The organism is Thainema salinarum CENA647 (genome assembly GCF_057732415.1).
Genome location: NZ_JBYJZJ010000022.1, coordinates 1 through 115,343 on the forward strand (window position 1 = coordinate 1; position 115,343 = coordinate 115,343).

Below are 115,343 nucleotides of genomic sequence, written 5' to 3' on the forward strand. Positions count from 1 at the left end.
GGATTGTAAATTAGATTGTGTCAAAGGTCAGAGATGAGATCTAATGAACTATTGAACCTAAGAGACTCGTACTATGACTTTTCGACCTGAACTCCTGGATGAATTGCTTAAAGGCTATCAGAATCCCGAAGACCTGCTGGGGGATGGAGGGATTCTTAAGCAGCTCACGGCGGCTTTGGTGGAACGCTGCTTGAATGCGGAAATGAAAACCCATCTGGACGAGCAACAGGCGGAGCCTGAAAGCGACGTCAAGCCAACTCGTAACCGCCGCAACGGCCACAGCAAGAAGACCATCAAAGGGGAGTTTGGAGAAGCTCAAATCAATGTTCCCCGTGACCGCAACAGTGAGTTTGAACCCATCATCGTCAAGAAGGGGCAGACCCGCTTCGAGGGCTTTGATGACAAGATCTTGTCCCTCTATGCCAGGGGCATGAGTACCCGTGACATTCAGGCTCAACTGCAAGACCTGTATGGCGTTGAGGTCTCAGCCGGGCTGATCTCGAACGTCACGGATGCGGTTGAAACGGAGCGTAAAATTTGGCAAAATCGCGCGCTCGACCCGGTTTATCCCATCGTCTATTTTGATGCCATCGTGGTCAAAGTCAGACAAGACGGGCGGGTGATCAACAAAGCGATTCACTTGGCGCTTGGGGTTAACTTGTCTGGCACCAAAGAACTCTTGGGGATGTGGATGACCCAGAACGAGTCTGCCAAATTTTGGCTTCAAGTGCTCACAGAGCTGCAAAATAGGGGTCTCAAAGACATCTTCATCGCTTGCTGTGATGGCCTCACTGGCTTTCCCGATGCCATTGAAGCGGTCTTTGCTCAAACCCAGGTGCAGTTGTGCATTGTTCACATGGTACGAAATTCACTCCGCTATGTGTCCTACAAAGACCGTAAGGCGGTTGCAGCAGACCTCAAGCTGATTTACACGGCCAGCACTGAGACTGAAGCAGAGCAGCGCTTAGTTGAGTTTGCCGAGCAGTGGGACCAGCAATATCCAACCATTAGCAGGTCTTGGCTTCATCATTGGCAGCGGATTATTCCCTTCTTTGCTTTTTCACCGGAGATTCGTAAAGCAATCTATACGACCAATGCGATTGAATCGATGAATATGACTCTTAGAAAGGTGATTAAAAACCACCGAGCTTTTCCAACCGATGAATCTGCCCTAAAAGTTATCTACTTGGCAATTCAAAATATTGCCAAAAAGTGAACCATGCCCATTCGCGACTGGAAACCCGCTCTCAACCGCTTCGCGATTGAATTCAGCGATCGCTTTCCAACTTGAGTTTTTACCTTTGACACAATCTATTTGACATACCCGCAACAACGACTAACCCCATGCCATCATCGAAGTCACATCCCAATTCTTTACTGCACTCCGCGCCAACAACACCCACACTTCTGCATTCTTGAGTGAGGCTCGTGACTACGTTGATTGCACCCGTGCCGATAACGCATTCACTGCCCAACTCTTTCACTGCATTGATCACAGCGTTAACTGCATTGATTACAACAATAGTTGCACCCGCATAAATAAGATATTTATCAATGCCGTCAACGATCACAGCGCTCAACTCGTTGATGGCATCGTCACACTAACGATCACACAGCTCAATCCTGCGATCGCCCAAACTTAACCAACGATCACCGCGTCAAACTCGTCGATGCACGCCGATGATATGCGATCGCAGTCTTCAAATTTGATGTATCGGAGGTGCGATTCTTTTCGCTTGTAGAAATCATTTCCGTTTAGGGATGGTTTGAATCAAGCCAGTTTGAAAAGCTTCATCGTAGGTGAGAATCGGTAAATTTTCGAGTTCGGCTTGAGCCATCAGCATCCTGTCAAAAGGATCACGATGATTGATAGGGAGACTTCCAGCTCTCAGAGCATGTGTAGCAGTGATAGAAAGTTCAAGAAACCTAGCCTCTTGCAAAGTTTGCGTATAAGCTCCGACCAATTCTGCTGCTTCTGGAAGCTTGCCAATACGATATTTGGTGGCGATTTCCCAGGCAGAGGCACTGCTGACAAGAATACAATTTTGAGGACTGCGGATGATGTCTCGACAAGTGTCATCTAGCTTTGGATCATCGAAAAGCCACCATAGCAAAATATGGGTATCGAGGAGATAGCTCATTCCCATTGCTGGAGTTCCTCTTCAGGCAAGGGTTCAAAGAAAGCGTCTCCGAGTTGACCAGTCAGTAGACCAGGGATACGAGGCTCATTTATTTCCTGATTAAGACCTAAACGGAAATAGTGAATCAAATCATAAATTTCAGCTAGTTTCTCTTCAGGTAGAGCTTGAAGCTCTTGCAGAATTTGCTGGATTAGCATGGCTTAAATTCCCAAGTGGATAGAAAGCTGGCTCAACTCCATGATGACCTATGAAACCGTATTTTCAGAAATCAAGCGCGATCGCAATTTGTCTTATGAATAAATCCAATTCATAATAGACATTTTCGTAGGGGCGAATGGCCGTTCGCCCTTACAATTCGGGGTTTATGTAAACAGGAATTTGTATTCCTCACAACGGAATGAATCCATTAAAACTGGAGCCGCACACCCGCCTGAATCGTGTGGATAAACACCGAATCCGCATCAAACTCCACATCATCTAGCTCAAAATTTTGCCCCGGCACGACAAAGAGCCGATAGCCCAAGAACAGATGCGTAAACGGTGCTAAATGATAGGTAACGCCTGCCTTGCCCTGGAAGACAAAGGCGACTTCAGAATCATCAATCGTTGTCGCTGGCAAACCCGGCACCGCCAGCTCTAAGTCATTGACGGATAGAATTCCTATCCCAGCACCGCCACCAATGTAAGGACGCAACCGCCCACGGGTGGGCACATCAAAATAGCCATTCAGCATCAGGACAAAATTATCAATGCTGCCGTCCGATTCCGACGTTAGACTGCCGCCTGGAATCAGCGCGCTGTTGAGCGTCACATCGTCAATATCGTTGTTGTTGTAGTTCAGTTCCAACTCAGCCCGCGCCACCGAGAACCGATAGCCCACCGCACCACTGAGGCCGAAGCCCGTTTGCGTATCCAGTTCCACCGATGCATCCGGCGAAACCCCTGGCGGCAGCGGCACAAGTCCAAATGCAGGTACTGTCACCGAATCCGCATCCACATCGTAGCCAAAGACCAGGGATGGCGAGGCCGAAACATACCAGCCCATTCGGATGCCAAACGGATTGGGCAACTGCGAGAGATAAACCGGATCGGTCGGCAGTGACTCTAAACCACGCGGTTCGGTGTTGAATAGATCTTCAGCCAGATTGGTTGAGGTTGATGAGAAGCCAATGGTCAGGGGTTCAAGTGCGATCGCGCTTGTCTCCACGGCGCTGGTTTCTACTTCATCAGATACTTCTGCCGTCTCCACTGTCTCCAACGGGTTCAGCTCTAATGGCGCAAGTTCTACGGGTTCGAGAGTAGACGCTGGTTCTGCACCAATTGAATCGGTAGCTGATGCAGCAGGTTCTGAAACAGGTTCTACAACAGTCTGGGCCAGGACTGGCGTAAGTTCTGAAGATAGATTTGTCTCCGGTTCTACCGCAACATTTGGAGCAGTCGCAGCAGGCGAGGCCGCATCCCATTTCGCTTTAGCAAAAGCCGCATCACTCAAAGCGAGCAGCGTAACGAGGCCAGTACATCCAGTTAGGGCAAGCCGAGCAGCGTACATGGTTGATCTCCTTGGGGCAATTGGGAGTAAACATAGTCTTAGTGCCTTTTATAGTAAGGAGTTTGAGCAGAATTGCACCTAAAGAATCAATAACGAAGCAAATTACCGTTTTCCCAACCCCTATGCTCCTCCTCCTCCTCCTCCGCCATGCCGAATCCGTTGCCAATCAAGTCCAGCGGATGCAGAGCAGTAACAACACCGATCCCCTATCTGAACGCGGTGCAGAACAGGCACAACGTCTAGGACACCAGCTCAAGCTAGCGAACTGGTGCCCCACCCATATTTATTGCAGTCCTGCCTTACGGACTCATCAAACCCTGGAGATCTTGTTGCGATCGCAATTTTCTGATTCACTGCCCACCAAGCCACCCATCCTGCACCCGGACAGTCCAGATATGGTTTACCACTGGACACCATCTTCCAGCTCTGAACCCGTCCCAATTTCGATTACCTATACCCATGCGCTCAGCGAACTCAACCCCGGCATTTTCGACGGCTTGACTTGGGCAGAAGCACAGGCACAGTATCCTGATTTGTGTGAAAAACTCCTGTCAACACTAGACTGGATGCCGATTCCCAATGCTGAAACACCCAATCAGGGACGCGATCGCGTTCAGCAGTTTATCCAGCAGTTGATTGACCAGCATCAAAACTGCGATCGCATTTGGATCGTCACTCATGCGGGTGTTTTGCAGTACTTGGTAACTGAGCTGCTGGGTTGCGATCGCGCCTGGGGTTTCGCCGCCCAACATACTGCCCGCTTTGAATTTACTCTTGACCAATCTCGCTGGCCGCAGCCGATACAGCGCAACAACACCGCCCTCTGGCGAATTGAACGATTCAACGACACCAGTCATTTGATTTAATATCCAAGTCTGCGTATAAGAGCCCAATTTATTTTTGTGAAGCGTTTGCTTCGCAAACGTTTCACAAAAATAAATTACGGGTTTTCAACCAAACCTGATATAAAACCGAAAAGCGAAGTTGCCGCTGTAGTGCAGCGGCAACTTCGCTTTTCGGTTTTAATCTAATTCCCGCCGACCTTCTAGTGCCCTTGCCAACGTAATCTCATCCGCATACTCCAAATCGCCGCCCATCGGCAAGCCAAACGCAATCCGCGTCACCTTCGTAAACGGCTTCAGCAATTGCCCCAGATAGAGCGTCGTCGTATCGCCCTCAATGCTGGGACTAATCGCCAAAATGGCTTCCTTGACACCGCCATCGCTCACCCGCCGCACCAGCGGTGAAATGTGGAGCTGTTCAGGACCAACGCCATCCATCGGCGAGATCACACCGCCCAAAACGTGATAGCGCCCCTTATACTCGCGCGTTTTTTCAATTGCAATCACATCTCTCGAATCGGCCACAATGCAAAGCGTATGCTCATCCCGATTCGGTGCCCGACAAATTTCACAAACAGGTTCTGCCGACAGGTGAAAACACACGGAACATAAACCGACCTGCTGCTTCGCCTCGACCAGTGCTTGCGCGAGCGCATACACCTCGGATTCGGGACGCTTGAGAATGTGCAAAGCAAGGCGCTGAGCCGTCTTTGGCCCAACTCCTGGCAGTCGTTGAAGCTGCTCGATCAACCGAGCCAGTGGACGTGTGTAAGCCGTAGCCAGATCTCCCTTAAATTCTCCCTCTCTACTCTACATCTTCTCCTTAAACCTATGGAGCGCGATAACCGAAGCAATGAAGGCCAGAAAACATCACACCTAAAGCATCACACCAAAACCAACGATGTTACTCGCTCAATCACTCAATCAATAAAAGCCGAGCGAAAGCATGACGCTCTCGCTCGGCTTTTATATCTATTTAATTTTGCGTATGACCGACAAATCTAATCGGGTCGTTCGCTATACTTCTTAATCAAGTGACTAAGTAAAATCAAATAGTTGTTTTTTCGGTTCGTCGCTCAAATTAAGCAGTTGTCCGGCTGCGGAAAAAGCCCCAGATAAAGATGGCAATCAGCGCACCGATAATAGCCAAGATAATTCCAGGAATACTCAGTGAAGCTGCCGTTAGCTGCAGTGTCCCCGTGGTGATGAGAGTAGCGATACTACCACCAATGAAAGCACCAACGATACCTAAGATGAGGGCGCTCAGAAGGCCGCCACCCTGATGTCCAGGATAAATCGCTTTTGCGATTGCACCTGCAATTAAACCAAGTACTAACCAAGCAATAATATTCATAAAATGGGTTCCTCTTTGTATTGCATCAAAAACCGTTTCTATGAATTAGTCTACGAAAGTGGAACCCAATCCTCGTCTATCACAGGAGATAGAGGGCCTTGCCACAAGGCAGAAGTTTTATTCAGAAAAATCTTAGAGAAATCCTTTGGACTTAGACTTCTTCTTGTTCTTTTTCGGTTTGCTAACTTCGGCTAGGGCCGCTTGAAAGAGTTCATTCAAATGTAGCGGCACACTCGCAATTTCTGGCAACGCTGGCTCTAGTGGCTTATTAAACTCTTGTAGCAGCGCATCTAAGTCACTGATCTGAAAATCTGGGCGCTCTAGCGCCATTTGGATGGCAGCTTCCAGCGTTTTCGGGTGTTGTTCAGCCAACCGATGCCAGACAAAGGCATTGATGCTGTCATCTTTTAAATAGTTCAGCACCAGTTTTTGCAAAGACTGCGCCTCTGGCGTATCGGGTTCAACGGGCTGAGCCAGTAAATCTTGGAATTTTTGGTAGTTCGTCAGCAGGCTTTGTCCCCAGCGAGGATGCGCCAGCACCGTCACCTGCTCCGCCTTTTTGATTTCCGGCGGCAGTTGCACCTGGGGAGAAGCCATCTTGGCCGCACGGGGATTGAGCAGCACTTTGGACAGGGTTTCGGGGCTAATCCCCAACGTCTCCGCAATTTCGTCCATATCTTCGCTGGTCATGCCCGCTTCTTCTGCCAGTTCCGTGAGGGGTTTGGACGGATCAATCCCTGCGGCTTCCAAATGCTGCTGCGTCACCTGTTTCTGAAACTCGTCAATCTGCTTGTTCAACTCGTAACCCGACAGCGTAATCTGATCACCGCCAAAGTGCTTCACAAATACATCGTGGTAGCGCTCCACCGACTGCCACGCTTCCTCCAGCAGTTCCGGCGCATCGCCATAGACACAGTGCCAGTGATCGTCTTTAAAGGTTCCGATCGCAACTGCCAATTTTGGCTTACCTAAACGTCCCTTCAGCACATAGGGGCCAAAAAACATCCACTCCGTCTCAGTCACAGGCGCAATCCGGCTCAAGATAATATCGCGGGGCTGGAGTCGCGCCATGTCCTGCTGCCGCTTCGGGTCAGTCCAGCGCACCGTGTAGGGTTTGGCCGTCAGCCAGTTCACCAGCCGCAACCCGTCCGGCAGCACCTCGCTCACGGCAAATAGACCAATGAATGCCTGCTTCCAGCCTTGCAGCAGCGCCTTATCGGTTTTCGATAATTTCGGAGTTTCTTTAATGAACTGATCAATAGCTGTCTCAGAATCGGTTAAAAACCGATCAAAGGCTAAATCTGACTGATTAATATCTCGCACTGGCGTTTTGAGCTGCTCAGCAATCGATTTCTCCATTGCGATCGCAAGTTCGCCCTCGGCATCATAGACAAAGTCCACTAACGACTGTTTCAATTCATGCGCTCGTTCAAATACCGTAGACAAAGCTGTTTCTCCTCTCAAAAACCAATACACAGAATCTCGCCTCTCGACAGTGCCACATTGGTGAGCAGTTGACATCACCACAGAGAGAGAAAAATCAGGACAGCCCTAATATGATAAAAGTGTTCTACTGCCCACCACCTGCCCATGCCCCGCATCCCCACGATCAAATTTGACCGAGGCACGCTGATTATCCATCCGCCACCGAGGGGGAAAGGCTGGATTGACTACGCCGTTTGGGATGACCGGATTGAGCGGTTTCGCATCCCCGCCAATCACTACCGTCCCCTAGTGGAAGCGCTGCGAGCTGAAGGGGTGTCATTTGAAGATAAGGTATCGGCCTTTGAACCGCTGGAGCTGAACTCCCAGCTCACGAAAAAGCCCTATCCCCACCAGCAAGAGGCACTAGACGCCTGGATTAAGAATAAGTGGCGCGGCGTGGTCGTGCTGCCGACCGCTGCCGGGAAAACCTATTTAGCCCAAATGGCGATGCAGGCGATTCCGCGCAGTACGTTGATTACCGTGCCGACACTGGATTTGATGCACCAGTGGTATGCTCAGTTGAAGACGGCCTTTCCAAATGTGGAAGTCGGGTTGCTGGGTGGTGGCTCCCGCGATCGCACTCCCATCCTCGTCTCAACCTACGACAGTGCCGCCATTCATGCGGAAAGCTTGGGCAACTTGTATGCGTTTCTGATCTGCGACGAGTGCCACCATTTGCCGAGTGACTTCAATCGAGTGATCGCCGAATTTGCGATCGCACCTTACAGATTAGGACTCACCGCCACACCCGATCGCTCCGATGGTCGGCATGAGGATTTAGATGAACTGCTGGGCGAGGTGGTTTATCACCGCACGGCTGAGGATTTGGCCGGCAAAGCGCTGGCCGAACATGAGATTGTGCAAATCAAAGTGGCGCTGTCCGCAGTGGAACGGAAGCGCTACGACCAGTTGATTCAAGTGCGAAACGACTTTCTGCAACGCGAGAATATTTGGCTAGGCAGTCTGAACGGCTGGCAGCAGTTTGTGCGAGCCAGTGCGCGATCGCAGTCGGGTCGCCGCGCCATGCTAGCCCATCGGGAGGCGCGCAATATCGCGTTGGGTACAGAAGGCAAGATTCAGGTTTTGGCCGATTTGCTGGCGGATCACCATCCGGAGCAGACGCTGATTTTTACCAACGACAACGCTACGGTCTATCGGATTTCCCAGGACTTTCTGATTCCGGCAATTACCCACCAAACGCCTGTTAAAGAGCGACACCAAATCCTACAAAATTTCCGCACGGGCGAGTATCGCACCCTCGTCGCCTCCCATGTGCTGAACGAGGGCGTAGACGTGCCGGAGGCTAGCGTCGCCATTCTGCTGTCGGGCACAGGCTCAGCGCGGGAATATATTCAGCGATTAGGACGAGTCTTACGGCGCGGCACGGGCGCGAAACAGGCCATTCTATATGAAGTTGTGGCCGAGGAAACCACTGAGGAAGGAGTCTCCAAACGGCGGCGACAATCCACCCAAAAACGTAAAGCTAAGACTCAACTTGAGCTAATTGCCCCTGAGCCGATTTACAATAAACAGTCTATGCCTCCGACCCGGCGAGCAGCCGAAGCAGAGGGTGACTGGCATTCGGATTCGTCTGAATCTCCGCCGAAACGCTGACTATAAATCGATTTCAAAACCCGATGGCCATGCATACTTTTCTGCCGATCGCATATTTTCAAAATCAGTTTGTCCCATTTGAACAGGCCAATATTTCCATTGCCACCCATGCCTTGCATTACGGCACAGGTGCGTTCGGTGGTTTGCGTGGCATCCCTGATCCGCAAAATTCGGATCAGATCTTGCTGTTCCGTCTGGATCGTCACTGCCAGCGGTTGAGCAACAGCGCTCGCTTTCTTCAGTTTGACCTGCCTGCGGACAAGATTCAGCAGGTGATTGTCGATTTCGTCAAAAAGAATGCGCCGAGTACGTCATTCTACATTCGCCCCTTTGTCTACACGTCGGACTTAGGCATCGCGCCCCGTTTGCACAATGTCCAGAAGGATTTCTTTGTCTACGGTCTAGAGCTGGGCGATTATCTCTCGCCCGATGGCGTTAGCTGCCGAATCAGCTCCTGGTATCGGCAGGAAGACCGCAGCCTGCCGCTGCGCGGTAAGATCAGCGGTGCCTACATCACCTCCTCAATGGCGAAGACAGAAGCGGTAGAATCCGGTTTTGATGAAGCGATTCTGATGAACTCCCAGGGCAAGGTCAGCGAGGCATCCGGCATGAATGTCTTTGTGATCCGTAACGGTAAGCTGATCACCCCCGGTTACGAGCAGGACATACTGGAAGGGATTACCCGTGACAGCGTGCTGACCATCGCGCGGGATCTGGGCATCGAAGTTGTCGAGCGGCCAATCGATAAAACCGAGTTACTAATTGCCGACGAGGTCTTCCTCAGCGGCACAGCGGCAAAGATTACACCCGTCAAGCAAATCGAGAACTATAAGCTCTCAACCGATCGTCCGATTACGGACAAGCTGCGCGACAAACTCACGGCCATCACCGAAAACCGCGACCCTGATTACCAAGACTGGGTATTTGCGATCGCGCTCAAGTAACGCTCTATCCAAAACCCAAAGAGAATATGCTGCCGCAGCGCGGCAGCATATTCTCTTTGGGTTTCATGATTAAACCTTGGGTGTAAACCGCCCTAGATGTTCTTCACCCTGACGAGACGGCACCGAGTTCTCAACGGGTACAAGGGATTGAATCTCAAACTCAGCACTAAACAGCTCGCGAATCTCCTCTGGAGTCACCCCATACGGTGGCCCACCGGGTCGATTGTGAGTAAAGAACAGCGCAATCAGCTCACCCGCTGGCTTGAGCACCGTTCTCACGAGCTGGACGTACTCTGGCCGCAGTTCCGGCGCGATCGCACAAAAGCAGGTATGCTCCACCACGTAATCAAACTGATGAGCAAAGTCGTCTTCTAGGGTGAAAATATCGCGCTGAAGAAATTGGGCTTGGGTCAGGAGGTTGCGATCGCGGGCCGCTTTGGTGGCGGCAAGGATGGCCGAGGGCGCAAAATCAACCCCGACTACCTCAAATCCCCGCTCAGCAAACAGCAGGGCATCATGGCCTCGTCCTGCGCCTAAAACTAAAACGGAACCGGGTTGAGGCGCATCCGGTGAGTCGAGCAGCATCACAAAGGCTGGAGCAGGCTGACCCAAATCCCAGCGGGTTGAACCGTCCTGATAGCGCTGTTCCCATGCATCCGGAGTCAAATTGGATGGAGTCTGAGTCATTGCTTTCGATAGAGCTAAAGAATGAGCGATTTCAATCTGTCAGCAGGTGTGCCGAATAACGGCTCATCTTAATGTTGAATCATTTCTGAATCATATTGCCTAATTGAGACAAACTTGTGATCGCATAACTCATACATGCTTGGGCCTACAGAATTTACCGATTAGTTGTGACGGTACACTCTCCTAGCCGAACTTGAGGCAAATTGTGAGACTGGTTGCATCAGAAATTATTTGTCATTCATTTGTCACTGAAGTCAACACGCCAACCCCATGAACAAGCTTGAGCAGATTAAAACGCTAAATCGCATTCGGCGGTTCAGCCGCATCCTAGATGCTTCAATTGGCTTACCTTTCACCAAATTCAAAATTGGTCTTGACCCTATTCTCGGCCTCGTGCCAGGTTTGGGTGACGTGGTGACCACGGCTTTTTCGGCTTACATCATTGTGATGGCGGCGCGATTCGGCTTACCGTGGCCGATCTTACGTCAGATGTTGCTCAATGTGGGACTGGAATTCGTGGTTGGTGAAATTCCGATTGTTGGCGATATTTTCGACGCATTTTACAAGTCGAACATTCGGAACTTAGGTCTGCTCGAAAAACACTTGCAGCAGGTGGAACCCGAACTAGAAACGCTTGATATCGAAGGCTTATCGAGCGCTGATGCCCTGACTGCAAAGGACGAACCGCTATTTAATCCGTAATTTCATTTGCCATCTGTCCTCGAAAGCCAAATGAGCGATGCTCCCACCGTGCGGTGGGAGCATCGCTCATTCAGTTTTTGCGCTGTTACGGTTCGTGCTGCCTTAATCGTGAGTGATGCCGTCGGGCAAAATTGTCCCCGTCATATCAGCATTACGGAAATTGGTGTTTTCAACTCTGGCGTTGAGCATCACGGCCTCTGCCAGGGTTGCACCGCTGAGATTTGACCAGTTCAGCTTGGTGCGATACATGTTGGCCCCTCGTAGATTCGCGCCCCGTAAGGATGACCAACTGAGCGCCGCTCCCCGCAGATTGGCTCGATTGAGATTCGCGTTCACCAGGTTGGCACCATTTAGCTTGGCCCGAGAGAGGTCAGCTTCTCGCAAATCCGCAGATTCCAGCGCTGTACCGTGGAGAATAGCCGAAACGAGGTTTGCCCCAGCTAGAACGGCTCCATTGAGTACCGTATTGCTTAAATTTGCGCCCTCTAGGATAGCTCCCGTTAGATTCACCTCGACAATGCGAGCGCGGCTCAAATTCGCTTCAGTTAAGTCCACATCGATCAGAGTTGCCTGATCGAGAATCGCTTCGCCCAAGTTCGCTTCTCGCAAATTGGCCCCTGTCATCTGCACATGATTCATGGCTGCAGCTCGCATACCGGCTTCTGCAAGATTGGCCCGATTGAAGCTAGCATTCGTTAGGTTGGCACCAATTAAATTAGCCAAGGTGAAATCTGCCTCATCACAGGTCGCATTTATCAGCGTGGCTTCCCGCAGATTGGCGTTGGCTAGATTCGTGTTGCGCAGGTTAATGCGGCTCAGTAATGCCCGACGAAAATTGATACCACGTAAATCTTGGCCTGACAGATCCGCACCGACCAGGTTGATTTCGCGAAAATCGCGTTCTCCTGCAGCGTAGCGCCGCAAAAGCTCTTCAGGACTCAGATTACTACTAACGATATTGGTCAAGTCTGGCATGTACATTACAAGTATGCTCTGAAGGAAATGTAGGCTCAACACATCGCCCAAGATCTCGCTTCAACTTAAAACGGGATGAATCCCGAAAGCATTGGTGAACAATCGGATTGAAATTGTTGTATGGCAAAGCTGGCCGATCATCTATGCCGATAATCTAGATTGAGTGACGGCGTGTCTTTAGATTTTGGTAGCGCTATTTGGTTAACACTTGTTTATTATGGGGCGTACCCACTACAACGAACAGTTATTACCGTTTAAGAACCACCTATGAGTTTTACCTCTAACATCTAAGTCTGTCAGGAAGGAACCAATTACTTTTTGTGAAAAGCGGGCAGTGTCAGCCTTTCATAAAAAGTAATTGGTTCCTCAAAACAAACTGCGTCAAGATTGTAGGTATAGAGTACCCACACTCGACGTTGATATTGACACTCTGGCAAAAAGCAAATCTAGTTTTTCTTTATGGGGCAAATATACAGCAATACGGATTGGCTGACCTGTAAAGATTCGCACATCTAGTGTAACTAGTCTTGCTGAGTGGCAAACTGTCTAGCGCCGATGAAGGAAAGCGCGATCGCAACTAAAAGCAAAACCGGAATTGAATACCAGGGAAACTCGCTCAGTGGCTGATAGGCAGCGGCCCGTAACCCGGTTGTAGTATAGGTGAGCGGTAAGCAGTAGACAATCACCTGTAGTGCAGCAGGCAGCGTCGCCGGATCAAAAAACGTAGCGCCTAAAAACGACATAGGCACAATCAGAAAGTTGTTGAACAGTCCTACACTTTCCAAGGACTTGACGTTGAGGCCAACAATCACGCCGAGTCCGGCAAATACGGCGCAGTTCAGCACCAAAACCAGCAAAAACAGCGGATTCAAAAAGCTCCAGATCTGGCCTGTAAATAAAATTGCCACCAAAATTACCGAGGCCGCCGTCATTAAGCCCCGCACGATTCCGGCCAGCATCTTACCCAAGTGCAGCGCCAGGGGAGGCACCGGATAGAGCAGCATTTCTTCGAAGGTTTTGGTAAACAGGCGATCGCCGCAAATTGAAAAGGTCGTGCCGCCAAAGCTAATCACCATTGATGACAGCGCCACCATGCCGGGTAGGATAAATTCCAAATAGCTATCGCCTGCCGCAGGTTCCACCACCTGATCCAGCGAGTTCCCCAGCCCCAAACCAAAGGCCAAAATGTAGATCAGCGGTGAAACCAAACCAGAGGCTGCAACTTGCCAAATACGCGCTCTCAGGTCTAACCAATCACCCCAAAAGACAGTCAGACTATCGGACAGAACCAGCCACAGCGGGAATTTGCGTAGTGTGTTGGCGTTGGCAAGCGGGGAATTGACAGAAGTATCCACAGGGAACCTAGATTTCAAAACGTTCTAGCTGTATTTTATCTTTACTTCATTATTTAAAATCTGTTTATGCCATAAGCCAGAATTTTCGGTTGCGTTGGCACAAGTGGCACAAAATTTGGCGGTTCACAAACATTACCGGAATACCACCACCAAAATCTAAATTTGAATTGGATCAAAGAATACAAATTCGCTATAGTAGAGAACGCTGTCTAAATGAAGGGTATCCAAACTTCACTACATGGCTAAGAAAAGCATGATCGAGCGCGAAAAGAAGCGCCAAAAGTTAGTTGAAAAGTATGCTGCTAAGCGCGAAGAGCTGCTTCAGCAGTTTGACGAAGCGAATACTCAGCAAGAGAAAGTCGCCATTCATCGTAAAATTCAGCAGTTGCCGCGCAACAGTGCTCCCACTCGCGTACGCAACCGCTGCTGGATGACGGGTCGCTCCAGAGGCTACTACCGCGATTTTGGTTTGTCACGTCACGTGATTCGTGAGATGGCGCACCAAGGATTGCTGCCGGGCGTGGTCAAGTCCAGTTGGTAGTGCTGAATCTGGGTGGGCTGTGATGAGTCAGGATTGGCTCAGCGCCTAGTCGATCTGGTTGCATCACAGAGTTAGCGTTTAGCGCGAGCCTCAGATGATGTTAGATTTTCAACCTCAATCTATATTGAAAAACCCCAGGTGTTGAATCGCTGAGTTGCGATCGCACCTGGGGTTTTTAATTGAGGATTCAGCTAACTAAGTATTCAGCCCGACCTAAGACTGTCCACAGCAGCGATCGACGCCTAAGCTGTCCAACAGCAAATCACCGACCGCATTGGCTACAGCAAACTCACTGTAAAAACTGCGGGAAAAATCAAACTGCTGCATTTCGGTTAGAATCGCCAAGACTAACGAGCCTAGATCATTCTCGCCTTCCATGCGCTGACGGACAAAAACGCGCGTCGCCCGATTAGCAATGTCGTCGTTCACGGACTCCGGCAAAAATTCCTCGTTCAGCCACTTCAGCAAAGCAGCATGAAGCCATACGCCTTCCTGCTCCGGGTCTTCCACAGGCGGCAGCGTCACGGGATCAATCGGTTGAGCGGGGGGTTGAGTGGGTTCAGTCATAAACGCTGAATGATAAATCAAACGTCAATGCGGCAGTGGTTCTAGTCTACCTTCCCACCCATCTACCCATCCACTCTGGTTGAAAAACCATGTCTATTTTTGTGAAACGTTTGCTCCGCAAACGTTTCACAAAAATAGACATGGTTTTCATATACAGACTCAAGATTACACAGAACAAAGAACTCAAAATGCTAATCCGAAAGCTCCACGAATGCGAAGAATTTATCGCCGGGGACGGCACCCAACTGCGGGAACTCTTGCATCCCGACAAACAGCCAATTGAACTGCGCTATAGTTTGGCCCATGCGGTGGTGCCAGTGGGGAAAACCTCCGTGCCGCACTCATTAACCACGTCTGAGGTGTATTACATTCTCAGTGGCACAGGCGAGATGCACATTGACGACGAGGTGCAGACGGTTGAACCGGGGGATGCGGTCTATATTCCGCCCAATGCGCGGCAGTTTATCCGCAATTCTGGGCCAGAGCCGCTAGTCTTTATATGTATGGTTGATCCAGCTTGGCGCAAAGAAGATGAAACGGTTTATGCCAACGAAATCTAAACGCTCTTTGGGTAGATTGCCCCGGTTCACGTCACTGATTGTTTGCTCTCTCAGCTTCACGCTCTGCTGGAGCACGGTCGCCTGTGCGCAGGAGATAGCGGATCAATCGCTTAGGCCGCAGCAGATTGAAAAGCAACAGGTTGATGATTCTAATCCAGTAGCAGCGTCTGATACGGCTGAGATTTTGGACGATCTAGCCAGCGCAACGGTCGTTTATCTGGGTGAACAGCACGATAGCGCTGCCGATCATGCTGCTCAGCTTGAAATCATCCAAGCCCTGCATCAGCGGAATCCTCAAGTTGCGATCGCGCTGGAAATGTTTCAGCAGCCGTTTCAGCCCGTGATTGATCAGTACCTGGCTGGTGAGATCAGCGAAGCGGAGCTGCGCGAGCAGACTGAATACGACCAGCGCTGGGGATTTCCTTGGGAATACTATGCGCCGATTTTACGCTATGCCCAAGCGAACGACCTGCCCGTCATTGCGCTCAATGTTCCCACTGAGGTGACGCGGCAAGTGGCAGAAAAGGGGCTGGGTAGCCTAACGGCTGAGCAGCGGCAGTATATTCCGCCTGTGGATGAAATTGATTTGAGTGATGCCGACTACCGGGCGTTGATGCTGGATATTTATAAAGGTTTTCACGCTGGACATGGCGCGGGTACGAGTTTTGAGCGGTTCTTCCTCGCGCAAGTTCTCTGGGATGAAACGATGGCGGCGGGGATCGTCAACTTCCTGCGCCAGAATCCGGACTATCAGGTGGTGACGTTGGCGGGGCAGGGACACATTGTTTATGACTACGGCATTCCCAACCGCGTGGAACGGCGTCTAGATGCTCGTCCCGATCTCTTTCCCGATTGGAGCCATCGCTCGGTTGTACTGAGTCCGAGTGAAGATTTAGCGGCATCTGATCCAACCAATTTAGCGGATTATCTCTGGATGTCAGACGAAATGGAGATGCATTAGAACGATGGCGGCAAAGTCAGATCCAAATCGCATAATTCGCTTATTGCCGCTGGTGGCGGGCATTTTAGGGGGTTCGCTCCTGCTGATCAATCGGTTAGTGACCGCTAACCTGACCGATACGCAAGCGCGCTCGGACGTGCTGGGTGTGATCTTGAGTGCGCTACTCATCCTGACAGGCTTGCTGTGGCAGCGGGTGCAACCGCGATCGCCCGATGTGGTCAACCTGATGGGTGAAGAAGGTTTTGATTTGGCAGATGATTTAGCGGAATCCGTTCAGACGGAACTGGCCTGGGCCTCTCATCTCCTGCTGACCAACACCGTAACGCGCACGCTGGTAGTTTACTATCAGGGCAAAATTTTGCTGCGACGCGGCATTCTGGCTCCCAAAGCCGAGGTGAAACCTGGCCCCATTTTGCAGCGGGTTTTGCAGCAGAAAAAGCCTGTTTACTTAGTGGACTTAAAGCTTTATCCAGGACGAGTCGAGTTCGATTATCTGCCCGAAAACACCCAGGGACTAATTTGTCAGCCGATGGGCAATAATGGTGCGCTGATTCTGGGAGCCAATGCGCCCCGCAGCTACACTCAGAAGGACGAAACTTGGATTGCAGGTATTGCAGATAAACTCGGCAATACGCTGGATTCGCATGAAGTACAGCCCAAATAAGTTGAAAGCTGCGCGCTGCGCGTGCAGCTTTCGAGCGATCTAGCAAGTTTTTAATCTCTGTGGGTCTAATTCCCCGTGGCTTGCCACGTTAGTGGTAGCGCGGGAGTGCGTCCCGAAGGGCAAATTCCGTAATGCCCCGTCCGCTTGCGGCGGGGATAGGAATTTGAGCGCCCCGCGAGATTTACTTCAGCGTTGAAATAATTACCCCGATTAGGCAACCTAAACCCGCTCCTAGACCCGACGTGCCGAGTAAAATCAAGCGGTGCTGAGGCGATTCGAAGGCGATTTGCATCTGTCGGCGGGCTTCAGCTACCAGCATGGCAACAGCACCCGCAATCAAAACGGACAGCAGGCTAGTCGTAAACAGCTCTAGGCCGACACTGAATCCGGATTCAACCGTCCAGTTGATGCCAACCGCAAGCCCCAGGGTCAGCAGAATAGCGCCGATCGTTTCCCACGTGACAGCTAGTAACAACATTCCAAATCCAGCAAACAGCCATCCCAGTGCAGGCGATGAAAATAGGTACAGCACTGTAGCGACTACAGCAAAACCTAGAACTACACCTGCTAACCATACGGCATATAGCGATCGCGCCCGACGACGGCTTTGTCTAGAAACAGGAGCCATAGCAGTAGTACCTGCGAAGATGATATGTAGCTGTAGCCATGTTGGTTGGGACATTTTTGTAGCGCGGCTCTGCCGCGCTACAAAAATGTCCGTGTCTTAACCTAGCGGACTACAGCTATACAAATATTACAAAACGAGGCGAAATGTTTAAACTTTTACGCCCGCTAAAACCAAGTCCACCACTTCTTGAGTGTGTTTTGCGATCGCAGCTGGACTGAGCATCGGTTCTCCGGCCCAAACGTGGCGAATATTTTCGTAGGCAATGAAGTAAAACACGCAGGTGCCGACAATATTAATGGCGCAGTGATCGGCATCTAGGGCGCGAAAACTACCGTCAGCCATGCCGCGCTTCAGAATTTGAGTCAGCACATCGTAAAACAGACGGGCATCTAGTTGCTGATAGTATTTGCCCTGATTTTGAATCGCTTCATGAAATAAAATGTGGCAAATGTTGGGGCTTTTGGACTGAACTTCAATTGCCCTTCGGACAAACTGCTCTAGCGCTATAGTCGGCGGCAGCGTTTCCAGTTCCAGTTCTTCCCAGGCACGGGCAAAGTCTTGGAAACAGCGCTTCAGTACCGTCTTATAAACGTCTTCTTTGCTGTTGAAATAGTAGTAAATCATGGCTTTGGTGACGCCCGTTTTAGCTGCGATCGCATCCATGCGGGCACCTTGTAAGCCATGTTTGGCAAATTCTTCCTCTGCCGCATCCAAAATGTCAGCCCTCGTTGATTCCGCATCTCGCACGGTTCGGCCTGACTTATGTTTGCTGGTTTGATGATTGGAGGATTGCTTTGCAGATGAAGCCAACTTTAATTACCTTGAACAAACAATCAACGGATGCTGAATTAGCAAATCCGTACGCCAAAACTTGAAAGCGAGCATCCCACCGTCGCAATGCGGCAGCAAAATGCTCACTTCCGAATATAGTTTAATTGTGAATTAGCCAACTCAAGTTAGCTCTGGCCACAAATTGGTGAGAACTCGATTGAATCAGCTATCGATCAGCCTATGCGGGAGCAAGCTGAACGATGAGCGTGCGCTTATCAATCGACTGCACCTTACCGGCTTCATGCAAATCCTGAACGATCCGATCGAGTAGCTCTTGAGCGCGATCGCGGTGCTGGTGTTCTCGACCCCGCAGGCGGATTTGGAACTTAACTAAGTTGCCACCTTCAAGCCACTTAATAGCACGCTGAATCCGAATGCCGTAGTCATTATCATCAACATTAGGACGCAGCTTCACCTCTTTCATCGTTGGGCGAGCACTTGTGCTTTGGCGCTGACGTTTCTTTTGCTGATATTGGTGCTTACCGTAGTCCATCACTTTCGCGACGGGTACATCCTTCCCTTCAGAGACGACCACTAGGTCTAAACCTGCTGTCTTTGCGATTTGTAGCGCATCGCGAGTGTCTGTTGGGCCGTGATTAGTGTTTTCGTGATCGATTAAAAGAACTTGCTTTGATCGAATTTGATTGTTGACTTGTTTTTTGGGTGTCTTAACGATAAGTCCGTCCTCCTAAAGTGTGCTCAACATTTTAAATATATTCATTGCTTACAGGGTAGCGCAACACCCTGCTGTAAACCCCATCCCTGAGATATAAACTTACATTTTGACTTAAGCGAGATCACATGCTCCGGTCACCATTCCTCGTTTCGTCGCTACAGGAAACGATATAAGCTGTTTTACGGCGTCTGTTTCGATCCTTCACGCACTATGACCAGAATTAACGACAACTATCTGAAACTGAAAGCGGGATATCTGTTTCCCGAAATTGCTCGACGGGTGAATGCTTTCGTTGAGGCCAACCCCGACGCACCGATTATCAAACTGGGCATTGGCGACGTTACCGAACCACTGCCCGCAGCCTGCCGCTCCGCCATGATCAAAGCGGTAGAAGAAATGGGCAATCGTGACACCTTCAAAGGCTATGGCCCTGAGCAAGGCTATCTGTGGCTGCGCGAAAAGATTGCCGCCCACGATTTTCAGGCGCGGGGCTGCGATATTGATGCATCTGAGATTTTTGTGTCGGATGGGGCTAAATGCGATACGGGTAACATCCTCGATATTTTTGGTAAAGACAACAAGATTGCCGTCACTGATCCGGTTTATCCCGTTTACGTCGATACCAACGTGATGGCAGGTCACACAGGCGAAGCCAACGACAAGGGCGAGTATGACGGATTAGTGTACTTGCCGATTACGGCTGAAAACGGCTTTACGGCAGCGATCCCCAGCGAAAAGGTTGATCTAATCTATCTCTGCTTCCCCAACAACCCCACAGGCGTGGTTGCCAGCAGAGAATACCTGAAGCAGTGGGTCGATTACGCTAAATCGCACGGTTCGATCATTCTGTTCGACGCGGCCTACGAAGCGTTCATTACCGATGACGCGATTCCCCACTCGATTTATGAAATTGAAGGGGCACGGGACTGCGCGATTGAGTTTCGCTCCTACTCCAAGAATGCTGGCTTTACGGGTACGCGCTGCGCCTATACCGTCGTGCCCAAAGGTTTAATGGGTAAAGCGGCTGATGGTTCCGATGTAGAGCTACACAAACTTTGGAATCGCCGTCAATCTACCAAGTTCAATGGTGTGTCTTACATCATTCAGCGGGGGGCAGAGGCGATTTATTCTGAAGCTGGACAACAGCAGACGAAAGAACTGATCCAGTTCTACCTAGAAAACGCCAAGATCATTCGCGAAAAGCTATCGGATGCTGGTTTGACCGTCTACGGCGGTGTACATGCACCGTATATCTGGGTGCAGACGCCCAATGGCCTATCGAGCTGGGACTTCTTTGACAAGCTATTGCAGGTTTGCCATGTAGTCGGTACGCCCGGATCAGGCTTCGGTGCTGCCGGAGAAGGCTATTTCCGAATTTCGGCCTTCAACAGCCGCGCCAATGTGGAAGAAGCGATGAAGCGAATTACGGAAACGTTCAAGGCGTCATAACGGTTCTAATCAAGAGCCCAAAAGGTAAGCGCTCTGGGCGCGCTTGCCTTTTGAACTCTTGATCAATTTCGTTAGTTTATTCAATGCCCCAGATGAGCTGAATTAGGCGACCGACTAGCCAGCCCAGCAGGGCATACACAATCATCGCCACCAGCAGGTTGACATCGAAAATTGACGCGCCACCACCAAATGTGGGGCTAATGAACAGCGTTGAGAACGGTGCCACAAAGGGAGCGGAAAAGTCGTATATGACTTGGGCAAACTGATTATCTGGATTCGCACCAAACAGCCGCAGGAAGAAGCGAATGAGCAGCAGAACCTCCAGCGCACCGACGAGAAAGTAGATAATTGCGATCGCACGATCCACGACCGTTTGCCGACGAGCAACGGCTAATCGCTGTTCTTCGCGCGCTAGCTGCTGCTCTTCGCGCTCTCGCGCCCGCAGTTGCTGTTCACGCTGATAGTCCGGATGATAGTTGCCAGAATCCATGTATTCAGGATCTGCAACATTGGGCGGATGATCAGCGCGATTTTGATAATTGGGATTGTAATTCGGATCGTTATAGTCGTTTTCCCGATCAGTTGGATGATTTGCCATCAATCAGTCTTCAAATATTAAGAGCTCTAAAATAGCGGAACTTAAATATATAGGTGCAGAAAATACCTATAATTCCCTGCCTAAAATAGCGAGCAATTCGATTTGCTTCAACTACTCTAGGTTAGATTTGGCTTACGTTATGTAAAGTCTGCCTAGTCTGCTACTGCGCCGACGATTGCGCTTAGCACCCAAACCGAAACACCAATAGCGGCCACGATTATCAGCAGAAGCAGGCCAATTAAGACGAGGGCAAAGGCTCGATCAGCTCGGCGACTGGTTCTGGGGTTAGCCAGATGTTTCTCCAGCAGGCGGACATTGCGAGCATTCGCTTTCCAGGCAAAGTCAAAGAAGTCTCCAACAAAGGGAATCGTACCCACTATTACTTCCAGCAGTACGTTCCAGACCATCCGGATCATTGCGCTGCGCGGCATTCCCAGCAGTGCTGCTTCCCAAATAATGTAGGCCGAAATCAGTCCCGTCACCGTATCACCACCACCCGGCAACAGACCAATCAGCGGATCAACGCCAAATCGATAATCCGTACCCGGAACTGCGATCGCATTATCTAGTAGGTGGCTTAACGCCCGTACTCGCTCAAGCCCAGAGCGCTGTCTCGGTTCAACTGGAGACGGATCGGGTGAGTGGGGTGGCTGCATGGGGTTCATCAATGGGTTTAGTCTTTAGCATCTGGCGTTTGGTCGTCGATGTATTCTCGCCAGCGGATGATTTTGCCGTCTTGAATATCAACTGCGATCGCATCTTCGGCGATATCGACTTTTCCGGATTCGCTATTTGTTTGTCGCCACGTCCATTCCAGCATGGCGCGATTGCCAGCAACGATAATGTGGTGAATCTCAATCTGAATCTGATCGTTCGTGGCAGCGAACTCTTCTAATAGAGACTGAATTTGGAGTTTACCCTGCGATCGCGTTCCAGGCACAATTAATTCCCCATCGTCAGCAAAAAGGCTCATCAGCATCGCCACATCCTTCTGTTCCCAAGCCTGCTTTGCCGTCTCAATTAGGGTTTGAATCTGTTCAGAGATCATTGATCTGTCATCTTTGTCATCTACAAGTGAGTGCAGTCCCATTATCCCGGCTGATTACCTCGATGCCAGTCTTTTGTCTTCGGCAGCAAAATGCTCCATACTCGATTTTGGTGCAAAATTGAGGTATGCCCGATCCCGATTCTGAGAAAAATGTAACAATTTATTTATAGTTGCCGAGCATATATCCTGATTTTCATGACCTTAATTCGTGTACCAAAACCTTGGCAAATCGAGCGACAACCCATCACAAGCGAAACGGCTTTTATAAACCGCCGTCGCTTTATGAAAGGAGTGATCAGTACAGGGATTGGAGCAGCCGCCTTGCCGTTAACGGGCTGCCAGCGACAGCCCGATGGAATGGATTCAGAGTTACAGAAGACGTTACGGACTCCTGCGTTACGTTCTATCCCGACAAATGCCGATTTTGCCGATCCAGGCCGTCCCATCACTGAACAAATTTACGCCAGCAGCTACAACAACTATTACGAGTTTGGCAGCACCAAGCAAATTTGGCGCAAGGCACAAGACTTACCAACCGAAAATTGGCAGGTAGAAGTCACAGGACTCGTCAATAATCCCCGCATTTATGACAAAGACGATCTGACACGGACGTTTAAATTAGAGGAGCGTATCTATCGATTTCGCTGCGTTGAAGCCTGGGCAATGGTCGTGCCCTGGATTGGATTTCCTATGCGTGCCCTATTAGAAGCCGCCGACCCCAAACCACAGGCCAAATTTGTTCGCTTCACCTCTTTCTACGACTCCCAAATTGCCACTGGTCACTGCTTGGCCACCTTCCGCCTACATGCCCTGGCCCTATACCGAAGGGTTGCGGATCGAGGAAATGGCCAATGAGCTGGCCTTTTTTGCCGTGGGCATCTATGGACGCGAACTGCCCAAACAGCACGGTGCGCCAATCCGCATGGTGCTGCCGTGGAAATATGGCTTCAAAGGCGGAAAGGCAATCGTCAAAATCGAATTTATCGAGGAGCAACCCGCCACGTTTTGGAATACTCAAGTCCCCAACGAATACGATTTTGAGGCCAACGTCAATCCCAACAAGCCTCACCCCCGCTGGTCACAGGCTGAGGAGCGAATTGTCGGCTCAGGCAGCAATCCCTATCTCTGGGAGAAGCAGCCAACGTTGCTCTACAACGGCTACAGCGAATACGTTGCAGATCTCTATACGTAGAATCGCTACACATGGAGATTCTCATCCAACAGAGAAATAGTTAGGAGACAGGGTAGTTTTCAACGGAAATGCTGGTTTGTTGTATAAGCAATGCCCACACAACAAACCAGCATTTCCTGAAGATCACTATCGGGAAAAGTATGTAGTGCGTATTTCCTCTAACTACTTCTCTGGATGTTTATTAGACCTTATCGGAAATTGTTTTGTAGCGCGGCTCCGCCGCGCTACAAAACAATTTCCAAACCCAAAAACTTTATTTCCAATAAAGTCTATTCATGTCAAATTACTCATAACCATCTGTTTTTTTCATGACTTGGCAATATTTACTGCATCATCTAGGACATTGGCGTGGCTCATTTACTCGCCTATCCCCCTACGGAGAACTCAATGAAGATATTCCGTCTCTCGTCACATTAGACGGACTCGATGACAACACGAAAATTCGCCAAGTTGTGCAGCATTTTGACCCTCACACTCAAGCTGTCACGTATGAAAAAGTACTGGAATATGGCTCCCTCAGCCGCAGTACCTTAATTTTTGCAGATGGCTCATTTTCCCAAGGTTCCATGCAGCTTGGCCCCTTTGATACCTTTGGTGCTGAGTTTGGCTTTGTCGATTGCGATCGCAGATTGCGACTTGTGCAGCTCTTCGAGTCCGGCGGCACCTTTGATCAGATCACGCTCATTCGAGAACATCGCGAGGGCACCCCAGAGCCCCAGCGCGTCGATTTAGCAATTGACCAACTGCTCGGTACCTGGCAGGGGGAACTGACGACAATTTATCCTGATTTGCGATCGCCCACCGTCGCCACGTCAACCTTGCATCTGGCCCGCAACGACAATCAAATCCAGCAAACCTTACACAGCGAGGGCTTCAGCCTCTCTACCTCCGCCAAACTCGACGGCAATCGACTTCTATTTGAAAGCGGCACTCAAGTCCTCTTCCTACCTGATGGCGCATCCTCAACCTGTCCCCTGCAACTGCCCAAAGGACGTCCCTTTCAAATCGAAGTTGGCTGGCTCGTTGCCCCCGATCGTCGCCTGCGGATGATCCGCCGCTACGATGCCCAAGGCGGTTGGTCCAGCCTGGTTCTCGTCAAAGAACATAAAATCGGCTAGCGATCGCACTTTAACAGATCCACAAGCAAAGCCGGATTATTTTTAAGGCAAAAATGGATATTGTACGATTTGCCTTAAAAATAATCCGGTTTTCGACAGGGCACTCACCACGCAGCACCTGCTATTCCTCTGCCCAGGCATCTTTCCAAAGCGTTGCCTCGGTGGGCACTAAAACCTGTCCATCGGCGGTGCGAGAACTGAGACTATAAACCAACGGGACCAGCCCCATCGCAAAAGAAGCGACAAGCACCAACACAACGGTTGCAATTTTGTCGTCAAGCTCGTCGGCACGGGTTTGTTGATGATGTCTCATGATGGAAACCCTTTCGGTACACTCATTTGCTTCAAAACGGATCGGCACAAATCAGCATAGATACAGGTTGAAGCAACAGCATTATTTTAATTTGAGAACAGTATTAGATATTACACTTTTCAAGAAAGTTGACGATTTTCATGCGGAAAACGCATAAATTTGATGCAAATCTAGGATTTAATCAGTAATTTTCAAAACAATGACTAAAAGTCTGCAACAGGTCATGATGCGCTGCAGCAGAATGCCTCAAAAATATAGAGCAACGCAATTATCAAACCTGCGATCGCGCCTGCATATTCGTTCAATCGCTAGACGCATATTGGATTAAATGTACTATTATCTAACTCGGCAGTGCAGTTAACCCTCCCTACAAACCCAACTCTCTCTACAATCCTCAACTCTTTCTCCCTTTTTACACTCTCTACAACCCTTGACAGCCCCTCCCCCAATGTATCGATCTGTATCAAGTGATTTAAATCATGCCCAGCATCATTTACAATCACGCATCGCTCGGTGATCCGTCACGGTAGAAACTCACTGCATTGTCTATCGTGAAGATAGGTTGGATTGGAAGCGCGATCGCAACATTCAACTAACCCAACCCGTCATCATCATCAACCATTCCCGCTACACCAAGGAGTTCCCTATGAATCCCCAATCTTCCAAGGAAATTACCCTCACCAATGGCAACACCGTTCGGCAAATTTTCACTCAATCCGGTTTATCCGTTGGCGGGTTTCTACTGCTGATTATCTTGCTTGCATGATAGCTAGATGATGGCTACTCACTTGTTAAGCGACTCCCGCCATCACCTTGTCGATACTCTCTTTCACCGATGCGGCTGAGACATGTAGCGCTTCAAGCTCAGCGTCTGACAGATTGAGTTCCACCACGTTATGTACACCCTGGCGGCCCAAACGACAGGGAACGCCCAGGAACAAATCCTTCAACCCGTACTCTCCCTGCAAGCAAGCAGCCACAGGCAGCAGATGAGACTGATCAAGCAAGATTGCTTCCAGCATGACATACACCGATGAGGCCGGGGCGTAGAATGCGCCGCCGGTCTTCATTAATTGCACCACTTCGCCGCCACCGTGCCGAGTGCGCTCCACCAACCGTTCAATCGTCGCTGCGTCCATCAATTCAGTAATCGGTACGCCGCTGACGGTAGAGTAGTGGGCCAAGGGCACCATCAAGTCGCCATGACCACCCAGCACCATCGCTGAGACATCAGCCGCTGGTACTTTCAGTTCCCAGGCGATGAATGATCGGAAGCGGGCCGAATCGAGTACACCCGCCATTCCCATCACTCGGTTACTTGACAGCCCACTCACTTTCCAGGCCAGATAGGCCATCACGTCTAAAGGATTGGTAACGACGATCAGAATGGCATTGGGCGAATGTGCGATCGCATTTCGCGTCGCTTCAGTGACGATGCGCGCATTCGTCAGCAGCAAATCATCGCGATCCATGCCCGGTTTACGGGGCAGTCCTGCCGTAATCACCACCACATCCGAATCAGCGGTATCGGCATAGTCGTTTGTGCCAACAATCGTGCGGCAGTGGCCTTCTAGTCCTTGGGCTTCCATTAAGTCCAGGGCGATGCCCTGAGGCCGACCTTCGATAATATCGAGCAGCACCACATCGGCCAGCTGTTTCTCTGCAAGGCGCTGCGCCAGGGTACTACCCACATTCCCTGCGCCAATTACTGAAACACGAGGAATGAAGCGAGATTGAGACATGGAGGGAAAAATCATGTTGGCTACCACGAAAGATTTTGGTGTGAATCTATCGCGCGATCGCAGTCAGCCTTGGGTCTAGAGACTTGAATGTTCAGCAGTACTGCATCGCAGCACTGCCGAACATTCAAATCCAAGCTCTAAATTTCCCTAGTCTTTGAACTCCTCAAGCTGGTCAAGTCTTAGCCAGATGTTGGGGGTTGGCGTAATCCCAAACTTCACCAGCGCATAGTCATCACGGGTGTCGAGGATTTCACCAGGAGTTTCAAACAGATAAGGAGGAAATCGGTTATCGCTGGCTTTAGCTTCTACGCTGCCTTCTAACTGCTCGCGAATCACGCGTACCATACTTCCTTTTTTAACCGCCATAAGCCTCGTTTGTGTGATTTCTTATTGGTTCTTTCAGCATTGTAAGCTGCTTTAACACAAACCTTTACGACTCCTGCGCTGGATTGCTGAATATCCGCATAGGCATTTAATCCAAAGGGGCATTTTGCTGCCGCATCGCAGCAGCAAAATGCCCCTTTGGGGTTAATTTTGACGTTGACACTGAGGACAAAAATGGGCCGAACGTCCCGCTAGCTTAATGCGCTCAATGGTGGTACCACAGACGCGGCAGGGAGTGCGATCGCGACCGTAGACCCAAGCGAGGCCGCCGTAGTTGCCGTTTACGCCTTGAATATCGCGGAAGTCGCTAAACGTCGTGCCACCCTCACCAATGCTGGTTTCTAGCACTTCGATGATCGCGGCGTGCAGTTTTTCAAGCTGAGCGGACTGCAACTCACTCGCCAGCGTCAGAGGATGAATGTGGCTCATGAATAGCGCTTCGTCGGCATAGATATTGCCAATGCCAGCAATTAACGATTGTTCGAGCAGGGCATTCTTAATCGGGCGGCGGCGATTTTTGAGTACGCGGCTGAAATAGTCCAGAGAAAACTCATCAGATAGCGGTTCAGCTCCCAGCTTTTGCAGTCCAGTAATCACGCTTTCGGGCGCTTGTCCGGGCGGCACCCACCACATGCGACCAAACGTGCGCTGATCGACAAAGCGGAGTTCTCGCTGTGAGTCGAAAAAAAGGCGAACGCGGCAGTGTTTCTGCACGGGTTCATCGGGATCTAACCAAAGTAGCTGTCCGGTCATCCGCAGATGAATACCCAGCCAGCCAGCCGTTTGCCCCTGCCGCTGGAGCTGAGCTAATAGGTATTTTCCGCGCCGATGCCAACCGCTGATCGCTGTACCGACTACTCCATTCACAAATTCGGTCGGCACGGCAGGATAGGCAACGGTGCGATCCAGCAGCACCTCGCCCTCGCTAATTGATTGATCAAGAGTGACAGCTTCTAAGCCGCGCCGGACGGTTTCGACTTCGGGCAGTTCAGGCACAATGATATTTAACTATTAAGAAATGTGAATAAAATAGGCATCTAGATAACAAGATCCAGATGCCTATTTTGTAAAGAAAGTTGAATAACAAGGCGTTATTTACTTACCTTTCTTTTTCGGTGGTGCAACTTCAACAAGCTCGCTTTCGGCGAAGTTGTTGGTGTTGACTCCGGCATAGTTGACGTTACCGAATCGAACAATCACGGGATACTTGATGCCGCTCTGATCGACGGTGGCAACTGTGCCGACATCCTGGTACCAGAAAGACTCTTTACGCATGACCCGGACTGTGGAACCGCGTTGAACCATAACTGTTTCCCTTTTGAGTATTAATGCAAATCATTACAATGATTGTCTTTCAGAGTACTACTCTAACGGCTATCTATAGTCAGTTTTTGGTTTAAGTTTTGTTATCACGCCGTTGATTATTGCTAGAACGAATCTAGTATCCAGCGCTACATTCGATTTGGGTCTGTTGATGTTCATCGTGATCCAGCAAAGTCAAATTCGAGTTCAAAACGTTTTGAGGTTGCATGGTTAAGCACATTCGGCATGCGTGGGTTCAATCGCTCCAACAGCAACCCGCGATCGCAGTTATTCGGGCAGAGTCTTTTCAAACTGGATGCAGCATGGCTCAAGCGGTTGCGGCGGGTGGACTGCGCCAGATTGAAATTACCTGGAACAGCGATCAGGCGGCGCTGCTGATTGAGGAACTGCGGCTGCGGTTGCCCCACTGTCAGATTGGCGCTGGCACACTGCTGACGGTGGAAGATGTGGAAACTGCGATCGCAGCCGGGGCGCAATTTTTGTTTTCGCCTCATACGCAACCAAAGCTGATTGAAACGGCAGTTGCTCAATCGATCCCAGTTATTCCCGGAGCCCTATCACCGACGGAAATTGTGACGGCTTGGCAGGCGGGCGCAACCTGCGTCAAGGTCTTTCCCGTGCAGTCAATGGGCGGCGCGGCATATATTCGCAACCTACAAGGCCCGCTAGGGCAGATTCCGCTGATCCCCACAGGTGGCGTGACCTTTGATAATTTGGCAGATCTGTTGCAGGCAGGTGCGATCGCGGTTGGCTTGTCGAGCAGCTTATTTCCCAAAGCCGCCCTCCAGCAGCAGGATTGGGCACAAATCACCGACCGAACTCAAGCCCTTGTGCGGCAGCTACAACCCTTTACGTCCACTGCATCTTGTGTGCAAGGATAGATCTCTGGTACCAGTTCTATAAATTCGCGCTATGGATGAGTTGAGCACTGAGTGCAAGAAACGCCTTGCTCCTCTCGCCTCACGCCTTACTTTTTGAGTGCTGAAGAAGTAGCTGCTATTTAAGGAAATGACATGATGCCTGATTGCAGAATAGAAATCGGTAAAAGGGTACATTTCACTTGATCCCAAGGCAGGGTTATTCTGAAATTTGTGATCTGGTGAACGATGAGAATGCTGAAAATTCTGTCATACTGCCTGCGATCGCAAATTATAGCCATCGCCACTTTGGTTGAGACATTTACGAACTCCAACGTTTAACCGTTGGAACGCTTTCAGAGTCTTCCAACGTTCTGACCACTGAAGAACAGCTCACCGGCTCTAAACACGATTGATATTGGTACAGCGATTTAAGCGATATTTTAGGGAGATTGACTTATGTTTTGGCGTCGTCAAGCACCTGAACCCAGTAGTTCTCAAACCTATCTCAGTGCCGAAAGCGAATTTCAGGGCAGCATCAACACGGGAGGAGATCTCCGCGTAGACGGCATTATCCACGGCAACGTATCCGTCGAAGGCAATATGGAAGTGTCTGAAACTGGCCTAGTGGAAGGCACAGAGCTTCATGCTAGAAATCTAACTATTCACGGCGTCGTCAAAGCTCGCATCATTGTGCAACAGCGACTGACTCTCAGCAAAACGGCCCGACTCCAGGGCGATGTCAACGCTAATTCGCTCAATATCGAACCCGGTGCATACTACATCGGCTACATCACGACAACGGATAACAAAGCGCTGCCCGGTACGCCGGAACTGCAAAACTTTGCGCCCGAACCGCAAGAGTATATGACCGAGTCACCACCCTTCCACATTGACGAACCCAGAGCTAACGGCTACGCAAATTAGTCACGTAAGGGCGAATGGCATTCACCCCTACAGTTGGCGAATCGATTAAAGTCATGCTCCTAAGGATTGCGAATTAAATAGCCTGTAAACCGTTCCATCCGTAGGGACACGGCATTGCCGTGTCCCTACCCCAAAGATTGCACCTTATTAAATCCGCGTTGCTAAGCGTTCTAATCGCTATTCGTCAATCAAGCAGCCGTCGCGCTTAATTCATTGATAAGCTGAGAGGGTAATTTTTTTCGCAATCTCACAACTTAGGCGGTATGGGCAATACATTCGGTCATCTGTTTCGGATTACAACCTTCGGGGAATCCCACGGGGGCGGAGTCGGCGTGGTGATTGATGGCTGCCCACCACAGCTTGAAATTTCAGAAGCCGAAATTCAGTTTGATCTGGATCGGCGACGACCGGGACAGAGCAAAATCACGACGCCCCGCAAAGAAACCGACACCTGTGAAATTATTTCCGGCGTGTTTCAAGGCAAAACGCTCGGTACGCCCATTTCCATCTTGGTGCGCAACAAGGATACCCGTCCCCAGGACTACAGCGAAATGGCCACCACCTATCGCCCCTCCCATGCCGATGCCACCTACGATGCCAAGTACGGCATTCGCAATTACCAAGGTGGTGGGCGCTCCTCGGCACGGGAAACTATTGGTCGCGTCGCCGCAGGTGCGATCGCAAAAAAAATTCTCAAGCAGGTCGCCGGAGTGGAAATCGTCGGCTACGTCAAGCGCATCAAAGATATAGAAGGACTGGTTGATCCCGATACGGTCACGCTGGAGCAGGTGGAAAGCAACATCGTCCGCTGTCCCGACGCTGACTGTGCGGAGCGGATGATTGACCTGATTGACCAAATTCGGCGTCAGGGCGACTCCATTGGCGGCGTCGTGGAGTGCGTGGCGCGCCGCGTACCCATAGGCTTAGGCAGTCCCGTCTTTGACAAGCTGGAAGCGGACTTAGCAAAAGGCGTCATGTCGTTACCGGCCAGCAAAGGCTTTGAAATTGGTTCCGGCTTTGCAGGCACCTTGATGACGGGCAGCGAACATAACGACGAGTTTTACCTCGATGAGCAGGGCCAAATTCGTACCCGCACGAACCGCTCCGGCGGCGTGCAGGGCGGCATTGCCAACGGTGAAAACATCATCATTCGCGTTGCCTTCAAGCCCACAGCCACCATCATGAAAGAGCAGAACACCGTCACTAGTGAGAAAGAAGAGACGACGCTAGCTGCCCGTGGACGCCATGATCCTTGCGTGCTACCCCGCGCGGTGCCAATGGTTGAAGCGATGATGGCGCTGGTGCTGTGCGACCATCTGCTGCGCCATCAGGGGCAATGTTCGGTCTTCAGCTAATTTTTTTGTAAAAAGCGGGCTACGCATTCTTTTCCCTCTCCCTAAATCCCTCATCCCAGGCTTGGGAGAGGGACTTTGAAGGTTTGGCTCCCCTGCTCCCGTTTTGGGAATAGGGGATGGGGGAAGAGGGCAAAATTCAGCATTACAGAACAAGGATGTCTGCTAATCAGTGGGCATCCTTTTTGCTGAGCGGGGTAAGACAAATACTAAAAAAAATTGCAACGCTGACTCAAAATGTATGATCCCCAACTGCGATCGCACTGAATCGGACATATCGTGGCAACGGTGAAAAATCGGATAAATCCAGATTGAATTTTCTGAAGCTTAAAATCTCCAATCGCTTGATTTACTTAAGTCAGGAACCTCCCACACCCAAGGTAGTCCTGTGTTAAGAACAATGAAGAGGACACCGAAAATTAGTGTTTCTTTAATTATCTATGTGTGAGTGTGACGGAGGAACTGACCATGAATGAACCATCAACCCGCTTGCTGCGAGACGCCGTAATTGCGATCGCTCTTCTAGTTGCTGCCCTATCCGTTGAGCATCTCGCCAACGCCGTTAATGCACCGGATCAAATTCCAGCCCAACCCACCCAATCAGCACCCCAGCCAGAACCAATGACAAGCTCCTAGCCAGGAACATACCATCAACTATCAACTAACTCCCTTGAGGAATGGAGAGCAACGGAGCAGGGGCGCTTTTTCTGAAGCAGCAGTTTATCTGTGCCGTGATCAACTAATCGGCACCCAAATTTCTTCTCAATTCGGCCCACCGTTGCCCAAACTTGGTAGCTTAGTAGATGGCGCATTTCAGACAGCTGAGGAAATAATACTGTGTCTGTTCGAGTTCGTATTGCACCGAGTCCAACCGGAAATCTACACATTGGCACAGCCCGGACGGCTGTGTTTAACTGGCTGTTTGCGCGGCATCACGGCGGTCAATTTATCCTGCGCATTGAGGATACCGACGAGTCGCGATCGCGCCCAGAGTTTACCCAAAATATTTTGGATGGCCTCCAGTGGCTGGGGCTGAACTGGGATGAAGGCCCGTTTTACCAAACGCAGCGGCTAGACCTCTACAGTCAGGCGATTCAAACCCTGCTGGATAAGGGGTTAGCCTATCGAGCCTATGACACACCTGAAGAACTAGAGGCGATGCGGGAAGCCCAAAAAGCCAAGAACCAGGCTCCCCGCTACGATAACCGTCACCGGAATCTAACTCCAGAGCAGCAGGCGGAGTTTGAAGCTGAGGGCCGGGAAGCGGTGATTCGCTTCCAGATTGACGACGATCGCGAGATTGTCTGGAACGACCTAGTACGCGGTCAGATGACCTGGAAGGGTTCTGACCTGGGTGGCGACATGGTGGTTGCCCGTGCGGCCTCTGGCGGCAAAATTGGTCAGCCGCTCTACAACCTGGCGGTGGTGGTGGATGACATCGATATGACGATCACCCACGTGATTCGGGGGGAAGACCATATCGCCAATACCGCTAAGCAGATTCTGCTTTATGAAGCTTTAGGCGGAAATGTTCCAGAATTTGCCCATACGCCGCTGATCTTGAATCAATCTGGCCAAAAACTCTCGAAGCGGGACGGGGTAACGTCGATTTCTGACTTTCGGCAGATGGGTTTCACTGCCGAGGCATTGGCGAACTACATGACCCTACTGGGCTGGTCGCCACCGGATTCCACTCAGGAGCGGTTTACCCTTGACCAAGCGGCAGAGCAGTTCAGCTTTAACCGCGTGAATAAGGCAGGGGCCAAGTTCGACTGGGACAAGCTGGACTGGCTCAACAGCCAATACCTGCACAAACGGTCGGCTCAGGAAACCCTGGAGTTAGTGGCTCCCTACTGGCAAGAAGCAGGTTATGAGTTTGATCTAGAGCGCGATCGCAGTTGGCTGGAACCGCTAGCGGCGATGATTGCGCCCAGTCTGACTCGTTTACCGGATGCCGTGGAACTGGGTAAGTTTTACTTCACCGAGCAAACTGGATTCAGTGAAAAGGCAACCGAGCAGCTTCGGCAAGAGGGGGCTGACAACGTTGTGCAGGGAGTTCTAGATGCGATCGCAGGTGGTGCCGCTCTGCAAACCAACGATGATGCCCAGGCCATCATCAAACAGGTCGTCAAAGACCTAGACGTGAAGAAAGGTTTGGTGATGCGGACGCTGCGGGCAGCCTTCATGGGCGACATGCAGGGGCCGGATCTGGTTGAATCTTGGCTAATTCTGCATCAGCGAGGCTTTGATCAGTCACGCTTGAAGGCCGCGCTAGCTGAGGCTCAATCAGCAGCCTAATTCAAATTCATTTCCCGTAGGGGCAAAGCATTCTGCCAAAAATCTATAGGCATTTTCTCAAGATGTTTACAGAATGCTTCGCCCCTACAGAGGAATCGGGTTTTAGAAATCGCATTGCTTTGAAGCGAGCGGTATCAACATGGAACTTTTTACCCGGATCTTCCGTCCCGGTAATCGCTGGCAGTAACAGACCCAGTTCAGATTTTCCAATAGAATGCTTTCAGACTAGGATCTGTTGCGTTTACTGAGAGTAGTGAGTGGTGGGTATGGCTGGTTTACGTTTCAAAATTGGATTATCGGCAATAAGTGCAATAAGTGCGATCGCACTTATTGGTTCAAGCAGTGGTTTCTCTACTCCTGCCGCTGCTCAGCAACTCCAGCAAACCAACACCATCTTTGAAAGCGTCAGCCTCTCCCCTGGCTTTAACCGTGATCCGCTCACTGTGCGCGGGATCAGTGGTGGCCCGCTGACCGCAGCCGATTTAGCCGAGCGCTCTGAGACACCAACTGGCCCCTGCGTCGGGTTTGTGGATGAAGAACCTGACCACACGATGGAGCTTGGCGATTTCTTCGACTACCTCAGCTTGGAGGTTGAGAGTACAGAAGACACGACGCTGATTGTGCGTGGTCCCGGCGGCACCTGGTGCAACGATGACTTTAACCGCACCAATCCCGGCATCGCAGGTCAATGGCTCTCCGGCACCTACCAAATTTGGGTCGGCTCCTACCGCGATGAAGGCTACTACCCCTACGTCATCCGCATCAGCGAAACGCCTTAGGTAGTGCGAATCAAATAGCCTGCTAATCATTCCATCCGTAGGACACGGCAATGCCGTGTCCCTACCTAGAGGATTTCACCTGATTAAATCCGCGTTCCTAAGATTTAGATCTGCAAAACCTAACTCAATCAGAATCCTGATGTTTGATCTGTGTAGCGAACATCAGGATTTTGTTTTGTTGCCCGATTTTGTACGCAGTGACCTAAATCTCCGTCTAACGCCCACAGCAAAGCTCCCCTGCTCCCCTGCCCTTCTGCCCCTAACTCCTTCACTCCCTATCCCCTGAGCCGTCATTCACTCCGACCGACTCGGTAAACTATATAAAGAACGAGCCAAATCGATTGCAGTGCTGAATTTATGGAAATGTAGAAGCCAGTTGCTCGGTTTATGAGCATTACGTTAAATTTAGTTAAGATAGATTCTAATGATTCAATTTAATTCACCCCGATTTGATATCTGGGTGAGCAGATTGGAGATATAGAACACCTTAATGAGAAGGGTTTAGAACTTGCTTATGATTGCGGCGATCTAACTATGGATTCGCTAGCGGTATTGAAAACATAACAAGTTAAATGTTTGTATTTGTTGATTCAGAGGCCACCCCGCTATGAAATTTTCTTGGAGAGTTGCGCTGCTCTGGGCGTTACCGATCCTGGTCATTGGGTTCTTCCTATGGCAAGGCACATTTTCCGGAACAGCGGCCAATATGGGTCGAAACGCAGCCAACAGCCGCATGACCTACGGTCGATTCTTGGATTACTTGGATGCTGGTCGGGTTACGAGCGTTGACCTATACGACGGTGGACGCACCGCCATCATCGAAGCAGCCGATCCAGAGATTGGCAATCGAGTCCAGCAGTTCCGTGTTGATCTACCCGGCAATGCACCAGAGTTGGTATCTCGCCTAAGAGATTCTCACATTAATTTGGATTCCCATCCTCCGCGCAACGATGGCGCAATTTGGGGACTACTGGGCAATCTGATTTTCCCGATCCTGTTGATTGGGGGTCTGTTCTTCTTATTCCGTCGCTCCAGCAATGTACCGGGTGGGCCTGGACAGGCGATGAACTTTGGTAAGTCCCGCGCTCGTTTCCAGATGGAAGCAAAGACCGGCGTAATGTTTGATGACGTAGCTGGCATCGAAGAAGCTAAGGAAGAACTACAGGAAGTTGTCACCTTCTTGAAGAAGCCTGAGCGCTTTACAGCAGTCGGTGCCCGCATTCCGAAGGGTGTGCTATTGGTTGGCCCTCCTGGAACGGGTAAGACCCTCCTTGCAAAAGCGATCGCAGGTGAAGCTGGAGTTCCCTTCTTCAGCATCTCCGGTTCTGAATTTGTGGAAATGTTTGTCGGTGTGGGTGCGTCCCGCGTCCGCGACCTGTTCCGCAAAGCTAAGGAAAATGCGCCCTGTATCATCTTTATCGATGAGATTGACGCAGTTGGTCGTCAGCGGGGTGCAGGCATCGGTGGCGGCAACGACGAGCGGGAACAAACGCTCAACCAGTTGCTGACCGAGATGGACGGCTTTGAAGGCAATACCGGTATTATCATCATCGCCGCCACCAACCGCCCCGACGTACTAGACCAAGCACTCCTCCGTCCCGGTCGTTTCGACCGTCAGGTCACTGTGGATGCGCCCGACATCAAGGGTCGCCTCGAAGTTCTGGAAGTTCACGCTCGCAACAAACGCCTATCTGACGAAGTGTCCCTAGAAGCGATCGCACGTCGGACTCCAGGCTTCACGGGTGCTGATTTAGCGAACTTGCTAAATGAGGCCGCTATCCTGACGGCGCGTCGTCGTAAAGACGGCATCACCATGCTTGAAATCGACGATGCGGTCGATCGCGTCATCGCCGGTATGGAAGGAACACCGCTGGTTGATAGCAAGAGCAAGCGCCTGATCGCCTATCACGAACTGGGCCACGCCATTATTGGCACCGTAGTAAAGGATCACGATCCGGTACAAAAAGTGACGCTGATTCCTCGAGGTCAAGCTCGCGGTTTAACCTGGTTTACGCCGAATGAAGAGCAAAGCTTGATTTCACGGGCTCAGCTGATGGCCCGGATTACCGGAGCACTGGGCGGACGCGCCGCTGAAGATGTCATCTTTGGCGATGCTGAAGTCACGACTGGCGCAGGCAATGACCTCCAGCAAGTTACCAGCATGGCGCGTCAGATGGTGACTCGCTTCGGGATGTCGGACTTGGGGCCACTGTCTCTAGAAAGCCAGCAAGGCGAAGTCTTCTTAGGTCGCGACTTGATGACCCGTTCCGAGTACTCGGATGAAATTGCGGCCCGGATCGATGCTCAAGTTCGCTCTATCGTGGAGCACTGCTACGAAGAAGCTAAGCGGATTGTCCGGGAAAACCGCGTCGTGATGGATCGTTTAGCCGATTTGCTAATCGAGAAAGAAACCATCGACGGCGAAGAGTTCCGCCAGATTGTGGCTGAGTACACTGAGGTTCCTGATAAGGATCAGTTCGTACCTGTTCTCTAAGGAAGCGTTGCTGAACGGCTTCTAGTCCCAAATAAAGACCCAGAGTTCTTCGTAATAAGGATTCTGGGTCTTTGCTATTTCTCACCACCCTAAAATATCGAGCAAATGCTCCGCCCGACCTAAGAGCATAAGAGTGAGCTAAAATACTTTTATACAGACCTGTCTACATAAGTTGATCAACGTATTATTTCAAATGGCTCGTACCCAATCCTCTCGCTCGTCTGCCCGCGATCGCATTTTAACTGCCGCTTCTGAACTGTTTTATCGGGAAGGGGTGCAAAACGTTGGCATTGACCGGATCATTGCCGAGTCGGGCGTCGCCAAAATGTCGCTTTACAACCACTTCAAATCGAAAGATGCATTGATTGCGGCTTGGCTGCAAGAACGGGATGAGACGTGGCGCACATGGTTTCAAACCACGGTTGAGCGGTTGGCGATGGAACCTTGCGATCGCATTTTGGCTGTATTCGATGCGCTGCATGAATGGTTTGACCAGCCGGATTTTCGTGGCTGTGCGTTTATTAATTCGACAGTGGAACTAGCTGACCCCGATCATCCCGGCTATCAGGTTTGCTTGGAGCACCAGCGAGCCATTCAGGATTATCTATACGATTTGGTCGAGGCCGCCAATTTAGCCAAGCCAGAAACGCTGACTCAGCAGTTGCTCATCTTGGTAGAGGGCGCAATCGTGGTGGCCATGATGCAACGCGATGTCGAGGCGGCAATACGGGCCAAAAACGTAGCGGCAATTTTAGTTGAACAGCATCAGACGCAGGGGCGGGTTTAGCTGATAGATCAGCTTAGACCGATACGTTGGTCACAAAACCCGCCATTACACGCGATGACGATACCCCGTCGGTAGGGGCGGGTTTAGCTGATAGGTTCAGCTTAGACCGATACGTCGATTTCAAAACCCGCCCTTACAGGCAACGGACAATGTTCCGCAAACCGTCCCGAGTTGGATTTCGATAGTCTTAAATGTAAGAGCGTAACAGTTGAATCATGGCGGCAACTGCTGACAACGATGCCGTCTCATTCGGCGTATGATAATCCGTGGTTGGAATTTGCAGCGTTGTGCCGCTGATCGCGCCATCGGTTGCGGCAATCAGGCGACCCATTTCCGTTCGTCCCAGTGAGTAAGGTTTGGGGCGCACCTGATTTTGAGCCGCAATGTAGTCATCTTTATAGCCGTAGGTAATCCCTAACTGCTCACAGCGGTCAGCTAATTCTTGAGTAATCTCCTGCGCAAAATCAGCACTGGCATCCTTGCGACGCAACGTCACCTGTTGAGCATCTGCGGCTTCTCGGCAGTGATAGGGACTGGTATCTAGTACGATTAACCGCTGAGTTGTTAGCCGATAGCGCTGAAACCAAGACAGTGCATAGCGCCAACTGCGCCCCGATTCTTCTTGCGCGGTGAATAGAGCCGTTCCCTGAAAGCCGCAGCGGAATAGAAAGATGAGCATCGCCGCACTGATCACATTATCCAACTGGGCCGAAATGTAGCCGTCGTTAAACTGGAGCCGATCTAAAAACGCGATCGGCGTACCCGGCTGCAAATGCTCTAGACCATCGACTTCAAAAATTAAATTGCGTCGCTCAGGGCAGATATAGGATCGTGTAATCATCCCCTGCCCCAAATACGTTCCGGTATAAGGTAGATGCGCCTGTACCCGCTGCCCCTGGAAGCGATTTTCAATCGTATTTAGCATCTGTTCAGAGACTGAATCACCCGTCAGTTCGCCCTGATTCCCAGCGATAAAGGCTGCATACTGAAACTCGTTTGGCCCCGTACAGAGCAAACCGTGACGGTCGATATGGGCAGATAAATACAGATCATCAGGCCGACTACCCTGCGCCACCAGTACCCCATAGTAATAGTTGACCTCGACGCCAACCTCTTCTAGTTCGCGGCTCAACACCCGAAAGAATGCGTCCTCGCTGCCCACAACGGCAGGTTCTCGGATGAGCTGCTGCAAAATTTCAATAAAATCGCTCAGTTCCGCTATCCCGGAGCCAATTTGGCCGTTATTGCAGACCATATGCTCGATCACTAGGCTGAGAGGACTCATCGTGGTACCGCCTTGTCCAAACGAAGGTAGAGAAATTGAGGGATTCGGTCTAACGCACGGTGCTGGTCAGTAGGCTGCAAGTGCGATCGCACTTCTCAGCGAACTTCAACAACTCCAGCAAACTTCAAACCATTACACCCTAAACAGCAATGCGCTTTTAGTAGACTGCAATACAGTTTTTCTCTGACAGCCAAATAGGTGTTTAAACGTAGGTATTTATAATCTGCGCTAATAAAAGATGATTTTGTGGCGAAAAGCGCTGTATTTCTCCTTTATACAGGGTTTTGCAGTGGGGTGGCTATGGGGGATTACGGGAGGAGCGGCTGCTCGCCCTTGGAGGACGTTTAATCTTGGCTTCTTATCCGTAGTTTGTAAATGACAAGAACCTGAAGTCGGCAACATTTGCTAAGCTGATAAGCCGCTGATGCTAAATACCGTCCGAAGTAACAAGAGAGACTGTGATGACGCTACCGAAGATCCAGGCGATTTATACCGATGGAGCCTGTTCCGGCAATCCGGGAAAGGGAGGCTGGGGCACTGTCGTATATTTCCAGAATGGTGATCGACAGGAACTAGGTGGCTATGAAGCTCAGACCACTAATAATCGAATGGAAATGCAGGCTGCGATCGCAGCTTTGGAATATTTTGCCAAGTCAGGGCAAACGGACGGGATTACGCTCTACACTGACAGCGAATACGTCAAAAACGGCATCACAAAATGGATTAAAGGCTGGAAGAAGAAAGGCTGGAAAACCTCGTCCGGTAAAGCCGTACTGAATCAGGATTTATGGGAAACCCTGGATAAACTTAATAGTCCGGCGGTAACGTGGCAGTATGTGCGGGGCCATGCGGGGAACGAAGGCAACGAACGCTGTGATGCGATCGCACGCGCCTTTAGCCAAAAGCGCACCCCAGATTTACGCCAAGTTGCACCTGCGAAGGCGTTGGTCACGGCTGCTGCTGAGGTCGATGCTGCCGCTGAACAATTTTCTCCTGTAACCCGTGAATTCGTTGCCGACACAGCAGACGGAAAACTCAACCACAGGGTACAATCCAGCTATTCTGGCGATTCAGAAACAGACGATTCAGAAATAATTGATATGCAAGCGATAGGGGGTGAACTGGCAATGAGCGAAGCGACGGCAACAACTGGATCAAATAGTTTCGATACTCTGCCACGCGAAGTCCGGGTCGCTCATGTCCGTAATCTGGTGGATACGCTTCACATGGCCGACGATATTGCTAGTCAGGGCTATTTAATTACCAGTGCCGAACTAGCCGATTTGATGGATGTCAATGCCAGTGCCGTCACCAGTCGCGGTGATAACTGGGTCTGGCGCAACTGGGTGGTGTCGCGGGTGCGGCGAGAAGGCAATCAGATCCTCTGGCAGCTTGAACGCATTGATTAAGATCCACTAAGAGCCTATCCGAAAACCTCAGATGAGCGAAATGTGATGACCGCACTGGCAAGTTGTAAGAACGCCAGATAGTTTTCGGGCTTCTTCTCCCAGCGGATCAACAGACGGCGAAACCGATTCATCCACGAATGAGTCCGTTCGACCACCCACCGTCTGGCCCGATAGTTGGGAATGTCGTGAATCACTAGGTCACCCTCGTTTTGAGGCGGAATATGCCCTTGATAGCCCCACTGCTTGAGAATCTGGCGCACCGGGTGATAGTCGTAGCCGCGATCCAGACAGAGATGTCTTGATTCCTCGTCCTCCACATCCGGTGGCACCAGCGGTTGAGCCTCTAAAGTTACCTCAACAAGTTTCATGTCATGCCGATTAGCGGGTGCGAGCACAAAGGCCAGTGGGATGCCGTTGCCATCGGTTAAAACCGAGCGCTTGGTGCCCAACTTGCCACGGTCAGTCGGGTTGGGGCCTGTCTTTTTTTCCCCCCAGTGGTGCTTTGACCATCGCACCATCCATCGATTGCCAATGCCAGTCCACTCCTTGAGTGCGGGCATACTCCATCAATCCCGCCTGCCAAAAGCGAGCAAACGTGCCGTTGGTTTGCCACTCTTGAAAGCGGTCATGCACCGTACTGGAGGCCCCTAAACACCGAGGCAACGCATTCCACTGACAGCCGGTGCAAAGGATGTAAAAGATCGCATCTAAGGCTTGGCGATCATCCATGCGAGGGCGGCCTCCCTTAGGCTTGGGTGGCTCCTCTGGAATCAGAGGATGCAGGCGCTCCCACAGCTCATCGGGCACCCGATAACGAGGGTCAATTTCGACGGTTGAACGAGGAGGCGTCACGGTAGACATCTGGGACTGCTCCTATGGCGACACCTTCACCTTAAGCACTCATCTCTCGAACAACATCGGTTTTCGGATAGGTTCTAAGTCATAACTTGTTGATGAAAGCTGCGATCGCACTATAGAAATATTCCAAACGAACCTGAATAATAGAGACTCAGTCGTTTACGGAATAGAAACTCATGGGTCGCGCTGATAAAGTTGTGCTGGCATATTCTGGAGGTGTAGATACCTCCGTATGCATTCCCTATCTCAAAGAAGAATGGGGCGTGAAAGAAGTAATCACCCTGGCAGCCGATCTAGGTCAGGGCGATGAACTGGAACCCATCCGTCAAAAAGCGCTCAATTCGGGCGCAAGTGAATCTCTGGTAATCGATGGTCGGGCCGATTTCATTAAGGATTACGCATTTCCCTCCATTCAAGCCAATGCGCTCTACGAAAATCGCTATCCCTTGTCAACCGCGTTGGCTCGACCACTGATTGCCAAAATGCTAGTAGAAGCCGCTGAGAAGTACGGTGCTGATGCTGTTGCCCACGGCTGCACCGGAAAAGGTAATGACCAGGTTCGCTTCGACGTTTCCATTGCGGCCCTCAATCCAAATATCAAGGTACTCGCTCCCGCGCGGGAATGGGGCATGAGCCGCGAACAAACTATTGCCTACGGCGAACAGTTTGGCATCCCCACTCCCGTGAAAAAGTCCTCGCCGTACAGCATCGACCGCAACTTGCTCGGTCGCAGTATCGAAGCTGGCCCGCTGGAAGATCCCTGGTATGAAGCCACCGAAGAAGTGTTCGTCATGACGGGTTCCTTGGAAGATAGCCCTAACGAGCCGGAGTATGTCGAAATCACCTTTGAGAAAGGTATTCCAGTTGCCGTTAATGGTGAAGGACTGGATGCGATCGCACTGGTCACCAAGCTGAACGAAATTGTCGGTCGGCACAACGTGGGCCGCATCGACATGATCGAAAATCGCCTGGTCGGCATCAAGTCGCGGGAAATCTACGAAGCGCCAGCGCTGATGGTGTTGATTCTGGCCCACCGCGATCTGGAAAGCATGGCCCTCACCGCCGATGTCACCCAGTACAAGCGGGGCATTGAGCAAACCTACAGCGAAATTGTCTACAACGGCCTCTGGTACAGCCCGCTCAAGTTGGCACTGGATGCGTTTATTCAGCAGACCCAAGAGCGGGTAAGCGGCACCGTGCGAGTGAAGCTGTTCAAGGGCAACGCCATGGTGGTCGGTCGCAAGTGTGACAATGCGCTCTATTCGCCTGAGCTAGCCACCTACAGCGATGACGATATGTTTGACCATAAGGCGGCTGAAGGCTTCATTTATGTTTGGGGCTTGCCGACTCGTGTGTGGTCAGAGAAGACTCGCTCTTAGGTTCGCGAATTCAGGCACTTGTGCCCTTGACAGGCACTGCAACCAGAGGGCTAGACACTTTTTAAACCGTCACCTGAGTTTTTCGTTTCCGCGATAGGCGATTTAGACTGCTATCAGGTGTGAGGAGGAACGCAGAAAAAGGCTCTGGGGGTCGAAACACGGACAGACTCCCTGGAGCCTTTTTTTGTTGCTTATGCTGTTGTGCTGATCTTAGGAACAGTTATTCTGCTTCACTAAAGCTAAAGAGAAACGGAACGCTGCTATTTTTATCACCACCCGTTACTAGCACTCTTGGCATTTGAGCGCCGCCTTCTCGCCATGCTTCAATCGCTTCTTTTTGGAGAACTAATTCTCCTCCTTGCGCTTTCAATGTTTCCGCTAACAAACGCTGAGCTTCTGCTTTACCTTTTGCTCGATTAATATCAGCTTGGGCCTGTTGTTCTGCTTCTTTAGCAACGTATACCGCTCTACGAGCGCGTTGTTCTGCGATTTGTTTTTCTTCGACTGCGCGAGCAAACTCAGGTGAAAAATTCAGATCAACCACACTAGTATCAAGTACGATGATGCCGTATTTTTCTAGGCGTGCATTTAGAGCCATATCAAAGTCTTGTTTAAGCTCATTTCGCTGAGTAATGGCTTCTTCGACTGTACGCAATGCTGCCGCGATTTTGAAGGACTCTTGGGTCTGGGGAGCAATGATTTTAGCAACGATATTTTGCAAAGTTCCCTGAGTTCGTCTAATTTTTACGACCTCTGTTGGATCGAGCCGAAAGTTAATGGCAAAGCTAGCAGACAAATTTTGCAAATCTTTGGTGGAGCTTTGAGCCGGAACTTCAAACTTTTGTACTGTGATGTCGTAAACATCAACGGTTGAAATCAGCGGGGGCTTAAAATGGACACCTTCGAGTAGAGGAGCGTTTTGTGCTTTACCTAAAATACTCAGTACGCCAGCCTGTCCAGGATTGACGATAATTACGCTACTGGCGGCAACAATGCCAACCACTGTAACGACGATCGCAAGTGCGATCGCTTGCCAGCTCACTTGTTGTTGATTGCTCAACGGTCTATTTCTCCTTACGAATCAATTAATCTTCCAAGTAGCTAATGAATAAATACCTATCTAAAAATCGGGGAAGCGCCCCGGAGGAGCACTCCCCCGATTTTTAGATGCGTTTATTTATGCCAGTCTACTTACACTTGAACAAAAACTTAAAAGTCGATACTTTATCGCCGCAATGCAGTGACAAAATACCGACTTCTAGGTTTAGAAAATGCACAATATTAGCTGCTTAACGAGATCTAAATTTACTGATCTACTGATCATTGGGTAGCCCAATCAACTCACCTTGACCTGCCACAACTGTGCCAATCACGTGAGCATTGATCCCTTGCTCCACCAACCAATCAATTGTGACTGTGGCATGGCTAGCTGGAACAATGAGGACAAACCCGATTCCCATGTTAAAGGTGTTGAACATTTCTGACAGCTTAACGCTACCTGCCTTAGCTAGCCATCGAAAAACAGGCGGAATTTGCCAGTTTGACAAATCAAGCTGAATACTCTGCTGTTCACCTAAGCAGCGGGGCAAATTTTCCGGCAGTCCACCGCCCGTAATATGAGCCATGCCGTGAATGGGAATACCACTGCGAAGTGCCTGCAAAATGGGCTTCACGTAGATTTGAGTAGGCGTCAAAAAGACATCGCTCAAACTGCGTCCACCCAGTTCATCTGGCCGATCCTCCCACGCAAATCCACCACCAGGCTGAGTGCCCAACGGTGATTCGGCAACAATTTTACGGACAAGGCTATAGCCATTGCTGTGGACACCACTGCTGGGTAATGCGATCGCAACATCGCCAATTTGCACCTGAGCACCATCTAGGATGGCTGATTTCTCCACGATGCCCACGCAAAACCCGGCCAAATCATACTCTCCCGGCTGGTAGAAACCCGGCATTTCCGCCGTTTCTCCACCCAGCAGCGCACAGCCTGCCTGCTGGCATCCGGTGGCAATCCCTTCCACGACATCAGTGAGCTGCTCAGGTTCCAGCTTGCCTGTTGCCACATAGTCTAGGAAAAACAGCGGTTCCGCGCCGCAGGTCAGAATATCGTTGGCGCACATAGCAACCAAATCAATTCCGACGCTTTTATGCTGATTCAACGTATGGGCGAGCTTTAGCTTGGTACCAACCCCGTCCGTTCCTGAAACGAGAACAGGTTCCCGATAGCCAGTCGGCAACTGAAACAGCCCACCAAATCCACCAATCCCACCCAGTACTCCCGGTCGAGTGGTTGCCGATACAAGGTTGCGAATCCGTTGAACGAAGGCGCGACCTGCGACTACATCCACTCCGGCTGCCTGATAATCCATAACGTTCCTGCTTTTCTAGTATGTTTGACCTGCTGTAAACAGAGGCATCTTCAAAAATCATCACCTGAATATCCCTAGCCATCCGATATTGCGGTCGAAATATCCATCCGTTACCCCGATCTATCCTGAAGGCGACCATCAAAAAATGGTTCAGGCCGTGATTCATGTCACAGGTTATCAATATTTTGCATTGCGATCGCAACCCGCTGTAGCCCCCCAAATTGCAGGCTAGACGCCCAGTTTATAAGAAAACGAAATTTAATTGATAAGATTTTTTGAACTATCGTTATCTTTCTTGATCCTCGACAACCCCAATCCGTTGCCCTTTAAGAGGTGAAGCAGATCTATACACTGATTTCAATCGATGCTTCGACACGATTCCACGCATGTTCCCGGATCTCTTGGGGAAAGAGTTCATGCTAGTCTGGTTCACCGTAGAGAGTTAAAGCGAATTGAGTTCGCCTTTTTCGTGTTTGGCTCGCGGTATCTCACACGCTTATACCGTCTCAGAGCAGTTGTTCTCGACGATTTCAAATAGGCTTATGAGTCGAAAAATTTTAAGCAGTGTGGTTGCAGCAATCGTTGTTTCGACCCTTGCAACTCCACTGGCCAGTCAGGCTAACACTACTAGCGATACGGATACCATCCGTCAGACGGTAGAAGTTGAGCCTGAGGCAGACCCTCCCAGTACGCCCGCAGACGGTCGCCTAGCGGTTTCGGTTCCCCGAGAAGGGTCAGACCAAGAAACAGTCAAGGTGGCTCGTTCTGCGACCAAGGTGGGAGAACGGCATGTCGAAGCAGCCGTTGAATCTCAAGTTGAAGCTGCGATCGCGCAGATTCAATCCCACACTCTGGGAGATCGAGCAGCCGCAACGCTTTATGTTCGCGGCATCCCAGTCTTCACTTTTATTGGCAATGAAGTCACTTCCAATAGCGATGTGAAGGTTGGGGAAACTAATGCCGCAGCATCAACTGCTCAGGCTAACTCCGAATCCAAAAACTCCTCCGGTGAGGTGCTTTTAGCTCAGGCCACCGACCAAGCGGCTGGAGATGCCATCGATTCCTCAGACCCGGTCTGGAAAGCATCTGAGCTGGCAGCTCAGATCAACCAATTGCATCGTGAAGGCATTGACCCAACTGCGATCGCAGTTGAGTGGCAAGAAAATGATCAATATCTGATCACTGTCTCCGACCAGCCTCTGCTCGAATTTGGTGGTGATGTTATCTTACCGGATACAACACAAGATATTGCTGAAGATGCGCTACAAGCTACCAATCGCTTACGCCGTCTCCTAGGTGGGGCAGACGCATTAACTGCGATTGAAGGGTTACCCGAACCCCGTCGCGTTGCGGCGTCACCTGTAGCCTTCCGAGCTAGCGGCATGGCGTCCTGGTATGGTCCTGGCTTTCACGGCAACCGCAGCGCCAGTGGCGAAATTTTTGACCAGAATGCATTGACAGCAGCCCATCGCACCCTGCCATTTGGCACTCATGTTCGAGTCACAAATGTGCAAAGCGGTGAGTCCGTTGTCGTCCGTATTAACGATCGAGGCCCTTACAGTCATGGTCGTGTCATCGACCTCTCGGCGGGAGCCGCACGAGCCATTGGCTTAGTTCGGCTTGGCGTTGCCCCCGTACAGTTGGATGTCGTTGAGCCATCCGCCAGCGGCGAGTAAGTTCGATAAGAACTTGACACGGATGTTTTTGCGACGTGGCTTGCCTTGCCACAAAAACATCCGTGTCCTAACAGAACTGACGACTATCCCTGTCTCAACTTGATTATGTCAGGCTACGAATAAAGAAAAGGGGAGGTGCGATGCACCTCCCCTTTTCTTTATTCAGAATTTAGCGCTTAGACCGTTTCAGATGTTTGCTTGACGGTTGCGGGCTGAGCTTGAGGCTGGAACTGGAAGAGTGAGTAAACCACGTTACGACGAATAGCCGTCATCATATCGAGGAACAACTCATATCCCTCACTCTTATACTCAATCAGCGGGTCTTTTTGGCCATAGCCTCGGAGACCAACGGATTCCCGCAGTGCATCCATTTGCTGGAGATGCTCTCGCCAGAGCACATCAATTTGCTGCAGGATGTAGAACCGCTCCGCCTGGCGCATTAGATCCGGCTGCAACTGATCTACCTCTGCCTCTTTCTTGTCATAAGCAATCCGCACCTGCTCATGCAAGAAGGTTTTAATCTCACCTATTGACAGATCTTCGAGCTGGCTCGGCTCCATATCCTGAAGCAGATAGACAAATTCTTTCACCTTCTCAACTAGCTTATCGAGCTGCCATTCTTCCGACGGCAGCTCCGGATTGACATAGTATTCCACAATGTCATCCATCGTCTGCTCAGCGTACTTAATCACCTGCTCTTTGAGATCTTGTCCCTCAAGCACACGGCGACGCTCAGCATAAATAGCGCGACGCTGGTTATTCATCACCTCGTCGTACTCGAAGACCTGCTTCCGAATATCGTAGTAGTAGGTTTCGACTTTCTTCTGGGCGTTTTCTAGCGATCGCGTTAATAAACGAGACTCAATCGGCATGTCCTCTTCCACGCGGAACGCATTCATCATGCCCGCAACGCGGTCGCCGCCGAAAATACGCAGCAGGTTATCTTGCAAGCTGAGGAAAAAGCGCGTCGAACCTGGGTCGCCTTGGCGGCCCGCTCGACCTCGGAGCTGGTTGTCGATGCGGCGGGATTCATGTCGCTCCGTACCGATAACGTGCAGTCCGCCTAGTTCAACCACCTCATCATGCTCAGCTTCAGTGAGAACTTCATATTCTTTCTGAATCAGCTCATAGGCAGCCCGCAACTTTAGAATCACCTGATTCTCTGTCGGCGCTTTCTCTGATGCCGTCGCAACCAAGTCCTCAGCCTGCAGTTCGGGTAAGCTCTGTTCACCATACTCTTGAACAGCGGTATCTACTGCTTCCTTCAGCAAACGCTCGGCCTCAGTGGACAGGTCAGTCGGGAAAATCTGAGACGACACTTTCCAGCTCTTCACTTTTTTACCTGGAGTAAAGCCTTGCGCCTTAGCAGACGACTTCACACCAGCAACGGACGCAACTGAAAATCCGTCCTCCTCCTCTGGCTTCACAATCCGGGGCATTAAATACTCCCGCATTTTCAGACGAGCCATGTAGTCGGAGTTACCACCCAAGATGATATCGGTTCCCCGACCCGCCATGTTAGTTGCGATCGTAACCGTTCCCTTACGACCTGCCTGAGCCACAATCTCAGATTCCCGCTCAACATTTTCTGGCTTAGCGTTCAGCAGATTATGGGGAACATTCAGCTCACTCAGCAAGTGAGACAGCAGCTCTGATTTCTCGACGCTGGTGGTACCAACCAAAACAGGTCGGCCCCGTTCGTGCATCTCAGCACATTCTTCTGCCACCGCTTTCCACTTAGCAGCTTCGGTCTTATAGACAACATCTGAAATATCTTGGCGTCGAATCGAACGATTGGTTGGAACAATCGTTACTTCTAGTTCGTAGATTTTCTCAAACTCTGTTTCTTCCGTCTTAGCCGTTCCGGTCATTCCAGCCAGCTTAGGGTACAACAGGAAGAAGTTTTGATATGTAATCGTAGCCAGCGTTTGGGTTTCGGGCTGAATGTCAACATGCTCTTTCGCTTCAATCGCTTGGTGCAGACCATCGCTCCAGCGGCGACCTGGCATGACCCGCCCAGTAAACTCATCGACAATGACAATCTCGTCATTGCGAACGATATAGTTCACGTCCTTAGTAAAGAGCTCTTTGGCCTTGATCGCGTTGAAGATATAGTGCGCCCAGGGATCTTTCGGATCAAATAGATCCTGCACATTCAATAGCTTTTCGGACTGGATGAAACCTTCATCGGTTAGCAAAACGTTACGAGCCTTTTCATCAACCTCATAATGTTCCTCACTATTCAAGCTGCTAGCGACTTCAGCCGCCTGAATGTATTTTTCACTAGGCCGATCCACCTGACCGGAAATGATCAGCGGCGTACGAGCTTCATCAATCAGCACCGAGTCAACTTCGTCAATTACACAAAAGTTGAAGGGCCGCTGCACCACCTGCGACATGTCCTTCGCCATGTTGTCGCGCAGATAATCAAAACCAAATTCACTGTTCGTTCCATAGGTGATGTCGCAGGCGTAGTTTTTACGCCGTTCTTCTGGAGACATGCCCTGCTGAATCAAGCCAACGCTAAGCCCTAAGAAGCGATGGACTTGGCCCATCCACTCAGCGTCTCGTCGAGCCAGGTAGTCGTTGACCGTAACAACATGAGCCCCTTTTCCGGTTAACGCATTTAAATAGGTCGGCAGGGTCGCAACTAGAGTTTTACCTTCCCCGGTTTTCATCTCAGCGATCTGGCCGTCATGCAGCACCATACCGCCAATCAGCTGGACATCAAAATGTCGCATCCCTAACACACGCCATGCCGCTTCACGGACAACGGCAAACGCTTCAGTCAGCAAATCGTCCAATGATTCACCGTTTTCCAGCCGCTGCTTAAATTCGGCGGTTTTACCCGACAGCTCCTCGTCAGACAGAGGCCGAATTTCTTCTTCTAATAAATTAACCTCTTTAACTTCTGGCTCATAGCGTTTTAGCTTACGAGTGTTGGGATCGCCTAATAGTTTCTTCAGCATGTCAAGTTCGGAGACGCGATTAAATTAAGACTTCAGCTATTTCATGCCGTATCAAAAAATTACGGTTTGGAAAATCCAGCACGAACGCCTCATTTACTGTCACAGATCAAGTGACTCTGGTAAACACGGCTAAGTATAGATAATTCTTTGTAATCTTATCTATAGTATCATCTGCATTTCTCTCTGCCGTTGAGCACAAGGTGCGGATATTGCGCTGGTCTAGTCAAGCAAAAAACGGTAAAGGCTTACAGACGAACAAGCAATGGGTTAGGAAGAATAGTAAAGGGGTTGCGATCGCAACCCCTTTTGTTCTGGCAACTCAGCTTAGCGAATTAATAGTCCAGATCATCATCAATGATATCTGGGTGACCGCTGCCACCGTTACCGCCATCGCGTCCACCAGCCAGATCGCGACCCGATGCCTTAAAGACATCAAATCCACCTTCTAAGTCATATGTACGAGCAGTCCGATCATCGAGGACAACATCTTCCAGGTTCTCATCAAAAACCGTTCCCTCATAGGTGATATCGACCTCAGGAGCAGCTTGCTCCTCATAGGCGTTGAAGCCCGTACCTGCCGGAATCAAACGACCAATGATCACATTTTCTTTGAGACCCCGCAGCCAGTCTGATTTACCTTCAATAGCAGCCTCTGTTAGTACCCGCGTTGTCTCCTGGAAACTCGCAGCCGAGATAAAGCTATCGGTATTCAGGGATGCCTTTGTAATACCCAGCAGAACAGGGGTATACACGGCTGGTGCACCACCTGTGATGGACATAGCCTCATTCACCTGCTCAACCTGATACAGCTCGACCAGTTCTCCTGGCAGCATCGTGGTGTCACCACCATCATCAATGCGAGCCTTTGAGGTCATCTGTCGGACAATCACCTCAATGTGCTTGTCCGAAATGTCAATCCCCTGGGATTGATATACCGACTGAACTTCAGTCACCAAGAAGGTTTGCACCTCCTGTAAGCTGATGAGTGCAGCTTCATGGGATCCCAACGATTCTCGATAGAAATCAAAGAAAATCTCTAAAATTTCGTGGGGGTTAGCAGGGCCATCCGTCAGCGGTTCAGCCGCCCGGACTTCCTGCCCATCAGAGACAATTAACGGCTGACCAGGTCCAACAGGATATTCTGTGATTACTCCGTCATCTTCAATGACCTTAACTTCAACCGTTTCATCCTCGTTATAGACGACTTGAGCCGTCCCAGGCCGTCGCGACAAAATGCAGGCTTCCTTCGGTTTACGAGCTTCTAGTAGCTCTTCGATTCGAGGTAGACCCTGAATAATATCCCCGGTCTTCGTGCGCTCAAAAATCAGCAGTACAAGGTTGTCACCCCGTTGCACCAGGTCGCCATCTTCAATGTGCAAGACCGCACCCGATGATACGCGATAGGGGCGAGCCATGCGCAAAACAACACGGTCATCTGTGATCTCAACAACCTGACCCGATTCTTCGATCTGGACACTTTCAGCTACAAAATCTCTATCAACCAGTAGGTCACCAACGGCAACAGTCGGCTTTTGTCCTTGCAGTTCAACCGTAAAGCGGTCAGCATCCCGCACAACCAGAACCCGACGAATCGCTTCGACACCTTCACGAATTCCTCGGATTTCGCCTTCTTCTTTACATTGGATTTCCGTCCGAGCAACAACCGCTCCTGGAGAAATCTGCTCACCATCCTCAACTAACAGACGAGTACTGGTGCGACCTTGGGTTTGATCGGCAATGACATCGCGCCGAATTACCAGTGATTCTAAGATGACGAGCTGAAGCCGCAACCGATCTTCATCAGTTTCGTCTGGAATCAGCTCAATATCAGCAGCCAAATGGGGCGCTTCTGTACCGATTTCTAGCACCAGCTGAGTTCTTAGTAGTTCTAGTCCCTCAACTGATTTAACCCGCTCACCATCTTTGAACGGAATCCGCTGAATTGCGCGTAGGCTAATAGCACGGCCCGATTCTTCACTGACTGACTCTTGACTGGGTACAGATGGCTCATCTGGTACAGCGAATTCAATGATCGGTCGCAGCAGTACTGCAGGTCCTTCGGGAGACTCGACGTACTCCAGATAACATAGTTCTTCTGCCGCTAATCCAGCAACGATTTCTTCTCCAGCATTGATCAGCGAACCGTCCTTCTTAGAAGCGGTTTCCGGATCATCTACCATATGGAGATTGCCAGGCTTAATGACGATTTCCCGGAGAATATCGTTCTTCTGTGTCACCTCGACAACACCGCTGCTTTGACAGAAGATATCTTTGACAACTTCTGTGCCTGCCTCAACATATTGCCCGTCTTCAACCAGGAGGAGGGAGATATCCTTATTCACCTCATGGGCTTCTTCCGGAATCCAGAGTAGAGTACCACCTTTAACAACTTCATAGCCCTGCTTGGCTTTCCCTCGCTTAGCAACCTCAACACCGGAGTATTTGATGATGCCACCAGTCTGTGTATGGTACGTATCATCAATTAGCTCAGCTACGACCTGATGGTTGGTAACTTTTGTCCCAGGAGCTGCAATTAGAGAGAACATTTGACCGTTCTGAGTCTCAATCAGGTAATGTTCCCGACCCTGAGAACTCTCAACTCGGACTTGAGCTTGATCCAATAAGACCGATGCCGTGATAATTTCAACTTCACGGCCACCACGACCTTCTTGCTCAAATTCTTGAGGTAAACGGACGACACCACCGTGCTCAGTGATTAGCTTGGTCTCAGCCAGAATACTGCCTTCCTGAACGCGATCGCCATTTTTAACCACTGGCTCCGCACCGGGCGGTAAGTTATACACCTCACCCGACAGCACCCATATCAAACCGCCCCGCTGAGCAATCCGGGTGGTGTTCCCTTGACGGTCTTTCTTCTCCTCTTGAACCAGATCAGCAAATTTAACTTCTCCGGCTAAATCAGAGGTGACGTCCTTACTAGCCCGCTCAGTTACTTTGCGACCACGACCTGTGGTTTGAATTTCAGCAACCAGTTGTCCCTCTGTAACGCGATCGCCATCGTTGACAAATAGAATCGAGCCCTGAGTCAACTGGAAGTTCTTCTTCTTACCGCCATCGGATTCGAGGGAAATCGTTGTATTTGTTTCAACAACGAGGGCATCTTCTCCGTGCCTAGTTCGGAAGGGGCGAGTCCGGATCTTCTTAGACAGAGTAATGGTGCCTTCAAAGGGAGCTCGCACTTGGGGAGCCCGTTCCCCAGTAAATGCACCACCTGTATGGAACGTCCGCATCGTTAGCTGCGTACCGGGTTCACCAATGGACTGAGCTGCGATGATACCCACAGCTTCACCCAAATCAACCATCTGGGCATGAGCCAGGCTCCAGCCATAGCAGCGCTGACATACAGATCGGGTTGCTTCACAGGTCAAGGGCGATCGCACTCGCACTTCTTGAATACCTGTATCAATAATGATCTTAGCCAAATCATCGGAGATGTCTTGATTGCGCGCTGCAACCACTTCACCTGTATTGGGATCAACGATATCTTGTGCAAGAACGCGACCGAATAGCTTGTCTTCTAGCGAGATCAAAACGCGCTCGCCATCGGTCATGCTAGCTAACGGAATGCTGCGGTCAGTACCACAGTCTAGTTCACGGATGATGACATCCTGAGACACGTCAACCAGACGACGAGTGAGATAACCTGAATCCGCTGTTCTCAGCGCTGTATCAACCAGCCCTTTCCGCGCACCATAGGAAGAAATGACGTACTCAGTCACCGTTAATCCTTCCCGGAAATTGGTTTTAATGGGAATGTCAATGATCTCACCCTGCGGGTTTGCCATCAAACCTCGCATTCCCACAAGCTGACGTACTTGAGAGATATTGCCTCGTGCACCGGAGAACGCCATCATATAGACCGAGTTCAACGGGCTGTTAATCTTAAAGTTTTTGACAACCTCGTCTTTCAGTTCTTCACTTGTACCATTCCAGGTGTCAATAACTTTCTGAAAGCGCTCAACCTCTGTAATTTCGCCTCGGGTATAGCGATCTTCGGTTGCACGAATATCTTCTTCAGCAGATTCGAGAAGATTACGCTTGCTAGGTGGCACCTGTAGATCATCAACGCTGATCGATACACCAGCGCGAGTCGCATAGCGAAAGCCCAAATCTTTCAATTCGTCCGCCATTTGCGCGGTACGCGCAGTGCCATAATGCGTAAACGCCCAAGCAACTAGCTTTTTGAGTTGGCCCTTATCTACAACGCGGTTGCGAAAAATGTTGGGAGTTTCCGTTGGATTGTTGTGCTGTTCTGTCATAGTTCAGACTAATCTGCCCCTCGAACGATTTGCATGGGATTGCATGGATGGGATAGAGACTTTGGATACGCTTGTCCATCGAAAAGCGACCAAAGATGTGAGCAAACTTAGCTCACCAAAGCATCTTGAATCGTCTTGTTGTAGATAATGCGACCTGGCGTTGTCTTGACGTATTGCGAAATGATATTGCCATCTGCATCTTGCCGCACGCGCCGATAGTTATAGAGCTTGGTAACTGTGCCGTCCCCTGCTTCAATGACTTCCTGTGGCTCACCATCGTCAAAACTAGATTCAACCAAACCGTCATAGCGCAGCCAAACGTAAGCATGTAGACCAACCAGGCCTTGCTCATAGGCCATAATGGTATCTTCCATACTGGCGTAGTAATGGCCTGCTCCCTTCGTATCTTCTGGGTTTTCAGCAGTGAGATAGTAACAGCCAAGCACCATATCTTGGCTCGGCGTGATAATCGGTTTACCCGTTGCAGGAGACAGAATATTGTTAGAGGCCAACATCAAGAGGCGCGCTTCTGCCTGGGCTTCTAAGGACAGCGGTACATGTACTGCCATTTGGTCGCCGTCGAAGTCAGCATTGAATGCAGGACAAACCAGAGGATGGAGTTGAATTGCTCGGCCTTCTACCAAAATGGGTTCAAATGCTTGAATACCCAAACGGTGGAGAGTTGGAGCACGGTTCAACATCACCGGATGGCTTTCAATGACTTCTTCCAGAACGTCCCAAATGCTGGGATCATTGCGTTGAATCAGCTTTTTAGCGGCTTTGATGTTGTTGACCAGTCCCTGACGAATTAGACGATGAATCACGAACGGCTGAAATAGCTCGATCGCCATTTCCCGTGGCAGACCACACTGGTGAATCTTAAGTTTAGGACCAACCACGATAACGGAACGACCAGAGTAGTCAACCCGTTTACCAAGCAGGTTCTGACGAAAACGGCCTTGTTTACCTTCAATGATGTCTGAGAGAGACTTCAAAGGGCGGTTATTGGCACCGACTACGGTTCGTCCCCGGCGGCCATTATCAATCAAGGCATCCACAGCTTCCTGGAGCATCCGCTTTTCGTTGCGGACAATGATTTCAGGTGCCAGAATCTCCTGTAGACGGGCCAATCGGTTGTTACGATTGATCACGCGCCGATAGAGGTCATTCAGGTCAGAGGTGGCGAAGCGGCCACCATCTAGCTGCACCATTGGCCGCAAGTCAGGCGGAATGACAGGAATAACGGAAAGCACCATCCATTCCTGATTAGAGCCAGTCGCAATGAAGTTATCGATTACACGCAAGCGTTTGATGAGTTTGGCGCGCTTTTGACCTTTTGAGTTTTCAATTTCTTCTCGCAGTGTCTCAGCTTCCGCTTCTAAATTGATGTCTTGGAGAAGCTGCTGAATTGCTTCTGCACCAATACCAACTTCAATCCCAGAGAGCTGAGAATCTTCGCTGTAGAGCTGGTCTTCAATTTCGATCCACTGATCTTCGGTCAGAAGCTGCTTGTAGGATAAGTTTTCGGCATTGCCGGGATCAAGGACGACGTAGGCGTTAAAATAAACGATTTGCTCGACATCACGCAGCGGCATGTCTAGCAGAATAGCCATGTAACTGGGAATCCCTTTGAGATACCAAACGTGAGTTACAGGTGCGGCTAGCTTGATGTAGCCCATGCGGTGGCGGCGCACGCGTGATTCTGTGACTTCTACACCACAGCGCTCACAAACAATGCCCCGGTGGCGCACCCGCTTATATTTGCCGCAGTGACATTCCCAGTCTTTGGCTGGCCCAAAAATGCGCTCACAAAATAAGCCGTCCATTTCTGGCTTCAGGGTTCGATAGTTGATCGTTTCGGGCTTGGTGACTTCGCCAACGACTGTACCGTTGGGTAGAGTCCGTTCGCCCCACTGACGAATCCGATCGGGAGAGGCTAGGCCAATTTTGACGTAGTCAAATCGCTGTTCTAGCTTAGGCATGTTTACAGCTTCCTTAGTACCTGACGCTTATGTGGTTAAAAGGCAGATGCGATCGCAACTTAATCCGCTGAACTTGATCCGCTAGATCCACTCACTTTGATAGATAAGGGAGTGCGATCGCATCTTGAGTTAGGAGGTGAAATTATTGAGGATTATTCTTCTTCGTCATCATCGCTAGGAGGACCTGCATATCCACCCAACTCCTCAGTGGTGACAGACTCGTAAGTAGGACGCGAAGGCGCACGTCGGCTGTTAGCGTCGGCCATCAAGTCAACTTCAATATCGCGACTGGTACCGTCCTCACGAGTTTCTAACTTGTGAACGGCGATGTCTAAACAAAGTGACTGAAGCTCTCGCATCAGTACCTTAAAGGATTCCGGCGTGCCAGGTCGTGGGATAGCCTTACCCTTCACAATGGCGTTGAGCGCCTCATTACGGCCCTGCATGTCGTCCGACTTGACCGTCAGCAGTTCCTGTAGGGTATAAGCTGCACCAAAGGCTTCCAGTGCCCAAACCTCCATCTCTCCGAAGCGCTGACCACCCTGCTGCGCCTTTCCACCCAGCGGCTGCTGAGTAACTAGCGAGTAAGGCCCCGTCGAACGAGCGTGGATCTTGTCGTCTACCAGGTGAACCAGCTTCAGCATGTAAGCTTTACCAACGGTCACTGGGCGATCGAACGGCTCCCCGGTACGACCATCAAAGACCTGGATTTTGCCAGGATTATCAGGATTGAATACCCAGTCTTTGCCCGTCTTTTGCCGCGCTTCTTCTAGCTTGCCGTGAGTTGTAATACGAGAAGCTTCTTCACCGTACATCTCATCAAACGGTACGATCTTGAAGCGGGAATTGAGGCATTCGCCAGCCCAACCCAGCAAGCATTCAAACACCTGTCCTACGTTCATCCGGGACGGTACACCTAGCGGATTGAGCACCACATCAATCGGCGTACCATCGGGCAGATAGGGCATATCTTCGATCGGCAGAATGCGCGAAATAATTCCCTTGTTACCGTGGCGGCCAGCCATCTTGTCGCCGACCTGAATCTTACGCTTCTGGGCAACATAGACGCGAACGACCATATTGGCACCGGGTGGTAATTCATCGCCCTGTTCACGGGTAAAGACCCGCACATCAACAACGCGGCCTTTCTCACCGTTCGGAACGCGAAGGGAGTTATCCCGCACATCACGAGCTTTTTCACCGAAGATAGCCCGGAGCAGTTTTTCTTCAGGAGGCTGATCGGATTCACCCTTGGGCGTCACTTTACCCACTAGGATATCGCCCGCTTCAACCCAGGCACCAATCCGGATAATGCCCGTTTCATCAAGTTGTCGGAGTGAATCCTCACCAACGTTAGGAATTTCACGGGTAATTTCTTCTGGGCCTAGCTTGGTTTGACGAGCCTCAATCTCATATTTCTCAATGTGGATTGAGGTATACACATCGTCATAAACCAACCGCTCACTAATCAGGATCGCGTCCTCATAGTTGTAGCCTTCCCAGGGCATGTAAGTGATGAGCACGTTCTGGCCAAGGGCAATTTCACCACCCTCCGCAGCAGAGCCATCTGCCAGCACTTGTCCTCTCTGAATTTCCTGACCTTGAAAAACAATTGGTCGCTGGTTCAAGCAGGTGTCCTGGTTAGAGCGCTGGTACTTTTGCAGTTCATGAACATGTTCTCTTCCTTCCTGGTCACGAACGCGCACAGAATTTGCATCAACATAAGAAACAACACCAGCAGCGCGACTGGTAACAACCATGCCGGAGTCACGAGCCGCTTGCGCTTCCAGACCTGTACCAACTAATGGACGCTCAGGTCGGAGTAGCGGTACCGCTTGGCGCTGCATGTTTGAACCCATGAGCGCTCGGTTCGCATCGTCATGCTCCAGGAATGGAATTAGCGAGGTAGCAACTGAGATGATCTGTACAGGGGACACCGCAACGTAATCCACCTCTGTAGGCGATGTTGTTGTAAAGTCTTGCCGATATCGAACCGGTACGGTCTCTCCCAAAATGAAGCCGTTTTCGTCCGTGGGAATATCGCCTGGAGCCACGCGGATGTCGTCTTCCTCATCAGCGGTCATGTAAATCGGGGACTGGTCACGCAGCACCTGCCCATTCCGCACCGGAAAGAAAGGAGTCTCAATGAAACCGTAGGCATTGACGCGAGCATGAGTAGCCAGTGACCCGATTAGACCTGCGTTCGGACCTTCAGGTGTTTCAATCGGGCAGATCCGACCGTGGTGGGACGGATGAATATCGCGTACCGCGAATCCGGCCCGCTCCCGCGTCAGACCACCAGGGCCTAACGCACTGAGACGGCGCTTATGCGTCAACTCAGCCAGTGGATTTGTCTGATCCATAAACTGAGACAATTGGCTGGAGCCGAAAAATTCCTTAATAGCCGCAACCAAAGGTTTCGGGTTAACTAACGAAGCAGGCGTCAGCGAATCGGCATCGGAAACAGTCATCCGTTCTCGGATGATGCGCTCTAAACGGTTTAGACCAACTCGAACTTGGTTCTGCAAGAGTTCACCAACGGAGCGAACGCGCCGATTACCGAGGTGGTCAATGTCATCAACGCTACCGATGTCAAATTCAAGATTGATTAGATAATCAACGGCAGCGAGGATATCTTGCGGCGTTAAAACGCGAATGGTTTCGGGTGTGCTCAGCCGCAGCTTGCGATTGAGTTTATATCGGCCAACTTTCCCTAAGTCATAACGTTTGGGATCAAAGAAGCGGGACTCTAGGAGTTGATTACCGCCAGAGACAGTTGGTGGTTCACCTGGACGCAGCTTACGATAAAGCTCCATCAGAGCTTCTTCTTCGGAATACTGTCCTTCTTTCTCAATCGTCTTTTGGAAATATTCTGGATGGCGCAGTGCATCAAAAATTTCGCCGTCGCTGAGTCCCAATGCTTTTAGTAGAACTTGGGCCGATAGCTTACGAGTTTTATCAATTCGTACCCAGACCAAACCGTTTTTATCGGTTTCAAACTTTAGCCACGCACCACGGTTAGGAATCAAGTTGGCATTGTAAGTCCGTCGTCCGTTTTTATCGGTTTCGGACTTGTAATATACGCCAGGACTCCGCACGATCTGGTTAACGATGACGCGCTCAGCACCGTTGATGATGAAGGTGCCTCGGTCGGTCATCAAGGGCAGATCGCCAATGAAAACTTCTTGCTCTTTAATCTCTCCAGTCTCTTTATTGATGAGACGGGTCGGTACGTACATTTGCACTGAGTAAGTGCTATCTCGCCGTTTGGCTTCATCAACGTCATATTTAGGACGCTTTAGCCGATAATCTTTACCTAAAAAGTGAAGTTCTAGTTTTCCGGTATAGTCGGTGATAGGGGAAAAGCTATCTAACTCTTCAATGAGTCCTTCTTCTAGAAACCAACGGAAGCTGGCCCGCTGAATTTCAACCAAGTCTGGCAGGGTAAAAGCGGGTGCAGATTGGACAGGTGCGGATTGGATCTGGTTAGTCATGCGCCTCCTCATGGGGTTACGCCGAAGCGAGCCCGGATACTATTCAAACAATCTGAAAATCTGTCAAGGCAAAATCAACCAAGACGACAAGCCCTCATGTGAGGGCTGGGAATTTAAGCAACAAGTTGTGACAACAACAATCTCAACAGCATGAATTCGCGGAGCAACAACCTTAATTGGCAACTAATGGGTTCAACTGCTTTTTGAGAAAGAACCTGTCATGTCCTCTAGCTTTGTGCGGTTTAGCATGACGAACTCGTGAATTCTGCGGCGATGCGATCGCGAACCGAAGGCAAACCAATGCTGAAGTAATCAATTTTTGGCTAAGCAACGTTACGAATAATGAATACTAACTCTCTCAATAAATTATGACGCATAAAACGTCAAGCTGATTGACTAAATCAAAAAAATATGCCAAAGCAGCCGTAGATCGTCAGCATCTTTACATTCCTTAAATTTATCGCCTCATAGGGCAGAGTCTCGATTAGACGCTAGATAGTGAAAGAGACTCATCTGCTGCATCGGCTAATGACAACTGAAACAAACGGCAGGCATTCGCTGTGGATTGTTCAGCAATTTGAGCAGCGGATACATTGCGCAGATGGGCAACGTGATTTGCCACATGCTGGACATTAGCAGGCTGATTACGGCGTTCTTTACGCTTCGGCTCTGGCGTGAGAAAAGGGCAGTCCGTTTCAATCAAGAGCCGATCGTTAGGCACCATTTGAGCCGAAGCCTTAATTGATGCTGCATTTTTGAACGTGACGATGCCGCTAAAGCTGATATAGAAGCCTAAGTCCAAAAAGCGCTGAGTCTCTTCTGGATCACCGGCCCAGCAGTGCATAACGCCTGTAACTGGGCCTTCAGTTTCCCAAATGCGCTGCAGTTCATCAGCGAGCTGATCTGCAGCATCGCGACAGTGAATAATGATGGGAAGCTGAAGCTGACGCGCGATCGCAACTTGAGCACGAAAGGCTTGCAGTTGCTGATCGTAGTTTTCAGCTTTGAACAGGTCTAAACCCATTTCGCCAATCGCTACAACCCTTGCATCAGACTGAGCCAGGCGGTAAATTTCGTCGGCTGTGTCCTCTGTCCACTGATCGACATCAAGCGGATGGAGGCCCACGGCAAACGAAACTTCACCGGGAAACCGATCTGCGATCGCGCGAATCGAATCAAACTCAGATGGTTCAACGCAAGAGTGCACAAGATGAACAACTCCCGCATCACGCCACGCCTGAGCGATTTCGTCTAAATCAGACTGAAACGCCTCAAAGTTGATATGAACATGAGTATCAATCAACTGCATAGGGATTTGGCTCGATACAAACAGCAAACGCTAGCAAGGTATAAAAAGAATCCTTGATGGCAAAAACTATCTAGCCCCAGGAATCGAATTCAACGGAATCTACGGAATCTGATGCGGCGACCGTTGTGCTAGCTCATCTAAAGCTTAACGTGCTGCTTATAGATACGGGCAATACGAGATTTCTTCCGTGCTCCATTATTTTCATGTAGAGCGCCCCGCTTTACGGCCTTGTCAATTTTGCTGTAAGCCGCTGACATCCGTTGCTTAACTTCTTCCAGCGCTTCGCCACCCGGATTCGCTTCATACGCTTCAACGGCTGCTAGATATCGTTTCGTCAGTGTCTTAACAGCTGACTTGTAAGACTTATTGCGGAGACGGTTGCGCTCAGCAATCTGAGCGCGCTTCATTGCAGATTTGATATTGGCCACAGCGACTTCCCTAAAAGCTAACGTATAGAAGACTGACATAGGATTCCTAGTCCCATCTTCTCAACTCCGCTGCAAGTGAGATGTAAACACTCATCTCAAACAACCAGAGTCAAGTAGTTGACACTAGATTCCCAAACAACCAGCACTGAATTAATAATCTTATCACTGATTTCAATTTTGTGAAGACCAGTGTAAAGACTAGCTGCGCAGACTGACCTGGAATTTCTCTTCCAGCGCCTCTCTCACCTTCTGATGAACCGCTTCTACATCTTTATCGGTCAACGTGCGATCGCTAGCGCGATAAACCAAGCGGAATGCTAAACTACGCTGTCCTTCCGGCACGTGTTCACCGCGATATTCATCAAAAAGTTCAAGGGTTTCCAGCAAACTCCGACCGGCTTTACGGATGGTGCGTTCGATATCCGCTACGGTTACTTGCAGCGGTGCAAAGAAAGCAATATCGCGATCGGAGGCCGGATAGGTGGAATAAGGCTGGAAGCGAGCAATATTGTTTTCGTCCTGATCTAGACCATTTAACAGAACGTCCAGATCCAGATCAAATAAGTAAACAGCTTCCGGTAGCTCACGCTCTTGCCTTAGCTTAGGATGAAGTTGGCCAAACGTGCCGAGTCGCTCCCCATTCAGCCACAGAGAAGCAGTTCGCCCAGGATGCAGACGCTCATCCCGCCGATCCGCACCATATTCAACCTCTAGTCCGAGCCGCGTAAAAATTTGCTCCAATACGCCTTTCGCTTCAAACCAGGTTAGCGGTTGCTCATGTCCTGCCCGTGCCCACCGTCCAACTGTTGGATCGCCACCGATGACGCCAGCAAGATGTTCGGCTTCTGCTAGACCATCTTCGTCTTTCCAAAAAACGCGACCAATCTCAAAGCCGTTCAGAGAGCCATTGCCCTGCTCCAAGTTGTACTGGAAAGCATCAATTAGCGCCGAGATTAAATCCAGCCGCAAGGCAGAGTACTCAGCGAATAGAGGATTTGCTAGTACCACCTGATGATCATCAACTTGCTTACCGACAGAGTAGTGAACCACTTCCGTCAGCCCTGCTGCCCGCAGCGCTTCGCGAACGCGCTGAGTGAGGTCAAACTCAACCGATAAGTAGCCCGGTTCCGTCTTCTCTGGTAGCGTTTCGCAAAATTCGTTGTAACCATACAGCCGCGCGATTTCTTCGATGAGATCGATTTCTCGCTCCAAATCTCGATATCGGTAAGGTGGCACCTTGACTGACCAAGTGTTTTCAGCCCCTGCGGGTGTTAGCTGACAACCTAGCGCCGTCAAAATCTGCTCAACTCTCGCAGCCTTCAACTCATCTGTGCCATCAGCCGTATCGTCGGAATCCACTGGGCCTAGAATTTGATTCACTCGATCCAAACGCAATTCAATCGTGCGCGTCAAAGATGGCATGTCAGCCTCGTCCCGCGCCTGGGTAGTGACTTTGCCACCCGTTAATTCAGTAATCAGCTGAATCGCTCGATTCGCAGCCGTTTCCAGTTCAGCCAAGTTAACACCACGCTCATAGCGGGCCGAAGCTTCCGTGCGTAAACCTTGGCTCCGGGCCGAGCGACGAATGGGCGCACTCTCGAAATAAGCCGCTTCCAACAACAAATTCTGGGTGCTGTCTACCACCTCGGTTTCTTCCCCACCCATAACACCCGCAAGCGCAACAGGCTGATCATTGGCGGTGATCAGCAGCGTTTGCTCCTGTAGGGAACGGGTTTGACTATCTAAAGTGCGTAACTTTTCGCCGGATTGAGCAAATCGGACACCGATGCGTAGATTATCTGACTGAGTCACCTGCTGAATGCGATCGCGATCAAACGCATGCAGCGGCTGCCCCCACTCCAGCAGCACATAATTGGTGATATCGACCACGTTATTGATTGGGCGAGTCCCTGCGGCCAGCAACCGCTGCTGTAGCCAAAGCGGTGATGGTTCAATCTTGACCGACTCAATTACCGTTCCAACATAAAAGGGACATGCCTTTGGTTCGGAAACTTGAATTTTCAGAGATTGTGAAGACGATACGCTCGGCTGAGCGGGAGCCGGTAAATGCAGCTTAGCTCCCGTAATCGCTGCCAATTCGCGGGCAATCCCAACCATACTCAACGCATCAGCTCGGTTTGCCGTAGACGTAACATCCAGTACGACATCATCTAAACCCAAATAGGGGCGAGCATCCTCTCCCGCTTTTAGACCATCTTGGGTAAAAATGTGAATGCCTTCCGACTCCTTGGCGAGTCCAACTTCAGCTAATGAGCAAATCATGCCCTCTGAAGGCACACCGCGCAGTTTACGGGGTTTAATTTTGAGATCAACAATCGGCAAATATGTACCCACTGTTGCCACAGCCACCCAAATATGCGATCGCACATTCGCGGCACCACACACAATTGTAGAGGGTACATCCGTACCGATATCAACCTGACAGACGCTCAGCTTATCTGCATCCGGATGGGGATTACGCTCAAGCACACGCCCGATGACCACTCCATCCGCCCAAGTCCGCCGATCTTCAATGTCTTCGACCTCAAAGCCAGCCATTGTCAGCGTGTCTGCCAGCTGTTCGGGGTTCATCTGGACATCTACCAGCTCTCGTAGCCAGTTCAAAGAAATACGCATTACTTACTTCTGTAGAGTTGCAGGAGTGATTTACAAGCTTGGCAAATTTTTGCCTTCATCATTCTACCGCTCTATCTTGGCTCTACTGAGCAATTTGGCTAAGGTCTGGGCACTGTAGAGGTAGAGCCGTGTGATTCGTAGCACATCATGTTGGAGTTCGTGACTGTATGCCCTGTTTGCTCCATAGGCCCAGTATAAAATTTGAGATGTTCGATTTATGTGACCCTGAATTCCGTAAGAGTATGCAGCTTCGGCAAGATTTCAACAAAAAAGCAAGTTACTTTAGCAACTCTTCAAGGGTTTTCCCGCATAAATGGCGCTCTGTTCGCTGTGAAGTCAGTCGATAATAGAGGTATAAGATTTTTGTGTTTTTGATATCTCAGGGACTAGCATCGTTTCTTGAACGAAAGAAATCTGGAAGTATAGATCCTGAATCCGGCGATCCCCAGCGATCCCAAATTGTAAAATGCCTTATTCCTCTTCAATTTAACGACTGCATATCTACGACAAAAACAGCGTTATTCAACGTTAGTCCACAGGCGAGTAATTAGAATGAGCTACTGCTTAAATCCTTCCTGCTCTCATCCCGAAAACCCGGCCAAAGCCGAGGTTTGTCAGGCATGCGGCTTGAAGCTTCTATTGCGCGATCGCTACCGGGTCAAGCGAGCCCTAGGCAAGGGTGGATTTGGAGCAACATTCCTCGCTCGGGATTTTTCACTGCCGGGGCATCCCTACTGCGTGATTAAACAGCTTCAACCTGCCGCCAATTCGCCTCACGTTATGCAGATGGCGCGAGACTTATTCAAACGGGAGGCCAAAACCCTTGGGAAAATCGGCAACCATCCCCAACTGCCTCGACTGCTCGATTATTTTGAAAGCAATCAGGAATTTTATCTCGTACAGGAATATGTCTGTGGCATCACGCTCCAGCAAGAAGTTAAGCGGGGTGGGCCATTTACTGAAGCGGGAGTCAAGCAGTTCCTCAGCGAAATCTTACCTGTACTCAATTATATTCATCAGCAGCAGGTCATTCATCGCGATATTAAGCCAGGAAATATTATTCGCCGTGAACAGGATAAAAAGCTGGTGCTAATTGACTTTGGCGCAGTCAAAGATAAAGTTAATCCAGAACGGGCTAACGCATCGGAACAAACGGCTTTGACAGCATATGCAATTGGGACTCCGGGCTATGCTCCTCCAGAGCAAATGGCCATGCGTCCGGTCTACGCCAGCGATATTTATGCATTAGGCGTCACTTGCCTCTATTTACTCACGGGACAGTCGCCTAAGGATTTGGCTTACGACCCAGTAACGGGTGAGGTCATGTGGCGGGAGCAGGTGCATGTCAGCAGCCATTTTGCTGATGTTCTGCAAAAAACGCTGGAGGTGTCGGTTAAGCACCGTTATCAATCTGCGGAAGAAGTGCTGCGAGCCCTCGATTTGGAGCCGTATCTAGACAGTTTGGCTCAAAATATGGCGGTGCAGGGCACAACGTCAACAGCAGCGAATGCGTCTCCGATGGCTCCGCCTGAGCGCGGCCTGCGCATGCCGGATTCGTCTGCCATGACCTCATCTCCTTCAGCTCGGGTAGCGGCGGCAATTCGAGCCCGTCGAGCCCGTTCTGGCTACACCACATCCTCGGTTGAGCAAACTCATATTCAATCTCAAACAGCGGGGTACTCTGGTGGATCACAGCAAGCTAAATCGCCTACTACGAGTAGCGGTACGAGCAATAGTGGTGGACAAGCCAAGCTGCCGACACGCATGGATGAGGATGGGATTAAACTGGCCTATGGTAAGGGTCGGCGGGACTTTTCTGCTTGCGACTTGAGCTTGTTGGATTTGCGCAAAACGACTCTGGCCGGAGCCAATTTTAACCAGTCCAAGCTGCAAAGCACTCGGTTACATGGCGCTAATCTGTCAAACGCAAACTTTAGTCGAGCGAATTTGGGTAAGGCAATTCTTCGCAATGCCAACCTAGAACGAGCCTATTTGGGTTATGCCAACCTAGAAGGCACAGATTTGAGAGGCGCAGATTTAAGTCACGCCCATTTAAGCAACGCCAGTTTACGGGGAGCTAATCTGTGTGGGGCTGATTTAACCGGCGCACGCATTGACGAAATTCAGCTAGAAATGGCGAAGACGAACTGGTCAACAATTTATCCAAACGGTCGGCGGGGAATTTGGTGATGATTTGTGAGTCGAGGGAATTGTGTACGGGAGAAGGAATAGAGTTTAGAAGGTTTTAAGGCCGTAAAAGGAGAGTTGCAAAGAAGAAGAGGAGCAGAAGAAGGAAGGGAGCTACTCGGACCAGCGCAGCAAGTTGAAGGTGATTAGTCCAGCTGTTGTGAAGATGAGCAACCATAATATGCCGCCTGGCAGAAAGGACAAAATGCCAAATCCACGCAGTATCCAGATAATTACGGTAAGTGCGATCGCAATTATCATGGCGGTTGTTTCGGGTCTGTAGGCTCTCATCACGCTCCTTTCAATCCTCCCATAATGCCGACGCCAACTGCCAACAGCAGTAGTGCCCAAAGAACGTGCTCTGGAATATTAGGCAGTATGCCAAAGCCTTTTAACAGCATAACAACCGCCGCTATGACCAGCATAACGGCAAGAATCGACAGCAAAATTCGAATGGCAAGGTTCATATCACAACGTTAATCAACATGGATGGAGTCTGCTCTAATCGGCAGCTCATTGTACAGCTTGTGCAGTGTTTCGATCCTGAGTTTGAATTAGCCCAGTTTCAACACAATTGGGGAACTGGCATGTGATACAAGAATGGAATCCCAGAAGAATCCTGGCTGAAATGGACAACCGCTTACACCACCGTTTAATCGATGGCAGCAGGCTAGAGATGACTGAACAAAGATCGCATCGCTAGTCTCAAATTTTTCCCTCTTTCTGGGAAAACTAAGGGCAGATCGAACGGTAGATGCTTACAGTTGATGATTTATGGATCAGCCACTCCCTCAACTTCCCCGTAAGAAATTTACCAGCTTAAGAAGCCTATTGGATACGCTACCGCCAGAAGCACGCCAGTGGGTGGAAAGTTTGCCGTGGGAAAAACGCCGCTATGTCCTCTCACTGTGCTACCTGCTTTCTGCAACGCCTCCCGAGGTACAGGCGGAATTTCTGGACGATTACACCGCTGATGGTTTGGTATCGAAGCTACTAGAAGATCGCGACACCAAACAGCGCGTGATGGACTATCTTCAAGAATTCCACATCGACACGCAGATTGATGAAAAAGTTTTGAGACAGTATATTCGGCAGTTTTATATCCATTCGGCGCAGGATACGCGAACACAGCCCAATCGCTATCTCGAATCTGCGCTGCGACTCGTCACGGACAGCACCGAGCGCAACAATGTGTTCAACTACATTTTAGGGGCGGAACTGATCAAAATGATGTTTCGCATGAGCTGGCTGCAGCACGAACGGCTCTATCGGCTCCAGCGCAACCAGGAAGAGTTCATTCAGCTCTTTATTCGCCCGATTCAACATGCCCACCGCATCAATCGAATTATTGTGCCCCGTAATGAAAAGCAATTTTTTGCCCGACGGGAGTACTTTGTGCAGTGCCCGCTGATTCCGGAACGCAAATTAGTAGAACTGATGATGGCGACCTTTACGGCTGAGATTGTAACCCATTTGGGCTTTTCGCTGATTCGGCACCACAGCTCGTTTCAGTTTGACTATGACTTGATCTTTGCAGATGAGCCGCAAGAGGCAATTTTCAACCCCTAACTTTATCTCTAACTTGGATTCTCAACTTTTTGAATAGGATACCTACACAGTTTATACAGACACAGCTTACACAGATACAGCTAGCCTCCGGAAACAAGCAGATGAAGCCAGCCTCCCTTAGGAGCCTTCCTTAGAAGCCTCCCTTAGACAAGAGTGTTGAGCAGCGTCGATAGCTTAAGCTGAATTTCGGCTAGTTCTCGTTCTGGGTCTGAACCCGCTACGATACCGGCACCCGCATACAGTCGCGCCTGATTCGCTTCGATTAAAGCTGAGCGAATCCCGACAATAAATTCACAGTTGCCCTGTGGATCAAGCCAACCCAGAGGAGCCGCATAGAGATCGCGTTCAAAAGCTTCATATTTGCGGATTTCGCGGCAGGCGTGACGGCGTGGTACTCCAGCTACAGCGGGCGTTGGGTGCAAACGCTTCAGAATATCCAGCGGATGCACGGTCGCAGGCAGCTTCGCCCGAATCGGCGTATGCAAATGCTGAATGTTAGACAAGCGCAGCAAGCATGGGACTGCTGCAGAAAGAGGCTGTAGTCCTATTTCCGTTAGCTTTTGAGTAATAAAATCGACAACTACCCGATGTTCGTGGCGCTCTTTTTCACTCAGCCGCAGGTGAGTTGCGATCGCACTGTCGGTTTCTGCCGATTTGCTCCGAGGCGCTGAACCCGCTAGCGCATCGGTCACTAACTCGCCATGATGGACGCTAATCAACCGTTCTGGGCTGGCCCCAATAAAGCTGTGGCCTTTACCGCTACTCATAGAAAAGATGTAACAACCGGGATAGTGCTGCCGCAAATTTTGCAAAGACCGCGTTGGACTAAAAGGCTGCTTAGCCGTCACGTCCACTGCGTGAGCTAGAACGATTTTGTGCAAATCCTGGGCTTCAATAGTTGCGATCGCAGACCGCACGGACTGCTTAAAGCACTGAGTTGAAGCTATAGGCTTTTGGATGGGATGCGGCTGTCGAACCACAGTCGGAATTTTTCGCGTCGCGATCCGCTGAATCTGCTGCCACTGATGCCAAATGGATTCGGCTAGATCTGCAATATCTACACTGGCGCTAACAGCTGCATTAGCAACCAGGATGCCAGTATCTTGATGGCGAACAATTTGCCATCGAGGCAGAAACAGCGTTGCCGCCGGAAAGATCGACTGCACCTGGTGGCTATTGGCAAAAAAGGTAAATCCACCGAAAAAGCGGGGACTACGGATCGGCAGTGTTTCTGAAGCGTGGGAAACAATATGGGGAGCAGCCTCTTGGACAAACTGCTTTGCCTGACTAAAACGATGCATCACTCCCATCTGACTAACGTGACAAACCGCTGCATCGATCGCTACCACTGCCTCCTGTTTATGCGGGTTTTCAAAATAGAAATGCAGCTGATCCGTACGAGCAAAATGATGCAGCACAACGAGCGGATCAATCATCCCAATTTCAGTTGTGAGGCTAGCAATTTTCGGATGCTGATCCCGAATTGACTGCTGCTGGCAGAAGGTTAAAAATCGATAGACCTCTTGACATGACTGAAACAGCTCAGAACGGTGGGGAATGACGGTCATGGGTAAATAAATAATACTTTTTGTTTATTTTTATTAATGAAGAACTTCGATTTGTTCAGCGATCTTATCCCTGAATTTGGTTGATTATGTGTACACACATGAAACAGCCTGAAAAGATCTTTATTCATATCAGGGGACAGACTCAATTCAGTTGTTAACTAAACTTTGGACTTCAAGCAGAACAGCACCGTTAACTCAAGAAACCCAAACTTGAGGAGATGGACTGAGTATGGATTGAGTAAGCAATTAAGGAAAACAGTTCGCTTGAGTCAAGCATGCTCTCGGCATCCCCAACCGCAAGTCTCGCTGTCATGTGGCACTGCCCAAGAAGAATGAGCAACAGAGCAAGTCTCGTTCATGCAGCAGAGATAGAACAGCTTGCCCAGTTGCTGCACTGGCTCAGCAGCAGGTGCAGAAAAGATTCACCCTGCTTAGAAACAGCCAGCCTGATCGACATCGGTAGAGACATGAAGTGAGGCTGTTCAATCCGGTGCGTATCAAGGACTAATCCTCCGGCACACTTTGTCTGCCGATTAGTCTCCCTTCTATAGCAGTAGCCACCTTGATTAGAACATCGATTAGAACATCCGGAAACGCTGAAAACGTTCAAAATGCCTCACGCTCTTATTCGTCATCCAGCCCCGGACGCGGCATCGGTGCAATGCGGGGTCGATTCAACTGTCGCAGCCACCAGCCACCAATCACGGCAATGATCAGCCAGATCCAGCCCGTGAGCGATTGCAGCAGCAAGAAACCACCAATGGCAAACATCGCGCCAAACAGCAGCATCAGTGCCGCAATTGATTGCAGAATGTTTAGACCTAAATCTTGAGCGGGCGCGATACCCGTTCGAGCGCGTTGACGGTTCCAACCGGGGCCGGGGGGACGCACTTTGCTGTAGAACCGATCCAGTGTTGCGTCACTTTCAGGTGGGGAGATCACCATAGCGACAATCCAGACAATGGCTGTGATGACTGAAGTGACCAGTAACCGCAAGCCGAAATCCTCAATGGTGAGCAGAGGGACAACGCTGGTGATTAGGCCAACGACAAAGCCGCCTAGCATTGCCGCCAGTTCTGCCGCTGCATTAATTCGCCACCAGAACCAGCGCAGAATTAGCACAATGCCGGGGCCAGTGCCGATCGCAATCACCAGACGAAACACAGTGGCGACATCCTGTGCGGTGAAAGCTGCGATCGCACCAATCACCGTCACAATCACCGACGCGATCCGGCCCGATAACACCAGTTCCGCTTGACTAGCATTCGGTCGCATGAAGCGAGCATAAAGGTCGTTCGTTAAGTAGGACGCACCCCAGTTGATCAGCGTCGATACCGTACTCATAAACGCCGCAATCAGCGAGGCAACGACGATGCCCAGCAAAACTGGCGGTAAAAAATCAGCCATCAGCAGCGGATAGCCTAGTTCGCGATCCGGCAAATCGGGATAAACCACAATCGCAACCAGCGCCACCAGAATCCACGGCCAGGTGCGGATTACGTAGTGCAGAATATTGAAAAACCAGGCCGACTTTTCGGCTTCTGCTTCGTCTTTGGCAGCAATCATGCGCTGAATGAATTCCCCACCACCATCACTGCGCCGAAACGCCCACCACTGAATAAAGATGTAGGCAAAAAAGGTGCTGACGCTGATGCCTGCGGCCTCGCTCCACTGAATTCCCCCAGCACTGACATTAAACGGTAAAAACGAGAGCGCGTCCTGCTCGGTGAATGCTTGAGCCTGTTCGACTAGGGGACGAATGCCGCCCACGCTGCTGACGGCTGCGATCGCAACTACGATTGCGCCAAACAGCGCCAGGAAAAACTGAAAAAAGTCGGTCGCCACCACGCCCCAAAGGCCGGAAAAGCCAGAGTAGAGCAGCACGAGAACGCTGACCCCAATCACGCTCCAGATCTTGCCGCTCTCACCCGGATTGAAGCCCAAACTCTGCCAAAGCTGCAGCGCATCCACCACTTTCACCATGGCCAGCATGGCGTAGCCAATGCCAATACAGTTGATGGGCACGGCAAATAGAAACGCTTTCGTTCCCCGCAGAACTGCCGCCATTTTGCCGCCATAGCGCAGTTCCGTTAGCTCCGCATCCGTCAACACTTCCGAGCGCCGCCACAGCCGCGAGAACACGTAAATCATAAACACATGGGCAATGGCAAAACTCCACCATTCCCAGTTGCCTGCAATGCCGCGTGTGCCGACAACGCCTGCAATATACAGCGGCGTGTCAATCGAAAACGTGGTCGCGGCCATACTCGTACCTGCTAACCACCAGGGCAGCGATCGCCCGGAGACAAAGAAATCCACTAGGCTCCCGGATGCTTTGCGCGACAGGAATAACCCCAAAGCCAAGGTAAACACTAGGTAGAGCAGGACAATCAGCCAATCAATCAGCAGCATAGTTTTCGAACGTGTTCCAAGACCGTTAAGTAGGTTGGCATAAATAAATGCATATCTAAAAACCGGGGGAGCGCCCCTAAGGGGCGCTCCCCCGGTTTTTAGATGCGTTTATTTATATGCAGCTACTTATTGCTAGCAGTCATCATCGCATCATGGCTGAATTTATGGGGGAAGGTGTTGAGAAATTCAAAGCGTGAGGCGTAAGGGCGTCTTGGGTATGTTGGGCGCAGCGAAACGCCGCATCACCCGATTACTCCATGACCTACCGCTCAAAACTTAAAACTCAACATTCAAAACTCAACATTCAAAACTCCTCTCGCCTCACTCCTCTCGCCTCACCCTCTCTCTCTCGATAGGCTCGCCGAGCAAATAGATCCGGATAGGATAAAAACAGTTTGTATTCTGGGGGTATTCCCATGAAATCAATGTTTTCTGGCTGGGTAAAAATTGCGATCGCACTCAGCTTTGGCCTCTTTGCTGCGATCTCGATCTTGGTCTCGCCTGCCGCACTAGCAGATGAAATGAGCCATTCGGCTGAGGCGGTGCTTCTGGGCACGACGGACGACAGCTCTACTGTAATTGGCGATGTGCGCTTCTATGAAACCACTGCGGGACTGAAAATCGAAGCGGGCGTAGCGGGTACGCTGCCTGGAAAACATGGATTTCACATTCACGAAAACGGCAGTTGCGACGAAGGCGGCAGCGCGGCGGGCGGACACTTCAACCCCGATAACGTGCAGCACGGCTTACTGGTGCAAGACGGATTTGAGAATGCCCATGCGGGGGACTTGGGCAACATCGAAATTGCCGATAGTGGCGAAGGAATGCTCGATGTGACCGTTCCTGGATTGGCGCTGAACGAAGGGAAATATGCGATCGCAGATCGAGCGGTCATCGTTCATGCTCAGCCGGATGATTTTGGTCAACCCACAGGCCATGCAGGCGGACGCATCGGCTGCGGCATCATTCACACTGTTAACTAAGCACCGAAATGAGAGGCGTACTTGCTTAACGCAACGCTCTGCATAGATCCCCCTATAGCCCTTCGGGCATGGCTTCGCCTAGAAAAAGGGAACTTTGAGCCAGAGTTGAAATAGCCCCTTTTTTAAGGGGGCGGCGACAGCGGGGGATCATACGGCTATGCCAAATGTGAACGCACGTAGCCCTCTATCATTCTGGCTTAAAGAATAAAATCGGCGGCTTCCCCGTGGGAGCCGCCGACTCTTATGAGCATTGATTGATTAACGTAATATCGATGGTTACAAACCAGTTCGTTAGGCTTCTTTATCCCAGAAGGTCTTAGCTTGCTGAATAGCAGCCTGACCAATGTTATAAGCTACCCAGCCGAGAGCTAGTAGGAGTGGAGCAAAGACAACTATGACACGCCAGTCCATTGCTAAAGATTCCTCCCTATAAGTTTCTTAAACAGTTCTCATACTTTTAGTTTTAGCTTATTTAAAGCATTTTGGAAATGCCCCAAGCCAAAATGATCTGGCTGTATCAACCAAAAAACTTACTTTTCAGAGCTTCCGGCTGGTGACACATCGGGCGGCAAAAATCCAAGATCGCTGTCTTGACCAGCATGGACTCGCGCTAATTTCTCATATTTCTCCGCGTGATGAATCAGATCTGTCGCTTCTTCTAAGGAAAGTTGACGCAGAACTTTACCGGGGATGCCGACAACCAGGGACTGGGGCGGAACGTCTTTGGTCACAACCGCACCTGCGCCGATGATGCTGCCTGCCCCGACTCGTACGCCATTCAGCACCACGGCACCAATGCCCACCATGCTGCCCCGCTCGATATGGGCGCTGTGGACAACTGCGCGGTGACCAATCGTTACATACTCTTCTAAAACGGTAGGCTGACCCGGATCGCCGTGCAGGATTGCACCGTCTTGCACGTTAGTGGCTTTACCAATGTGAATCGCTTCCACATCGCCACGCACAACGGCTCCATACCAAATGCTGGCTCCCTCTGCGATCGCAACTTGGCCCACGACCGTGGCATTCTCAGCCACAAATGCCGCCGCAGATGTATCCGGTTTCGGCCAATAGTCTGTCATGACAGTTTTCTCCACACCTGAATCTCACTAACTCACATCTTGCACCTTGCACTTTGAAAACCCGAAGAGGTTGTTTTGCCGCGGCGATGCGGCGACAAAACAACCCTTCTGGGTTTTAGTGCAAGATGTGAGACTAATCCTCAAATAATTCTTGATTTTCAGCGGATCTCTTGAAATCTCCGGTTAGCTGCAATGATACGATGCTGAGGAATCCCTGAGGAGCAGAGCGTCCCCGTTATAATAAAGCCACCGAGCCTCATCGATTCTGAGCGCAAGATCGGTGGGTTTTGCTCTCGTTGCCGGTTCGTCTGATCCGAATTTAGAGATTTCAATGAGTAATTCTGCTCTCCAGTACCCAATTTTTGGGCCTGAAATTCAATGTCCGCACTGTCGTCAGACAATTCCTGCGCTGACGCTGACGGACACGTATTTATGTCAGCGGCATGGCGCGTTTGAGGCCAATCCGAAAACTGGCGAGCTGGTGCATTTGCAGTCTGGTCGTCACTGGCGACGCTGGGATGAAGACTGGTATCGCCAGCACACCCATCCAGACGGCATTCGGTTTGAGATTCACGAAGCGCTCGATCGGCTTTATACCCAGGGCTATCGAGCCACCCGGATTATCATCGCCAAGCGCTATCGGGATTTGATTCAAGCCTATCTAGAGCGCAGCGCGCCGTGGCGGGGCCAAATCGATACCACTAAACCCAAGCTCTACGGTCTGCCCGTCGAGTTCAGCCCCGATCCTCAAGAGGAACCCTGCTGGGACGTAATTAATTTTGATTTGGAAAAAGAACCGGGTGCGCCAGTGCGCTATCCGTATTTTCGGTTGTTTGAATAATGTTGCACCACGTTTCGATTCGCACCGCTGATATTCATCGTGCGATCGCATTTTATGAACAGCTCGGCTTTGAGGTGAATGAGCGATTCACGACGGGCATGACGCTCGCCTGCTGGATGGAAGGGCTAGGCGGTCGCATCGAGCTGATCCAGGTGCCAGAACCGCGTCCTGCCGCTGATGCCTTCAGTGATGAACACTACACAGGCTACTATCATCCGTCCTTTGACCTGACGCAGATTACGGACGATTTACCCCAATGGGTCGATCAACTGATTGTTAAATTTCAGCAAGCCGCTCAAGAACAGCCGGAGCAGGTCAAACCGCTGCACGTTCTTCTCCAACCAACCCAGCAAATGATCGGGGAACATGTTTATGAGGTGGCTTTTATTGCCGACTCGGATGGCCTGCCATTGGAATTAATTCGAGTCATGAAGTAGTGCGCCAGCGTTACCGTTTGGAGGGCATCCTAAAAGTACAAGATATCTAACCTAAAACATCCTGTAGGGGCGGGTTTAGCTGATAACGTGCGATCGCAAATCAAACTGATCAACAAAACCTGCCCTTACAACGGGACAAATTGTTCAGTAGAGCATCCTGTACCCCCCCAAATATCCCGTAGATACTGTTTTGTCTAGCTGAAGTCAAGAACGTTGGCCCAGCAAAGCTGGGTCAAAGGATTGGCCCGACTTGAGAACAGCAAAACAGATGCGAAGCAGTTTGTGCATGACCGCGCCGACGACTTGCATCTTGGTTTTACCGCGAGCGAGAAGCTCAGAGCGCCAGTGTGCGATCGCTGTGGAGCGACGAATCGCAACTAAAGCGGGGAAATAGAGGTGATGGCGCAAGTGAGCATTGCCCAGTTTAGAGAGGCGCACCTTGCCACACACGGAGGTGCCAGACTGATGCTCTTGAGGAGTAAGGCCACTGAAAGCAGCGAGTTGCCGAGCAGAACGAAAGCGCTCAAGCGAACCAATTTCAGCTCGAATACAGGCTGCAGAGAGAGCCCCAATGCCTACAATGGTCTCTAAGCGTTTCACCTCAGCGGCCAGCGCTGGGTGGCGCTGAAGATGCTCCTGGATAGACTTTTTTAGGGCATCGACCTGTTGATGGAGAAAGCGCAGATGAGACTTAATCTCCTCGCGCAGCGCCTCATGCACCGTATCGAGCCGATTGCGTTCCTGAGTGATCATCTGCTGCAGGTCTTCTAAGCGACGACTCAGCGCTTGCAACTGCTCCAGTTCAGCGGGCGGTGGTGTCCACGGGGCCGGACGCTTTTGCCAGCCAAACTGAGCAATCAGAGCGGCATCAGCTCCATCGGTTTTGCTGCGTTGCAATTCACTCTGGGCAAACCCACTGACGCACAGGGGGTTGATGATGCTCACTTGATGGCCTTGCTCATACAGGTAGGTCGCCACTCCCTGTCCATAGGTGTTGGTCGCTTCCAGGCAACCATGCACCCGCTCAATTCCTTGTCGCTCCAACCACTCACTCAACTGCTGGTAGCCCGCTAGATTGTTGGTCACCACTTTGCGTTTAGGCCGATGCTGACCATCCACTTGCAGGGCCACATGCAATTTCGCTTTGCTCACGTCAATGCCGAGAATCGGCAAGCCAGTCTGATTCATCACTCGTTCCTCAACCGTTAACCCTCCATCCAACGATACTGTCCTTGTTCAATGCGGGGTGGCTGTTCTACTGACAGTCCCCTTGATACTGGGTTCAGATTCGTCGATAAGCAGGGAAGAGACAAGGAAAACTCCATCGCAGGCTACTATAATCTACCTCGCGAGCTATTCGCTCAGGGGCGGGTCCAGAGTCACTACTTCGTCTGGGGTTTCCTTGTCTTTTATCTTCCCTCACATACAAGGGGCGGGTTTAGCCAGTAAATTTTGGTTTCACATTAAAACTGATCAACGAAACCCGCCCTTACAACGAGGCGTATCCCTATAGCTCATCCAACGGATCAACATTCAGCGAGAGAATTGCATGTCAGGCAGTCCGGCGACACCGTTTAGCGATAATTGGACGTATTTGAAGACCGAGCTTCAGTGGCTAGAAAAATTGCTGGTGCTTGCGATCGCACGGCGGCGACAAGACGATAAAGTCGTCAATCGACTGTCCAGAAACCAGGCCGACAAAGCCACGAGTCACTGGTGGCAGGGCTTAGTCACCTTTGACCAGAAACCTGCTTACGATGAGACGCCAGCGAAGCAGGCTATGATTCAGACTGCCGTTGTCAGCAGCACCAGTAAGCTCAGCTATCACCAGCAATTGGAAGCCCGCATTCAGGCCAGTTATCAACAAGGTGTTCTTCTGGGTTTGCCACTGCTGCGCGATCAACTGGGACTGAGCCAGTTTGAAAAAAATATGGTGCTAATGGCGATCGCACCGGAGATTAATCAGCGCTACGCCAAGCTGTATCAGTCTCTGCAATCGATTGGCCGCAACTGTGGCTATGAATTACCAACGGTGGATCTGGCCCTGCGGCTGCTCTGTCGCAATGACCAAGAGTGGCGAACCGCCCGGATGCAGCTCTCATTGGACTCGCCGCTGCTGCGACAGGGCATTTTAGAGTTTTGCTGTGACGCTGAGGAAGCGCTGCTCAACTATCGGCTGAAGCTGGCTCCCGACTGGGTAAACTATTTAATTGCCGATCCGCCAAAAGTCGAGCATATTCGCAGTCTGCTAGGACACAAGTTACTGCCGAGTCCGCCAGCCATCGTGCCAACAACTCAGTGGCAAGATTTGGTGCTGCCAGCCGAGCTAGTCGCGCAGGTGCGATCGCAAGCCTCTGTGCTCAATTCTGAAAACTCTGCAACTCAAACGGGTCGGATTCTGCTGCTCACTGGCCAATCCGGCAGCGGCAAAACTGCGATCGCAGAAGCCCTTGCCAATGAACATCAGCAACCGCTGTGGCAGGTCGATCTGGCTGCGTTATCGGTTACTGAACAGCAGCAGCTTTTGCAGGATGCCGACTTCCAAACGGCTCCAGTCCTCACCATCGACTCATCTCACCTCTGGTTTGGTCGCCAGTCGTCTCAATCGGTGAACTATCAACAACGGCAGGGAGCGGCAATTGAGTCCGAGCCGATCGATTCTGCTTTGCTGAACCGATGGTTAACTCAGCGTCAGCAAACAGCAGGCATCACGATTCTGACTACTCATTTTCTGCAAAGTATTAGACCCACTTGGCGACAGCAGTTTGATCAAGTGCTGCAATTATGTCTACCCGATACCGCCGCTCGCCAGGCGCTGTGGCAGCGGTACTTGTCTGACGCTGAGGTTGACGCAAATTTTGACTGGTCAAATTTAGCGCGCAAAGTCAAGCTAACGGCAGGTGAAATTCAGACCGTCGCCCAAAGTGCGATCGCACTTGCCCAGCTTGATCAATCTGTTATCCAATGGCAGCACGTTCAGCAGGCTCTCCAACAGCATGGCCATCGCTACCGCCAGCGCTAAACATCCCATCGTGGGTCGGGTTTCGTTGACTAATTTTGATTTGAGCCCTAACTTGATAGCCAAACCCGCCCCTACAGGCGATTTCAGGTTGATTACCCGTCAATTACTTCTGCAGATCGCTATTTTCCAGAACGTAGGTCGGCAGGCCATCAATGCTAGTTTGGTTCTTGTTTTTCCAGTATTGCTGAATGCCAGAATCGCCCTTTTTCTCTGCCCACTCAACCAAGGTTTCGCGCTCCTGCTGAAACTCATAAAGCGGCACACCATAGCCACAGGAGGTCTGAGCCGACTCAACATTCTGCACGATGATCTGCCGAATGCCAGGCACCTGTTCAAAGTGCTGTAGCATCTCGTCCCAATCGGGACTGCTTGGCGAAACGACGCGACCCGTGCCATACAATCTCAGAATCAGCGGCTTTTTGGTAAAGCTACAAAACATAATCGTCAGCCGCCCATTTTCATGTAGATGGGCCGCCGTTTCATTGCCGCTGCCCGTCAAATCCAGATAGGCCACCGTCTGACTGTCCAAGCAGCGAAAGGTATTAATGCCTTTCGGCGACAAGTTAATCCGACCATCGCGAGGTGCTGTGGCCGTGAAGAACATATGCTGCTTGGCAATAAACTTTTGCAGGTCGGAATTGAGTTCGGTGTAAAACTTTGCCATTGGGTTGAAACGTGTCGTACGAGCAGGATGACGGCTTGAAGCTCGTCAATTATAGCGTTCACTTCCGGTAACGAAACCTACTCCTACCGAAGCCTGTCCCAATGTGTCTGCTCCTCGGCAACCTCTTAAAGATAGTCACGCAGAAAATCCAGCGGCTCGTCTTCCCAGCAAGGTTCCGGCCAGCGAATGAGCAAGTTGCGAATCACATCCGCTTCAATTTCCTGAATGTGCTCGTGGTCAAAATAGTCTGATAGCGCCTCTATATCGCGCTCCCTCAGCGGCATCAATGGAGCCGCATGCTCGAGTTCATAGGATTTGGGTAGCCAAGATTGCGATCGCAATTCTGTCTCCTGGCGTGCCCAGGACACCGATGATTGAGATCGTTTCTTTGTTGCAGCTTGAGTACTGAATTCAATCAGCTCTTGAACGAAAGTGTCTTGTTCCTCGTGAACAGAGGGAGGATACATAGAATACGCTCCACGGGTAGAAACTGCATTCAACTCACGGTAGAACCAAGACCAAACAGGCGTACCCTGTCCATCACAGGTTTATTCCTAAGTTGATGGGTTGCCAACCTAGACAACTCCAAGCGTGAAGTTGCCCAAAGAGAACCACTGTTAAGCAGCTCTGGTGGGCTGAGTTCAAGACCCACTCTATTTATTTCAGCCGAATCTCAAGAATTCTAAACTTCGTTTTACTGGTTTTCAGCACTTTGCCGCATTGAGCTAAGCCAAAGTACCTTCCGTACTCAGCTTTCATACCCAGCTTTATTTAGCTGCAACTCATGCGATAAAAACAGCAAAAACAGTATCAACAGGTTATTGTAGATGCGAAGCCCTATGGTGCGTAGACGGAACTACTGAAATTAAAATCAACAGGGAGACTAATTTTTCCGTACTTCCACTAGTACTAGCCTAAGTGAATTTTGAAAAAACTGCCAAATCGTACATAGTCTGGTATTTATTTACTCACATTTAAACTCAAAATGGAAACGGTCATTTTGCTCATCGTGGCGGCAAAATGACCGTTTTGAGTTTTTAAGCTGGCGCTCTATCCTAAGGTTGATTTGAGGTCAACCGAGTCCGGTGTTAGACATTTTGCAACCACTGGCCTGCGATCGCACCTAAAATCACCACACCAAATGCGAGTCGATACCAGACAAATACCCAAGTGCTGTGACGCTGTAGAAACTTAATCAACCATGCGATCGCTAGATAGGACGAAACCAATGCGGCAATTAATCCAGCGGCTAGCGGCAGCGGGTCAATAATATCCAAACTGGTATTGAATAGCGTGGGTAACTCAACTAAACCAGCCAGGGTAATGGCAGGAATACCCAGCAAAAAAGAAAATCGGGCTGCTGTGGAGCGCTCTAAACCAAAGAACAAACCAGCTGTCAGCGTTGAACCGGAGCGGGAAACTCCTGGCATGAGGGCCAACGCTTGCGCCAAACCAACAATGATGCCATCACGCATGGTCAACGCCTGAAAATCACGCTTGCGCTGCCCAACCATCTCAGCAACGCCGAGTAAGAGTGCCATCACGATTGAGGCAACTGCGATCGCACCCATACTGCGAATCGGCGACTCATCGAGATTAGGAACCAAAATCTTCAGCAACAGCCCAAAAACGACAATGGGCACCGTCCCCAACAAGATACCTAGACCAACCCGAAAGTCGGTTGATCGATAGTCTCGTTTGGCAACCGCTCTGACCATGCCATTGACGACTTGAGTCAAGTCTGTCCAGAAATACCAGAGAATAGCAGCAATACTGCCGAGCTGCATCACCGCAGTGAGCGCCACGCCCGGATCTCCCCAGCCCAGCAAAACCGGAACCGCCTTAATGTGCGCTGTACTGCTAATGGGCAAGAATTCGGTTAGTCCCTGAACTAAGCCAATCACAATGGCCTGAAACATGGTAATTTCTCCGGCAGCTTGCTCAGCAGCCTGACCCACTTCAGCAACCATACCTGCCATTGGCATGAAATACATGAATTCCATCCGTTTGAACCGTCCGCCAGACTAAACAATAACCAACTTGAGCATGAATCTACCGCTCGATCGTTTCTCTCGGCACTCAGCATCGTAAGCAATCTAAGCCATCATAGCTGCACTGACACAATGCCCCAAGTGTGCCAGAAAACATCAGATGTACCCTTTATGCTTCCTATGTCGAAGGAACTAAAGCTTTAAAGAAACTTAAAATCCAGGATCAGCTCAGCGCAACAGCCCATTGGCAGCACTTACAAGCGACTCATTTAGAGCTAGATGAGCTGAACAGTATATACAAAGGCTATTTTCGGTAGTTTCAGTCGTGTTGATGCGCCGATGTCGTTTACAGATTGCAATAAGCTACCTGATCGCTACCTTCATCCTGAAAATACCTTTAGGCCGATAGATGAGACAGCCCAAAGATTAGGCATATCTAGGGATTGAGCATTGTATAGATTCGCGCCATAATTCCTCCTTAGGGATACCCCCCTGGGGGATATGTCTGTGCTATATTGTTACAAATCATGAACCAAATTTAATCTTAAATTGTCTTCCTACTCACGCCAAACCTCAATCGATTACTCGGCTCGCCTGGGCAACTGGGCACTAGAGCTTGCTAGCCGCTTTGGCCTCAGTCAAAGCGTTCGAGTTTTTGCTGCTGCCAGTTTTTTGGTCACAGTGCCTGTATTTATCCAAGCCCCGCTGGTGCGGACATCACCTTGGATTAGCGTTATTTTCACCGGGATTTGGATTGGGCTCAGCCTTGCATTTCTCAATCGCCCGTTTCAGCGAACCTGGGGCGATCTGCTGCTGGGATTTGCCTGGACCTGGTTAGCGGGTTCAATCTACTGGGGCTGGTTGAGATGGGAACCGACGCTCCATCTACCGATTGAGGCGATTGGTTTACCATTTGCGCTTTGGGGCATCGGACATCCTCGGTTGAAAGTAGGCAGTTACTTTTATCTGGGGTCGCTATTTGGCACTACGCTAACCGACATTTATTTCTACATTGTTAATGTCATTCCCCAATGGCGACAGCTCATGCAGGTGGAACCGAATATGGTGCAGCCTGTTTTTCAGGATGCACTGGCTAATGTTCATACCCCTTGGGGCATCGGTTGGGCGGCTATTTTAATTGGCTTATTGCTCAGCGTGGGTGCGATCGCACTTCAAGGTCGCCGTCCCCACTGGTGGGCATTTAGCGGTGCAGTCCTCAGTACAATCTTGGTTGACGGTTTATTCTGGTTCGCAGCCGTTGCTGCCACATAGCGCCGACTCCTGACAAACCACCTTCAATCTTTGTCTAAAGAGCATAAACTTGTAAGTGAATTAAGTTAGACGAGCTAGGGGAGTGAAGTTAAGATAGGCGGAAGTATACTGATCTAAATCAAATCTAAATCAGGCTTGGATTCCCCTGCATTTTTGGCAGCGGTCTGATCAGGATGCATGACAAGGGTTAAGAAAATTGTGGTTTGACGACTAGGCGTGACTTCAGCATTCACTCCGCATTTAATTTTGATTACAGAAACCGGCAAACGTTATCTAGCGCTTGCCGGTAGTAACTGTTGGACGATTGGGCGTAGTGATGACAACAATTTCGTCCTGCCCGACCGCTGGATTTCTCGCAACCACGCCATGCTTCAATGCATGGAAAACGGAGATTTCTACCTGATTGATCTGGGCAGTCGAAACGGTTCGTTTATCAATGGGCGTCGGGTGAGCGTTCCGGTTGTGTTACGCAACGGCGATCACTTAACCTTTGGCCAAACTGAACTTGAGTTTTACTGCCCTGCTCTACCAACGGATACAAATACAGTCGCAGATGACAGCAGCTCTCAGGATTTCACTGCGACCGCTTCTCTGCACGTGCGCCGTTTAATTTCAGTCATGGTGATTGATATTCGCGGCTTCACCATCATGACGCGCCAGCTAGATGAGAAAGTCCTCAGTGAAGTGATTGGCACCTGGTTCCGGCGCGCTGGAGACATTATTCGCGAATACGGCAGTTGGGTCGATAAATACATCGGCGATGCCGTGATGGCGGTGTGGATTCATGGCCCCCAAGGCGTCAGCCAAGATGAAGCGATTCGAATCATGCGAGCCATCAGCGCCCTGCACAAGATGACCAGTCAGCTGCATCGGATGTATCCGCTCCCCGCTCCCATCCGCATTGGAGCAGGGCTCAATACCGGCTACGCTATGGTGGGCAATACGGGCAGCGGTGATCGGCCTGACTATACGGCTTTGGGCGATACCGTCAATGCCGCCTTCCGCCTAGAAACCTCAACCAAGCAACTGGGGTTAGACATTGCGATCGGAGAAACATTTTACGAAAACCTAACTCGCATAGAAGGGGTTGACGAAGCGTTCTTTCCTGCTTATATCGTCAATATGAAGGGATATGATACCCCTATGTCTACGCGGGCGGGCACCTTTGAAGATCTCGATAAGTTTCTGTCGGTACTTGACCAAACCTAAGCAGATTAGTTCTTGCTGCCACTGGCAGTCAGTGAACGTGACGAGCTGACAACTCAAACCCTCAAACTCCGGGAAAAGCCTTGTAAAATCCGCTCCCTCAGGGGTCAAGGGCTCTACCTGCATTTCGGACAGCGATTTGTTCAACAAAGAATTCACGCCTGATCCCGTAAAAGTCTGCTGTTTTGACAAGCGAAAATGGTAGTCTCTTATTTAATGCTGTGTATAGATGCATCTAAAAATCTGTTTTTTGATTGTTTTGGGAGGTATGGTGCCAATGAAACGATTCATGGGCCTGTTTGCAGCGTTGAGCCTAATTTTCGGAAGTCTGACCTGGCTAGGATTGCCCCAACCAGCCGCTGCTGCGGGACTCAATGATGTCATGTTCCAAGCTGCGCCGACGATCTTGGCGGAAGTCGCTCGCAATACGGCGGAGGAAAAACTCACTAACCCGTTTGGAACGAAGGTTGACATAAACAATTCAAACGTGCGGGCATTTACTAAGTTTCCAGGTATGTATCCCAACATAGCTGGCAAAATTGTTCGAAATGCTCCTTATGCAAAGGTTGAAGACGTTCTTGATATTCCTGGATTGAGCGATCGCGAAAAAGAGATTATTCAAATGCACATTGATAGTCTACTCGTCACCGACCCAGAAACCTCTTTGGTTGAGGGCGGAGATCGCTTTAACAACGGAATTTACAAGTAAAGTTCCATTAAAATCTGCAAGCCTGTAATCTCAGATATGGAGAGCAATCACAGGAGCTAAATCCTTCCACGTTACGCTTGGGCGTTCAACAACGGACTCCTTGAGGTCTCAGATGGATTTAGATCAGCGCTCTATACTCGGTTTACAGGCTTTTTGTTTTAAAGACTTTCACTGCTCTACACTGCTATTGTCTTTTGGCTAACCTTTCCCCCGCCGACTTGAATTTCGAATCGTTTCCACCGCTTCCTGCACAGTTTGACGTTTTGATCGTGGGAGGCGGAGCGGCGGGATTATACGCGGCGCTGTGCTTACCAGATACGCTACAGGTAGGACTGCTGACCAAAGATACTCTGTCTCTCTCAGCTAGCGATTGGGCACAAGGCGGAATTGCTGCTGCGATCGCACCCGATGATTCGCCTGTGTTGCACATTGAAGACACGCTTAAGGCGGGAGCCGGATTGTGCGATCGCGCCGCTGTCGAGTTGCTGGTGGAACAAGCTCCAGCCTGTATTCAATCGCTAGTTGACATGGGCGTCGCCTTTGATCGGCATGGGGGAGATCTAGCCCTGACCCTGGAAGCGGCTCACTCGCGGCGGCGAGTCCTGCATGCGGCAGATATGACTGGACGAGCGGTTGTCTCTCAGCTCACGGCGGAGGTGCTGAATCGACCCAATATCCGCGTTTTGCCCCAGACGTTCGTGCTGGATCTGTGGCTCAGCGAGGATGGCGCGGAGTGCCAGGGGGTACAGCTTGTCTTTCAAGACCGGATTACCTGGCTGCGGGCAGGTGCTGTGGTCTTAGCCGCTGGTGGCGGTGGCCAAGTCTACGCCCAAACGACTAATCCCGAATCCAGTACAGGCGATGGAGTTGCGATCGCATCGCGGGCAGGAGCATTATTAAGAGATCTCGAATTCGTCCAGTTTCACCCAACCGCGCTGACGCTACCGGGCGCGCCTCATTTCCTGATCAGCGAAGCCGTCCGGGGAGAAGGTGCCCATCTGATTGACCAGACGGGGCATCGCTTCGCATTTGACTATCACCCCCAAGGCGAACTGGCTCCCCGCGACGTAGTCAGCCGCGCCATTTTTCAGCATCTTCAGGCCACGGCTGACCCTGCAACGGCCAACGTCTGGTTAGACCTATCACCCATCCCCGAGGAAACCATTCAGCGCCGCTTTCCAAATATCATTCGCGTCTGTAAAGCCTGGGGCATTGACGTATTCCACGAACCGATTCCAGTTGCACCTGCGGCTCACTACTGGATGGGGGGCATCGCCACTGACCTTAATAGCCAAACGACAATTGCAAGTCTCTATGCAGTCGGCGAAACGGCCAGCACAGGAGTACACGGAGCCAATCGCCTTGCCAGCAATTCTCTACTAGAATGCCTCGTCTTTGGCGCACAGCTCAAATACATCACCCCCCGTCCCATTGAGAGCGGATCGCCTGAAACCTCGGTGAGGCAACTGTCTAGCAAGACATTAGGATTGGAGGCTGAAGATGTCCTCTCCCATGAGCTAAACCAGTTGCGGCAAGAACTCGCAACGCTGATGTGGAAGAAGGCTGGCATTTGCCGCAATCAAACTGATTTAGAAACTGCGATCGCGCAAGTCCAAACCTGGCAGCTTGAAATCCAGCAAAGCCCCCTCAGCCAAGTTCTCAGCCAACTGCCACCGAATACCGACATCCAGTTACCGTCTCTGCAAACGAGCCACGTCATTCGCCAATGGGGAGAACTGCGCAACCTGCTAGAAATTAGCCTGCTCATTCTCAAATGCGCAGCATTCCGGACTGAAAGCCGAGGCGGACACTATCGCATTGACCATCCGCAAAGCCAACCTAACTGGCAAACTCACACGCTCATTCAGGATGGCCGTTGTTGCACGCGCGAATCTTAGCACAGGCAAAAAGCTGTAAGAGTGGTGCATATGCACCACTCTTACAGCTTTTCAAAGAAAACTTAATATTGGGGATTAGCGGGTACCTGCACCTGTTGTACCACCACCAGGCTGCCCCGCATCTACAGGAGGATGGCTATTCTGAGTAAGCGTTAACTCAGGCACGCTACTGACATCCATAGACGGCAATACATTTGCCGGCACTAGACCTTCTTTCGCTAAAGCATGTACCGCAGGACTAAACATGCACAGAGCTACCAGTGATACAGCACAGCAACTACCTGTTGCGACAAGGCTATGAATAAATTGAGAAAACATATTCATCGTCCTAAGCCCCACCAGCCTCTGCGATCTTTACCTCTTTCCCAACAACCGAAATCATAGTGGTTGAGGCAATCTCAACCGCCATTATAGCTAAAAAAATAAAGTTATCCGTAGATTTGCGTAAAGTTGTACAACCGCAAGCGATACAACTTTGAGTATTTTTTCTGTGGAATTCAATAACGGACTTAAAGTGCTGCATCTCTGCAGCCATCAAAGAGAAGAATTTCCCTGGATCTTGGGGGATTGATTTTAGCTTACCCATAGCTTTATCTAAAATCTACGTGAAATCACGAAAATATAAAAAAATGGCGAAGATTGCTAAAGTTTTTTATTACATCTTCAAAAGGCTGGATTTGAAACAGCCGCAATTGCACGGATTGACTATCGATGAAATCAATGATAGGCAGTCTCTACGCGGTTTATATCATGTGTCACGTCCCTTGAGAGGATGGGTTTTACCCCCTGATCAATAAACACCGATTGGCTGGGTCAATCCTGAAGCTTTTTGCGAATTGCCTAAAACTGCGCCCCATCAATAAACAGTGTCTACAGTTACCGATTGTTATCTTCGATTGCGATTCGCACGTCCTGCAAGTTTCATAAGATAGAGAGCTTGTGAATAAATTAGCGATCGCACCAGCTTTACCCACCCATTTCACACACAGATTTATTGCTGCAAGGAGAGGAACGCAATGGCTCGCATGTACTACGACAATGATGCCAATTTAGACCTGCTGAACGGTAAGACCGTCGCTATCATCGGCTACGGTTCTCAGGGTCACGCCCACGCTTTGAACTTGAAAGACAGTGGCGTCAACGTAATTGTTGGTCTGTATGAAGGTAGTCGTTCCCGCTCTAAAGCAGAATCCGCTGGTTTAACGGTGAAGTCGGTCGCCGACGCTGCCAAAGCCGCAGATATGATTATGATTCTGCTGCCGGACGAAGTGCAGAAGACCGTTTACAAGGAAGAAATTGAACCCAATTTGGTAGAAGGCAACGTGTTGGCCTTCGCCCACGGTTTCAACATCCACTTTGCTCAAGTTGTGCCTCCGTCTACTGTAGATGTGGTGATGGTTGCGCCCAAAGGCCCCGGTCACTTGGTGCGTCGCACCTATGAGCAGGGTCAGGGTGTACCTGCATTATTCGCGGTGTATCAGGACGCATCCGGACAAGCTCGCGATCGCGCGATGGCCTATGCAAAAGGTATCGGTGGCACCCGCGCCGGAATTCTGGAAACCACCTTCCGAGAAGAGACAGAGACTGACCTATTCGGTGAGCAGGTTGTGCTCTGCGGTGGCTTGAGCGAGCTGATCAAGTCTGGTTTTGAAACTCTGGTCAACGCTGGTTATCAGCCGGAACTGGCTTACTTCGAGTGTCTGCACGAAGTGAAGCTGATTGTTGACCTGATCGTTGAGGGTGGTCTTGCCACCATGCGCGACAGCATTTCCAATACGGCGGAATATGGTGACTACACCCGTGGCCCCCGCATCATCACCGATGAAACCCGCGCCGAAATGCGGAAAGTGCTAAACGAGATTCAAACGGGTCAGTTTGCCCGCGAGTTTGTGCTTGAAAACATGTCCGGTAAGGCTGGCTTCACCGCCATGCGCCGCCGCGAAGCTGAGCATCCCATTGAGGAAGTTGGCAAGGATCTGCGGGCTATGTTTAGCTGGTTGAAGAAAGTCTAATCGATTGGCGATTTTGGATTTTCGATTTTAGATTGTGAGAGTAAAGGGGACTGCTGGATACCAGCAGTCTTTTTTGCTTGTTGGCAATGTACATTACAAGATCTGCGATCGCACTTGGCTTATTGTCCTAATGAAGCTGGATGTCAAGTTCATGTTGTTGCTGAATGCGATCGCGCCACTGCTGAGCCAGCATCGCCATTTTTTGTCGCTCACTCTCACTTGCCCACAGCTCTGACCAACTCAGCTTCCATCGACTTAGCAATCGCTGCAGATCGACTAACTCAGTCGCGAAGGCTACATCTGCTTCTAAATCAATGCTGGGGACAGCCCATTCAATAAAAAACTGGCTCTCTCTGATTAAGTGTTGAGCAACCGTCTCGTCCGTTCCGCTACGTGCTAGGAGATAAATGCGCGTCAAATTCAAGGCCAAGCTGTCTAACTGAGTTACCCGATTCGCCTGTAAATACTGTGCTTTGAGAATATCCCAGTTTATTGCCATTCAACCTTACCCAAAAGAGACTGTACGATTTGACCGATGTCTTCTCGCAATGCAGGATCTTTAATTTCCATTGACCGATTGTTTGCACTGGGGCGAATGTTGATGAGTGATTCGTATCCAACCGTTTGCGTAAGTGGATACCAGTCAGCACCCCAAACATTAGCCTGCTCGCTGCCATCATCCAACAAAACTAACTCGCAATCTGCATGAAGCTCCCCACTTCCAGACAGAATCCGTCGCTCTATATCTACCGCCAGTTTAATGTAGATTCCTAGGCTCTCCAACATCTGACGCATTTGCCCAGGTTTCGCACGACTACGGATGATATGAATCATTACAATTCAGTTTTCGGAATGGACTTAAGTATATCGTTTAACACTAAATTATTTGATTTTAATTTTTAGGATTAATTATGGATACATTCTTTTTAGAAACCTCAATAACTGCTTACGAAAAGGCTATGAATGAACTTGTTAATTCTCCAGAATACCTTATAACTGGAGGCATGGTTGCCGATGTTCTGGATGCTAGAAGTGTCGTTCAAGATGCTTTATCATATGAACATAGCAATAGCCGACAGCACTTGCTTGATACCCCATCTGAAAGTCTTTTACAAAAACTCGAACAACTAGACTGTTGTCTAAAAAAGCAAGTTTCTCGAATCTTAGCTTCTGTTGATCTAGCTTCAATGAGAGAGTCACTGAATACAAGTGAATTTCGAGATCAAATAATAAATGGGTGGTGGTGGTATTTGGATAGAGAAGGCTTTAACCAATAGCGCGATCGCACCTCTTGCATAGGGTGTATTTGTTTATCAGCAACGTGCCTTACAAGATCTGCGATCGCACTCAAAAGGGAAACAGCGTAGACAATTTTAGACAAAAGTTGGTGTATCAGATTCCAACAGTTGGCCTTTAAATTATGCTTGACCGTCTGTGGGAAAATATTTTTGATCGATAGAAAAGAATTATCACGTTCTTTTTAGCAGGTGAATATGACTACATTGACTGAAACATTAAATCGAGTAATGAATTGGTTGGAAAGGTTTCAACCTGAGCAGGCCGAATCTTTCTTGCCAGGTTTATCACGCATGGAAATTTATGAAACGTTCAGCGAGTTTGGTCTTGTAGTTCCAGAGGAGTTATATGAACTCTATCAGTGGAAAAATGGTCGATCAATAGACCTAGCCGGAGAAGGTGTTTTTGTACCATCTATATATGAATTTTTGCCCTTAAATAAGGCGATAGAGACCTCTTTGGCATTTAATCAAATTGAGATCCCAAATGACATGTTTGCCAAATCTATATATGATCTATTTACGATAGAAGAATCTGAAGAAATGTCTCTGAGTGAAATTGATCTTGTGCCTCTTGATGAAATCACAAATGATGCTTGTAGATATCTAAACAAATTTCTATTTCACTTTCTTGGTTACTCTGATCCAGAGTTTTGCGTTTTGCCTTTAAGTGAATTTCAAGAAGATAGCTATCCTGTGATGGTTATTTATGAAGGTGAAGAACCTGAAATATACTGTTCGAGCTTAACTTCCATGATGCTAATTATTTCTGAAGCATAACGCTCTTCAATGACTCTAGGCAGAGGAAATATTTTGTAGGATTGTAGTTGGAACTCCCCGAAATTGATTCATGAGCCGGATGAGCATCTGAAAACCTCGCGCCAGTTCGGGAATCGGAAACACGTCCAGCCAAGGTTGTAAACGATTTGAACTCACCCAAGGCAAGAGAATTAACCGTAGGTTATTGAGCCAGTTCTTCCATCCGTTGCCCATATTCCAATCTGAATGCTGCGTGAACGAAGACACCACAATCGAGTCATCCTGTTCCGGTGGAATCGCCCCCTGAGGACGCATCGGGGGGGTGTTTAAGGTGACCATCAAATAGGCACTCATCACGACTTCCCACCACTTTTCAATTACAGCATAGTCGGTGACGCGAAAGTCCGCCCAGCCCAGTTCATTTTTGCTTTGCTTGAGACCATATTCCACCCAATTTCTTAGACCATAGAGGTCTCCAACCTGGTGGTAAGAAATGTCCTTAACCCACGTCATCACCATCCAGGTTGACGCGCTAGGTAACGTTTGTGGATCCGTTGTCAATTCCCAGTAGCGCTGGGAACGACGTTGGCCATAAATAATCTCTCGAATGAAGCGAGTTTCACAACGACCATCACTCAATGTTCGCTGATACTGACGCCAGCGATTGCTTCTGACCCGTTGCTCTTTGGGCAAGAGCACCGCATGGTTTGAGCGAATAGCCAACACATACGGGAGCTCTAATTGATGTAATGTCCGCACAAAGCTGCTGCCGCTTTCTCCATAGGCACTATCGGCCAAAACAAGTTCAAACTGAAATCCCAATTCACAGAGTTCTTGAACCATTGCTGCCGCAATTTCGGGTTTGGTGTGATGAGAGTCTCCTGCTTTTAATCGCTCTTTCGGCTTGTAAATTCTAAAACTTAACGGGAAGGTCAAATTGTCAATTACCCCATAAGCATCCACCGAAACAATGCCGTTTTCGATCTTACCTAAGTTGCCGATGTACTGTCGTTTCACATAGTCGGTGGTCTGTCCCTTTTTGCGGTCGCCCGTTTCATCAATGACTAGGATCAATTTTTGTCCCCCTAAGAGACCTAAAATCAGCTCAATGCGTCGTTGCCTGAGGTCTTTAGCCTGCCAAGGTGAGCTGACTAAAAACTGTTGTAATGACTGAGCATTGGGTAGTCCTGTAACCTTAGCAATGGTTGGTAGCGACTTACGCTTGACTTCCGATATCATCCCGACATGCAGATGCTTAAAGGCTTCAAAGCTTCTGACTTCTGCAAACAAGTCTTGGTAATAGTCACAATATTCATCGATGAACCGGACGGTTGGCTTGGCTTGTCGGGGAGCTACCATTGATTCTCTCTACCATTCAGCCCTTTTACTCTAATTTATCTCTGCCTAGAGTCATTGAAGAGCGATAAGTAGGTAAAGGTAAAAACGCGCATCTATATAACAGATGATGAAGAAGCGAGTTGAGACGGAAATCGAAATCGCTCGACGGAGTATCCCGCTTTTTCAGCTCTCGCCTCAAAGCCGTCGATAACGGCATAGGCTAAATCCAATTCATCTTCAAACATCTGCCCATTTAACTCATGGGTTTTCACCTGATGCCACTCGGGTTCAATCGGATTGAGCTCCGAGCAATATTTGGGTAAGAAGAACAGGTAAAGTCCCTGAGCTTGCCAGTCTGCCCATTTGTCTTGCACAGCTCGACTGGTATGAATGGGGCTGTTATCTTGAACAATGACTCGAATGCATCCATTGGCCTTAAACCGGGGCTTGGCCTGACGGGCTTGCTCATCCATTAGCCGGATGTAGCGCTCGGCGTTGAAGCTGCCAATCACCAATCCATACGCGAAACTCACGAACGGTTGGAGCAGACCGAGGATGCTCAGTCGCCTGCCCTTGCGGTGAGTCTGCTCCAGTCGCTTTTGCTCGCCTTCGAAAAAGTAGCTGTAGCTGACGGGCATCCAGAGACAAAAGCCTGCCTCGTCAAGATAGGAGAGGTCAATCTCTCCACTGGCGGCCGCCCATTGCAACATCTCCAAATCCGCTACCTTCTGGGCTTTCTCAACTGGGTCTTGTTTCCCTCGGTGGCTGTGTCGAGTGCGCTTCCAAATGATTCCCTTTTTTTGAGTACGTCCCGCAGATGGGCCGCACTTAACTTGATATGTCTCTCCTCTTCCAGCTTTCGCGCTAACTGACGGCTGTTATAAGTTCGTTGCTCCTGGCGTAGACATGTTTCCAGATACTCCATATCTTCCGGTTGCCAACGTGGTTGCGCTCCCGGTCGCGGTGCATCCCAGAGTCCTCCTAATCCACCCTCTTGCCAGCGATGCAGCGTTTCTCTGACCGTTCGCTCTCTCCACCCGAAGAACCGGGCAATCTGCTCAACATACAGCCCTTGGTGACTCATCCGAATCACTTCTGCTCGGTCTTTCACTCGTTGCGGCACGGTTGTGGCGGTGCGTAACTCAAAGAGGGTACGGTCTTCTGCCCCTGTCAAAAAGACTCGTAAGCGCGCTCCCATTGCTCCTGATCTCCTACTGGCAGTGAGTCCCTTTATTCAACTTCACATACCTTCTTTTTTCAACCCCGCTCTACTTATGAAAGTGGTGTTTATCAAGAAGACCTTTATGAAATTGATGATAGAGAATATATTAAACAGAAAGAAAAAGAAATGAAGGCAATCGAAGAAAAGTATCGATATTATTAATGCGACACATCAATCACATTTCATGGTGGTCATAGATTGCAAATAATAAAGTGCGATCGCATCTAACTTAACTTAGGTGGTGGCAAAGGCCAGAGCAGAGAGAATATCGGCTTCTTCTAGATCGTCGTAGTCCTCTAAGATTTCGTCATGGGTCATCCCCGACCTGAGCAGCTCCAGCAAAAACTCGACGGGATATCGCAGCCCTCTGATACAGGGTTTGCCATGACAGATATCGGGATTAATGGTGATGCGTTCAAGTAAGGTATCTTCCATGTATTACTCCTGTTGATGAATATAGTCCTAGCTTATTCAATTCGCTTTTGAGCCAATATTATTGCGCGATCGCAGGTCGAGCATGTTTCCACAACTGAGCATTTTCGATCTGTTGCGCTAGGGAAATGAGGGTTAGCTCATCGGCAGGACGACCGACGAGTTGAACACCGAGCGGTAAACCTTCAGGAGTAAAGCCAGTGGGAACTGAGATCGCAGGTTGGCCCGTGGCATTAAACGGGGCGCAGGGAGCCACCCAGTTGATCATTTTGTCCAGTAGCTTGGTTGGGCGCTGATTTTTCCATTCGCCGATTTGGATGGTGGAATGCAGGTAAGTCGGGGTGAGCAGCACGTCGTATTCTTCGAAAAACGACACCACGCGACGACTGATAGTCTGCATCTCTGATACGGCCTTGAGATATTGACCGCTGGAGGTGCGACGCGCTTTCCACAGCAGCCAGCGATTGAACCGATCCAGCAAAAAGAAAGGCACTCCGGCCTGGTCAATAATGGCGCGGAAAACGGTGATAAATGGATCAATCAGCCCATCGAACACCGGACAGCCAAATTCAACATGGTGGCCCATGCTTTCCAGCAGCTTAGCCACATCGGTGACAGCCTGTTGACAGACCGGATCGGCTTGGCCAATGGGCGGAATCTCGTATGTCACCGCAATTCGCAGCGGCTTCGGTTCAGTTTGCGTCGCGGCTAAAAAGGAAATCGGCGGTTTGGGCAACCAGTAGGGATCGCCTGTGACATAGCCCGACAGAGTATCCAGCATGGCCGCCGCATCCGCCACCGTGCGGGCAATTGGGCCATTGATGGCCAGTCCGCTCAGCCGATCGCCCACGGGGGCATGGGAAATTCGTCCCCGCGAAGGCTTTAGCCCGACTAACCCACAGCAAAAAGCAGGCCCACGAATCGAGCCGCCACCGTCTGAACCCTGAGAAATAGCGCAGAGTCCTGCGGCCAGTGCTGCTGCTGCTCCGCCACTGGAACCGCCGGGCGTATAGTTCAAGTTCCAGGGATTGCGGGCTGGCGGAAATCCGCTCGGTTCCGTGTAGGGATAGGAACCCATTTGAGAAGTGGCGGTTTTACCCAAAATCACGAAGCCCGCAGCGCGAATCATTTCCACAATGCCGTCATCAATTTCCGCCACGCGATTTTTCAGTATCCGCAAGCCGTAGGTGCAGGGAACACCTTTAACGGGGTTCAAATCTTTGACTGAAACGGGGACGCCGAAAAAGGTAGGGAGTTCGTTGATTTCGTCGGCTGAGAGCATAGCCAACTGATCGGTTTTGGCCTGGGCATCTGCGATCGCAGCATCGGTCATAACCGTAAAGTAGCTGCCCAATTGCGGATCAAGCTGCTCAATTCGCTCTAAATAAAGCTGAGTCAGCTCCAGCGGCGAAATCTCCTTGCGGCGCACCAGTTGCGCTTGTTCAAGTGCCGGGGTAAAGGCCAGATCAACAGAATTCATGACTGTTTAATGGGAATAGAAACGCCGAAAGCGCTACCAATGCAGCGCTTCCAGCATAGCGTGATTGTAAATTTTAGGAATTACGTAGGGGCGAATGGCCATTCGCCCCTACCCAGGCTTAAACACGCACAGACGAACGGCTAACGGTGTTGAGGGATTCCCGTAGGCTGCGAACAACCGCGATCATCGCTAGTTCGTTGTCCAACTTGTTGACAGCAGAACCGACGCCGACGCCAGCGGCTCCGGCTGCGATTGCCATCGGTACGGTTACTTCCGATAGACCCGACGCACAGAGCACCGGAACGTCTACGGCGTGGGAAATAGCGAACGCGGCGGCGAGAGTCGGCGTTGCTTTTTCAATCAAGCCCTGGATGCCGGGGTGAGCGGGCTGGCTGCTGGTGCCGCCTTCGGTTTGAATCACATCTGCGCCAGCGTGAACCAGTTCCTCGGCCAAGCGAACCTGCTCATCCAGCGGCAGCGTGTGAGGTACAGTCACAGACAGCATCACCTCTGGCAGCAGTTCACGGGTTTCGTGGGTCAAGTTGATGATGTCTACGGCATCAAAGGTCAAACCCTGAGCATAAAACGGGTCGAAGTTACCAATTTCAATCAGGTCAGCGCCAGCTGCGATCGCATCCACAAATTTCTCTGGATCAATGGCCGAAACGCAAATCGGTAGCTGGGTATGCTGACGTGCCAGACGCACCAGTTCAGCATCGGCAGCAATATCCACAAAGGTGGCTCCACCTTGATCTGCGGCCCGCACCACTTGGGCAACACGCTCGGCATCGAAATTGGTGATGCCGCTGATGATCTTGAGCGCTTGTCCCTGTGCTAATGCTGACCTTAAGTTCGCAGTCATAGTCATAGTCTCTAGTTTTGGCTGATGATGTAACCCCTATTTTGACATTCCCTGGCCCCGCATGAACATCACGTGAACGTTGATACAACTCGTCAAACCGTTTAAGTTGAAGATAATGCTCAAGGAAGGCTTACCAGCCAATGGATTGCGGCATATCAAGCCTATCGATAGATCTCAGAGCTGTGTTTTCGGGGTGATAGTGAAGAGTGTTAATTGGTCAAGCTGTAGAGATTGTAGAGGGTGGATGGGTAGGAGGGTAGATGGGCAGATTGGGTAAATATTAAAACCCTATTTAGCAGACATGCGTGAAATTGAGGGGCAGTGTTAGCGGTAATTGGCTGAACAGTGGGGATTTGAAGAGATGGCTGAGTGCGATCGCACTCCAAGCCTAATTTCAGCGGGTTAAATTGGATGCAGGTGGCATCTCGTCAAAAGACACGCTATCTCTAGCTATCCACAGCAATTGGCAGTAACGGACTGATGGCCGGATGTGGGTAATGTCAAAACAACTTTAAATGAAAGGATATGGTGAATACACAAGAGATTCAGAACCAAAACTATGACCTGATTATCATTGGTGGCGGTATCAATGGTGCGGGAGTGGCGCGGGATGCGGCGCTGCGGGGACTCAAGACGCTGTTGATTGAAAAAGGCGACTTTTGTGGCGGCACGACAAGCTGGTCAACTCGCTTAATTCACGGCGGACTGCGCTACCTGGAGTATTTTGAATTTGCGCTGGTGCGGGAATCCCTGCGGGAACGGGAAATTCTGCTGCATACGGCACCGCACCTAGTGAAACCATTACTGCTTACGATTCCCATCTATGGCGATCGCTCTCGCCCCTACTGGAAAATCATGGCCGGGATGTATCTCTACGACATCTTTAGCTATGACAAAACCGTGCCCTCCCACCGAATGATGTCGCGGCAAAAGTTCCGGCAACTTTACCGCTATGTCGATTCCGATGATCTAAACGGTGGCGCGCAGTATTACGACGGTCAGGTTGCCTACGCAGAACGCTTAGCGCTGGAAAATATCGTCTCGGCGGAAGCCGCTGGCGCGACGGTGCTGAACTACGTCGAAGCAGTTGATTTGGTTCGAGAGCGCGATCGCGTCACCGGACTGCGCTGCAAAGACCAGCTCACGAATGAAGAGTTTGTCGTAAAAGGAAACGAGCGGGTCGTCGTCGTCAACACCTCTGGGCCTTGGGTGGATGCAGTTCTAGCGCGGGGTGAGCGGGATGGTCAGGATGCACCCATTGGTCAAACCCGCAAAATCGGTGGCACCAAAGGCAGCCACATCATTGTCGATAAGTTTCCCGGTGCGCCAGAAGACTCGGCCTTTTACGTGGAAGCCAAAACTGACGGTCGGCCTTTCTTCATCGTGCCGTTCCTGGATATGGTGCTAATTGGCACAACTGATCTGCGCTACAGCGGTAGCCTGGACGACATCAAAGCCGACGATGATGAAGTCGATTATCTGCTGAAGGAAACGAACAACATTATTCCAGCCGCTCAACTGGGTCGGGATGATGTCAAATTCACCTTTTCTGGCATTCGGCCCCTACCGTACAAGGAAGAAGGCAGCGCAGGCAGCATTACCCGCGATCACATCCTGTACGACCACAGCAAAGAGGGTGCCAGCAATCTAATTTCGCTGATTGGCGGCAAAATCACCACCTATCGCCAAGTGGGTGAAGAAATGGTCGAGAAGGTGTTTAAGAAGCAGGGTCGCTCGGTGCCACCCTGTTCCACTCGCAAGCGTCCGCTACCCGGAGCGATTTTGCCCAATGATGCCCGACTTCAGCAGGCCATTCAGCAGTATCAGACCGTAGTGCCAACGCGCACGATTTATCACTTATTCTCGGTCTACGGCGCACGAGCACTAGAGGTGATGGCGCTGGTGGATGACAATCCAGAACTGGCTGAACCCATCGAGCCATCGCTACCCGATATCAAGGCGCAGATCGTTTATTCTGTAGAGTCAGAATATGCTCGCACACTGGTAGATATCACTCGTCGCCGCACCTGCTTGGCAATGAAGACGCAGTATGGTTTGGATCTATTGCCAACGCTGACTCAAGTGCTGAAACAGTACTGCAACTGGAGCGAGGCGGAAGCCAACGAACAAGTCCGGCACTATCGCAACTATATGGAGCAAAATTGCATCCCCGACTACGCCCTGGAAAAATTTGGGGCCGAAGCATTTGCCATGTCCAACTCCTAACCAAGCAGGCCGTTGCAGGGTGCCGTTAGGTGATGTGAAAACGCGTCGATTTGGAATACTGAATCCGGCTAGAAAGAACCCGAATTCCTGTTATGAAGGTCAAGCGCAGTCTGACTTTTACAACAGGAATTCGGGATTTATGAGCAAATTTCGTATCAGGATTTAATGCCTTTAAGATGGTGCGTTTCATATTGCTCAACCCATCCGATAATTCTAAACCTCGTGATTCAAAGTACTGTAAGTAGGTTGGCATAAATAAGCGCATCTAAAAACCAAGTTTTATGGAGCAACCCGCCCCATCCACTAAGCCCACTCATCCATTATTCAATTGGCTACCCAACCTGAAGCGAGACGTTTGGATCTTGTCGGCAGGTCAGCTCCTGCTGTTTATTGGGCAAGGTTTTACCCTGGTTTATGCTTCGATTTACTTTGTCAACCAGCTCGGATTTTCGCCCACTCAGGTTGGTTTTGCCCTGGGGAGCGGCAGCATTTCGGGCACTATTGGGCGGTTTTGGGCCGGAAATGCCGTCGATTCTCAGCGATTGGGCCGACGCGGAACGCTATTGCTGGCCGCTGCGATCGCAGCTTGTGGATGCGCCATTCTCGCCTTTGCCACCACCTTTTCACTCCTGCTTGCTGGCAATCTGCTGCTGGGTTTGGGCATCAGTCTTTACTGGCCCGCCACGCTGGCAGCGATTACCGATTGGACCACGTCAGAGGATCGGGCGGAAGCCTTTGCGCTGACGCGACTGGCCGATAACCTGGGCTTGGGCATTGGCGCACTGCTGGCGGGACAGTATATCGCCATGTCCGGCAGTTATCGGGCGCTGTTTTTAAGCAAGGGATTAGCCTATCTGATTTTTGGCGGCGTGATTTATGTTGCGATCGCAGAAACTCGACCCTCCCAACCCGCTCAGACCAAAAGCAATTTGCAAAACTGGCGACAAGCGCTGACGGATCGGCATTTGCTCACTTATTTAGCGGGCAACTTGTTCTTCACCACCTACGCCGCCCAGATGACCAGCACGCTGCCGATTTACTTGGCGAATTTTATCCCAGCGGGCAATACCGAAACGGGCTTTTCAGAACAGTGGATCAGCTACTTCTTTGTGTGGCATGTGCTGCTGAAGATTGTGCTGCAACTGCCAATGACCCGCTGGCTGAAGTCAGTCTTTCACGTCAGCATTCTGCTGGTGTCGCTGGTGCTGTGGTGCGTGGCCTTTTTGCTGATTTGGCTGACGGGCCTCATTTCCAGCTACGCGCTGATTCCGATTCTGGCAGCCTTTGCCGTGGTTGCCCTGGCCGAAATTCTCTATGCGCCCGCCGCAACTGCCTTGGTAAGCGAAATGGCTCCCGCCTCTCTACGCGGCGTTTACTTCGCACTGGAGTCCCAGTGCTGGGCAATTGGGTTCTTAATCGGTCCTTCTTTGGGCGGTTGGGCACTGGATCATCCCGATATTTTAGGCAGCAACTTGTGGTTAGGCCTAATTTCCAGTGCTGCGATCGCAGGTTTTATCCTGATTATTCTCCGCCAGCAGATACTGGCATCATCCCCCGTAGATTCATCGCTGAGTGAAGAGTCCATAAAGCCTCTGGAATAGGCCATTATCGTCTGTATTTCTCTATTGCGGGCTGAAACCCTTTTTTTATCAAGGGTTAGCCTTAAAAGGTAATGATTTTGGGGTGGGTGGTGCCCACCCATCCCAAAATCATCACCCGAATACCACTACCTTACCGAGAAATTGGTAGAGACAGGTTTCGCGGATCAACCTGCCCCCAGCACCGCGTATCTCTCGCCGGGAAAACTCTGAGCGCAATTGAAATACAGAATGAAACGAACCCAAACTTCGGCCAAAACTCCAATCGTGAACTGGCGCTTAGCAGGCATATCGCTGGTTTATCTGCTGATTTTTCTCAGCATCATGGCAATGGCCTACACTAATAATTTGCCGGGATACCTGAGCGCAATTCCGCACTACGACAAACCGGGACATCTGATTCTCTATGCGCTGCCCACCTATCTGGGACATCGCATCCTCAACTATCGCACGCTCAAGCTACAGTCATTGCGGTTACCGTTGTTCCCCCTGCTCTTTACCCTATTCACGGTCACCGAAGAATTGATTCAGCATCTGTCGCCCCACCGAACTCTGGATGCCATTGACCTCATCGCCAGCGCTATCGGCATTGTGTTGGGCTGGTGGATTGCCGAACGGCAGATTTCGCAGGAGTAACAAAACATGTTCTGTTTGTAAGAACTATTGCTTTTCGTTTCAGGCCAGAAATCAGGAGGATAATAGTCTTAATTCAAGAGTGATTCGTTCCGATTTCGTCAACTAGCTTTAGATTCAGTATCGCTAACTTCAGGACTGATTTTAGGTACGAGTTGGGATGTGGCGGCAATCCATATCTTACTCATACCCAGCTTGGCCAACGTCTCAAATTCATTATTCAGCGCCACCGCGTAGCGCCATTACCTAGCATGTCCTGTTCTGACTCTTCCATTGACGATCTTGTCCAGCCGAAACGGGATTATCCATCCAACTTGATTTTGGCAGCCTTGCCCACAAACGAATTTGAGCGAGTTGCCCCACACCTTGAACCCGTAGCGCTATCACGGGGTCAGGTTTTATTTCAGCCAGGAGAAGACATCAGTCGTGTGTACTTTCCGGCCAAAGCAATGGTTTCGCTGGTTTCCCTTATGGAAAACGGAGACGTACGCGAAATCAGCATTGTTGGCCGAGAGGGCATGATCGGTTTGCCCGTCGTCTGGGGCGGCGAACGTTCAGACTATCAAGCCGTTGTCCAAGTCCCCGGCAGTGGCCATCGACTTAATGCCCAGTTCCTAAAATATGAGTTTTGCAGAGGTGAAACTCTCCATGATTTACTGCTGCTGTACACCCAAGCTCTCTTTACCCATGTTTCGCAAAATGCCGTCTGCAATTCTCAACACCGGATCGAATCGCGCTTATCTCGCTGGTTGCTCTTCGTGCAGGATTCCGTTGATTCGGATCAACTGCACTTAACGCAGGAATTTTTGGCCGAAATGCTAGGGACAAGCCGCCCAAGCGTGACTGTTGCCGCCAATGCACTCCAGAAAGACGGCATTATCAAGTACAGCCGAGGCAAAATTGTCATCTCGTCCCGTGAGAAGCTCGAAGACCGCGCCTGCGAATGCTATCACCGCGTGCGTCAAGAGTTTTCCCGCCTCTTAGAGTGCAATGTGGACAAAACCAATGAATGCGGTTCCACATCCTAGCAGTAGGATGAGCAGTGCCTGCTATGGTCTCACTGTCTAGGCTTTGAGGTGGTGGGCAATGCCCAACCCCACGCATATAGTGATTCCAGTTAGAGGAATAATCCAGGTTGGGGCTTGCGGTTACGATGCGGCGGCAAAATGATCTCTTTGGGTTCTTGATTGGCAAGCTGAAAAATACGCAATTTTCCAAATTTCTGGAACATTCTGCAAGAATTGTTCGTCGTTCCAACGAAATGCGCCTGTTTTCAGCCACAGGGTGTAGCTATAGTCTGAACTTTTAATAGATGTTGCACTGAATAGGATAAAACGAACCAAATTTTGGCCAACTTTTGTAAAAAAATGTTGCGTCCGTCTACTACCTAACGGATGACAACGCAGCCTAACCCCTAGCCTATAGACAGTTGACAGAAGTACTTCTACCGAACGACTACCACCCCAGAGTGTGGGTAGGTGGATGTCAGGCTAAGTGCTTATAAGGCTTGCAAAACCAGGGCATACCCAGAAGTCATCTCACCTCACACGGAGACAGGACGTGGCACATCATCGACTCGATTTCACAAAACTGTACGTTGCTAAAGTTGTAGAGAAGCAGTTGGCAACGATTGGGCCTAATCAACCCAGTTCGGTTGCGTCCGTTCAGCGTGAAGATATTATCAACCGGGTTTTAGATCAGCTGCCTCATGAACACCGTGTTTTTCGAACGATTAATACACTACCGAAAGAAGTTTTTATTGATCTACCAGTCGATTGCCAGCTTTATATCAGCCAGCTCGTCCAGCTGACACTGCAAGAGCAAATTGGTTCGACCACAAGAGAGGCGCTGACATCTCTGCACAACGCCTCCTCTAGATCTCACAACGCTGTAGACAAGCCACCTACCGAGCAAAAGATAGCGAGCTAAAACTGCCAGTTTAGCTGGGCACCGACGATATCGATGCTGTTGTTGTATTCGCCCACTAGCGTTCCTGCACCGAGTTCAGTGCGATCAATGTTGCGGTCGTCTATAAATACATGGGTATAGGCAACGTCAAAACTCAAATTATCTGTTGGTGCGTAGCTGAGACCGACCGATAACCAAGTGCGATCGCTATCTGGAATGCGAGCTGTGAAGAACTCTTGAGGAACGGGCGTTGGGTCATAGGCCACACCACCCCGGACAGTCCAAGTTTCGTCAATGTCATAGGTTAATCCTAAGGCCACCCGCAGCGTATCGTTCCAGTTTTCGGGCACGACTGTATCTGGTTGGATGGAGTCATAGGAAATTCGCAGTTCCTGAAAATCGCTCCAGTTTGTCCAAGTCAAATCACCCGTCAGCGCCAACTGGGGACTCAGTTGCTGATATAGCCCCAAGGAGAGCGTGTCCGGTAGATTCACTTCCGCATTGGCATCGGTATCCGTAAAAAGTCCCGTTGCTGTCAGCGGCGTGGCTGTAGCTGGTACGGTAAAGTCGGCGCGACCCTGTAGCGTGTGGTTGACCGCTGACCGATAGGCTAGACCAATGCGGGTTGTGGTCGAGGGTTCGTACAGGACTCCCACGTTGTAACCCAAGCTCCAGTCATCACCCGACACACTGGCGAAACCATCAGCCTGCTGCGGCAGAATTGGCGCACCCTGAGACGCTAAGATAGCGCCAAAATCAATCGCATTGGACAGCTCAGCATCGGCATATTGCACATTTAGTCCGGCCCCAATGGCCACGTCTTCACTCAGCTGGAAGGCCACTGTAGGATTGATGTTGATCGTCACCAGCTCCGACTTGATCGCCTGGTAGCGTCCCACCCAATCGCTATCGTAATTGGTTTCTAGACCAAAGGGAGTATTAACACCAATGCCCACCGTCACTCGGTCGTTAACTTGAAATGCTCCGTATAGGTTTGGCAGAAAGATGGTCGGCCCTGCATCTCCACCATCTCCGCCTGAAAGGGGCGAACCGGGTGCGATCGCAGATCCCTGGTCGGTAAACTGAATGCTGGGAAAAATGACATAGCCAGCACCAGCGACACCACCATTACCCGGTAACCGCATCAAGCCTGCTGGATTGAAGAAAATTGTACTCAGATCATCTAGTCCTGCTGCACCACTAGATGCCGCTGTACCTAGATTGATCACGCCCTGTTCAGACAGGGCAAATCCAGACGCAAATGCTCGCTCAGTCCAAGCGATCAGGCTCATGCCAGCCAGCAGCGACGCCAGGGAAACCTTGAAGAAAGAAGCCATCTTATCTATTGTTCGTGTAGGAAGTCATAAATGTAGACCCCAACAATACCGCCCACAGGAACCGCAGTAGCTGATCGCCTCTAAAAATCTTCATATAGCGGTTCTAGATAAGAACGAGAGAGGAGAGTGCCTCAGGATGAGGCACTCTCCTCTCTCGCTTTCTCACTCTTAACTGGAATCACTATAAATTCAGGGTTTCACCGAAAATGGCCACCGCGATGCGGCCATCTCTTTTGATTTTTACTTCGGTTTTTACTTTGGCTTTTACGTTGGTCTTTATGACGTTACACCGATACCAACCCCAGCTTCAGCGCTTTCACAATTGCCTGTGTGCGGCTGCGGACATCGAGTTTTTCAAAGATGGCGGTTAGATGTGCTTTCACAGTGGCCACGGTGATATGGAGCTGATGCGCGATCGCATCATTGGAAGCTCCCTGCACTAGCCACTGCAGCACCTGCTGTTCCCGATCGGTCAAATTCAGCGCCTGACAAGCCTGGAGCGATCGACCCGCATAGAAATGAAACAGGCGGAAAAAGCTGGTAGCAATCTCGGGTGACAGATAGATCTGGTCTTGCAGAATGGTGGTGACGGCATCAAAAAGCTGATCACCGACGTGATCTTTGCAGACATAGCCCTGCGCGCCAGCCTGCATCGCTTGAAACCCCCATTCATCCTCATGGTGAACCGAGAGCACCAGCGTTTTGGTCGAGCGATTCTGTTCGTGTAGCGTATACAGCACGCTAATGCCGCTTTCCTGGGCTAGTTCCATATCTAGCAGCATAAGCATTGGATGCTGTTCCTGTACTAAATGAATCGCCTGATCGACCGATGCAGCTTCTCCCACAATCTGAAACTGAATCTCACTATTGCTGCTGTAGAAATCTAGGAGGGTTCGTAACCCTTGCCGGAAGGGGCGTGAGTCATCCACTAACAGAACGGAAAAAGGCACTTGAATCATCATGACAATCGCTGAATGCTGCTCGATACGGAATTTGCTGAAAATTTGTCGAGAAGCTACGTTACATAACGCGGCAGTGTGATTGAAATCTGGGTTCCCCCGGTGGGTAAATTCTCAGCCCAAAGACTCCCCTGATGATCCAGCACAATCTTTTGTGCGATCGCAAGTCCCAATCCCGTACCGTCTTCCCGCTTGGTATAGAACGGGCGAAACATTTGCTCTAAATCCGTTGCGCTCAAGCCTGGGCCCTGGTCGGTAACCGTAATCAGCGCCTCGCGCTGAAATAGCTGCCAGCGACAGGTAATCTGCCCACCCACTGGACTAAAGCAGATGGCATTGTGCAGCACATTATCCAGCACGTGTCTGAATTGATGAGCATCAATCGGTAACCGAATCGGCGTGGTGGAACAATCAACCCGAAGCTGTTTTTCGGTAATCAACGGCTGCAGCTCTTGCACACTAGTGGCCCAAATCGCCGCCAAATCACAGGCAAGAAGCTGGAGCTGACCACCCTGAGCGTAGCGAATCAGGTGGGTTAGCCGCTCACCCAGTTCCTGCAAAAACCCCTTCATTTGGCCAGCTTGGGCTTGCGTTGTCTCTGTGGTAGCCAAACGGCAAAGATTATCGGTATAGAGACGGAGGAGGGCAAGGGGGTGACGCAGTTGATGACCAATGCGCTGAAAAACTTGTTCGAGTAGCTGAATTTCAGTAGATTGGCGCTGACAGGTTTGCTCAAGCTCTAGGTGCTGCTGAATGGTGAGAATGTGCTGCTCTAGCTGCTGCTGTGCTATGACGGATAATGGAACTGGCTGCCAGATCAGTAAATAATCAGGATGCGGCTGGTTTGTACAGGATGCTGATTCGGCCTGGGTTGAAGAGCTATGCGGCATCTGGCTTATACCATCGCAGTGAGGGACTGAACCCTGATGCAGACACTGGGCATAAATCACCGACTGATCATCCAGCGTTAAAGCACGCAGCCCAGCGGAAGCCGTCATGTCATCTAAAAAATCTTGCGATTCAAGGTACGTCTGATAGGCAATATCCAGCTCTGCATTCGCTGTATTGTGGCAAACGAGCTGATGTCGCTTTCCGGTTTGCACATCGGAGTAGAACATCCAGCCCGCTCGCGCCTGATAGCGCTGCACAATTAGCTCTAGCTGTAAGTCAGCAAATGATCGAGTTATATCAGCGATGGGCTGTTGGATGCCTGGAATGCTAATCTCATCAAAGTCACAGGCACGGGTGTAGGTACTCATCTGCCTGCCACCGAGATTATTCTCTTCAGTCGTCCTATAAGCCATACTGCTAGTCGTATCAGGGGCATAACCAAGCTGATCGGGGTCTAGGTCGTTTAGGAGAGTATGAGTCATAATTTGCTGGCAGTTGCGATCGCAACGCCTGATGGTGAGAACAAGTTCGATCCAGCATTTGGAGGCCAATGCTGAGTAGATGCAACAGCGATTGAATCGATTGAATCAATTAAATTCTTCCAGGATTTTGTTAAGGTTCTGAAACCACTAAGAAACAGTTAACTAAACAACATCAATGCCACAAATACTCGACAACGTCTCGCCTACTACTTTGGTTAGATTTCTTTTATCAACCAATCAGGCTATAGTCACCATTAACAAACCGCTTACACAGACTTTTTACGTAGATCCTTGCTCTTGATCTAAATTCTTTTTATACCTCTTAAGGTTGATGTAGCCACTCACACTCTATAACTGAATTTCTACAAGGTACCTGGTTTGCTAATTGAATCTAAATGATCTAAATCATAGGATCAGCGTGATCTAGGCTAGAGAACCATAGGTGAGAGCAAAATTCAGGCTCCGTAATTGAGATCAGGATCAAAAACTACAAATCGCTAAAATCCCCTAAAAGCGTTTTGGCTAAAGCCAGATTAATCCCTTCATGAATGGCTGAAAATCCGTAGAAACATGGATCAGCTAGTTACATCTGTTTACAAAATCAGCACACATTAGTGCAGCACTTTACAAACAGAAGTAATTAGTTGCAGTTCGCAAAACAAAGTTTACATTTCACAAATTAGGTTTGCTAGCGCCTATTTTGCATCAACGAAATTAAAATCGGGCTATCAGGTTGGCATTGATCAATCAAGTCGAGATTTGATCAGCTGAATCACTCATTTAGCTCTATTTTATTCAGCCAAAGCAAACAGGTGAACTTGCTCATTCCCCTAGGAATCAGCTTCAAAAATCGAGATATATCGTTTCAATTCTGTTTCAAATTGAAAGCTACTTTAACCTATTCAAAACATTAAACAGAAATTAAGTTTTCCAGCACTGCCTACATCCTTGCCTGTGTGACGATATTGGCCGCAGTTGACTGCGTGGAAATAGCTGATGATAAAAATTTCGACCAAAGTCTAATAACGATACGCCATCTTTATTCCCTAAGCTGTGCCTATCTCAGATGACTGAGGTTCAGGTTTATGATTCCTGCTGTGGCCCAAACCCTAGCCCAGATATTGGTTGCGGGCACCTCGATTGGCAGCACCGAACAAATTGATTTTGGCTATCCCGGTCTTAAACAGGACTCAACACCGTGCCTGAATCTCTTTTTCTATGGTGTGCAGGAAAGCCAACATTTGGCTTCCACTCGAACGGTGCGATCGCAAATTACAGATGTCACTAATTCAACCCTACCCTCAGTGAGCTGGTACAACGTGCTGTTCTTGCTAGTGGCTTGGGATGAAACCAGTCTGGGTGAACAGCGTTTGCTTTCTGAAGCATTGATGCTGCTACGGTGCTACCCGGCAGTGCCAGAAGCCATTCTGGCTCCTGTACTGCAAGGTTACGGTGCACTGCCGTTAGAGGTATCAACGATTCAACTATCCAAGATCTTCAAGCTGTGGCATGCGCTTCAACTTCCTCTGCGCCCTTCTCTGCATGTGTCGGTGACGGCTCCTTTGAGCCTAGACAGCGTTATGCTGCCGACCTATGCAGATATTTTGTCGTGCTCGTCTGGAGTCTAGTTCTATGGCGTAGCGCTAGAGCAGCACATTAACCCCTTAAGTATTCCTATCCCATTCATGGAGGATGGCTATCAATGGCTTTAGACTATTTTGCTCCTGGTGTATACGTTGAGGAGGTCGATCGCGGCAGTCGCCCGATTGAAGGTGTGAGCCTCAGCGTTGCTGGATTTGTCGGTTTTACGGAAGATGTGCGCGGCGACGCCGAACTCTTCAAACCCATGCTGGTGACCAACTGGGGTCAATACCTAGAGTATTTCTCCAAACCCGGTTCAGATGGTTTTACCGACGATAATTTCTATCTCCCCTTTGCGGTGCAGGGCTGGTTTCTCAACGGTGGCGGTCGCTGCTGGGTTACCAGTATTGGTACGAAGCTACCAGGATCAGAGCCAGCTCCACCGGAAGATACAGGCTATCGGCTACCCACCTCCAGCGGCAAGCCCTCTCTACGCTTTAATCTGAAGCCAGCCGAGGAAGAAGAAGGCGGAGCCCTTGCTCTACCCTCAGCCAACGATGATCGGATTCGAGTATTGGTTACAGAAGGTGAACCCAAACCACTGCCAGAGGACGCGCCAGAAGATGCAGAAGCACCTTTGAATTCCGGCGAATTCTTTACGGTAACGGTAATGCGGGGCAGTGAGCAACTTGAAAAATATGAACACCTCACGATGAATCCCGAAGCTGAAACCGAGGTTGCAGACTATGTTGTAACCGCACTGGAAGCATCGGAATTCGTTGATATTGCAGATATCTCGGTATCGGGTCAACCGCTATCCCGGCGTCCCGCTTACGGTTCCTACGAGATTGCTCCACCACCTTATATTTCGTCAGAAGACCGCTTCTCCCGTGACCTACAGGGTCAACGCGACGACCGTACAGGCATGCAGGGCATCTTTGAAGTAGACGAAGTGGCAATGGTTGCCTGCCCTGACCTAGTGCGGGTTTATGAACAAGGCTTGATGGACATTGACCAAGTGCATGGCGTTATGGAAATGATGCTGAGCATGTGCGAAAATTCCTTCCCTGGCCCTGCCTATCGGATGGCTGTCCTTGATCCACCGCCAATTAAACCTGGTAAAGGTGGTGATGCCGTTGCACCTGAAACCCAGAAGCCACAGGACGTGGCTCAGTGGCTCAGTATGTTCAATCGCCGCTCTATGTTCGGCGCGCTGTACTATCCCTGGATCAAAGTGGCTAATCCCCGTAATGGGGGTCGGCCCATTATGGTGCCACCTTGCGGTCACATGATGGGTATTTGGTGCCGCACTGATGAATCTCGTGGTGTTTTCAAAGCACCAGCTAATGAGACTCCCAGAGGTGTAATTGGCCTAGCCTACGAAACCAATATGCGAGAGCAAGAGCTGCTCAACCCACTTGGCATCAACTGTATTCGTAACTTTGCCAACTACAACCGTGGTCTAAAAGTATGGGGTGCCCGTACCTTGGTTGAACCGGATAACGTCCAGTGGCGGTATATCAGTGTGCGCCGCTTGCTCAGCTACATTGAAAAGTCGATTGAAATTGGGACTCAATGGGTTGTCTTTGAACCAAATGATCAAGACCTCTGGGCACGAGTCACTCGTACAGTCAGCAACTTCCTAGAGCGGCTCTGGCGGGAAGGAGCCTTATTTGGTGGCTCTCCGTCTGAAGCGTTCTACGTCAAGTGCGATGGTGAGTTGAACACCCATGAAACGATGATGCTCGGTCGCTTGTATGTTGAAGTTGGCGTTTGCCCAGTCCGTCCGGCTGAATTCGTCATCTTCCGCATCAGCCAATGGGCACCGAATCAATAACGGTGTTGTAGAAGCACAAATCTAATAAAACTCAAATTATTTTTTGGAAATGCGGCTAAGCCACGTTTCCAAAAAATAAAAATCTGGTTTTAATCAACTTGTGCTTTAAGTATGTTGGCATAAATAAATGCATATTTAAAAGTCCGGGGGAGCGCCCCTGGGGGGCGCTCCCCCAGACTTTAAATGCGTTTATTTATGTGCAGCTACTTACCAGTCAGTAATATCAGTCAGCAAAAAAGGAGTTAGAGCACATGGCTGATCTCAATAAACCTATTGCTCCTAGTAGTTTTTATCTAGAGATCGCTGGCGTTGTTGATGGCGAAAAGTCCGTCTTCAAGAGCGTCAATATCCCCGATTATGCACCAAAGGTACAGGGCGGTCAGCAGGCCGTAGGGACAACCAAAGGCGGTAAAACTATTTGGCAAGTCAACACTGCAGGACATGAAGGTTTGTTTAACTTTGATGCTATCTGCATTGCCAGTGGCGATGGCGACAGCACCAGCGTCATGATGTACAAGTGGTTTGAAAGCTGTTTACCTGCATCCAATGGAGGTAAAAGCACCTGGAGAGACAACAAAAAAGAAGGTAGCATTACTGCCTATGACACGGACGGTAAAGAAGTTGCTAAATGGCAATTTACAGAAGCTTGGCCTTCTAAATATAAATGCGCCGATCTTGATGTCACAACCGATAACTACATCGAAGAAACGTACACGATTACCTGCGAGAAATTTAACCGTACGGCTTGATAAATAGTTCCTAATTGCTTAGCTAGTGACTAGGTAGTAGAGCTATTTGCCTGATTACTGCACGAGGGCATTGATATGGTTCAATACTTAACAGATTCCAAGTTTTACTTTGAAATTGATGGGGTAACATCTCTTGTGCTCAAGAGCGTTACTGGGCCAGAAATTGAGATGGAAGTTGCCGGAGGAGATGCCGCTATTGGCTCTACTAAAGATGCCAAAACTCAGACCCAAGCAACAATTGGCGGCGTCAAATATAACTCGACGATTACCCTAACTTATGTGGCAGGTAATGAATCGGATCAGAAAAAGCTGGCCGACTGGTATAACGACTGCCATCCAGATGCATTTTCTGGCGGTGCATCCAAAGCAATGGACAGCCGCAAAACAGGTTCTCTGGTGATTTATAACCCCAATGGAGCTGAAGCCATGCGCTTTAACTTTATTGATTTATTTCCAGGAACGAAGCACCAAATTGGTACTTTATCGGTTGATAGCGGTGGTTCGCTAGCTGAAGATACGTTAGAGCTTTACTTTACTCAGCTCATTCGTAAGGTCTAAAAAGATAAGGATATCCAATGCCTGCTTTTCCTGAAATTCTCACTAATGCCAAGTTCTACTTAGAGTTAAAGCTAGACAATAGCACCGACTCTGTAGACGGCATTTTTATGGAATGCAGCGGTTTCCAGCAGTCGCAAGATGTGATTGAAGTTTGTGAAGTCACGCCACAGCTTTGGGGCAAAGGTGGTAATACTAAGGGGCGAGTCGTGCGAACTAAAGTTCCCGGTAACTCAACCTGCGCCAACCTGACGCTGCGGCGTGGCTTGACAACTTCGATGACGCTGTGGAGCTGGCTGGAAAAAATTCAAGACGGTAACTGGGCCGATCAGCGTCGCGACGGTTCGCTGGTTATCTACAATCAAGCCGCCGAAGAATCATTCCGGTTTGAATTTTTAGGTGCTTGGCCCGTTAGCTACAAAGTTTCTGATTTAGATGTCAAAAGTGGAGATCACAATATTGAAGAAATAGAGATGGTAATTGAACATCTCAAACGAGTTGCGGCAAGCTAAGTTGCTCAACGACATAAAAAGAAAATTTAAGAATAGAGATCTACCTGCTCGAAAACGGTGGGCATTGCCCACCCTACAAATCAGAAAAAATTTAGCACTAGAAATTCCTTTAACTGGGTATAAGACAATGCCTACATTTAATTTTACAAATGATTTAGGACTGCCACCGCCCCCTCGGGCGCAGCAGGTCGTTGATCCGCCACCAGCCAGTACAGCTACGGTTACACCAACCGTCCCACAGCCCACTAGCAGTTCCAATGGAATTCAAACCGAGTTTATGTTTGAACTGCCCAAAGGCTATCTTGATGCAGCCGGAAATCTTCACCGCAAAGGCGTTATGCGCCTTGCCAAAGCCGTTGATGAAGTTGCTCCCATGCGGGATCCGCGCGTGCGATCGAATCCCGCCTACGCCACAATTATTATTCTTTCGCGGGTCATTCTGCGCTTAGGGGCCTTAGACGAAGTCACGCCCATCATCGTCGAAGATTTATTCGCCTGTGACTTGAACTACTTGCAGAATTTCTATCGCCAGATTAACGATCTGACAGAAGCACCTTCTTAAGCATAGATTCAAGCCAAAGGGGATTGTGTTGTGACAAGCTTAATATTTTTCATTTAGCTCAATGCCATGGCTCACGCAAACGAAATATTAGAGTTTGAGTATATTCTATTTGATCGAAAACCATCAATTAGAAAATGTGAATGCTGCAAAATAAAAAAACCATGTAGAAACAACTATAAAACGGATATTAAGCCTGAAAGATTTGGAACTTATTTGTGCCATGAATGCAGCGATCGACTGATACGAGAAAGCTTTAACGATAGATTGAGATATCAAGCAGATACTAGTTTGACTGCGATAATACATGAAGTTAATGATTCCAACTTCATTGCTTTTGATGATTGTCATTCATTTGATCCCTTAGATATTGCAAGTGGCAATCACTTTGAATCTAACAGACGCAAACACTGATTGAACTGATTTGTCAATTTCGCTTATGACATTGCCCATTACCGAATTTGAGTTCACGCTGCCGCGAGGATTGGTTGATGAAGCCGGAAACGCTTACCAGCAGGGGCGAATGCGATTAGCAACAGCGCGGGATGAACTCGTGCTCAGCCGCGATCGCACTGTGCAAAATAATCCCGTCTACGGCGATCTAGTCATGCTGGCTCAGGTGATCACTCAGCTTGGCTCGTACACAGATGTGACGCCGGACTTACTAGAAAACCTGTTTACCGTCGATCTAGCCTATCTGCGAGAGTTTTACAACCGGATCAATCAGCAGCAGCACGCCCATATCCCAACGGCATGTCCCGCCTGCCAGCATCAGTTCGCAGTCGAGCTTACCTTAGCGGGGGAGTCCTAAGCTACCCCTCCGATCAGCTCTACGAGGAGGTAGCGTATTTGTCGATGCATGTGCATTGGTCACTCGATGAAATCCTGAACCTAGAGCATCCTGACCGCCGCCGCTGGGTGACTGAAGTTGGACAGCTACGAGGAGAACGCTAATTATGCCTGCTCAAAACGATATTCACGACAGCGCCGACCGGGAGCCATTCTTGCCACCGCATGGAACACATCAGCCCAGCGGGTTTAGCGCTCCAGCCAAGGTGCAGAGTTCCCTGTCACGGCAGCAGCAGGAGCAGATGGCGCAGGTTGCCAACGATTTACTCGATGATCCAATGTTGCTGACTCAATTTTGCGATCGCATCTACGACCTGATGCAAACCGATCTCCGGCAGCAGCAAGAACGCCACCGAGGCTATGGACGACGTTAATTGCAAGTAAGACAAGCAAGTAAGCTAAGCAGTAAAAATGAGTAAAAACGGTCAAGTTACCCACGAACTCAACTACATCACCACGAATCGGTTCTACATCGAAATCGAGAGCCAAATTACTGCTTCGTTTACGGAATGCGATGGTCTTAGCGTCCAGGTCAAGAAAGATACGCTGATGGAAGGCGGCGTCAACGAGCAGCAGCGCATTCTGCTCGGCCCCAGCGAGTTTAGCGACATCACCTTAAAGCGCGGAATGAGCGATGACTCTGTATTTTGGGACTGGATCAGCCCTTTGTTAGAACAGCGCAGCAGCGACCAAAAGATCGAGAAGCATCGGCGCAATGTGAATATCCTCGTCTTTAATCAGGCAGGAGAAACCATGCAGTGCTGGACGCTGATCGGTGCGGTACCCGTGGGCTGGAAGTCTCCCTCGCTCCAGGCTGATTCATCCAACGTTGGTATTGAAGAACTGACGATTGCCTACGAAGGTCTCAAAGTGGTCTTTAAGTCCGGTGGCGGCGGAGCCTCGATTCTGAACGGTCGCGACCAGTCCGGCTACTTCGCAAGTAACTAGCACCCTACGCCTACGCGCTAATGTCTCAGCAACCCCATGAACCTACTTCAAACCATTCTGATGATCCACTAAGTCCTCCCCTTGGTCATCAAAATCCGCTTGGTGTGCATCATGGGCTTGGGCAACTGGGTCTACAAACCAAAGGTTTAGCAGGTGGCTCCTCTCTTTCTATTCTCGATCCAGATATTTTTTTCCCAAATGGCCTACCGGAAATCGACTTATCCAGCGATGAAGTTACCTCAACAAATCAATCTGCTCCATCTGAACAAGCGACCTCTACTACGCCATCCATTCAGCCTCAACGGATCGAGCATAGCCAAAGCCATCAAACAGATGTAAATCAACTACTTCAGCAGCAGAGCAGTCAGCCAACTCATCAGCTTAATAAACAACCTAGTAATCAAGTAACTAACTCAACTAGTCAATTAAAAACTAATCCGTCAAACGTCCCAACTATCCAACCTAGTTTAGATAATGCACCGGATCAACCTCCGGTAAATCAGGCTAATTCTGCGCCATCTCCTCACCCCGTTCAGCGCATCCTGAACGATCAGCCGGAAGTACCACCTCAATCAACTCAATCACTAGAGCAAACTCAACCCGCAGCAGAGAGTTCTTCACCTCCCACTATTCAGGCTAAAGAGATTACACCTGGATCAAATTCTGCTGACTTAAGTGAGCATAGCCAAGCAACTCATCAATCAGCGAAATCTTCACAGCCTAAGCCAATTAAAGCTGTATCAAAGGCTCAATCTTCCAGTAAACATCAGTCTTCAGATCCCCCCAAAAAAGGCACAGAAAAGATAACGCATACTGATATTCAGCGCTACTTTGATCCTCAGCCTCAAACTTTATCAGACAGTAGCTTCAGCGATCGTTCAGTTAGTGATTCGGGTGAGCAGGTTGTTCAGGCTAAACCAGTAGCTGATGAAAGTAATTTGGATAGTTCCAGTTCGCTAAACTCTGAATTGGGATTGGTGGGCAGTGACCACCCTACGCAAATCAGTTCAGGAGATGCGATCGCACCTCCTCAGCCATCTTCAAGTGCTACGGCCCAGAGATTGGTGGGCAATGTCCATCCTACGCAAATAAGTTCAGGGGATGCGATCGCACCTGCTCAGCCATTACTAACAACCAGTGAGCAACAGATATCTCGATCAGCTTCAGAGCCTGTCAGTACTGCTGATCAGAAATTAGCAGATAATAATTTTGCTGCATCAGATAGCGCTAGCCATTCGCAACTGTTACCAGCTACTACACCAGAAGCTTTACAGCAAGTACCGTCTATCCAGCGTGCTGCTTCTACATCTGACAGTTCATCTACACCAGAAGCTTCACAGCAAGTACCGTCTATCCAACAAGCTGCTGCATCTGACAGTTCATCATCTGATCATTCAGCACAGGTCAATCCAAATCATCAGCCATTAGCAACAACTACAGCGTCCGAAGCTACTAAGACTAGCTCTAATAAAGAAACTGATATAAGCCCTAATCCAGCCTCCCATAGCAGCTATAGCGATCAAGCTGACACGGTCATCAATCATAAAATCGTATCCTCATCAACTTCCAAAGAGCTGGAAGCGACAGCAGGAAATTCTTCTGTACCGACCAATATTAAATCTACAGCAATCTCAAACAGGACATGAACAGTAACCATACATGAAGGCTTTCTCAAAGATGAAGGTTTGCAGATGAGTCGCCAGATAAAAGAGGAGTTTGACCGAGCGAAAGGAGTGGCACAAGCGGGCAAATTTACGACTAAATCGCTTGGCCTGTAACCAAACATCTTCGACCGGATTTTGCTCGGGTGCATTAGGCGCAAGCTGAATGCAAGTGAGTTTCCAGTGCTGCTCTCGAGTACCATGATTCTGTTGACTCAGGTAGTTGCGAACCACCTTGGAACGGTGGTAGCTGGCTCCATCCCAGATGATGAAAAAGCGAGTGGACTCATCATACTGAGATTGAAGATACTTCAGAAAGGCCACGGTATTGTGCTGATTGCCTGCCTCATACTCATGAATAACAAAGCTCTTGCTCAAATAGTCCAAGGCTCCATAGTAGGTCTGCCGCTCTCGAATGGAGGCAATGGGGATGTCCACTCGCTGATTGCGCCGACTCCATCCATATCCACGGAGGTCTCCCCAGAGCAGATGGCACTCATCGAGAAACATCACTCGCACCTGCCCACTGGCGATCTCGGCTCGCCACTGGACCAGCAACTGTTGAATCTCGGCTTTTTTGCCTCGACTTTGGCCTCCTCTTGGCCCGGATGCACCGAGTGGGATTTCTTCCAGCTAAACCCTGCGTCTTTGAGCAGTTGGGTATAGCTTTGGGCTGAGCGATAGAGCACTCCATAGCGCTCTTCAATCTGCTCAACAAGCTCCTCTAGTGTCCACCAGTTTTTCTGCTGCAACCACTCAAAGATGTCCTGTTTCTGCTCGGCGCTTAAATAGCCTTGGGTGCCCCAGTAGTGGGATTTCAGTCCCTCGACTCCTCGCTCTTCATAGCGCTGGTGACTCGCACTAATAAATCCCAGAGAAACCTGTAGGATATCTCGGATCGCCCGATAGCTTTGACCTCTCTGGTGCAGTTGCACGGCCAAGGCGCGTTTCAGTTCTTGGGCAGAGGGATTACTTTGGATAAATTCTTCCAGGGAGGTCATG

109 protein-coding genes and 2 pseudogenes are annotated in these 115,343 nt (G+C 50.0%); 54 read left to right on the forward strand and 57 right to left on the reverse strand.

Annotated features, from left to right (window positions below; translation table 11 throughout):
• Window positions 1-73: 73 nt before the first annotated feature.
• Window positions 74-1,291 (forward strand): annotated as a pseudogene (locus tag AC286M_RS06635) (IS256 family transposase).
• Between the two features lie 4 nt (window positions 1,292-1,295).
• On the opposite strand, the gene AC286M_RS06640 reads toward AC286M_RS06635, so the two are convergent.
• From AC286M_RS06640 to AC286M_RS06655, 4 genes are all read right to left on the reverse strand, one after another.
• Complete coding sequence (locus tag AC286M_RS06640) at window positions 1,296-1,571, reverse strand: hypothetical protein (protein WP_488203621.1); 276 nt, start codon at window positions 1,569-1,571, stop codon at window positions 1,296-1,298.
• 174 nt (window positions 1,572-1,745) lie between these two features.
• Window positions 1,746-2,147, reverse strand: coding sequence for a type II toxin-antitoxin system VapC family toxin (locus AC286M_RS06645; protein ID WP_488203622.1), 402 nt, complete (start codon window positions 2,145-2,147; stop codon window positions 1,746-1,748).
• The gene (locus AC286M_RS06650) at window positions 2,138-2,338 is read right to left on the reverse strand and encodes a hypothetical protein (RefSeq protein ID WP_488203623.1); all 201 of its coding nucleotides are present in this window, start codon (window positions 2,336-2,338) and stop codon (window positions 2,138-2,140) included. The genes AC286M_RS06645 and AC286M_RS06650 overlap by 10 nt, the downstream gene beginning before the upstream one ends.
• 209 nt (window positions 2,339-2,547) lie before the next feature.
• Entirely contained in the window at window positions 2,548-3,690 is a 1,143-nt protein-coding gene (locus AC286M_RS06655) for an outer membrane protein (RefSeq protein ID WP_488203624.1), read from the reverse strand.
• A gap of 122 nt (window positions 3,691-3,812) precedes the next feature.
• Between AC286M_RS06655 and AC286M_RS06660 the strand changes: the two genes are divergently transcribed.
• The gene (locus tag AC286M_RS06660) at window positions 3,813-4,556 is read left to right on the forward strand and encodes a histidine phosphatase family protein (RefSeq protein ID WP_488203625.1); all 744 of its coding nucleotides are present in this window, start codon (window positions 3,813-3,815) and stop codon (window positions 4,554-4,556) included.
• Between the two features lie 156 nt (window positions 4,557-4,712).
• Here the strand turns inward: AC286M_RS06660 and recR are convergent, their stop codons facing one another.
• From recR to AC286M_RS06675, 3 genes are all read right to left on the reverse strand, one after another.
• Complete coding sequence (recR, locus tag AC286M_RS06665; RefSeq protein ID WP_488208818.1) at window positions 4,713-5,315, reverse strand: recombination mediator RecR; 603 nt, start codon at window positions 5,313-5,315, stop codon at window positions 4,713-4,715.
• A gap of 298 nt (window positions 5,316-5,613) precedes the next feature.
• On the reverse strand, window positions 5,614-5,886 hold the full coding sequence (locus AC286M_RS06670) for a GlsB/YeaQ/YmgE family stress response membrane protein (protein ID WP_488203626.1): 273 nt from the start codon (window positions 5,884-5,886) through the stop codon (window positions 5,614-5,616).
• 132 nt (window positions 5,887-6,018) lie between these two features.
• Window positions 6,019-7,332: a hypothetical protein gene (locus tag AC286M_RS06675; protein WP_488203627.1), complete on the reverse strand. Its 1,314-nt coding sequence runs from the start codon at window positions 7,330-7,332 to the stop codon at window positions 6,019-6,021.
• Between the two features lie 144 nt (window positions 7,333-7,476).
• Here AC286M_RS06675 and AC286M_RS06680 point away from each other — a divergent pair, with 144 nt between their 5' ends.
• Window positions 7,477-8,985, forward strand: a complete 1,509-nt coding sequence (locus tag AC286M_RS06680) for a DEAD/DEAH box helicase (RefSeq protein ID WP_488203628.1) — start codon at window positions 7,477-7,479, stop codon at window positions 8,983-8,985.
• Between the two features lie 29 nt (window positions 8,986-9,014).
• Window positions 9,015-9,929 carry a branched-chain amino acid transaminase gene (locus tag AC286M_RS06685; protein WP_488203629.1) on the forward strand — a complete coding sequence of 305 codons (915 nt, stop codon included), beginning with the start codon at window positions 9,015-9,017 and terminating at the stop codon, window positions 9,927-9,929.
• Window positions 9,930-9,998: 69 nt separating this feature from the next.
• Here AC286M_RS06685 and AC286M_RS06690 read toward each other — a convergent pair whose 3' ends face one another.
• Window positions 9,999-10,616, reverse strand: coding sequence for a methyltransferase domain-containing protein (locus AC286M_RS06690; protein ID WP_488203630.1), 618 nt, complete (start codon window positions 10,614-10,616; stop codon window positions 9,999-10,001).
• Between the two features lie 270 nt (window positions 10,617-10,886).
• On the opposite strand from AC286M_RS06690, the gene AC286M_RS06695 reads away from it, so the two are divergent.
• Entirely contained in the window at window positions 10,887-11,318 is a 432-nt protein-coding gene (locus tag AC286M_RS06695; RefSeq protein WP_488203631.1) for a DUF4112 domain-containing protein, read from the forward strand.
• 102 nt (window positions 11,319-11,420) lie between these two features.
• Here AC286M_RS06695 and AC286M_RS06700 read toward each other — a convergent pair whose 3' ends face one another.
• Both AC286M_RS06700 and AC286M_RS06705 read right to left on the reverse strand, forming a co-directional pair.
• Window positions 11,421-12,299, reverse strand: a complete 879-nt coding sequence (locus AC286M_RS06700) for a pentapeptide repeat-containing protein (protein ID WP_488203632.1) — start codon at window positions 12,297-12,299, stop codon at window positions 11,421-11,423.
• Window positions 12,300-12,814: 515 nt separating this feature from the next.
• Window positions 12,815-13,648 (reverse strand): ABC transporter permease, encoded by an 834-nt coding sequence (locus tag AC286M_RS06705; RefSeq protein WP_488203633.1) that lies wholly within the window; start codon window positions 13,646-13,648, stop codon window positions 12,815-12,817.
• Between the two features lie 238 nt (window positions 13,649-13,886).
• On the opposite strand from AC286M_RS06705, the gene rpsN reads away from it, so the two are divergent.
• Entirely contained in the window at window positions 13,887-14,189 is a 303-nt protein-coding gene (gene rpsN, locus AC286M_RS06710) for a 30S ribosomal protein S14 (protein WP_488203634.1), read from the forward strand.
• Window positions 14,190-14,402: 213 nt separating this feature from the next.
• Here the strand turns inward: rpsN and AC286M_RS06715 are convergent, their stop codons facing one another.
• Window positions 14,403-14,756, reverse strand: a complete 354-nt coding sequence (locus AC286M_RS06715) for a DUF8822 family protein (protein WP_488203635.1) — start codon at window positions 14,754-14,756, stop codon at window positions 14,403-14,405.
• Between the two features lie 188 nt (window positions 14,757-14,944).
• On the opposite strand from AC286M_RS06715, the gene AC286M_RS06720 reads away from it, so the two are divergent.
• From AC286M_RS06720 to AC286M_RS06730, 3 genes are read left to right on the forward strand one after another with little or no spacing between them, the layout of a single operon-like run.
• A complete protein-coding gene (locus tag AC286M_RS06720; RefSeq protein ID WP_488203636.1) occupies window positions 14,945-15,316 on the forward strand; it encodes a cupin domain-containing protein in 372 nt (123 codons plus the stop codon).
• Window positions 15,300-16,277, forward strand: a complete 978-nt coding sequence (locus tag AC286M_RS06725) for a ChaN family lipoprotein (protein ID WP_488203637.1) — start codon at window positions 15,300-15,302, stop codon at window positions 16,275-16,277. Before AC286M_RS06720 ends, AC286M_RS06725 begins: the two co-directional genes overlap by 17 nt.
• 4 nt (window positions 16,278-16,281) lie before the next feature.
• Window positions 16,282-16,941 carry a cofactor assembly of complex C subunit B gene (locus AC286M_RS06730; protein WP_488203638.1) on the forward strand — a complete coding sequence of 220 codons (660 nt, stop codon included), beginning with the start codon at window positions 16,282-16,284 and terminating at the stop codon, window positions 16,939-16,941.
• A 181-nt stretch (window positions 16,942-17,122) separates the two neighbouring features.
• On the opposite strand, the gene AC286M_RS06735 is transcribed toward AC286M_RS06730, so the two are convergent.
• The 3 genes from AC286M_RS06735 to infC all read right to left on the reverse strand — a co-directional run bounded on the left by AC286M_RS06735 (window position 17,123) and on the right by infC (window position 19,076).
• Window positions 17,123-17,569: a hypothetical protein gene (locus AC286M_RS06735; protein ID WP_488203639.1), complete on the reverse strand. Its 447-nt coding sequence runs from the start codon at window positions 17,567-17,569 to the stop codon at window positions 17,123-17,125.
• Between the two features lie 147 nt (window positions 17,570-17,716).
• On the reverse strand, window positions 17,717-18,379 hold the full coding sequence (locus AC286M_RS06740; protein WP_488203640.1) for a TetR/AcrR family transcriptional regulator: 663 nt from the start codon (window positions 18,377-18,379) through the stop codon (window positions 17,717-17,719).
• Between the two features lie 199 nt (window positions 18,380-18,578).
• Window positions 18,579-19,076 carry a translation initiation factor IF-3 gene (gene infC, locus AC286M_RS06745; RefSeq protein WP_488208819.1) on the reverse strand — a complete coding sequence of 166 codons (498 nt, stop codon included), beginning with the start codon at window positions 19,074-19,076 and terminating at the stop codon, window positions 18,579-18,581.
• Between the two features lie 210 nt (window positions 19,077-19,286).
• On the opposite strand from infC, the gene AC286M_RS06750 reads away from it, so the two are divergent.
• Window positions 19,287-20,525: an LL-diaminopimelate aminotransferase gene (locus tag AC286M_RS06750; protein WP_488203641.1), complete on the forward strand. Its 1,239-nt coding sequence runs from the start codon at window positions 19,287-19,289 to the stop codon at window positions 20,523-20,525.
• A 76-nt stretch (window positions 20,526-20,601) separates the two neighbouring features.
• Here AC286M_RS06750 and AC286M_RS06755 read toward each other — a convergent pair whose 3' ends face one another.
• The 3 genes from AC286M_RS06755 to AC286M_RS06765 form a co-directional block, all read right to left on the reverse strand.
• Window positions 20,602-21,123, reverse strand: a complete 522-nt coding sequence (locus AC286M_RS06755) for a YggT family protein (RefSeq protein WP_488203642.1) — start codon at window positions 21,121-21,123, stop codon at window positions 20,602-20,604.
• Between the two features lie 152 nt (window positions 21,124-21,275).
• A complete protein-coding gene (locus AC286M_RS06760) occupies window positions 21,276-21,779 on the reverse strand; it encodes a DUF4112 domain-containing protein (RefSeq protein WP_488203643.1) in 504 nt (167 codons plus the stop codon).
• Window positions 21,780-21,796: 17 nt separating this feature from the next.
• Window positions 21,797-22,171 (reverse strand): nuclear transport factor 2 family protein, encoded by a 375-nt coding sequence (locus AC286M_RS06765; RefSeq protein ID WP_488203644.1) that lies wholly within the window; start codon window positions 22,169-22,171, stop codon window positions 21,797-21,799.
• Between the two features lie 195 nt (window positions 22,172-22,366).
• Between AC286M_RS06765 and AC286M_RS06770 the strand changes: the two genes are divergently transcribed.
• The 3 genes from AC286M_RS06770 (at window position 22,367) to AC286M_RS06780 (ending at window position 24,481) form a co-directional block, all read left to right on the forward strand.
• The gene (locus AC286M_RS06770) at window positions 22,367-23,026 is read left to right on the forward strand and encodes a molybdopterin-dependent oxidoreductase (RefSeq protein ID WP_488203645.1); all 660 of its coding nucleotides are present in this window, start codon (window positions 22,367-22,369) and stop codon (window positions 23,024-23,026) included.
• A complete protein-coding gene (gene msrP / locus AC286M_RS06775; RefSeq protein ID WP_488203646.1) occupies window positions 22,977-23,363 on the forward strand; it encodes a protein-methionine-sulfoxide reductase catalytic subunit MsrP in 387 nt (128 codons plus the stop codon). The genes AC286M_RS06770 and msrP overlap by 50 nt, the downstream gene beginning before the upstream one ends.
• A 308-nt stretch (window positions 23,364-23,671) precedes the next feature.
• Window positions 23,672-24,481: a DUF3598 family protein gene (locus AC286M_RS06780; RefSeq protein WP_488203647.1), complete on the forward strand. Its 810-nt coding sequence runs from the start codon at window positions 23,672-23,674 to the stop codon at window positions 24,479-24,481.
• 121 nt (window positions 24,482-24,602) lie between these two features.
• Here AC286M_RS06780 and AC286M_RS06785 read toward each other — a convergent pair whose 3' ends face one another.
• The 5 genes from AC286M_RS06785 to AC286M_RS06805 all read right to left on the reverse strand — a co-directional run bounded on the left by AC286M_RS06785 (window position 24,603) and on the right by AC286M_RS06805 (window position 28,225).
• On the reverse strand, window positions 24,603-24,794 hold the full coding sequence (locus AC286M_RS06785) for a hypothetical protein (protein WP_488203648.1): 192 nt from the start codon (window positions 24,792-24,794) through the stop codon (window positions 24,603-24,605).
• A 791-nt stretch (window positions 24,795-25,585) separates the two neighbouring features.
• Entirely contained in the window at window positions 25,586-26,551 is a 966-nt protein-coding gene (mdh, locus tag AC286M_RS06790; protein WP_488203649.1) for a malate dehydrogenase, read from the reverse strand.
• Window positions 26,552-26,683: 132 nt separating this feature from the next.
• Window positions 26,684-26,902, reverse strand: a complete 219-nt coding sequence (locus AC286M_RS06795) for an NAD(P)H-quinone oxidoreductase subunit O (protein WP_488203650.1) — start codon at window positions 26,900-26,902, stop codon at window positions 26,684-26,686.
• A 162-nt stretch (window positions 26,903-27,064) separates the two neighbouring features.
• Window positions 27,065-27,916 (reverse strand): DNA-formamidopyrimidine glycosylase, encoded by an 852-nt coding sequence (locus AC286M_RS06800; protein ID WP_488203651.1) that lies wholly within the window; start codon window positions 27,914-27,916, stop codon window positions 27,065-27,067.
• 99 nt (window positions 27,917-28,015) lie between these two features.
• Window positions 28,016-28,225, reverse strand: coding sequence for a photosystem I reaction center subunit IV (locus tag AC286M_RS06805; RefSeq protein WP_488203652.1), 210 nt, complete (start codon window positions 28,223-28,225; stop codon window positions 28,016-28,018).
• 224 nt (window positions 28,226-28,449) lie between these two features.
• Between AC286M_RS06805 and AC286M_RS06810 the strand changes: the two genes are divergently transcribed.
• The 8 genes from AC286M_RS06810 to AC286M_RS06845 all read left to right on the forward strand — a co-directional run bounded on the left by AC286M_RS06810 (window position 28,450) and on the right by AC286M_RS06845 (window position 37,737).
• The gene (locus tag AC286M_RS06810; RefSeq protein WP_488203653.1) at window positions 28,450-29,124 is read left to right on the forward strand and encodes a bifunctional 4-hydroxy-2-oxoglutarate aldolase/2-dehydro-3-deoxy-phosphogluconate aldolase; all 675 of its coding nucleotides are present in this window, start codon (window positions 28,450-28,452) and stop codon (window positions 29,122-29,124) included.
• A 435-nt stretch (window positions 29,125-29,559) separates the two neighbouring features.
• Entirely contained in the window at window positions 29,560-30,027 is a 468-nt protein-coding gene (locus AC286M_RS06815; RefSeq protein ID WP_488203654.1) for a bactofilin family protein, read from the forward strand.
• A 263-nt stretch (window positions 30,028-30,290) separates the two neighbouring features.
• Complete coding sequence (aroC, locus tag AC286M_RS06820) at window positions 30,291-31,382, forward strand: chorismate synthase (protein ID WP_488203655.1); 1,092 nt, start codon at window positions 30,291-30,293, stop codon at window positions 31,380-31,382.
• Between the two features lie 465 nt (window positions 31,383-31,847).
• Window positions 31,848-32,015 (forward strand): hypothetical protein, encoded by a 168-nt coding sequence (locus tag AC286M_RS06825; RefSeq protein ID WP_488203656.1) that lies wholly within the window; start codon window positions 31,848-31,850, stop codon window positions 32,013-32,015.
• Between the two features lie 201 nt (window positions 32,016-32,216).
• The gene (gene gltX, locus AC286M_RS06830; RefSeq protein ID WP_488203657.1) at window positions 32,217-33,677 is read left to right on the forward strand and encodes a glutamate--tRNA ligase; all 1,461 of its coding nucleotides are present in this window, start codon (window positions 32,217-32,219) and stop codon (window positions 33,675-33,677) included.
• Window positions 33,678-33,943: 266 nt separating this feature from the next.
• Window positions 33,944-34,456: a hypothetical protein gene (locus AC286M_RS06835; RefSeq protein WP_488203658.1), complete on the forward strand. Its 513-nt coding sequence runs from the start codon at window positions 33,944-33,946 to the stop codon at window positions 34,454-34,456.
• 607 nt (window positions 34,457-35,063) lie between these two features.
• Window positions 35,064-36,950: an ATP-dependent zinc metalloprotease FtsH2 gene (gene ftsH2, locus AC286M_RS06840; RefSeq protein WP_488203659.1), complete on the forward strand. Its 1,887-nt coding sequence runs from the start codon at window positions 35,064-35,066 to the stop codon at window positions 36,948-36,950.
• Between the two features lie 193 nt (window positions 36,951-37,143).
• Complete coding sequence (locus tag AC286M_RS06845; RefSeq protein ID WP_488203660.1) at window positions 37,144-37,737, forward strand: TetR/AcrR family transcriptional regulator; 594 nt, start codon at window positions 37,144-37,146, stop codon at window positions 37,735-37,737.
• Between the two features lie 187 nt (window positions 37,738-37,924).
• Here the strand turns inward: AC286M_RS06845 and AC286M_RS06850 are convergent, their stop codons facing one another.
• Window positions 37,925-39,022 (reverse strand): hypothetical protein, encoded by a 1,098-nt coding sequence (locus AC286M_RS06850; RefSeq protein ID WP_488203661.1) that lies wholly within the window; start codon window positions 39,020-39,022, stop codon window positions 37,925-37,927.
• A gap of 461 nt (window positions 39,023-39,483) precedes the next feature.
• On the opposite strand from AC286M_RS06850, the gene rnhA reads away from it, so the two are divergent.
• On the forward strand, window positions 39,484-40,431 hold the full coding sequence (gene rnhA / locus AC286M_RS06855) for a ribonuclease HI (protein WP_488203662.1): 948 nt from the start codon (window positions 39,484-39,486) through the stop codon (window positions 40,429-40,431).
• 14 nt (window positions 40,432-40,445) lie between these two features.
• Here the strand turns inward: rnhA and AC286M_RS06860 are convergent.
• A protein-coding gene (locus tag AC286M_RS06860) for an IS5 family transposase (RefSeq protein ID WP_488203451.1) occupies window positions 40,446-41,292 on the reverse strand; the annotation gives its coding sequence in 2 pieces (ribosomal slippage) (window positions 40,446-40,916 and window positions 40,918-41,292; 846 coding nt in all).
• Window positions 41,293-41,465: 173 nt separating this feature from the next.
• Between AC286M_RS06860 and AC286M_RS06865 the strand changes: the two genes are divergently transcribed.
• Entirely contained in the window at window positions 41,466-42,668 is a 1,203-nt protein-coding gene (locus AC286M_RS06865; RefSeq protein ID WP_488203663.1) for an argininosuccinate synthase, read from the forward strand.
• 220 nt (window positions 42,669-42,888) lie between these two features.
• On the opposite strand, the gene AC286M_RS06870 is transcribed toward AC286M_RS06865, so the two are convergent.
• Both AC286M_RS06870 and purM read right to left on the reverse strand, forming a co-directional pair.
• Window positions 42,889-43,710 (reverse strand): prohibitin family protein, encoded by an 822-nt coding sequence (locus tag AC286M_RS06870; protein WP_488203664.1) that lies wholly within the window; start codon window positions 43,708-43,710, stop codon window positions 42,889-42,891.
• Between the two features lie 271 nt (window positions 43,711-43,981).
• A complete protein-coding gene (gene purM, locus AC286M_RS06875; protein ID WP_488203665.1) occupies window positions 43,982-45,040 on the reverse strand; it encodes a phosphoribosylformylglycinamidine cyclo-ligase in 1,059 nt (352 codons plus the stop codon).
• A gap of 542 nt (window positions 45,041-45,582) precedes the next feature.
• Here purM and AC286M_RS06880 point away from each other — a divergent pair.
• Window positions 45,583-46,716 (forward strand): septal ring lytic transglycosylase RlpA family protein, encoded by a 1,134-nt coding sequence (locus tag AC286M_RS06880; protein WP_488203666.1) that lies wholly within the window; start codon window positions 45,583-45,585, stop codon window positions 46,714-46,716.
• 176 nt (window positions 46,717-46,892) lie between these two features.
• On the opposite strand, the gene secA is transcribed toward AC286M_RS06880, so the two are convergent.
• From secA to pheT, 7 genes are all read right to left on the reverse strand, one after another.
• Window positions 46,893-49,685 (reverse strand): preprotein translocase subunit SecA, encoded by a 2,793-nt coding sequence (gene secA, locus AC286M_RS06885; protein ID WP_488203667.1) that lies wholly within the window; start codon window positions 49,683-49,685, stop codon window positions 46,893-46,895.
• Window positions 49,686-50,017: 332 nt separating this feature from the next.
• Window positions 50,018-53,965: a DNA-directed RNA polymerase subunit beta' gene (locus tag AC286M_RS06890; RefSeq protein WP_488203668.1), complete on the reverse strand. Its 3,948-nt coding sequence runs from the start codon at window positions 53,963-53,965 to the stop codon at window positions 50,018-50,020.
• A 107-nt stretch (window positions 53,966-54,072) separates the two neighbouring features.
• Entirely contained in the window at window positions 54,073-55,947 is a 1,875-nt protein-coding gene (locus AC286M_RS06895) for a DNA-directed RNA polymerase subunit gamma (RefSeq protein WP_488203669.1), read from the reverse strand.
• Window positions 55,948-56,099: 152 nt separating this feature from the next.
• A complete protein-coding gene (gene rpoB, locus AC286M_RS06900) occupies window positions 56,100-59,441 on the reverse strand; it encodes a DNA-directed RNA polymerase subunit beta (protein ID WP_488203670.1) in 3,342 nt (1,113 codons plus the stop codon).
• 484 nt (window positions 59,442-59,925) lie between these two features.
• A complete protein-coding gene (locus AC286M_RS06905; RefSeq protein WP_488203671.1) occupies window positions 59,926-60,750 on the reverse strand; it encodes a TatD family hydrolase in 825 nt (274 codons plus the stop codon).
• A gap of 137 nt (window positions 60,751-60,887) precedes the next feature.
• Entirely contained in the window at window positions 60,888-61,217 is a 330-nt protein-coding gene (gene rpsT, locus AC286M_RS06910; protein ID WP_488203672.1) for a 30S ribosomal protein S20, read from the reverse strand.
• A 159-nt stretch (window positions 61,218-61,376) separates the two neighbouring features.
• Window positions 61,377-63,815, reverse strand: coding sequence for a phenylalanine--tRNA ligase subunit beta (gene pheT, locus AC286M_RS06915; RefSeq protein ID WP_488203673.1), 2,439 nt, complete (start codon window positions 63,813-63,815; stop codon window positions 61,377-61,379).
• A 552-nt stretch (window positions 63,816-64,367) separates the two neighbouring features.
• Between pheT and AC286M_RS06920 the strand changes: the two genes are divergently transcribed.
• The gene (locus tag AC286M_RS06920) at window positions 64,368-66,005 is read left to right on the forward strand and encodes a serine/threonine-protein kinase (RefSeq protein ID WP_488203674.1); all 1,638 of its coding nucleotides are present in this window, start codon (window positions 64,368-64,370) and stop codon (window positions 66,003-66,005) included.
• A gap of 111 nt (window positions 66,006-66,116) precedes the next feature.
• Here the strand turns inward: AC286M_RS06920 and AC286M_RS06925 are convergent, their stop codons facing one another.
• Complete coding sequence (locus AC286M_RS06925) at window positions 66,117-66,293, reverse strand: hypothetical protein (protein WP_488203675.1); 177 nt, start codon at window positions 66,291-66,293, stop codon at window positions 66,117-66,119.
• Entirely contained in the window at window positions 66,293-66,469 is a 177-nt protein-coding gene (locus tag AC286M_RS06930; protein ID WP_488203676.1) for a hypothetical protein, read from the reverse strand. The genes AC286M_RS06925 and AC286M_RS06930 overlap by 1 nt, the downstream gene beginning before the upstream one ends.
• Before the next feature lie 307 nt (window positions 66,470-66,776).
• Here AC286M_RS06930 and AC286M_RS06935 point away from each other — a divergent pair, with 307 nt between their 5' ends.
• Window positions 66,777-67,571 (forward strand): cobyrinic acid a,c-diamide synthase, encoded by a 795-nt coding sequence (locus AC286M_RS06935; RefSeq protein ID WP_488203677.1) that lies wholly within the window; start codon window positions 66,777-66,779, stop codon window positions 67,569-67,571.
• 143 nt (window positions 67,572-67,714) lie between these two features.
• Here the strand turns inward: AC286M_RS06935 and AC286M_RS06940 are convergent, their stop codons facing one another.
• Window positions 67,715-69,139, reverse strand: a complete 1,425-nt coding sequence (locus AC286M_RS06940) for an isochorismate synthase (RefSeq protein ID WP_488203678.1) — start codon at window positions 69,137-69,139, stop codon at window positions 67,715-67,717.
• Between the two features lie 624 nt (window positions 69,140-69,763).
• The gene (locus tag AC286M_RS06945; protein ID WP_488203679.1) at window positions 69,764-71,551 is read right to left on the reverse strand and encodes a sodium:solute symporter family protein; all 1,788 of its coding nucleotides are present in this window, start codon (window positions 71,549-71,551) and stop codon (window positions 69,764-69,766) included.
• A gap of 416 nt (window positions 71,552-71,967) precedes the next feature.
• Here AC286M_RS06945 and AC286M_RS06950 point away from each other — a divergent pair, with 416 nt between their 5' ends.
• The gene (locus AC286M_RS06950) at window positions 71,968-72,534 is read left to right on the forward strand and encodes a superoxide dismutase family protein (RefSeq protein WP_488203680.1); all 567 of its coding nucleotides are present in this window, start codon (window positions 71,968-71,970) and stop codon (window positions 72,532-72,534) included.
• A 291-nt stretch (window positions 72,535-72,825) separates the two neighbouring features.
• Here AC286M_RS06950 and AC286M_RS06955 read toward each other — a convergent pair whose 3' ends face one another.
• Both AC286M_RS06955 and AC286M_RS06960 read right to left on the reverse strand, forming a co-directional pair.
• On the reverse strand, window positions 72,826-72,945 hold the full coding sequence (locus tag AC286M_RS06955) for a photosystem II protein Y (RefSeq protein ID WP_488203681.1): 120 nt from the start codon (window positions 72,943-72,945) through the stop codon (window positions 72,826-72,828).
• A 119-nt stretch (window positions 72,946-73,064) separates the two neighbouring features.
• Window positions 73,065-73,616 (reverse strand): gamma carbonic anhydrase family protein, encoded by a 552-nt coding sequence (locus AC286M_RS06960; protein WP_488203682.1) that lies wholly within the window; start codon window positions 73,614-73,616, stop codon window positions 73,065-73,067.
• Window positions 73,617-73,947: 331 nt separating this feature from the next.
• Here AC286M_RS06960 and AC286M_RS06965 point away from each other — a divergent pair, with 331 nt between their 5' ends.
• Both AC286M_RS06965 and AC286M_RS06970 read left to right on the forward strand, forming a co-directional pair.
• Entirely contained in the window at window positions 73,948-74,457 is a 510-nt protein-coding gene (locus AC286M_RS06965; protein ID WP_488203683.1) for a TIGR02652 family protein, read from the forward strand.
• Window positions 74,457-74,894, forward strand: a complete 438-nt coding sequence (locus AC286M_RS06970; RefSeq protein ID WP_488203684.1) for a VOC family protein — start codon at window positions 74,457-74,459, stop codon at window positions 74,892-74,894. Before AC286M_RS06965 ends, AC286M_RS06970 begins: the two co-directional genes overlap by 1 nt.
• 204 nt (window positions 74,895-75,098) lie before the next feature.
• Here AC286M_RS06970 and AC286M_RS06975 read toward each other — a convergent pair whose 3' ends face one another.
• Entirely contained in the window at window positions 75,099-76,115 is a 1,017-nt protein-coding gene (locus AC286M_RS06975) for an IS110 family RNA-guided transposase (protein WP_488203685.1), read from the reverse strand.
• Between the two features lie 328 nt (window positions 76,116-76,443).
• Between AC286M_RS06975 and AC286M_RS06980 the strand changes: the two genes are divergently transcribed.
• The gene (locus tag AC286M_RS06980) at window positions 76,444-77,916 is read left to right on the forward strand and encodes an AAA family ATPase (protein WP_488203686.1); all 1,473 of its coding nucleotides are present in this window, start codon (window positions 76,444-76,446) and stop codon (window positions 77,914-77,916) included.
• Between the two features lie 103 nt (window positions 77,917-78,019).
• On the opposite strand, the gene AC286M_RS06985 is transcribed toward AC286M_RS06980, so the two are convergent.
• The 3 genes from AC286M_RS06985 to AC286M_RS06995 all read right to left on the reverse strand — a co-directional run bounded on the left by AC286M_RS06985 (window position 78,020) and on the right by AC286M_RS06995 (window position 80,583).
• Complete coding sequence (locus tag AC286M_RS06985; protein WP_488203687.1) at window positions 78,020-78,580, reverse strand: pyridoxamine 5'-phosphate oxidase family protein; 561 nt, start codon at window positions 78,578-78,580, stop codon at window positions 78,020-78,022.
• Between the two features lie 125 nt (window positions 78,581-78,705).
• Window positions 78,706-79,047, reverse strand: a complete 342-nt coding sequence (locus AC286M_RS06990; RefSeq protein WP_488203688.1) for a hypothetical protein — start codon at window positions 79,045-79,047, stop codon at window positions 78,706-78,708.
• A gap of 621 nt (window positions 79,048-79,668) precedes the next feature.
• Window positions 79,669-80,583 (reverse strand): undecaprenyl-diphosphate phosphatase, encoded by a 915-nt coding sequence (locus tag AC286M_RS06995; protein WP_488203689.1) that lies wholly within the window; start codon window positions 80,581-80,583, stop codon window positions 79,669-79,671.
• Window positions 80,584-81,120: 537 nt separating this feature from the next.
• Here AC286M_RS06995 and AC286M_RS07000 point away from each other — a divergent pair.
• From AC286M_RS07000 to nadB, 4 genes are all read left to right on the forward strand, one after another.
• On the forward strand, window positions 81,121-81,843 hold the full coding sequence (locus AC286M_RS07000; protein WP_488203690.1) for a DUF3120 domain-containing protein: 723 nt from the start codon (window positions 81,121-81,123) through the stop codon (window positions 81,841-81,843).
• Window positions 81,844-82,059: 216 nt separating this feature from the next.
• Entirely contained in the window at window positions 82,060-83,052 is a 993-nt protein-coding gene (locus AC286M_RS07005; RefSeq protein WP_488203691.1) for an FHA domain-containing protein, read from the forward strand.
• Window positions 83,053-83,278: 226 nt separating this feature from the next.
• Window positions 83,279-83,758, forward strand: a complete 480-nt coding sequence (gene psbU / locus AC286M_RS07010; protein WP_488203692.1) for a photosystem II complex extrinsic protein PsbU — start codon at window positions 83,279-83,281, stop codon at window positions 83,756-83,758.
• A gap of 194 nt (window positions 83,759-83,952) precedes the next feature.
• On the forward strand, window positions 83,953-85,656 hold the full coding sequence (nadB, locus tag AC286M_RS07015; RefSeq protein ID WP_488203693.1) for an L-aspartate oxidase: 1,704 nt from the start codon (window positions 83,953-83,955) through the stop codon (window positions 85,654-85,656).
• Between the two features lie 75 nt (window positions 85,657-85,731).
• Here the strand turns inward: nadB and AC286M_RS07020 are convergent, their stop codons facing one another.
• Window positions 85,732-85,902 (reverse strand): hypothetical protein, encoded by a 171-nt coding sequence (locus AC286M_RS07020; protein ID WP_488203694.1) that lies wholly within the window; start codon window positions 85,900-85,902, stop codon window positions 85,732-85,734.
• Between the two features lie 82 nt (window positions 85,903-85,984).
• On the reverse strand, window positions 85,985-86,242 hold the full coding sequence (locus tag AC286M_RS07025) for a hypothetical protein (protein WP_488203695.1): 258 nt from the start codon (window positions 86,240-86,242) through the stop codon (window positions 85,985-85,987).
• A gap of 430 nt (window positions 86,243-86,672) precedes the next feature.
• Here AC286M_RS07025 and ilvC point away from each other — a divergent pair, with 430 nt between their 5' ends.
• Window positions 86,673-87,668, forward strand: a complete 996-nt coding sequence (ilvC, locus tag AC286M_RS07030; protein ID WP_488203696.1) for a ketol-acid reductoisomerase — start codon at window positions 86,673-86,675, stop codon at window positions 87,666-87,668.
• Between the two features lie 127 nt (window positions 87,669-87,795).
• Here the strand turns inward: ilvC and AC286M_RS07035 are convergent, their stop codons facing one another.
• A complete protein-coding gene (locus AC286M_RS07035) occupies window positions 87,796-88,167 on the reverse strand; it encodes a hypothetical protein (RefSeq protein WP_488203697.1) in 372 nt (123 codons plus the stop codon).
• Window positions 88,158-88,502 carry a DUF5674 family protein gene (locus tag AC286M_RS07040; RefSeq protein WP_488203698.1) on the reverse strand — a complete coding sequence of 115 codons (345 nt, stop codon included), beginning with the start codon at window positions 88,500-88,502 and terminating at the stop codon, window positions 88,158-88,160. Before AC286M_RS07040 ends, AC286M_RS07035 begins: the two co-directional genes overlap by 10 nt.
• Before the next feature lie 77 nt (window positions 88,503-88,579).
• On the opposite strand from AC286M_RS07040, the gene AC286M_RS07045 reads away from it, so the two are divergent.
• Both AC286M_RS07045 and AC286M_RS07050 read left to right on the forward strand, forming a co-directional pair.
• Window positions 88,580-88,945: a hypothetical protein gene (locus AC286M_RS07045; RefSeq protein ID WP_488203699.1), complete on the forward strand. Its 366-nt coding sequence runs from the start codon at window positions 88,580-88,582 to the stop codon at window positions 88,943-88,945.
• A gap of 216 nt (window positions 88,946-89,161) precedes the next feature.
• Complete coding sequence (locus AC286M_RS07050; protein WP_488203700.1) at window positions 89,162-89,743, forward strand: SMI1/KNR4 family protein; 582 nt, start codon at window positions 89,162-89,164, stop codon at window positions 89,741-89,743.
• 15 nt (window positions 89,744-89,758) lie between these two features.
• Here AC286M_RS07050 and AC286M_RS07055 read toward each other — a convergent pair whose 3' ends face one another.
• From AC286M_RS07055 to AC286M_RS07075, 5 genes and pseudogenes are all read right to left on the reverse strand, one after another.
• Window positions 89,759-91,081: an IS701 family transposase gene (locus tag AC286M_RS07055; protein ID WP_488202758.1), complete on the reverse strand. Its 1,323-nt coding sequence runs from the start codon at window positions 91,079-91,081 to the stop codon at window positions 89,759-89,761.
• A gap of 92 nt (window positions 91,082-91,173) precedes the next feature.
• Window positions 91,174-92,258: pseudogene (locus AC286M_RS07060) on the reverse strand (IS630 family transposase).
• A 258-nt stretch (window positions 92,259-92,516) separates the two neighbouring features.
• The gene (locus tag AC286M_RS07065) at window positions 92,517-92,717 is read right to left on the reverse strand and encodes a DUF433 domain-containing protein (RefSeq protein WP_488203701.1); all 201 of its coding nucleotides are present in this window, start codon (window positions 92,715-92,717) and stop codon (window positions 92,517-92,519) included.
• Window positions 92,718-92,775: 58 nt separating this feature from the next.
• Entirely contained in the window at window positions 92,776-94,194 is a 1,419-nt protein-coding gene (locus AC286M_RS07070; protein ID WP_488203702.1) for an amidase, read from the reverse strand.
• Between the two features lie 118 nt (window positions 94,195-94,312).
• Window positions 94,313-95,056: a DUF561 domain-containing protein gene (locus AC286M_RS07075; protein WP_488203703.1), complete on the reverse strand. Its 744-nt coding sequence runs from the start codon at window positions 95,054-95,056 to the stop codon at window positions 94,313-94,315.
• A 525-nt stretch (window positions 95,057-95,581) separates the two neighbouring features.
• Here AC286M_RS07075 and glpD point away from each other — a divergent pair.
• From glpD to AC286M_RS07100, 5 genes are all read left to right on the forward strand, one after another.
• Window positions 95,582-97,282 carry a glycerol-3-phosphate dehydrogenase gene (gene glpD, locus AC286M_RS07080; RefSeq protein ID WP_488203704.1) on the forward strand — a complete coding sequence of 567 codons (1,701 nt, stop codon included), beginning with the start codon at window positions 95,582-95,584 and terminating at the stop codon, window positions 97,280-97,282.
• 281 nt (window positions 97,283-97,563) lie between these two features.
• Complete coding sequence (locus tag AC286M_RS07085) at window positions 97,564-98,883, forward strand: MFS transporter (RefSeq protein ID WP_488203705.1); 1,320 nt, start codon at window positions 97,564-97,566, stop codon at window positions 98,881-98,883.
• 228 nt (window positions 98,884-99,111) lie between these two features.
• Window positions 99,112-99,516: a VanZ family protein gene (locus AC286M_RS07090; protein WP_488203706.1), complete on the forward strand. Its 405-nt coding sequence runs from the start codon at window positions 99,112-99,114 to the stop codon at window positions 99,514-99,516.
• A 248-nt stretch (window positions 99,517-99,764) separates the two neighbouring features.
• On the forward strand, window positions 99,765-100,541 hold the full coding sequence (locus AC286M_RS07095; RefSeq protein ID WP_488203707.1) for a Crp/Fnr family transcriptional regulator: 777 nt from the start codon (window positions 99,765-99,767) through the stop codon (window positions 100,539-100,541).
• Window positions 100,542-101,073: 532 nt separating this feature from the next.
• Complete coding sequence (locus AC286M_RS07100; protein ID WP_488203708.1) at window positions 101,074-101,442, forward strand: hypothetical protein; 369 nt, start codon at window positions 101,074-101,076, stop codon at window positions 101,440-101,442.
• Here AC286M_RS07100 and AC286M_RS07105 read toward each other — a convergent pair.
• The 3 genes from AC286M_RS07105 to AC286M_RS07115 all read right to left on the reverse strand — a co-directional run bounded on the left by AC286M_RS07105 (window position 101,439) and on the right by AC286M_RS07115 (window position 105,090).
• Window positions 101,439-102,758 carry an OmpP1/FadL family transporter gene (locus tag AC286M_RS07105; RefSeq protein WP_488203709.1) on the reverse strand — a complete coding sequence of 440 codons (1,320 nt, stop codon included), beginning with the start codon at window positions 102,756-102,758 and terminating at the stop codon, window positions 101,439-101,441. The two genes, AC286M_RS07100 and AC286M_RS07105, sit on opposite strands and share 4 nt — an antisense overlap.
• Before the next feature lie 284 nt (window positions 102,759-103,042).
• Window positions 103,043-103,720 (reverse strand): LuxR C-terminal-related transcriptional regulator, encoded by a 678-nt coding sequence (locus AC286M_RS07110; RefSeq protein WP_488203710.1) that lies wholly within the window; start codon window positions 103,718-103,720, stop codon window positions 103,043-103,045.
• Window positions 103,721-103,773: 53 nt separating this feature from the next.
• Window positions 103,774-105,090: a sensor histidine kinase gene (locus AC286M_RS07115; protein ID WP_488203711.1), complete on the reverse strand. Its 1,317-nt coding sequence runs from the start codon at window positions 105,088-105,090 to the stop codon at window positions 103,774-103,776.
• 1,085 nt (window positions 105,091-106,175) lie between these two features.
• On the opposite strand from AC286M_RS07115, the gene AC286M_RS07120 reads away from it, so the two are divergent.
• From AC286M_RS07120 to AC286M_RS07175, 12 genes are all read left to right on the forward strand, one after another.
• The gene (locus tag AC286M_RS07120) at window positions 106,176-106,718 is read left to right on the forward strand and encodes a Pvc16 family protein (RefSeq protein ID WP_488203712.1); all 543 of its coding nucleotides are present in this window, start codon (window positions 106,176-106,178) and stop codon (window positions 106,716-106,718) included.
• 74 nt (window positions 106,719-106,792) lie between these two features.
• Entirely contained in the window at window positions 106,793-108,508 is a 1,716-nt protein-coding gene (locus tag AC286M_RS07125; RefSeq protein WP_488203713.1) for a phage tail sheath family protein, read from the forward strand.
• 251 nt (window positions 108,509-108,759) lie between these two features.
• On the forward strand, window positions 108,760-109,257 hold the full coding sequence (locus tag AC286M_RS07130) for a phage tail protein (protein WP_488203714.1): 498 nt from the start codon (window positions 108,760-108,762) through the stop codon (window positions 109,255-109,257).
• Between the two features lie 75 nt (window positions 109,258-109,332).
• The gene (locus tag AC286M_RS07135) at window positions 109,333-109,815 is read left to right on the forward strand and encodes a phage tail protein (RefSeq protein WP_488203715.1); all 483 of its coding nucleotides are present in this window, start codon (window positions 109,333-109,335) and stop codon (window positions 109,813-109,815) included.
• A 17-nt stretch (window positions 109,816-109,832) separates the two neighbouring features.
• Window positions 109,833-110,324 carry a phage tail protein gene (locus AC286M_RS07140; RefSeq protein WP_488203716.1) on the forward strand — a complete coding sequence of 164 codons (492 nt, stop codon included), beginning with the start codon at window positions 109,833-109,835 and terminating at the stop codon, window positions 110,322-110,324.
• A 127-nt stretch (window positions 110,325-110,451) separates the two neighbouring features.
• The gene (locus tag AC286M_RS07145; protein WP_488203717.1) at window positions 110,452-110,886 is read left to right on the forward strand and encodes a hypothetical protein; all 435 of its coding nucleotides are present in this window, start codon (window positions 110,452-110,454) and stop codon (window positions 110,884-110,886) included.
• 66 nt (window positions 110,887-110,952) lie between these two features.
• The gene (locus tag AC286M_RS07150; protein ID WP_488203718.1) at window positions 110,953-111,297 is read left to right on the forward strand and encodes a DUF1677 domain-containing protein; all 345 of its coding nucleotides are present in this window, start codon (window positions 110,953-110,955) and stop codon (window positions 111,295-111,297) included.
• A gap of 25 nt (window positions 111,298-111,322) precedes the next feature.
• Window positions 111,323-111,694, forward strand: a complete 372-nt coding sequence (locus AC286M_RS07155; RefSeq protein ID WP_488203719.1) for a phage tail assembly protein — start codon at window positions 111,323-111,325, stop codon at window positions 111,692-111,694.
• The gene (locus AC286M_RS07160; protein ID WP_488203720.1) at window positions 111,637-111,837 is read left to right on the forward strand and encodes a DUF6760 family protein; all 201 of its coding nucleotides are present in this window, start codon (window positions 111,637-111,639) and stop codon (window positions 111,835-111,837) included. The genes AC286M_RS07155 and AC286M_RS07160 overlap by 58 nt, the downstream gene beginning before the upstream one ends.
• Before the next feature lie 2 nt (window positions 111,838-111,839).
• The gene (locus AC286M_RS07165) at window positions 111,840-112,106 is read left to right on the forward strand and encodes a hypothetical protein (protein ID WP_488203721.1); all 267 of its coding nucleotides are present in this window, start codon (window positions 111,840-111,842) and stop codon (window positions 112,104-112,106) included.
• Window positions 112,107-112,143: 37 nt separating this feature from the next.
• The gene (locus tag AC286M_RS07170) at window positions 112,144-112,680 is read left to right on the forward strand and encodes a contractile injection system inner tube protein (RefSeq protein ID WP_488203722.1); all 537 of its coding nucleotides are present in this window, start codon (window positions 112,144-112,146) and stop codon (window positions 112,678-112,680) included.
• A gap of 20 nt (window positions 112,681-112,700) precedes the next feature.
• Window positions 112,701-114,326, forward strand: a complete 1,626-nt coding sequence (locus AC286M_RS07175) for a hypothetical protein (protein WP_488203723.1) — start codon at window positions 112,701-112,703, stop codon at window positions 114,324-114,326.
• Here AC286M_RS07175 and AC286M_RS07180 read toward each other — a convergent pair.
• Entirely contained in the window at window positions 114,312-114,899 is a 588-nt protein-coding gene (locus AC286M_RS07180) for a transposase (protein ID WP_488203438.1), read from the reverse strand. The two genes, AC286M_RS07175 and AC286M_RS07180, sit on opposite strands and share 15 nt — an antisense overlap.
• Window positions 114,851-115,342 carry a helix-turn-helix domain-containing protein gene (locus AC286M_RS07185; RefSeq protein WP_488203724.1) on the reverse strand — a complete coding sequence of 164 codons (492 nt, stop codon included), beginning with the start codon at window positions 115,340-115,342 and terminating at the stop codon, window positions 114,851-114,853. Before AC286M_RS07185 ends, AC286M_RS07180 begins: the two co-directional genes overlap by 49 nt.
• Between the last annotated feature and the right edge of the window lies 1 nt (window position 115,343).

Coding starts and splice junctions, on each gene's coding strand:
- AC286M_RS06645 (WP_488203622.1), bottom strand. CDS start 2,147: ATGGGAATGAGCTATCTCCTCGATACCCATATTTTGCTATGGTGGCTT.
- AC286M_RS06650 (WP_488203623.1), bottom strand. CDS start 2,338: ATGCTAATCCAGCAAATTCTGCAAGAGCTTCAAGCTCTACCTGAAGAG.
- AC286M_RS06655 (WP_488203624.1), bottom strand. CDS start 3,690: ATGTACGCTGCTCGGCTTGCCCTAACTGGATGTACTGGCCTCGTTACG.
- AC286M_RS06660 (WP_488203625.1), top strand. CDS start 3,813: ATGCTCCTCCTCCTCCTCCTCCGCCATGCCGAATCCGTTGCCAATCAA.
- AC286M_RS06670 (WP_488203626.1), bottom strand. CDS start 5,886: ATGAATATTATTGCTTGGTTAGTACTTGGTTTAATTGCAGGTGCAATC.
- AC286M_RS06680 (WP_488203628.1), top strand. CDS start 7,477: ATGCCCCGCATCCCCACGATCAAATTTGACCGAGGCACGCTGATTATC.
- AC286M_RS06685 (WP_488203629.1), top strand. CDS start 9,015: ATGCATACTTTTCTGCCGATCGCATATTTTCAAAATCAGTTTGTCCCA.
- AC286M_RS06690 (WP_488203630.1), bottom strand. CDS start 10,616: ATGACTCAGACTCCATCCAATTTGACTCCGGATGCATGGGAACAGCGC.
- AC286M_RS06695 (WP_488203631.1), top strand. CDS start 10,887: ATGAACAAGCTTGAGCAGATTAAAACGCTAAATCGCATTCGGCGGTTC.
- AC286M_RS06700 (WP_488203632.1), bottom strand. CDS start 12,299: ATGTACATGCCAGACTTGACCAATATCGTTAGTAGTAATCTGAGTCCT.
- rpsN (WP_488203634.1), top strand. CDS start 13,887: ATGGCTAAGAAAAGCATGATCGAGCGCGAAAAGAAGCGCCAAAAGTTA.
- AC286M_RS06715 (WP_488203635.1), bottom strand. CDS start 14,756: ATGACTGAACCCACTCAACCCCCCGCTCAACCGATTGATCCCGTGACG.
- AC286M_RS06720 (WP_488203636.1), top strand. CDS start 14,945: ATGCTAATCCGAAAGCTCCACGAATGCGAAGAATTTATCGCCGGGGAC.
- AC286M_RS06725 (WP_488203637.1), top strand. CDS start 15,300: ATGCCAACGAAATCTAAACGCTCTTTGGGTAGATTGCCCCGGTTCACG.
- AC286M_RS06730 (WP_488203638.1), top strand. CDS start 16,282: ATGGCGGCAAAGTCAGATCCAAATCGCATAATTCGCTTATTGCCGCTG.
- AC286M_RS06735 (WP_488203639.1), bottom strand. CDS start 17,569: ATGGCTCCTGTTTCTAGACAAAGCCGTCGTCGGGCGCGATCGCTATAT.
- AC286M_RS06750 (WP_488203641.1), top strand. CDS start 19,287: ATGACCAGAATTAACGACAACTATCTGAAACTGAAAGCGGGATATCTG.
- AC286M_RS06755 (WP_488203642.1), bottom strand. CDS start 21,123: ATGGCAAATCATCCAACTGATCGGGAAAACGACTATAACGATCCGAAT.
- AC286M_RS06760 (WP_488203643.1), bottom strand. CDS start 21,779: ATGCAGCCACCCCACTCACCCGATCCGTCTCCAGTTGAACCGAGACAG.
- AC286M_RS06765 (WP_488203644.1), bottom strand. CDS start 22,171: ATGATCTCTGAACAGATTCAAACCCTAATTGAGACGGCAAAGCAGGCT.
- AC286M_RS06770 (WP_488203645.1), top strand. CDS start 22,367: ATGACCTTAATTCGTGTACCAAAACCTTGGCAAATCGAGCGACAACCC.
- msrP (WP_488203646.1), top strand. CDS start 22,977: ATGCCCTGGCCCTATACCGAAGGGTTGCGGATCGAGGAAATGGCCAAT.
- AC286M_RS06780 (WP_488203647.1), top strand. CDS start 23,672: ATGACTTGGCAATATTTACTGCATCATCTAGGACATTGGCGTGGCTCA.
- AC286M_RS06785 (WP_488203648.1), bottom strand. CDS start 24,794: ATGAGACATCATCAACAAACCCGTGCCGACGAGCTTGACGACAAAATT.
- mdh (WP_488203649.1), bottom strand. CDS start 26,551: ATGATTTTTCCCTCCATGTCTCAATCTCGCTTCATTCCTCGTGTTTCA.
- AC286M_RS06795 (WP_488203650.1), bottom strand. CDS start 26,902: ATGGCGGTTAAAAAAGGAAGTATGGTACGCGTGATTCGCGAGCAGTTA.
- AC286M_RS06805 (WP_488203652.1), bottom strand. CDS start 28,225: ATGGTTCAACGCGGTTCCACAGTCCGGGTCATGCGTAAAGAGTCTTTC.
- AC286M_RS06810 (WP_488203653.1), top strand. CDS start 28,450: ATGGTTAAGCACATTCGGCATGCGTGGGTTCAATCGCTCCAACAGCAA.
- AC286M_RS06815 (WP_488203654.1), top strand. CDS start 29,560: ATGTTTTGGCGTCGTCAAGCACCTGAACCCAGTAGTTCTCAAACCTAT.
- aroC (WP_488203655.1), top strand. CDS start 30,291: ATGGGCAATACATTCGGTCATCTGTTTCGGATTACAACCTTCGGGGAA.
- AC286M_RS06825 (WP_488203656.1), top strand. CDS start 31,848: ATGAATGAACCATCAACCCGCTTGCTGCGAGACGCCGTAATTGCGATC.
- AC286M_RS06835 (WP_488203658.1), top strand. CDS start 33,944: ATGGCTGGTTTACGTTTCAAAATTGGATTATCGGCAATAAGTGCAATA.
- ftsH2 (WP_488203659.1), top strand. CDS start 35,064: ATGAAATTTTCTTGGAGAGTTGCGCTGCTCTGGGCGTTACCGATCCTG.
- AC286M_RS06845 (WP_488203660.1), top strand. CDS start 37,144: ATGGCTCGTACCCAATCCTCTCGCTCGTCTGCCCGCGATCGCATTTTA.
- AC286M_RS06850 (WP_488203661.1), bottom strand. CDS start 39,022: ATGAGTCCTCTCAGCCTAGTGATCGAGCATATGGTCTGCAATAACGGC.
- rnhA (WP_488203662.1), top strand. CDS start 39,484: ATGACGCTACCGAAGATCCAGGCGATTTATACCGATGGAGCCTGTTCC.
- AC286M_RS06865 (WP_488203663.1), top strand. CDS start 41,466: ATGGGTCGCGCTGATAAAGTTGTGCTGGCATATTCTGGAGGTGTAGAT.
- purM (WP_488203665.1), bottom strand. CDS start 45,040: ATGGATTATCAGGCAGCCGGAGTGGATGTAGTCGCAGGTCGCGCCTTC.
- AC286M_RS06880 (WP_488203666.1), top strand. CDS start 45,583: ATGAGTCGAAAAATTTTAAGCAGTGTGGTTGCAGCAATCGTTGTTTCG.
- secA (WP_488203667.1), bottom strand. CDS start 49,685: ATGCTGAAGAAACTATTAGGCGATCCCAACACTCGTAAGCTAAAACGC.
- AC286M_RS06890 (WP_488203668.1), bottom strand. CDS start 53,965: ATGACAGAACAGCACAACAATCCAACGGAAACTCCCAACATTTTTCGC.
- AC286M_RS06895 (WP_488203669.1), bottom strand. CDS start 55,947: ATGCCTAAGCTAGAACAGCGATTTGACTACGTCAAAATTGGCCTAGCC.
- rpoB (WP_488203670.1), bottom strand. CDS start 59,441: ATGACTAACCAGATCCAATCCGCACCTGTCCAATCTGCACCCGCTTTT.
- AC286M_RS06905 (WP_488203671.1), bottom strand. CDS start 60,750: ATGCAGTTGATTGATACTCATGTTCATATCAACTTTGAGGCGTTTCAG.
- rpsT (WP_488203672.1), bottom strand. CDS start 61,217: ATGTCAGTCTTCTATACGTTAGCTTTTAGGGAAGTCGCTGTGGCCAAT.
- pheT (WP_488203673.1), bottom strand. CDS start 63,815: ATGCGTATTTCTTTGAACTGGCTACGAGAGCTGGTAGATGTCCAGATG.
- AC286M_RS06920 (WP_488203674.1), top strand. CDS start 64,368: ATGAGCTACTGCTTAAATCCTTCCTGCTCTCATCCCGAAAACCCGGCC.
- AC286M_RS06925 (WP_488203675.1), bottom strand. CDS start 66,293: ATGAGAGCCTACAGACCCGAAACAACCGCCATGATAATTGCGATCGCA.
- AC286M_RS06930 (WP_488203676.1), bottom strand. CDS start 66,469: ATGAACCTTGCCATTCGAATTTTGCTGTCGATTCTTGCCGTTATGCTG.
- AC286M_RS06935 (WP_488203677.1), top strand. CDS start 66,777: ATGGATCAGCCACTCCCTCAACTTCCCCGTAAGAAATTTACCAGCTTA.
- AC286M_RS06940 (WP_488203678.1), bottom strand. CDS start 69,139: ATGACCGTCATTCCCCACCGTTCTGAGCTGTTTCAGTCATGTCAAGAG.
- AC286M_RS06945 (WP_488203679.1), bottom strand. CDS start 71,551: ATGCTGCTGATTGATTGGCTGATTGTCCTGCTCTACCTAGTGTTTACC.
- AC286M_RS06950 (WP_488203680.1), top strand. CDS start 71,968: ATGAAATCAATGTTTTCTGGCTGGGTAAAAATTGCGATCGCACTCAGC.
- AC286M_RS06955 (WP_488203681.1), bottom strand. CDS start 72,945: ATGGACTGGCGTGTCATAGTTGTCTTTGCTCCACTCCTACTAGCTCTC.
- AC286M_RS06960 (WP_488203682.1), bottom strand. CDS start 73,616: ATGACAGACTATTGGCCGAAACCGGATACATCTGCGGCGGCATTTGTG.
- AC286M_RS06965 (WP_488203683.1), top strand. CDS start 73,948: ATGAGTAATTCTGCTCTCCAGTACCCAATTTTTGGGCCTGAAATTCAA.
- AC286M_RS06970 (WP_488203684.1), top strand. CDS start 74,457: ATGTTGCACCACGTTTCGATTCGCACCGCTGATATTCATCGTGCGATC.
- AC286M_RS06980 (WP_488203686.1), top strand. CDS start 76,444: ATGTCAGGCAGTCCGGCGACACCGTTTAGCGATAATTGGACGTATTTG.
- AC286M_RS06985 (WP_488203687.1), bottom strand. CDS start 78,580: ATGGCAAAGTTTTACACCGAACTCAATTCCGACCTGCAAAAGTTTATT.
- AC286M_RS06990 (WP_488203688.1), bottom strand. CDS start 79,047: ATGTATCCTCCCTCTGTTCACGAGGAACAAGACACTTTCGTTCAAGAG.
- AC286M_RS06995 (WP_488203689.1), bottom strand. CDS start 80,583: ATGGAATTCATGTATTTCATGCCAATGGCAGGTATGGTTGCTGAAGTG.
- psbU (WP_488203692.1), top strand. CDS start 83,279: ATGCATCTAAAAATCTGTTTTTTGATTGTTTTGGGAGGTATGGTGCCA.
- AC286M_RS07020 (WP_488203694.1), bottom strand. CDS start 85,902: ATGTTTAGTCCTGCGGTACATGCTTTAGCGAAAGAAGGTCTAGTGCCG.
- AC286M_RS07025 (WP_488203695.1), bottom strand. CDS start 86,242: ATGGGTAAGCTAAAATCAATCCCCCAAGATCCAGGGAAATTCTTCTCT.
- ilvC (WP_488203696.1), top strand. CDS start 86,673: ATGGCTCGCATGTACTACGACAATGATGCCAATTTAGACCTGCTGAAC.
- AC286M_RS07035 (WP_488203697.1), bottom strand. CDS start 88,167: ATGGCAATAAACTGGGATATTCTCAAAGCACAGTATTTACAGGCGAAT.
- AC286M_RS07040 (WP_488203698.1), bottom strand. CDS start 88,502: ATGATTCATATCATCCGTAGTCGTGCGAAACCTGGGCAAATGCGTCAG.
- AC286M_RS07045 (WP_488203699.1), top strand. CDS start 88,580: ATGGATACATTCTTTTTAGAAACCTCAATAACTGCTTACGAAAAGGCT.
- AC286M_RS07050 (WP_488203700.1), top strand. CDS start 89,162: ATGACTACATTGACTGAAACATTAAATCGAGTAATGAATTGGTTGGAA.
- AC286M_RS07055 (WP_488202758.1), bottom strand. CDS start 91,081: ATGGTAGCTCCCCGACAAGCCAAGCCAACCGTCCGGTTCATCGATGAA.
- AC286M_RS07065 (WP_488203701.1), bottom strand. CDS start 92,717: ATGGAAGATACCTTACTTGAACGCATCACCATTAATCCCGATATCTGT.
- AC286M_RS07070 (WP_488203702.1), bottom strand. CDS start 94,194: ATGAATTCTGTTGATCTGGCCTTTACCCCGGCACTTGAACAAGCGCAA.
- AC286M_RS07075 (WP_488203703.1), bottom strand. CDS start 95,056: ATGACTGCGAACTTAAGGTCAGCATTAGCACAGGGACAAGCGCTCAAG.
- glpD (WP_488203704.1), top strand. CDS start 95,582: ATGGTGAATACACAAGAGATTCAGAACCAAAACTATGACCTGATTATC.
- AC286M_RS07085 (WP_488203705.1), top strand. CDS start 97,564: ATGGAGCAACCCGCCCCATCCACTAAGCCCACTCATCCATTATTCAAT.
- AC286M_RS07090 (WP_488203706.1), top strand. CDS start 99,112: ATGAAACGAACCCAAACTTCGGCCAAAACTCCAATCGTGAACTGGCGC.
- AC286M_RS07095 (WP_488203707.1), top strand. CDS start 99,765: ATGTCCTGTTCTGACTCTTCCATTGACGATCTTGTCCAGCCGAAACGG.
- AC286M_RS07105 (WP_488203709.1), bottom strand. CDS start 102,758: ATGGCTTCTTTCTTCAAGGTTTCCCTGGCGTCGCTGCTGGCTGGCATG.
- AC286M_RS07110 (WP_488203710.1), bottom strand. CDS start 103,720: ATGATGATTCAAGTGCCTTTTTCCGTTCTGTTAGTGGATGACTCACGC.
- AC286M_RS07115 (WP_488203711.1), bottom strand. CDS start 105,090: ATGACTCATACTCTCCTAAACGACCTAGACCCCGATCAGCTTGGTTAT.
- AC286M_RS07120 (WP_488203712.1), top strand. CDS start 106,176: ATGATTCCTGCTGTGGCCCAAACCCTAGCCCAGATATTGGTTGCGGGC.
- AC286M_RS07125 (WP_488203713.1), top strand. CDS start 106,793: ATGGCTTTAGACTATTTTGCTCCTGGTGTATACGTTGAGGAGGTCGAT.
- AC286M_RS07130 (WP_488203714.1), top strand. CDS start 108,760: ATGGCTGATCTCAATAAACCTATTGCTCCTAGTAGTTTTTATCTAGAG.
- AC286M_RS07135 (WP_488203715.1), top strand. CDS start 109,333: ATGGTTCAATACTTAACAGATTCCAAGTTTTACTTTGAAATTGATGGG.
- AC286M_RS07140 (WP_488203716.1), top strand. CDS start 109,833: ATGCCTGCTTTTCCTGAAATTCTCACTAATGCCAAGTTCTACTTAGAG.
- AC286M_RS07145 (WP_488203717.1), top strand. CDS start 110,452: ATGCCTACATTTAATTTTACAAATGATTTAGGACTGCCACCGCCCCCT.
- AC286M_RS07150 (WP_488203718.1), top strand. CDS start 110,953: ATGGCTCACGCAAACGAAATATTAGAGTTTGAGTATATTCTATTTGAT.
- AC286M_RS07155 (WP_488203719.1), top strand. CDS start 111,323: ATGACATTGCCCATTACCGAATTTGAGTTCACGCTGCCGCGAGGATTG.
- AC286M_RS07160 (WP_488203720.1), top strand. CDS start 111,637: ATGTCCCGCCTGCCAGCATCAGTTCGCAGTCGAGCTTACCTTAGCGGG.
- AC286M_RS07165 (WP_488203721.1), top strand. CDS start 111,840: ATGCCTGCTCAAAACGATATTCACGACAGCGCCGACCGGGAGCCATTC.
- AC286M_RS07170 (WP_488203722.1), top strand. CDS start 112,144: ATGAGTAAAAACGGTCAAGTTACCCACGAACTCAACTACATCACCACG.
- AC286M_RS07175 (WP_488203723.1), top strand. CDS start 112,701: ATGTCTCAGCAACCCCATGAACCTACTTCAAACCATTCTGATGATCCA.
- AC286M_RS07185 (WP_488203724.1), bottom strand. CDS start 115,342: ATGACCTCCCTGGAAGAATTTATCCAAAGTAATCCCTCTGCCCAAGAA.